Origin of the sequence: Pseudomonas sp. WC1 (assembly GCF_050586565.1) — a bacterium.
Taxonomy (GTDB): Bacteria; Pseudomonadota; Gammaproteobacteria; order Pseudomonadales; family Pseudomonadaceae; genus Aquipseudomonas.
In genome coordinates this window covers 114,914-198,351 of sequence record NZ_JBOBDQ010000001.1, presented here as the reverse complement: position 1 = coordinate 198,351, position 83,438 = coordinate 114,914, and the positions used below count along the sequence as shown (strand labels likewise).

Below are 83,438 nucleotides of genomic sequence, written 5' to 3'. Positions count from 1 at the left end.
GGCGAGAGCGGATCAGTCGACGATCGCCGCCCGCCCCACGCCCCGCGGGTCGCTGGCCGCCTCCACAGTCCCGCCAGCCTTGTCCCAATAAAGCACCTGCTGATTGCCGTACTGACGCCCGACATCCTTCAACCGATACCCGCGCCCTTCAAGCTCGGCCTTCTGCCGCGCACTGAACGTGCCCGGCTCATGTTCCACCACATCCGGCAGGTACTGATGGTGATAGCGCGGTGTCGCCGGCCACTCGGCCACCGGCCGGCCCTCCAGGAACCCCAGCACCGACAGCAGCACCATGCTGGGTATGCGGCTGCCGCCCGGAGTGCCAAAGGTGGCGAACTGGCTGGGGCTTTCGATGAAGGTCGGGCTCATGCTCGACAGGGGACGCTTGCCCGCCGCCACCGCATTGGCCTGGCTGCCGGCCAGGCCATAGCTGTTGCTGCCGCCAGGGTCGGCGGCGAAATCGTCCATCTCGTTGTTCAGCACCACACCAGTCCCAGGCACGCTGAACGCCGCGCCAAATGGCAGGTTGACCGACAGCGTGGCGGACACGGCGTTGCCGTTACCATCGATCACCGCGAAATGAGTGGTGTGGTCGCCTTCTCGCCAGGCCGGTGAGGGCGGCAGCGCGGTGCTGGGGGTGGCCTGGTGCACATCGATACTGTCGGCCAGCCCAGTCAGGTACTGGCGCGCCAGTAGCCGGTTGATCGGGTTGCTCACATAGTCCGGGTCGCCGAGCAGGCCGCGGTCGCGGTAGGCGCGGCGCAGCACTTCGATCACATAGTGGCTGCGTTGCACGGGCTCGGCGCTCTGCCAGGGCAGGCGCTGGAGCATGGCCAGGCTTTGTGCCAAGGCCACGCCGCCGGCCGAAGGCGGCGGGCTGCTGATCAGTTCACGCTGGTCGGCCAGTGGATAACGCAGCGGTTCACGCCACGCCGTACGGTAGCCGGCGAGGTCGTCGAGGGTCCAGATACCGCCGCCCTGGCGCACGCCTTCGACCAGGCGGCGGGCCATCGGGCCACGGTAGAAACCGTCGCGGCCCTGCTCGGCCATGGCTTGCAGGGTGGCGGCCAGTTCGGGTTGGCGGATCAGCGTGCCCAGGGCTGGCACGTCGTGGTCACTGAGGAACAGCCGTGCGCTTTCGGCATCGTCGCGCAGGGCGCTCAGGCGCATGGTGGCGCGATCGCGATAGATACGGTCGACGGCGAAGCCCTGGTTGGCCAGGCGGATGGCCGGGGCCAAGCTGTCCTTGAGCGGTAGCTTGCCATGGGTGCTGGCGAGGTCGGCCAGGGCCTGGGGCAGGCCGGGGATCGCGGCGGCCAGCGGCCCGTTGATCGACAGGCCGGGCTGCACCTTGCCGTCCTTGAGGTACATGTCCGCCCTGGCCGCGGCCGGGGCGCGTTCGCGCGCATCGAGGAAGGTATACCGGGGCGTGACGCCGCTCTCGCGCAGGAGGAAGAAACCACCGCCACCCAGGCCCGAGCCATAGGGCTCGACCACGGCCAGCGTGGCGCTGATGGCCACGGCGGCGTCGAAGGCGTTGCCGCCTTGTTGCAGGATCTGTCGCGCCGCCGAGGTCGCCTCGCTGTGCGGGCTGGCGATGGCTGAACGCCCGGGGCCTTGCGCCTGGGCGGCGCAGGCCAGCAGGGCCAGGCAGGCGCCGAGGGCTGCGCGCTGTAACGCCGCGACGAACGGCATCAGGCCTTGCCGGTGATCCGGCGGTACTTGGCCATCAGCTCGTCTTCGGTTTCCGGGTGGGCTTCATCCAGGGGGATGCAGTCTACCGGGCAAACCTGCTGGCACTGTGGCTCGTCGTAGTGGCCCACGCACTGGGTGCACAGGTTCGGGTCGATCACGTAGATCTCTTCGCCTTGCGAGATGGCGGCGTTCGGGCACTCGGGTTCGCAGACGTCGCAGTTGATGCAATCGTCGGTGATGATCAGGGACATGGGGACTCCGGCCTGGGCATCGGGCCCGGGCATGTTTCAAAGCGATGGGCGCAATTGTGCCGGATTCGCGCCCGCAGTGCACGCGGGCGCGACGTCGTGACCGCGAGGGTTACTTGCGGAAGCGCTCGGTCAGCGCGTCGGCCACGGCCGGGTGCACAAATTTGCTGATATCACCGCCCAACGCGGCGATTTCCCGAACCAACGTCGAGGAAATGAACGAATAGCGCTCCGACGGCGTGAGGAACAGGCTCTCGACGTCCGGCGCGAGCTGGCGGTTCATGTTGGCCAACTGGAACTCGTATTCGAAGTCGGACACGGCACGCAGGCCGCGCAGGAATACGTTGGCGCCTTTTTCCTTGGCGAAATGCGCCAGCAGGGAGGAGAAGCCGATGACTTCGACATTGGGCAGGTGCTTGGTGACCTCGCGGGCCAGTTCGACCCGCTGTTCCAGGGGGAACAGCGGGTTTTTCTTCGGGCTGGCCGCCACGGCGATGATCACATGGTCGAACAGGCGCGAGGCGCGCTCGACCAGGTCTCCATGGCCTTTGGTAATGGGGTCGAAAGTACCCGGGTACAACACTCGGTTCATCGCGTCATCCTGGCTGGAGTGCGTTGGGGAGTCGGATGGTAGCGCAGCGATTGCGCCCGGCCAAGTCGTGAGGCCGGCTGATGGCACTATAGACAGCGTGGCTATTGGCTGTCATGCGCCACGTGCCAGGCGGCCGATCAGCGCATCGCTGAGCAGGGCCGTCAGGGCGTACACCGACAGCTGCGGGTTGGCGCCAATGCTGGTGGGGAACAGCGAACCGTCGTGGATCGACAGGTTTTCCAGCTGGTGATGCCGGCCCAGGCTGTCGCACACGGCCTGGCGCGGATCCTCCCCCAGGGCGCAGCCGCCCATGACGTGGGCGCTGCCCAGGCGCATGCGCAGCAGTTCCAGGGGCAGGCCGTCGATCAGCGCCTGGGCTTGTGCCGGGTCGCTGACATAGCGAGCATCGCCATGCACCGGCATCACATGGCGGGCACCAGCGGCGAACTGGATCTGCGCCATGCTGTGCCAGGCCCGGCGCAGGCCGTCGCGCAGATAGTCGCTGACGGGGTAGTCCAGCACAGGCGAGCCATCGCCGCGCAGCTCTACCTGGCCGCCGGGGCTGTCGGGGTGGAAGCCGTCGCGCAACAGCGCCAGCATCACATGGGTGTGGGGCAGTTCGGCCATGCGCTGGGCATTGTCCTGGCCATGGCCGCCGAGCAGGGTGCTGGCCAGGGCCGGGTGCAACGGTGGTACTTCGAGTTTGTAGCCCACCGGGCCGGTGACACCGTCCTGCCACTGGAACTGGTCGCTGTAGATCGATTGCGGCGCCCCGTAGTAAGGGTCGATCTTCGCTTCGAACTGTGCTGCGCTGAAGTTGACCAGGTGCAGGAAGGTGCGCTTGCCCAGCCGCTGGTGCGGGTCAGGCGCGTCTGAGCGCAGCAGCAGTGCCGGGCTGTTGATACCGCCGCCGGCAAGTACATAGTGGCGGGCGCGTACGCGAACCTGGCGGCCTGTGGGCTGGATACCCCGGGCGTCCAGGGCCTGGCATTGCAAGTGGTCGATGCGCTGGCCGTCATGATTGAACCGCTCGGCACGGGCCAGGTAGAGCAGCTCGCCGCCGTGCTCCAGGGTAGCCGGGATGCTGGTGACCAGCATCGACTGCTTGGCGTTGACCGGACAGCCCATGCCGCAGTAACCCAGGTTCCAGCAGCCGCGCACGTTGCGCGGAATCACCGCCCAGCGGTGACCAAGCGCCTCGCAGCCGCGACGCAACACGTCGTTGTTGGCATTGGGCGGCATCGCCCAGGGGCTGATGCCCAGATGCTGCTCCATGCGCTCGAACCACGGCTTCAGGGTGTCGTTGTCCAGGCCCTTGACCCCATGCTCGCGAGCCCAGTGTTCCAGGGTCTGTGGCGGTGTGCGAAAGCTCGATGTCCAATTGACCAGGGTAGTGCCGCCCACCGCCCGGCCCTGCAGAATGGTAATGGCGCCGTCTTTGCTCAGACGGCCCAGGCCCTCCTGGTAGAGGTCGGCGTAGGCTTCGTGCTCGAGCAGGTGGAAGTCGCTGCTGGTCTTCAGCGGCCCTTCCTCGATCAGCAGCACCTTCAAGCCAGCGGCGCTGAGCCCTTCTGCGGTGGTGGCGCCGCCTGCGCCGCTGCCGATGACGGCGACGTCGGCAGTGAGGGTCAGGTCCTGTTCCAGGCGTGAGCCATCGTGGGTGATCCAGCCTCTTTCGAGGCCTAGGCGGAATGGGTCGGGGGCGCGCATTTGGCGGTGCTCTTGTCTGGTGTTCAGATCTTTGGTGGGCCGGGGTAGCCGCACGCTGCCCAGGCTTCGGGGCGTTCGTACCAGGCCATCAGCAGCAGTTGCAGCAACGAGGCGTGACCCTGGCGCAGCAGGTTCAACGAGCTGTCGCGCCAGCGTTCGAGGAAACGTTCAACCTCGGCACCGGTGGCATCGGCCCAGCCGCCCCAGACCCCGGTCAGTGGTCCGCGAGTGAGGGACAGGGTGAGCACGTCGAACAATTGCCGGGTCAGCTTGAGCATGGCGGGCGACAGCGCCGCCAGCTTGTGGTCGAGGCTTTGCAGCACAGACGCCGTGGACGCCTGGGTACCGGCCAGCACGACGGGAATCAGTGCCTGCAACAGCGGCAGGTCGTCGTCGCGCAGCGCCTGGTAACCAGCCGACGGCCTCTGCTGGCTACAGCCGATCAGGCTGGTCGCCCCCAGAAACAGGCTGGCGCCCAGGCCGAAGCGCAGCAGGTCGCGGCGCTGCATCAGCGGATGAACAGCTTGTAGACCAGCCGTTGCAAGGCCTTGCCATAGGGCGGGTAGATCACCTTGGCGGCATTGATGCGTTGCTTGGCCAACACGGCCTTGGCCTTGCTGAAGGTCAGGAAACCTTCGTGACCGTGGTAGTGGCCCATACCGGACGGGCCGATGCCGCCAAATGGCAGGTCATCCTGGGCCACATGCAGCAGGGTGTCGTTGAGGCAGACACCGCCGGAGTGGGTGTCGCGCAGTACCCGAGCCTGCTCGCCACGGTCATAGCCGAAGTAGTAGAGCGCCAGGGGGCGAGGTCGCTGGTTGATGTAGGCCAGGGCGTCGCCCAGGCGCTCGTAGGGCACCACGGGTAGCAGGGGGCCGAATATCTCGTCCTGCATCACCTGCATGCTGTCGTTTACGTCCAGCAGCAGGTGAGGGGGCAGCCGGCGACCCTGGCGCGGCTCGTCGGGATAGAGGTCGATCACCTGGGCTCCCTGCTCGCGGGCATCGTCCAGCAACCGGTTCAGGCGGCCAAGCTGGCGCTCGTTGATGATCGCGCTGTAGTCGGGGTTGCCGGTCAGGCGCGGATAGAGGCGGCGCACAGCGCGCTGGTAGGCGTCGGCGAAGGCGCCCAGGCGCTCGCGGGGCACCAGCACGTAATCGGGGGCGACGCAGGTCTGGCCGGCGTTGAGGGTCTTGCCGAAGGCGATGCGTTCGGCGGCGGTGTCCAACGGCACGTCGGCCGAGACGATAGCCGGCGACTTGCCGCCCAGCTCAAGGGTCACTGGCGTGAGGTTTTGCGCGGCGGCCAGCATCACATGGCGGCCGACGCTGGTGGCGCCGGTGAACAGCAGGTGGTCGAAGGGCAGGCGGGCAAAAGCCTGGCCGACTTCCACCTCGCCCAGCACCACGCTCACCAGATCATTGGGGAACACGCGCTCAAGCAGGTTCTTGAGGGCCTGGCCACTGGCCGGGGTCGACTCGCTGAGCTTGAGCATCACCCGGTTGCCGGCGGCCAGGGCGCCGGTCAGTGGGCCGATGGCGAGAAACAGCGGGTAGTTCCACGGCACGATGATCCCCACCACGCCCAGTGGCTGGTATTGCACCCGGGCGCTGGCGGGGTGGAAGGCCAGGCCGACCTTGCGCCGCGATGGACGCATCCAGCGGCCCAGCTGTTTCTCCGCGTCGCGCAGGCCCATGACCGACGGCATCAGTTCGGCGAGCAGGGTTTCGTCACGGCTGCGGCCACTGAAGTCGGCATCGATAGCTGTAATCAGGTGCTCCTGGTCCGCCAGCAGCGCCTCGCGCAGGCTTTTCAACCACTGCCGGCGTTGCGTGGCCGGGGGCATCGGGTTGCCGGAGAACGCCTGTCGTTGAGCGTCGAACGTCGCTTGCAGGTCGAGGTCGGATTGTACGGGGGGAAGTACGGCAGGCGAGGTCATGGCGGCTCCGGGGCTGACGAGTGAGTAGAGCATATACTCTAATTGGTACCATCGTGCACCTTTTTCACTTGATCGGCGGTGCACCCGACGGGCTGGAAGCCGTAAGATGGGCCCGATCCTTACACGCTGGAGACTGGAGCTGAGCATGGCCCCGCGCATGAAGACCCGAGAGCGCATCGTGCAGAGCAGCCTGGAGCTGTTCAACCAGCAGGGCGAGCGTTGCGTCAGCACCAACCACATTGCCGCGCACATGGAAATCTCGCCCGGCAACCTGTACTACCACTTCCCCAACAAGCAGGCGATCATCGCCGTGCTGTTCAATCAGTACGAAGCGCTGGTCGACAGCTTCCTGCGCCCGCCCCAGGGCCGCACCGCCACCGTCGAAGACAAGCGCTTCTACCTCAAGGCGCTGCTGGCGGCGATGTGGAACTACCGCTTCCTGCACCGCGACCTCGAGCACCTGCTCGACAGCGACCCGGAACTGGCGGCCCGCTATCGGCGCTTCTCGCAGCGCTGTCTGCAGCAGGGGCAGGCCATTTACCGCGGCTTTGTCGAGGCCGGCATCCTGAACATGGATGCCGCGCAGGTGGAGTCGCTGACCATCAACGCCTGGATCGTGCTGACTTCCTGGGTGCGTTTTCTCAGCACCACCCGCGAGCATTCCGCGCACCTGGGTGAAGAAGCGTTCAAGCGCGGCGTCTATCAGGTGGTGGTGCTGGAGCTGGGGTATGTCACCCCGACCGCGCGTGCCGCGGTACAGGCGCTGTGCGCTGAGTTCCATGTCCCGTTCAACCAGGCCCTGGAGCATTGATCCGGGGTTTCGAGCCATTCATCAGGAGATTGTCATGCCCCTCGCGCAATTGATCACCCCGCAACAGCTGGCCGAACGCCTGGGCGCGCCCGGCCTGGTGATCCTCGACTGCCGCTTTGCCTTGGAAGATGTCGACTACGGCCAACGCAGCTACGCCGAAGGGCATATTGCCGGGGCGCACTTCGCCGACCTCGAACGCGACCTGAGCGGGCCGGTGCTCAAGGGCAGCACAGGCCGCCACCCGCTGCCCGACCCACAGCGGCTGGTGGAGCGCCTTCGCGAGTGGGGTGTGGACAACGACAGCCAGGTGGTGCTCTACGACGACGGCCCCGGCGCCTTTGCCGCCCGTGCCTGGTGGCTGCTGGCCTGGCTGGGCAAGCGCGACGCGGTGTTCATCCTAGATGGCGGCCTGAAGGCCTGGCACGCCGCTCACCTGCCGCTGAGCCTCGACCCGCCGGTACGGCGCGAAGGCAATTTCAGCGGTGAGTCGGACATGGCGCTGCTGATCGATGCCGCCCACCTGGCCAAGCGCCTGGACGACCCCGCGATGACCTTGATCGACGCGCGCGGCCTGCCGCGCTTCCGTGGCGAGGTCGAGCCGATCGACCCGGTGGCCGGGCATATCCCTGGCGCCCGATGCGCGGCATTCACCGACAACCTTGGCGCGGACGGGCGGTTCCTGCCGGCCGCCCAGCTGAAACAGCGTTTTGCCGAAAAACTGGGCGATCGGGCGCCGGAGGACCTGGTGGCTTATTGCGGCTCTGGCGTGACGGCTTGCCACAACCTGTTTGCCCTGTCGCTGGCGGGTTATCCGCTGGGGCGGTTGTATGCCGGGTCGTGGAGTGAGTGGATCAATGATCCGAGGCGCGGCGTAGCCACTGGCGATTGAGTCCTGATGTGGGATCGGCGCACCGCCGCGCCCACAAAGCCTTCCTTCACCTGATGATCCTGGATGGGGCCTATCGCCCTTCCATCAGCCACTGCGGAATCCGCCGTTCCAGGTAGTACTCCGGATTGCGCAGGCTGCCCTCGACGAACCCCACATGCCCACCCCGGCTGTGCAGTTCGAACTGCGTCTGTGCCGCCAGCTCACCGGCATTGGGCAGACTGTGACCAAACACGAACGGATCATCGTTGGCGTGGATGATCAGCGTCGGTGTGCGGTTCTCGCCCAGGTAGTAGCGGCTGGAGGCGCGCCGGTAGTAGTCATGGGCATCGCTGAAGCCATTGAGGGGCGCGGTCACCTTGCCATCGAAGTCCCAGAACGTGCGCAGGTTGCGCAGCGAGCCCAGGCGTTCGAGGGTGGCCAGCCCTTCATGGTGGCCCTTGTCGCGGAAGTGCTGTTGCTTGTCCTGCACGTAGGCCAGCATCTGGCGCATGAAATGCGCCTGGTAGACCTTCGAGAAACCCAGGCCGATACGGTCGGCGCACTGGTCCAGGCGAAACGGCACCGACACCGCTACCGCTGCCTCCAGCTGGCTGGCCGCGCCGCTTTCACCCAGGTACTTGAGCAGCACATTGCCGCCCAGCGAATAGCCCACGGCATACAGCGGCGCCAGCGGCCGCTGCGCCCGCAGGTGACGGATGGTTTCGGCCAGGTCTTCGCTGGCCCCGGAATGGTAGCTGCGCGCCAATAGGTTGGGTTCGCCCGAGCAGCCGCGCCAGTTCACCGCGACACTGGCCCAGCTGCGTGCCTGCAGGGCCAGTTGCAGGCCTTTGACATATGGTGAATTGGACGACCCGGTCAGGCCGTGAAGTACCAGCACCAAGGGCGCATCGGCCTGGTGCGGGCCGTGCCAGTCGAGGTCGAGAAAATCGCCGTCCGCCAGCCATAGACGCTCGCGATTGCGCGGCAGGTCCGGGAGCTTGCGCCAGAGTGGCCCCCACAATGTCTGCAAGTGGGGGTTGGACAGGCCGGCGGCCGGGCGGAAGGTGGCGGTGTGGCTGGGCATGCTGGGCGGCTCGTGATGTGCCTGCCTAGAGTGCCATGAAACACCGCCCTCGCGCCTGTGCTATTGGTCGCCAGCCGCGCGCCGCCATAGGGCGTAATGCACCTGGCCGGTCTTCTTCTCGCGGTGCAGGCGCCAGTTGCCTGGCATTGGCAGCGAAGAGGGCACGGCTTCGCTTTCGGTGTAGATCCAAGCCTGCTCGCGCAGCCACTGGCCCTGCTCCAGCAGGTTGCAGGTATTGGCCAGCAAGTCCTGGTGGAACGGCGGGTCGAGGAACACCACATCGAATTGCTGCTTGGCCGGGCCTTGCAGGTAGCGCAGGGCGTCGGTCTGCAGGATCTGCCCGCGCGGGCAGCGCAACACTTCGAGGTTGTCCTTGAGGTTGGTGGTGGCCGCAGGGTTGCTGTCCAGCGCCACGGCATCCTTCGCGCCACGGGACAGCGCTTCGAGCACCAGGGCGCCGCTGCCGGTGAAGGCATCGAGCACCAGGGCGCCCTCGATGTAGGGCGCCAGCCAGTTGAACAGGGTTTCGCGCACGCGGTCTGGGGTCGGCCGCAGGCCTTCGCCTTCCGGCACGGCCAGGCGACGGCTGCGCCACTCGCCGGCGATGATGCGCAACTGGCCGGGGCCCTTGCTGGCGCCCGAGGCCGGGCGCGCGGGAGTGTTGGGTCTTGCCATTAGTGCTCCGGTACGCCGAGCGGCTGCTCGGCGGGTTTGTCAGTGGGGGCCGGCAGCGGTTGCTGCGCCACCTTCGGGCCGACGGTGACGATCACCAGCTTGTCCGCCGCGAGATGCTTGTTCATGGCGGCCTTGACCTGCTCGACGCTCAGTGCCTGGGACTGCTGCATGAAGTCCTCCAGCCAGCTCAGCGGGAGGTTGTAGAAGCCGATCGCGCCCAGCTGCCCGACAATGCTGGCGTTGCTGGCATTGGACAGCGGGAAGCTGCCGGCCAGCTCGCGCTTGGCATCGTCCAGTTCCTGCTGGGTCGGGCCGCTCTTCAGGTAGTCGGCCAGGATATCCTGGACCAGCTTGAGCGTGGCCTCGCTGAGTTCGGCGCGGGTCTGCAGGTTGATCATGAACGGGCCGCGCACCTGCATCGGGCTGAAGACCGAGTACACGCCGTATGTCAGGCCGCGTTTCTCGCGAACCTCGCTCATCAGGCGGGTGCCGAAGGCGCCACCGCCGAGGATCTGGTTGCCCAGCGACAGGGCCGGCCAGTCCGGGTCGTTGCGGTCGATGCCCAGCTCGGCCAGCATCAGGTGAGTCTGCTTGGACGGGAAGTCGATATGCGTAATCCCCGGCTTGGGCTCGACCGGTTGCTCCGGCTTGGCCAGTGCAGCGCCCTTGGGCAGGCCGGCGGAGACCTGCGCGGCGATGGCCTCGGCTTCGCCGCGGCTGAGGTCGCCGACCAGGGCGATCACCGCGTTGCCGGCGGCGTAGGCCTTGCCGTGGAAAGTGCGCAGCTGGGCCAGGGTGATGCCTGGAATGGACTCGGCGGTACCGTCGCTGGGGCTGGCATAGGGGTGCTGGCCATAGAGATTGGCGAACAGCGTCTTGCCGGCAATCTTGCCCGGGTTCTGCTTCTCGTACTCGAAGCCCGCCAGCAACTGGTTCTTGATGCGCTTGAGGGCGTCCTCGGGGAAGGTCGGCTGGCCCACCACCTCGGTGAACAGTTTCAACGCCGGCTCGCGTTTTTCCGTGGCGCTGAGGCTGCGCAGCGAGGCCACGGCCATGTCGCGGTAGGAACCGTTGCCGAAGTCGGCGCCCAGGTCTTCGAAGCCTTCGGCAATGGCGGTGACGTCCTTGCCGGCCACGCCCTCGTTGAGCATGGCGTTGGTCAGAGTGGCCAGGCCTGGGATGCCGCCGTCCTGGCTGCTGCCGGCGGCGAAGGTCACGCGCAGGTCGAACATCGGCAACTCGCGGGCCTCGACGAACAGCACCCGGGCGCCTTCGGCAGTGGTCCAGTGCTGGATGTTCAACTGGCGTCGGCTGGGGGCCTTGCCGTCCAGTTCGGCCAGCGATTGCAGGGTGTTGGCCGGGCGGGCCGCGGCGTCGGCCTGGCTTTGGCTGTCGGACTGGGCAGGGCGCGCCAGCAGCGCGGCGATGGCCACCACCAGCACGATGATCGCCAGGCCGAACAGGGTGTAACGGGGTGCGCTGCGATCACTCATGAGCGGACTCCTCGGGCAGTACATGGGCAACGCTCAGGCGTTCGCGGGTGAAATAGGTGCGGGCGGCGGCCTGGATGTCCTCCGGGGTCACGCGCTTGAGGTCGTCGAGTTCGCTGTCGATCAGCTTCCAGGACAGGCCGACCGTTTCCAGTTGCCCGATGGTGGTGGCCTGGCTGCTGATCGAGTCGCGGTCGTAGACCAGGCCGGCGATCACCTGGGCGCGTACGCGCTCGAGCTCTTCGGCGGTCGGTGGCGTGGTCTTGAGCTCGTCGAGCAACTGCCAGATGCCTTTCTCTACTTCGGCCAGGGTCTTGTGTTTCTGCACGTTGGGCGTGGCCGAGATCATGAACAGGCTGTCGCCGCGGGTGAAGGCGTTGTAGCTGGAGGAGGCACCGGCCACCAATTCCTGGCCGCGCTCCAGGCGTGCCGGCATGCGGGCGCTATAGCCGCCGTCGAGCAGGGCCGAGATCAGCCGCAGGGCGTTGACGCTGCGCGGGTCCTTGGCGGTGGCCAGGGCCGGGACATTGAAGCCGTAGATCAGGCTGGGCAATTGCGTGCGCAGGTGCAGGGTGAGCAGGCGCTGGCCCGGCTCGGCCAGTTCCAGCGGCAGTTTGCTCGGCGGCACGGCGCGTTTGGGGATGGGGCCGAAGTATTTCTGCGCCAAGGCCCTGACCTCGTCTGGCTTGACGTCGCCGACCACCACCAGGGTGGCGTTGTTCGGGGCGTACCAGGACTCGTACCAATGACGCAGCTCCTCGACCTTCATGCGCTCGAGGTCGGCCATCCAGCCGATGGTCGGCGTGTGGTAGCCGCTGGCCGGGTAGGCCATGGCGCGGAACAGCTCGAAGGCCTTGGCATTGGGCTGGTCGTCGGTGCGCAGGCGGCGCTCTTCCTTGATCACCTCGATCTCGCGGCTGAATTCGTCGGCTGGCAGGCGCAGGCTGGCCAAGCGGTCGGCTTCGAGCTCCAGGGCCACCGGCAGGCGATCGCGGGCCAGCACCTGGTAGTAAGCGGTGTAGTCGTCGCTGGTGAAGGCGTTTTCCTCGGCGCCGAGATCGCGCAGGATGCGCGAGGCCTCGCCGGGGCCGATCTTGGCGCTGCCCTTGAACATCATGTGTTCCAGGGCATGGGACAGGCCGGTCTGGCCCGGTGTCTCGTAGCTGGAACCGACCTTGTACCAGATCTGCGAAACCACCACCGGCGCCCGGTGGTCCTCGCGCACGACCACTTTCAGGCCGTTGTCGAGGATGAATTCGTGGGTGGGTTGCACATCGGCGGCGAAAGCCGCCAGCGGCAGGCACAGCGTGCCGAGCAACAGGCCAGCGGCGCGGCGGGCTAGAGCATTCATACGGTGTTCAACCTGTTCGGCGGCCCGCTTGGGTTTAGCGTCGGCGGGCCAGGAGGTGCTAGGATACTGATCCGGTTGCCTGGCGACCATGCCTGTCGCCGTTCTGGCCTGCAGGCCCTTACGACAAAACGTTGCGCATGAACCCGCTGGCTTCACAGTAGTCTGTTCTGCGTGAGTTAAGAATTCCCGATGCGCCGCTGCTGGCCCATCGCTACCCTGAGATAGCCGTCTTCCATGTTTGGTTCCAACGACGACAAAAAAGCGCCGGCCGCGGCTGGCGAGAAGAAAGGCCTGTTCAGCTGGTTCCGCAAGAAGCCGGAACAACCTGCCGCCGAACAGCCGCAAGCCCCTGCACCGCAAGCGCCCGTCGAGCAGACCGCACCGGTTGCCGAGCCGTCGCAGGCACCTGTTCCTGAACCGGTGGTTGCCACGCCGCAGCTGGAGCCCGTGCCAGAGCCGGTGGTTGTAGCGCCGCAGCCGGAGCCTGTGCCAGAGCCGGTGGTTGTAGCGCCGCAGCCGGAGCCTGTGCCAGAGCCGGTGGTTGTAGCGCCGCAGCCGGAGCCTGTGCCAGAGCCGGTGGTTGTAGCTCCGCAGTCGGAGCCCGTGCCAGAGCCGGTGGTTGTAGCGCCGCAGCCGGAGCCCGTGCCAGAGCCGGTGGTTGCTGCACCGCAGCCGGAGCTCGCTCCAGAGCCGGTGGTTGCAACGCTGCAACCGGTCGAGGCCGAAGTAACTGCGGCCCCGGTCAGCAACCTGGTCTTGCCGGTCGCTGAAGAACCGGTGGCATTGGTCGAGGACCTGGAACCCAAGGCGCCGCCCGTCATCCCTGCCCGGCCGTCCGTCGAAACGGTAGCCGCTGCCATTGTCGCTCCAGCACCGGTTGTCGAAACCGCGCCGGTCGTTGTGCCGGCTCCAGTCGACCCTGAGCCTGTCGTCGTGGCGGCCGCCGAGCCGGCCAAACCTGGTTTCTTCGCCCGCCTCAAGCAGGGCCTGTCGAAGACCAGCGCCAGCATCGGCGAAGGCATGGCCAGCCTGTTCCTCGGCAAGAAGGTCATCGACGACGACCTGCTCGATGAAATCGAGACCCGGTTGCTGACCGCCGACGTCGGCGTCGAGGCCACCTCGACCATCGTCCAGAACCTGACCCAGAAAGTTGCCCGCAAGCAGTTGGCAGACGCCGATGCGCTGTACAAGTCGCTGCAGGAAGAACTGGCCGCGCTGCTGCGCCCGGTCGAGCAGCCGCTGAAGATCGAGGCGCAGAAAAAGCCCTACGTGATCCTTGTGGTTGGCGTGAACGGGGCTGGCAAGACCACCACCATCGGCAAGCTGGCGAAGAAGCTGCAGCTTGAGGGCAAGAAAGTCATGCTCGCGGCCGGCGACACCTTCCGCGCCGCCGCGGTAGAGCAGTTGCAGGTGTGGGGCGAGCGTAACCAGATCCCGGTGATTGCCCAGCACACCGGTGCCGACTCGGCTTCGGTGATCTTCGATGCGGTGCAGGCCGCCAAGGCCCGGAACGTCGATGTGCTGATCGCCGATACCGCTGGTCGTCTGCACACCAAGGACAACCTGATGGAAGAGCTGAAGAAGGTCCGTCGGGTCATGGGCAAGCTTGATGTCGAGGCGCCGCACGAGGTGCTGCTGGTGCTCGATGCCGGAACCGGACAGAACGCTATCAGCCAGGCCAAGTATTTCAACCAGAGCGTCGAGCTGACGGGCCTGGCCCTGACCAAGCTGGATGGTACCGCCAAGGGCGGCGTGATCTTCGCCCTGGCCAAGCAGTTCAACATCCCGATCCGCTTCATCGGTGTGGGCGAGGGTATCGACGACCTGCGCACCTTCGAAGCCGAACCTTTCGTCAAGGCGCTGTTCGCCGAGCGTGAACCTTCATGATCCGATTCGAACAGGTAGCCAAGCGCTATCCCAACGGCCATGTCGGCCTGCACGAACTGAGCTTCCGGGCGCGTCGTGGCGAGTTCCTGTTCGTCACCGGTCATTCTGGCGCCGGCAAGAGCACCCTGCTGCGGCTGCTGCTGGCCATGGAACGTCCGACCAGCGGCAAGCTGCTGCTGGCCGGACAGGACCTGGGCCAGATCAGCAACGCGCAGATTCCGTTCCTGCGCCGGCAGATCGGCGTGGTGTTCCAGAACCACCAGTTGCTGTTTGACCGCACGGTGTTCAACAACATCGCCCTGCCGTTGCAGATTCTCGGGCTGTCCAAGGCCGAGATCGCCAAACGCGTCGACTCGGCGCTGGAGCGTGTGTCGCTGAGCGACAAGGGCGAACTGTTCCCGGCCGACCTGTCCACCGGCCAGCAACAGCGGGTCGGCATTGCCCGGGCCATCGTGCATCAGCCGGCCCTGCTGCTGGCGGATGAACCCACCGGTAACCTCGACCCGCGCCTGGCCGCCGAGATCATGGGCGTGTTCGAGGACATCAACCGCCTGGGCACCACGGTACTGATCGCCAGTCACGACCTGGCGCTGATCGCGCGCATGCGCCACCGCATGCTGACGCTGCAACGCGGCCGCTTGATCGGCGATGGGGAGGCCGGGCAATGAGCACCACACGTACACCAAAGGTTTCCGAGCGGGTCGCGCCGAAAGCCGCTGATCCGCAGCCATCGAAGAAAAAGCGTGGCGATCATGATGACGATGGTCCGGATTTGCGCAGCCTCCTGCACGCCTGGCTGGAAAGCCACCGTGCCAGCCTGGCCGACAGCTTGCGCCGCCTGGGCAAGCAGCCGATCGGCAGTTTCTTCACCTGCCTGGTGATGGCCGTGGCGCTGAGCATGCCCATGGGCCTGTCGTTGTTGCTCAAGAATGTCGAGAAACTCGGCGGCTCCTGGCAGCGCGCGGCGCAGATCTCGCTGTACCTCAAGCTCGATGCCAGCAGCCGCGACGGGGAGGCCCTGCGTGACGAGATCAAAGGCATGCCGGGCGTCGCCGAGGCCCAATACGTCAGCCGCGAGCAGGCCCTGGAAGAGTTCCAGCAACAGTCAGGCCTGGGCGAGGCGTTGCGTGAACTGCCGGACAACCCACTGCCCGGCGTGGTGGTGGTGACCCCGACCGAGGTCGACAAGCCGGCCCTGGAAGCCTTGCGTCAGCGCCTCTCCGAGCTGCCGCGAGTGGAAGCGGCGCAATTGGACCTGGTGTGGGTCGAGCGCCTGGCGGCGATCCTCAAGTTGGGTGACCGGTTCGTCTTCGGCCTGGCGGTGATGCTGATTTCTGCGCTGCTGTTAGTAATCGGTAACACAATTCGTCTACATATCGAAAACCGTCGGGTCGAGATCGAAGTGATCAAGCTCGTTGGTGGCACCGACAGCTACGTACGCCGGCCTTTCCTGTACATGGGCGCCCTGTATGGGCTGGGTGCGGGCGTGCTGGCCTGGGGCATCCTGGCGTTTGGCCTGAACTGGCTGAACGACGCGGTGGTCGGGCTTTCCGGCCTTTATGGCAGTGATTTCGCCCTGGGTGGCGTACCGGCCTCGGATGGCTTTTCACTCTTGATCGGGGCGGTACTGTTGGGGTATATCGGTGCATGGATCGCAGTCGCTCGTCACCTGAACGAGCTTGCACCGCGATAAATGTTTCATGGCCAGTATTGACAAATTTTTCATTCTGGAACTTGTACAACGGTTCCTTGTCTATGCTGGCAGTGCCCAAAAGGCATGAGTCTGTAAGCCGGAGGTACTTGAATGACCAATTCGTTGCAACCTGCCTATGCCCTGGTTCCCGGTGCAAACCTGGAAGCCTATGTGCACACGGTCAACAGCATCCCCTTGCTGACGCCGGAGCAGGAGCGTGAACTGGCCGAGCGTCTCTATTACGAGCAGGATCTCGAGGCCGCTCGGCAAATGGTGATGGCCCACCTGCGTTTCGTCGTACATATCGCGCGTAGCTATGCGGGCTACGGGCTGGCCCAGGCCGACCTGATCCAGGAAGGCAACGTTGGCCTGATGAAGGCGGTAAAGCGCTTCAACCCGGAAATGGGCGTGCGTCTGGTGTCCTTCGCCGTGCACTGGATCAAGGCCGAGATCCACGAGTTCATCCTGCGCAACTGGCGCATCGTCAAGGTGGCCACCACCAAGGCTCAGCGCAAGCTGTTCTTCAACCTGCGCAGCCAGAAAAAGCGCCTGGCCTGGTTGAACAATGACGAAGTGCATCGCGTGGCCGAGAGCCTGGGTGTCGAGCCGCGTGAAGTGCGCGAGATGGAAAGCCGCTTGAGCGGCCAGGACATGGCCTTCGACCCGGCGGCGGAAGCCGACGACGACAGCGCCTTCCAGTCGCCTGCGCACTACCTGGAAGACCACCGTTACAACCCGGCCGTGCAACTGGAGGACGCTGACTGGAGCGACAACTCCACCAGCAACCTGCATGAAGCGCTGCAGGGCCTGGACGATCGCAGCCGCGACATCCTCTACCAGCGTTGGCTGGCCGAAGAAAAGGCTACGCTGCATGAGCTGGCAGAGAAGTACAGTGTGTCGGCCGAGCGTATTCGTCAGCTGGAGAAGAACGCGATGAACAAAGTCAAGGCATTGATCACGATCTGATCGGCGCCCTGGCTAGCTTGAAAAGCCGCTGCTCTCGAAAGAGACAGCGGCTTTTTTGTGTTGATTGTCCCGGACCTGTTGCGGGCTTGGCAACTCAGGGCCTGAGCTGCATCAGGTAGCTCGGCCCACCCAGCTGGCTCATCTGCCGCCTGATCCATCCCGCCCGGCTTGCCACATAGGCGCTGGGCCGGCTGGCACTCCACTTGATCGGGCTTGGCAGCACCGCCGCGAGCTGTGCGGCCTGTTGTCGCGTCAGGCGGCTCGCATCCACGCCGAAGTGATAACGCGCCGCCGCCTGGGCACCGAACACGCCCTTGCCCCATTCGGCACTGTTCAGATACACCTCGAGTATCCGCTCCTTCGACCAGAACAGCTCGATCAGTGCGGTGAACCAGGCTTCCAGCCCCTTGCGCAGCCAGCTGCGGCCAGACCACAGGAACAGGTTCTTGGCCACTTGCTGGGTCAGCGTGCTGGCGCCACGCACCTTGCCGCCACGCTCGTTGTAGGCCAGCGCCGCCTGTATTGCCGGGATATCGAAGCCCCAGTGGCTGGCGAACTTCTGGTCTTCGCCGGCGATGACCGCCACCTTGAGCTCGTCGGAGATTCCCTCCCACGGCGTCCAGTCACGTTGCAGGTCGATCGGCTCGCCGCTGGCCCATGACTGCACCTTGCGCTCGACCATCAGCGCGGTGCCGGGCGGCGGCACCCAGCGCAACACCAGGACCACGGCGATGCTGCCAGCTGCGAACCAGAGCAGGGCGCGGGAAAGGCGGCGAAGAAGGGATGACAGCATGGTGATGGCTTGGCCGGACCGTTGGAACGGGCCATTATACAGGCCCCTCCCGAGGAGTCGTCCCATGCTTCGCAGCTTCCTGATGCTCGCCGCGTTCTTCGGCTTTACCGGCGTTGCCCTCGGCGCCTTCGCCGCCCATGGCCTGAAAAACCGCCTCAGCACCGACTACCTGGCGATCTTTCATACCGGTGTCACCTATCAACTGGTGCATGCCCTGGCGATCCTGGGCGTGGCGGTGCTGTCGGCGCACCTGCCCGGGCGCCTGGTCGGCTGGGCCGGTGGCTTGTTCGCCGTGGGTATCCTGCTGTTCTCCGGTAGCCTCTACGCCCTCACGCTCAGCGGCCTGGGCAAGCTCGGCATGATCACCCCGGTGGGCGGCCTGTGCTTCCTTGCTGGCTGGCTATGCCTGGGGCTGGCCGCCTGGCGGCTGGGCTGACCGGTCGGTCCACAATCGCGACTAATGGCGTGTGTCGCCCTTGGGTTGCAGGGCGGATCGGGGCTAGAATGCGGGCCCCAAAGAACAATGGTGGCCGTGCGCATGCGCATTCAATTGAACGGTGAACCTTACGAACTGCCCGCGGGCGAGAGCGTCGCGGCGCTGCTGGGCCGGCTGGAGCTGGCCGGCCGCCGGGTGGCGGTGGAACTGAACCTGGACATCGTGCCGCGTAGCCAGCATGAGAGCACGCAGCTCAAGGACGGCGACCAGGTCGAGGTGGTCCACGCCATCGGTGGCGGCTAACCGCCCCTGAAACCTCGCCAGCAAAGTCCCGCAATCTTTCCTGAGGAACAACGATGAGCAACGTTCGCAGCGACAAGCCCTTCATCCTGGCCGGGCGCACTTTCCAGTCGCGCCTGCTGGTCGGCACCGGCAAGTACCGTGACATGGAAGAAACCCGCCTGGCCACCGAGGCCTCGGGTGCCGAGATCGTCACCGTCGCCGTGCGCCGTACCAACCTGGGCCAGAACGCGGGTGAGCCGAACCTGCTCGACGTGCTGTCGCCAGACAAGTACACCATCCTGCCGAACACCGCCGGTTGCTTCGATGCGACGGAAGCGGTGCGCACCTGCCGCCTGGCCCGTGAACTGCTCGATGGCCGCAAGTCCCATGAGTCCAGGACGCTGGTGAAGCTGGAAGTGCTGGCCGACCAGAAAACCCTGTTCCCCAATGTGATCGAAACCCTCAAGGCCGCCGAAGTGCTGGTCAAGGAAGGTTTCGATGTGATGGTCTACACCAGCGATGACCCGATCATCGCCCGTCAGCTGGCCGAAGCCGGCTGTATCGCCGTCATGCCGCTGGCCGGCCTGATCGGCACCGGCCTTGGCATCTGCAACCCGTACAACCTGCAGATCATCCTGGAGGAATCCAAGGTGCCGGTGCTGGTCGATGCCGGCGTGGGTACAGCCTCCGACGCGACCATCGCCATGGAAATGGGTTGCGAAGCGGTGCTGATGAACTCGGCCATCGCCCATGCCCAGCAGCCGGTACTGATGGCCGAAGCCATGAAACACGCCATCGTTGCCGGTCGCATGGCCTATCTGGCCGGTCGCATGCCGAAAAAACTCTATGCCAGCGCCTCTTCGCCGCTGGATGGTCTGATCAAGTAAGAGCTCCTGATGACTGAATCGCAAGAAACGCCGATCTCCGAAGACGGCGAAACCCGCCCGCACCGCCGTATCAAGAGCTTCGTGATGCGCGCTGGGCGCATGACCGAAGGCCAGCAGCGCGGCCTGGACCAGGGCGGCCCGCAGTTCATCCTGCCGCTGGCCGACAGCCCGGTGGACTATGACCAGGTGTTCGGCCGTTCGGCGCCGCGCACCCTGGAGATCGGCTTCGGCATGGGCCACTCGCTGCTGGAAATGGCTGCCGCATCGCCTGAGCTGGACTTCATTGGTGTCGAAGTGCACCGCCCGGGTGTCGGCGCGCTGCTCAATGGCGTGCTGACACAGGGGCTGAAGAACCTGCGGGTGTACGATTGCGATGCCATCGAGGTGCTCAACCGCTGCGTGGCGGACAACAGCCTTGACCGTCTGATGCTGTTCTTCCCCGATCCTTGGCACAAGGCGCGTCACCACAAGCGCCGGATCGTTCAGCTGGAGTTCGCCGAGCTGGTGCGCCGCAAACTCAAGCCCAGTGGCGTGTTCCACATGGCGACCGACTGGGAGCCCTATGCCGAGTACATGCTGGAAGTGATGAGCGCAGCGCCCGGCTATCGCAACCAGGCGGCTGATGGTACCTACGTGCCACGCCCGGAAGAGCGGCCGATCACCAAGTTCGAGCGCCGTGGTGAGCGCCTTGGACATGGGGTGTGGGATCTGAAGTTCGAGAAGGTGAGCTGAGCCGGGTTCGTTCGGTGCAGCCCTTCGAACCTGCGAAATTGCAGGTACAAAAAAACCGCCTTGAGAAGGGCGGTTTTTTTATGCGGGCTTCGGGTTACGAATCCTTGGCCTGCGTGTTTCAGTTTTCACTGGAGACAGTTCACGGCTTAAATACTAGGGTTGCCTGGAGATCACGTCAATCGTGGAAATATCCAGCATTACGTGTGACTGGGCGAGTAACAGCTTCACCTTCCCAGTAAGCGTAAGATCGCGCCGCTCTCGTGTGATTTTTCCAGTGTCGGGCCGGGAACAAATTCAATCCGTTGTCTCGGCCCCTTCGACGCGGCCCACGAACCGCGCCGGTGGTGTTTTCGAAGGGTCACTCACCTGGCCACTTCACTGGAGATGGTTCACGCGATTTCCGAAGGCGTCGAAGTGCCGGTCAGACGCTGGAAGATTGGCCCAGCCAACACGGAGGCCAAGGCATATGAAGCGTTTGCTGAATACGCTGAGCCGCGTCTGGAAGCTCATTCGGATCCTGATCGTTTTCAGGACCGTCAGGGACTTCCTGCGTGATCACTTCGACGATGCCCGTTAAGAGGTTAGTCGGGTGAGAAGCCGCCCTGGCCCGCCAGGGCGGCTTTTAGCTGACGCTCACCCCCGCCGATCAGCGACCACGCCGATCAAAACCAGCACCACCAGCAGCACCGGCGCCAGCGCATAGTTGTTGAACTGACCCAGCCCCTTGACGATCCACGGCGTCGCATAGATCAGCGCGGCACCGCTGCCGATCATCACCAGCAGTGCCATGAACGGCACGCGCAGGGCGCCGGCCAGGCCGCCCAGGCGCCCTTCGACCCAGCCTTTGATATCGGTGCCGAACAGCACCAGCAGGCAGCCCACCAGGGCCAGCGAAATCTCTGAGAGGTTGCTGCGGCTCCAGCGGGAAACGGTCGAGAGCAGGTCAAGTACCAGGTCCATGGGTCATCCTTAATTCAAGAAGTACTGCAGCAGGTCGTTGAGGAACAGCTGGCCGCGTGGCGTGGCGGCCAGACGATCCGGTTCGACCCGCAAAAGGCCTTTTTGTTCGGCTTCACGGCGGGCTTCGGACAGTTGTGCAAGAGGCAGGCCGGTACGCAGGTTGAACAGCTCGGCCTCAACTCCGTCGGTGAGGCGCAGCGCGTTCATCAGGAACTCGAAGGGTAGCTCATCGGCCGGCAACAGCTTCTCGCCGGCCTTGAACGGCTTGGACGGGTTCAGGTAGTCCTTGGGCAGGCGGGTCTTCCAGGTGCGTAGGATGCGCCCGTCCGGGAACGACAGCTTGCCGTGGGCGCCGGCACCGATGCCGATGAAGTCGCCGAAGCGCCAGTAGTTCAGGTTGTGCCGCGCAGCACGACCGGCTTGGGCGTAGGCCGAGACTTCATACTGGCGGTAACCGTGGTCCGCCATCAGCGCCTGGCCGGCTTCCTGGATATCCCAGAGGATGTCGTCCTCGGGCAGCTCAGGCGGCTGGTTCCAGAACACCGTGTTGGGTTCCACCGTCAGCTGGTACCAGGACAGGTGCGTCGGCGCCAGCTCGATGGCCTGGCGCAGGTCGCCCAAGGCGTCGTCGAGCGACTGGTCTGGCAAGCCGTGCATCAGGTCCATGTTGAAGTTGTCGAAGCCCGCGGCGCGGGCCATATCGGCGGCGCGCACCGCTTCGGCGCCATTGTGGATGCGCCCGAGTCGTTCGAGCTTGGCGGGCTGGAAACTCTGCACGCCGATGGACAGCCGATTGATGCCGGTCTGGCGGTAGGCCTTGAACTTCTCCTGCTCGAAGGTACCCGGGTTGGCCTCGAGGGTGATCTCGATGTCCGGGGCGAACGGGATGCGTTGCTCGATACCGCGCAGCAGGCGCCCAAGCGCGTCGGCGCTGAACAGGCTCGGGGTGCCGCCGCCGAAGAAGATCGTGCTGATCGGACGGCCCTGCACGGCATGCATTTCCTGGTCGAGGTCGGCGAGCAGGGCGTCGATGTACTCGGCTTCCGGCAGGGTCGGGCCGGCCTGGTGCGAGTTGAAGTCGCAGTACGGGCATTTGCGCACGCACCAGGGGATATGGATATAGAGCGACAGCGGCGGGAGTTCGGGAAGGATCAGGCCCGCCGGCTGTACCAACAGCTTTTCGCTCATGCCAGGCCCAGACGCTGACGCAGCAGGGCCATGGCGCGAGCGCGGTGGCTGAGTTGGTTCTTGTCGACAGGGGCCAGGTCGGCGCTGGAGCATTTGCGTTCCGGCACCCAGAACAGCGGGTCGTAGCCGAAGCCATTTTCGCCGCTGGCTTCGAACAGGATGCTGCCGTGCCACAGGCCTTCGCAGAGGATCGGCAGCGGGTCGTCGGCGTGCCGCACCAGGGCCAGAACACAGACGAATTGAGCGCCGCGCTGGTCTTCAGGCACATCCTTGAGCGCATCGAGCAGCTTGGCGTTGTTCGCCGCGTCGCCCTTGCCGTCGGCATAGCGTGCCGAGTAGATACCCGGCGCGCCGCCGAGGAAGTCCACCGCCAGGCCCGAGTCGTCGGCCAGGGCCGGCAGGCCGGAAATGCGCGCGGCGTTGCGCGCCTTGAGGATGGCGTTCTCGACGAACGACAGGCCGGTCTCCTCCGGCTCAACCTGGCTGAATTCACCAATCGAGCGCAGGTTCACGGACTCGCCGAGCATGGCCTGCAGTTCCTTGAGTTTGCCGGCGTTATGGCTGGCCAATACGAGTTGCTGGAAATTCATCATTCGCCTGGGAACACTTCCTGGTTGAAGCTGAGTTTATTGCTGACGCCGCCGCTCTCGACGTTGAGGTCGAAGGTGACGGTCTCGGCCTGGTCGATCTTGAACTGTGCGATGTAGTACACCGCACCCTGATCGGTAATCTGTTTGAAAGACAACGGACTGCTGCGCCCGGTGAGATCTTTCACTGTGCCGCTGACTACCGCCATCGCGGGCTTGCCGGCCTTGAGCACGGCGATGTTGAGCACGCCCTGGTTCTTGCTGCGGGTCAGGCCCGTGGCGGCAGCGATGTCGGGTTGCAGCATGCTTGAGGTGAAGGCGCTGTAGTGGACCGTCACATCACCGAACACTTCCTTGCGCTCGGGCCTGGCGGCATCGGCAGCCAGTACCGGCAAGGCCAGGCACAGGCTGATCAGAAACAGTGCTAGTCGACGCATGATGCCATTCCTCCGTTGAGGGTCAGACCGCGAGCTGATGCTCCTGCAGGCCCGGGCTGCTGACCCGATAGATACCGATCTCACCTAGAAGATTAGGCCAAAGCCGGCCGCCCAACCCGTTACGGTGCAGGTGGTCGACGGCAAGGCGGTCGAGGACCTTGGCCTTGCGCTCATGGCACAGGTTCTCGAAGTCCTCGAAGGTGCAGAAGTGGATGTTCGGCGTGTTGTACCAGGTATACGGCATGAAGTCCGAGACTGGCATGCGACCCTTGGTCGCCAGGTACCAGCGGCAGCGCCAGTGACCAAAGTTGGGGAAGGTGATGATGCACTGGCGGCCCACCCGCAGCATTTCGTCGAGGATCCGGTCGGGGTACTCCACGGCCTGCAGGGCCTGGGTCATGACCACCACGTCGAAGCTGTTGCTGGCGAAGTTGCCCAGGCCCTTGTCCAGGTCCTGCTCGATGACGTTGACGCCCTTGGCCACGCAGGCGGCGATGTTGTCGGCGTCGATCTCCAGGCCGTAGCCGGTGACGTTCTTGCGTTCACGCAGCGAGGCCAGCAGTTCGCCGTTGCCGCAGCCCAGGTCGAGTACCCGGCTGCCGGCGGGGATCCAGTCTTGGATGATTTCCAGGTCGGCTCTCATGGGGTCCTCAAACGGCGATGCGGTTCATGTAGTTGGCGAAACCCTGCATGTAGCGGGGGGTCGGGATGAGGAAGGCGTCGTGGCCGTAAGGCGAGTCGATGTCCAGGTAGCAGACGTTCTTGCGCGCGGCCATCAGGGCGTCGACGATCTCCCGTGAACGGGCCGGCGAGAAGCGCCAGTCGGTGGTGAACGACATGATGCAGTAGTCCGCCGTGACGTGGGCCAGGGTTGCCGCCAGGTCACCGCCGTGGGCGGCGGCCGGGTCGTAGTAGTCCAGGGCCTTGGTCATCAACAGGTAGGTGTTGGCGTCGAAGCGGCCGGAGAATTCCTCACCCTGGTAGCGCAGGTAGCTTTCGACCTGGAATTCGACGCTGTGGAAGTCGTAGTTGAGCTTGTCGCTCTTGAGCTCTCGGCCGAACTTCTCGCCCATCGAGTCGTCGGACAGGTAGGTGATGTGGCCGACCATGCGCGCCAGCATCAGGCCGCGCTTGGGGATCACGCCCTGGTCCTGGAACGAGCCGCCGTGGAACTCGGGGTCGGTGAGGATAGCCTGGCGCGCCACTTCGTTGAAGGCGATGTTCTGCGCCGACAGCTTGGGCGCCGAGGCGATGTCCACGCAATGGCGCACCCGATCCGGGTAGGTGATGGTCCATTGCAGCGCCTGCATGCCACCCAGGCTGCCGCCGACGATGGCGGCCCAGGTATGGATCCCCAGGCGATCGGCCAGGCGCGCCTGGCTGTGCACCCAGTCTTCCACGGTCAGCACCGGGAAATCGGCACCGTAGGGCTTGCCGGTGGCCGGGTTGAGGCTGCTGGGGCCGGTGCTGCCATTGCAACCGCCGAGGTTGTTCAGGCTGACCACGAAGAAGCGGTTGGTGTCGATCGGCTTGCCGGGGCCGATGCAACTGTCCCACCAGCCCGGCTTGCGGTCGGTGGCGGCATGGTAGCCAGCGGCATGATGGTGGCCGGACAGCGCATGGCAGATCAGCACGGCATTGCTGGCGCTGCTGTTGAGGGTGCCATAGGTTTCGTAGATCAGCTCGTACGAGGCCAGGGCGCGGCCACAGGCCAGGGCCAGCGGTTCATCGAACCGGGCGATCTGCGGTGTTACCAGACCGACGGAATCTTCGGGAAGGACAGTGGACATCGACCCTGCTCACGCTTGACGGAGGCGTAAGTCTAAAGAGCGCTACCCCCAGCGGCAAGCAAAGGCTTGCCGCCGGATGCAGGCCGGGTCAGATCATCCGCCACAGCTCTTGCGGCATGCCGGCGTAGGCCGCCAGCTGGGGCATGAGGAACGACTGGATCACCTGGATGGCGATGAAGGCGAAGATCGGCGAGATGTCCATGCCGCCGAGGTTCGGCACCAGGCGGCGGAACGGCGCCAGCACCGGTTCGCTGATCTGGTAGGCCAGTTCTGCAGCCGGGTTGTGGCTGTTCGGCGCGACCCAGGAGACGATCACCATGACGATCATGGCCACCCAGAAGATTTTCAGGAACAGCGAGGTGATGCCCAGGATCGACCACATCAGCAGGTGCAGGACGTCGCCGAAGGTGCCGTAGGTGACCATCAGCACGAAGGCCATCAACAGCGCCTGGATGATGATCGACAGCAGCAGCGATGAGGTATCCAGGCCAGCGATGCTGGGGACCACGCGGCGCAGCGGCTTGAGCAATGGCTGGGTGGCGCGCACGGCGAACTGGCTCAGCGGGTTGTAGAAGTCGGCCTTGACCAGCTGCAGCACGAAACGCAGCAGGACGATCACCAGGTACAGGCTGACCAGGGTTTGCACCACGAAGATCGCGGCGCCGGACAGTGCATTCATCAAAGGCTCCTTATTTGCCCAGTTTCTCGGCCAGCTCGGCCGAGCGCTTCGCCGCGGCCTGCAGGGCCTTTTCGACGATGGCCTCGAAGCCGTTGGCCTGGAACGATTTGATCGCCGCTTCCGTGGTGCCGGCCGGCGAGGTCACGCGGCGACGCAGCTCGGCGGCGTCGACGTCGCTGGAAACCGCCATGCGGGCGGCGCCCAGGGCGGTCTGCAGGGTCAGTTGCGAGGCGGTCTCGCGCGGCAGGCCGAGTTTTTCGCCGGCAGCGGTCATGGCTTCGATCAGCAGGAAGAAATACGCCGGGCCACTACCGGAGACGGCTGTGACGGCGTCCAGTTGCTGTTCGTGCTCCAGCCACAGGGCGGTGCCCACGGCTGACAGCAGCTGTTCGGCCTGGCGGCGTTGTTCCATGGAGACTTCCCGGGTTGCGTACAAGCCGCTGACACCCTGACGCAGCAGCGCCGGGGTGTTCGGCATGCAGCGTACCAGAGGGATCGCGCCCAGCCAGGCCTGCAGGCTGGCGCAGGTGATGCCGGCGGCAATGGAAACCACCAGCTGGCCCGGTTTCAGGTTCGGCTTCAGTGTTTCGCAGACCGCTTTCATGACTTGCGGTTTGACTGCCAGGACGATCACGTCCACGCCATCGATAGCCTTGGCGTTGTCTTCAAAGGCTTCGATGCCGTGCTCGGCCGTGATGCGTGCGCGGGTTTCGGCACCTGGGTCGCTGGCGCGAATCAGTGCGGTGTCCAGGCCCTGGGCGCGCAGGCCGCCGATCAGGCTGGCGGCCATGTTGCCGGCGCCGATAAAGGCAATACGAGTCTTGCTCATGTCGGGTCCTTGTGGGGGAAGAGTGAGTTAAGCATGGAATCAGGCCTGGCCGTAGTCGCGGGCGCCGAACAAGGCGGTACCGATGCGGACCCAGGTCGCGCCTTGGGCGATGGCGGCTTCCAGGTCATGGCTCATGCCCATGGACAGGGTGTCAAGGCCGAGGCCGAGCTGGGCCTGCAGTTCACGCAGCGTGGCGAAAGCGGCCTCTTGCTCGGCGCGGTCCTCGGTAGGTTCCGGGATCGCCATCAACCCGCGCAGGCGAAGGCCGGACAGGACGTTCACGGCCTGGGCCAGGGCTGGCAGTTCGGCGGGCGAGCAACCGGACTTGCTGGCCTCGCCGCTGACATTCACCTGCAGGCAGATGTTCAGCGGTGGCAGCTCGGCGGGGCGCTGCTCCGAGAGGCGTTGGGCAATCTTCAGGCGGTCCACGGAATGTACCCAGTCGAAGTGCTCGGCGATGGCCTTGGTCTTGTTCGACTGAATGGGGCCGATGAAGTGCCAGATCAAGGGCAGGTCGGAAAGCGCCTGTTGTTTTGTCAGGGCTTCCTGAAGGTAGTTCTCACCCATGTGGCGAAGGCCAGCGGCATGAGCCTCGCGGATGGCGCTGGCGGGCTTGGTCTTGCTGACAGCCAGCAACTGGATGTCGGCCGGATCGCGTCCGGCTGCCAGGGCCGCGGTGTTGATGCGGGTGGCAATGGCGCCAATGTTGTCTGCTAGGGTGGACATGGTTCGTCGCCGACGGTTCTGGGGTCTGCGGCATTCTACCTGCTTGATCGCCGTTGGGGAGTCTCATGGATGTGACCGACCTGCTGGGCCGGGCCGTGGCCGCGGGCGCCAGCGACCTGCACCTGGCCGTGGGTGAGCCGCCGTTGCTGCGCCTGGATGGCGAGCTGCAGCGCCTGGCGGTGCCGGTGCTGACCCGCGCAGCTCTGGAGCATGGAATGGCCGGCCTGCTCGATGACCGGCAGCGGCGGCAATGGCTGAGCGGTGATGAACTGGACCTGGCGCTGAGCTTGCCCGGCGTGGGCCGCCTGCGCTTGAACCTGTTCCGCCAGCGCAATGGGCTGGGCGCAAGCGTGCGGCTGATCCCGGCGCGGGTTCCCAGCCTCGATGAACTTGATCTGAACGATGTGTATCAAGTCGTTGCGCAATGCCGGGATGGCCTGGTGCTGGTGGGCGGGCCGACGGGTAGCGGCAAGTCCAGCACCCTGGCGGCGCTGCTCGATCAGATCAATCGCGAACGCGCGTTACAGGTCATCACCCTTGAAGACCCTATCGAATTTATCCACAGCGGCCAGGCTTGCCTGGTCAACCAGCGGGAGATCGGCGTGCACAGCCGTGACTTAGCCCAAGGGCTGCGCAGTGCCCTGCGCCAGGACCCGGATGTGATCATGGTGGGTGAGTTGCGTGATCTGGAGAGTATCCGTCTGGCGTTGCGCGCGGCAGAAACCGGGCACCTGGTGCTGGCAACGGTGCACACCCGCTCGGCGGTGAGCAGCATCGACCGGCTGGTGGAGGTGTTCGCGGCCGAGGAGAAGCCGCTGGTGCGCATGATGCTGGCCGAATCACTGCGCCTGGTGGTGGCTCAGGTGCTGGTCAGGCGGGTGGGCGGCGGCAGGGTCGCGGCACGGGAGGTGCTGATAGCGACGCTGGCGGTGCGCAACCTGATTCGCGAGGGGCGCATGGCACAGCTGCAGTCGGTGATGCAGGCGGGTGCTGCGCTGGGAATGCGGACGATGGAAGGGGCGATGCAGGCGCTCAGGCAGAAAGGGCTGGTTGATTAGCACTGCTGCATGCTGGGGGGCAATCGCGGAGCAAGTCCGCGATTGAGGGTCTAGCGCTTGGCCAGGGCCAGCGTCTGCTGGTTTTTGGGCAGGACGCGCTTGGCGACCACGTAGTGCTTTTGCCAATAGGGTTTTTCCAGGCTGTCGATACTCACCCGCTTGCCAGTGCGTGGCGCGTGGATGAAGCGATCGTTGCCCAGGTAGATGGCTACGTGATTGACCCGGCGACTCTTGATGTTGAAGAAGATCAGGTCGCCCGGCTTGAGATCGCTCTTGGCCACCTTGACGCCCTGGCCCTGAGCCATCGCGTTGGAGGTGCGCGGCAGGTCGACATCGGCCACATCGTTGAACGCGTACTTGACCAGGCCGCTGCAATCGAAGCCCTTCTTCGGGCTGCTGCCACCCCAGCGATAGGGCGTACCCAGTACGTTCACGGCGCGGCTGAGCACCTCGCTGCTCTGTTTGGGTGACATGGCCACGGCCTGCATGCCCACAGCTTGTTGCTGCTTGGCGGCGTTGGCCGGGCGAGCTCGCACGGAACTGCTGCGATACTGGATCGGGGTGCGTTTCACCGTGGCATCGGCGTTGGTCGTATAGCCGGTGAATCCGCTGGGAAGTCGTTGCTCACGGTTGGTGGCGTGGGCGGCCAGGGGTAACAAAAGGCAGAGGGTCAGCCATGTCTTGATAAAAGGTGGCATAGATGAAGCTCTTATAAGTGTTGGCGCGCAACTTTATAACAGCTTTTTGATCAGATTCTGATCCGTTGGTCGCTCAAGCACGTACCATATGTCGGGTCAAAACGAAAAAGTCACATTTTTCCTTAGAAAATTTTCGGCTATCCCACGAGGGCTTCGAATGAATGGTTATCAACAGGGTGCCCCCTCGCACGACACCCATAGCAAGGTTCTCGGCTACCTGCTGTGGATCTTCGGCTTTACCGGCTCGCACCGCTTCTACTATGGCAAACCGATCACCGGAACCCTGTGGTTCTTCACCCTGGGCCTGTTGGGCATCGGCTGGCTGATCGACCTGTTCCTGATCCCTTCGATGGACCGTGAGGCCGACATGCGTTTCGAGTCGGGCGGCGTGGACTACAACCTGGCGTGGATACTCCTGACCTTCCTCGGCATCTTCGGCGTGCATCGGCTGTATCAGGGCAAGTGGATCAGCGCGCTGATCTACCTGTTCACCGGCGGGTTGTTCCTGTTGGGCGTGCTGTATGACTTCTGGACGCTCAACAGCCAGATTTCCCAGGTCAACGCCGAGCGTCGCCGGGTATGAAAAAAGGCCTTGTCGCTACGAGCGGCAAGGCCTTTTTCATTACTGACGCCGCTGTTGCAGCAGCAGGTTGCTGAAACCTGCCCCGGCCAGTTGTTTCTGCGCCACGGTCAACTGTTCGCGGTTGCTGAACGGGCCGACCATCACGCGGTACCAGGTCTCTTCCTTCACCGTGCCCGACTCAACCTTGACCGCCTGGCCAAGCAGGATGATCTGCGCACGGACCTTGTCGGCATCGGCCTGCTTGCGGAATGATCCGGCCTGCAGGAAGAACTGGGTCGTGGCCGCTGGCTTGATCACCGGTGGTGCCGGTGGCGGTGTCTGGCCCAGCAGCGCGGCCTGGGCGCGGGCGGTGTCGATCTTCGCCGCTTCCGCAGGGGTAACCGGCGTGCTTGGCACGGGCGGTTGCGCCGGCACCGGCGGGGTTTTCTCCGGCACGGCCTCGGGCGGCACGATTACTTCCGACTCCGGCAGCAGGGTGTAGAAGTCATACTTCGGCTTCACCGGTTGCTGGGGCGTCGGTGTGGTGGTCTTGCTCGCTTCGGCGACCTTCTCCTGTTTATGTTGCTCGGGCTTGGTGCGCTTGATATCAGCGCCACCGGGCTCGAGTTTCATCAAGAAGACGATGAACGCCCCCACGGTCAGGCCGACCGCCAGCCACACCCAGCCGGGGATCGGCTGCTTGGCGGGTGGCTGGTGGCGGCTGGCGCCGCGCTTGGGCGCGGGCTTTTTCTTTGCAGCCAACTTACATGCGCTCCAGGGTTTCCAGGCCAAGCAGCTCCAGGCCCTGCTTGAGGGTGCGACCGGTCAGGGCAGCCAGGCGCAGGCGGCTTTGCTGTTGTTCGGCGGTTTCGGCAGAAAGGATCGGGCAGTTCTCGTAGAAGCTGGAGAACAGGCCGGCGAGGTCGTACAGGTAGGTACACAGCACGTGAGGCGTGCCTTTTTCGGCGACGTTATTGAGGATTTCGCCGAACTGCGCCAGGCGCGCGGCCAGGTCCTGCTCGTGCGCTGCCTGCAGGACGATGCTGCCATCGACTTCGTCGAAGCCCTTGCCGAGCTTGCGGAACACGCCGGCCACGCGGGTGTAGGCGTACAGCAGGTACGGCGCGGTGTTGCCCTCGAAGTTCAACATCAGTTCGAAGTTGAAGCTGTAGTCGCTGGTGCGGTGCTTCGACAGGTCGGCGTACTTGACCGCGCCGATGCCGACCACTTCACCGATGTGGCGCAGCTCGTCCTCGGCCAGCGACGGGTTCTTCTCCTTGACCAGCGCATAGGCGCGGTCCTTGGCCTCGGTGAGCAGGTCGATCAGCTTGACGGTACCGCCATCGCGGGTCTTGAACGGGCGGCCATCGGCGCCGTTCATGGTGCCGAAGCCCATGTGTTCCATCTTCATCGGGTGGCCGACAAAACCTGCGCGGCGGGCCACTTCGAACACCTGGTTGAAGTGCAGGGCCTGGCGCTGGTCGACGAAGTACAGGGCGCGGTCGGCCTGCAGCTTGTTGCTGCGGTAGCGCACGGCGGCCAGGTCGGTGGTGGCGTACAGATAGCCGCCATCGGCCTTCTGCACGATCACCGGCAGTGGCTCGCCTTCGGCATTCTTGAACTCTTCGAGGAACACGCATTGGGCGCCTTGGTCCTCGACCAGCAGACCCTTGGCCTTGAGGTCGGCGACCACGTTGGCCAGGTCGGCGTTGTAGGCGCTCTCACCCATCACGTCGGCCATGGTCAGCTTGACGTTGAGCAATTCGTAGGTCTTCTGGCAGTGCGACAGGGAGATGTCCTTGAAGCGCGTCCACAGCGCCAGGCACTCGGGATCACCGGCCTGCAGCTTGACCACCAGCCCGCGGGCGCGGGTGGCGAACTCTTCGGACTCGTCGAAGCGTTTCTTCGCCGCGCGGTAGAAGTTCTCCAGATCCGACAGCTCGTCACTGGTGATCGGGTTTTCCTGGAGGTAGGCCATGAGCATGCCGAACTGGGTACCCCAGTCACCCACGTGGTTCTGGCGGATGACGTCGTCACCGAGGAACTCCAGTACCCGTGCAACGCTGTCGCCGATGATGGTCGAGCGCAGGTGGCCGACGTGCATCTCCTTCGCCAGGTTCGGTGCCGACATGTCGATCACCACCTTTTCCGCCGGGCCGGCCTTGCGCACGCCCAGATGGCCATCGGCCAGGGCAGCGTCGAGGCGGCCTGCCAGCGCTTCGGTGTTCTGGAAGAAGTTGAGGAAGCCGGGGCCGGCGATCTCGGCCTTGCTTATGTCGGCGCTGGCCGGCAGGGCGGCGATGATCTTCTCGGCCAGGTCGCGCGGCTTCATGCCGGCCGGCTTGGCCAGCATCATGGCGATGTTGCTGGCGAAATCGCCGTGGGTCTTGTCCCGGGCGTTTTCCACCTGGATCGCCGGCGTCAGCCCTTCAGGCAGCACACCGTCGGCGACGAGTTGGGTGAGGGCTTGCTGGATCAGCTGGCGAATGGTGTCTTTCATGGGGTTCTCTTTTCGACCGCAAGCGCGGTGGAGCGCTTCGATGCGCAGGTGGAAAAACTGGGCATTATCCGTTGCCGGGGGCGGGTTGCCAACCTTTTGGGGCGAGCCCGCTCCTACGCCAAACCTCAAACAGTCAGTAAAGGTCGACCGGATCGACGTCCAGCGACCAGCGCACTTGCCGCCCCGATGGCATCTGCTCCAACACTAGCAACCAGGCACTGATCAGTCGATGCAGGGGGGCACGGGCATTGGCTTGGAGCAATAGTTGCGCACGGAATCTGCCCGCCCGTCGCTCCATGGGGGCCGGCACAGGGCCGAGCAACTCGATGCCGTGCAGGCCCTGCTCGGCAAGTATGCGCTCGGCAGCGGCGCAGGCTTCGTCAAGGAAGCCTTCCGCCTGGCCCGGCTTGTGCGCGTCGGCGCGCAGCAGTGCCAGGTGGGCGAACGGCGGCAGTCCGGCCGCACGGCGCTCGCTCAAGGCCTGTTCGGCAAAGGCGAAGTAGCCCTGTTCGGTCAATTGCACCAGTAACGGGTGGTCTGCCAGGTGGGTCTGCACGATGACTTTGCCCGGTTCCTCGGCGCGCCCGGCCCTGCCGGCCACCTGGACGATCAGCTGGGCCATGTGTTCGCCGGCACGAAAGTCGCCGGAGAACAGCCCGCCGTCGGCATCGAGGATCGCGACCAGGGTGACGCGAGGGAAATGATGCCCCTTGGCCAGCATCTGGGTGCCGACCAGGATGCTCGGCTGACCACGCTGGATAGTGGCGAACAGGTTGTGCATGGCGTCCTTGCGCGAGGTGCTGTCGCGGTCCACACGCAGGATCGGGTAATCCGGGAACAGCACCTTCAGACGCTCCTCGGCACGCTCGGTACCGGCGCCCACGGGACGCAGGTCGACGTGGGCGCATTGCGGGCACTGCAGCGGCAGGCGCTCGTCGTAGCCGCAATGGTGGCAGCGCAGCACGGCGGAGCGCTGGTGCACGGTCATGCGCGCATCGCAACGTGGGCATTCGGAGAGCCAGCCGCAGTCGTGGCACAGCAATGTGGGGGCGAAGCCGCGGCGGTTGAGGAACACCAGCACCTGCTGGCCGGCCTCGAGTGTCTGGCGGATGGCCTGCTGCAAGGGGCCGCTGATGCCGCTGTCCAGTGGCAGGCTGCGTACGTCCAGGCGCAGGAAGCGGGGCGCCTTGGCGCCGCCGGCGCGTTGGTTCATGCGCAGCAGGCCGTAGCGGCCACTGTGGGCGTTGTGCAGGCTTTCCAGCGACGGTGTGGCCGAGCCCAGCAGGATCGGGATGTTCTCCTGGTGCGCACGCACCACGGCCAGGTCGCGGGCGTGGTAGCGCAGGCCTTCCTGCTGTTTATAGGAGCCGTCGTGCTCTTCGTCGATGATGATCAGGCCCGGGTTCTTCATCGGGGTGAACAGTGCCGAACGGGTGCCGATGATGATGTCCGCATCGCCATCACGTGCCGCCAGCCAGGCGTCCAGGCGCTCGCGATCGCCCACCGCCGAATGCAGCAGGGCGATGCGCGCGTTGAAGCGCTGCTCGAAGCGTTGCAGGGTCTGCGGGCCGAGATTGATCTCGGGAATCAGGATCAGGGCTTGCTTGCCGGCCTCGAGCGTTTCGCGGATCAGCTGCAGGTAGACCTCGGTCTTGCCGCTACCGGTGACGCCGGCCAACAGGTAGGCATGGAAGGCATCGAAGCCCGAGCGCACAGCCTCGAAAGCAGCGCGCTGTTCTTCGTTGAGCGGTAGTTCCGGTTGGGCCAGCCAGTGCTCGTGGCGCGCGGCCGGCAGGTGGCGGCGTACTTCGACTTCCACCATCTCCTTGGCCAGCAGCAGGTCGAGGCTGTCTTTGTTCAGGCCAAGCTTGCTCAACAGGCTGTGGGCCACGCCGTGGGGGTGCTGCGACAGGGTCTTGAGGGCGTCGCGCTGGCGCGGGGCACGGGCGATGCGGGGGTCTTCCAGGCGCGCACCGGGCGCGACATGCCAGAAGCGTTCCTGGCGTGCCTCGGCCGGTTCGCCCTGGCGCAGCAGCGTCGGTAGGGCCCAGTTGAGGGTGTCGCCCAGGCTGTGCTGGTAGTACTGGGCCGTCCACAGGCACAGCTTGAACAATGCCGGCGGCAGGGGTGAGACAGGGTCGAGCAGGGCGCTGGCTGGCTTGAGCTTGTCGGCAGGCACTTCGCTGTGCTCGGCGACTTCTACCAGCACCCCGATCATCTCGCGGCGGCCGAACGGCACGCGGATGCGCATGCCGGGCGTCAGTGCCTGGCGCGCCATGCTCGCGGGCGCCCGGTAGTCGAACAGGCGACGCAGGGGCGAGGGCAGGGCAAGGCGCAGAATGACGTCGGACACGCGGAAGGTCTCTGGAGGGCGTTTCACAAATCAGGCGAGCCTAGCAGACGACGGTCGGTGCAAGCGACAACTTGCGCTACGGCCGCTCTCTGGTATTATTCGCCGCCTAATTACGTGCGGTATTCAACAATAGGTGTTGGGTGGCGGCACGCAGCTCGAGGAAGTGACCATGAAAGCAGATATTCATCCGAACTACGAAGTAGTTGCAGTCACCTGCAGCTGCGGCAACAAGTTTGAAACTCGTTCGACCATGGGCAGCGTCCTGGCGATCGACGTTTGCAACCTGTGCCACCCGTTCTACACCGGTAAGCAGAAAGTCCTGGACACCGGCGGCCGCGTACAGAAGTTCGCCGATCGCTTCGGCATGTTCGGTGCCAAGAAGTAATCATGCACATGGCGAAGCCTTCGGGGTTCGCGCTGTTGCAAAAGAAGGCGCCCCTTGTGGGCGCCTTTTTTGTGGCCGCGATCTGGCATTTCCCGGCCCTGGCCTTCTGCCCGATGCCCGACAGGGTGCAAGCGGTGGCGGTACGTCACGTGGTCGATGGCGACACCTTGCGCCTGAGCGATGGGCGCAGCGTGCGGTTGATCGGTATCAACGCCCCCGAAATCGGCCGCAAGGGGCGCTCCAGCGAACCTTATGCCGAGGCTGCCAAAAAGCGCCTGCAGGCGCTGGTGAAGGCCAGCGATGGCCGTGTCGGGCTGGTTCCGGGCGTCGAACCCAAGGACAAGTACGGCCGTATCCTGGCGCATATCTATGGCCGCACTGGTAACAATCTGGAAGCACAACTGCTCAGCGAGGGCCTGGGCTACCAGGTGGGCATTGCACCCAACGTGCAGCTGTCAGGCTGCCAGCAGCAGGCCGAGCATCAGGCACGCCAGGCCAGGGCAGGGCTGTGGAGACAATCACCGGTCACGCCTGGGCGCGAGGTGCGGCAATCCGGATTCGCGGTGATCGGCGGCAGGATCAACGGGATCGAGCGTAATCGCAGCGGCATCTGGCTGGAGCTTGACGAGAACGTGGTCCTGCAGGTTCCCGCTCGTCTGCAGCGCCACTTCCCCGCCAGCTTCTTCGCTAACCTCAAGGGACGCCAGGTCGAGGCGCGTGGCTGGGTGCTGGATCGATCCCGCAAGGGCGGGCTCAAGCCTGGGCAGCGACGCTGGCTGTTGCCATTGACCGATCCGAGCATGTTGGCGCTTGTTTCTGGCTAAATAGTTGTAGACATTTTGCTATTGGATTGTACACACTGGCTCCCGTAAGCCCCGTGGGTTATAGCGTAAAGTCGTAGGCCAAAGGCCTTGACACATAGTGACCGGGCAGTCTTGTCGCCCCCCGGCTCTTTGCGTATCCTCGGCGGTCCGTCAGAACAGTAAATAGCGGAATGCCCATCATGTCAGACCTGAAAACCGCCGCTCTCGAATACCACGCTCAGCCTCGTCCGGGGAAACTGAGCGTCGAGCTCTCCAAGCCAACCGCCACCGCCCGTGACCTCGCCCTGGCCTACAGCCCGGGTGTCGCCGAGCCTGTGCGCGAGATCGGCCGTGATCCGGAGCTGGCCTACAAGTACACCGGCAAGGGCAACCTGGTTGCGGTGATCTCCGATGGCACCGCCATCCTCGGTCTGGGTGATCTCGGTCCGCTGGCCTCCAAGCCGGTCATGGAAGGCAAGGGTGTTCTGTTCAAGCGTTTCGCCGGTATCGACGTGTTCGATATCGAAGTCGAGTCGGAGAGCCCGCAAGCCTTCATCGACACCGTTCGCCGCATCTCCATCACCTTCGGCGGCATCAACCTGGAAGACATCAAGGCACCTGAGTGCTTCGAGATCGAGCGCACGCTGATCGAGCAGTGCGACATTCCGGTCTTCCACGATGACCAGCACGGCACCGCGATCGTTACCGCGGCCGGCATGATCAACGCCCTGGAAATCGCCGGCAAGAAGCTCGAAGACGCCAAGATCGTCTGCCTGGGCGCCGGTGCCGCGGCCATCTCCTGCATGAAACTGCTGGTGAGCATGGGTGCCAAGGTCGAGAACATCTTCATGATCGACCGCAGCGGCGTGATCCACGCTGGCCGCGACGACCTGAACCAGTACAAGGCCCAGTTCGCCCACGCCACCGACAAGCGCACCCTGGCTGATGCCCTGGACGGCGCAGACGTGTTCGTCGGCTTGTCCGGTCCGAACCTGCTGAGCGCCGAAGGCCTGAAGTCGATGGCCGCCAACCCGATCGTGTTCGCCTGCTCGAACCCGGACCCGGAAATCGCCCCGGAGCTGGCTCACGCTACCCGCAGCGACGTGATCATGGCCACCGGTCGTTCCGACTACCCGAACCAGGTCAACAACGTACTGGGCTTCCCGTTCATCTTCCGTGGTGCCCTGGACGTTCGCGCCAAGCGTATCAACGAAGAGATGAAGATCGCTGCCGCCATCGCCCTGAAGGACCTGGCCAAGCTGCCGGTGCCGAAGGAAGTGTGCGAAGCCTATGGCGTGCAAGCCCTGGAGTTCGGCCGTGAGTACATCATTCCGAAGCCGCTGGATGCCCGCCTGATCACCGTGGTTTCCGATGCCGTGGCCAAGGCCGCCATCGAGTCCGGTGTAGCCACCCTGCCGTATCCGAAGCACTACCCGCTCAAGAGCGTGGATGACGTGTTCAACGGCTGATCCAGTCGTAGCGTCATGAAAAAGCCCCGGCTCGCAGGAATCGGGGCTTTTTGTTGGGCCTGGGTTATTGCGGGGCAGGCCTGCTCACGCGGAGTTCAATGTCATCCCTTTCAAGGCGATCGCGTCAGGGCTTGCTGGTGCTCGCCGACAGTCTTGCAGCGCCTACCAGATCGAGCGCTGCAAGGTTTTCGGCGAGCACCTGGCGGCCCTCACCAAAAACCTTCAAAGGTTGCCCTTTAGAACAGATCCATCGGCGCTGCTTCATCTGCCGGCAGCGGGCTGCCCGGTGCTGCGCCGTTGCCCAGTTCGTCCGCCGACGGTGGCGAGTCCTCGGCCTTGAACAGTTCGAAGTAGGCGTTCGGCGTGCTCGGTGTAGCGGCGCGGCCGCTGATTGGGTCGACGCGCAGGCTGAGGATGCCTTCGGGTTCGGCAGGTGGGTGCTCGGGCATGCCCTTGAGCGCGGCGCCCATGAAGCTCATCCAGATTGGCAGGGCCACGGTGCCGCCGTATTCGCGGCGCCCCAGGGTTTCCGGCTGGTCGAAGCCGACCCACACGGTAGTGACATAGTCAGCGTTGTAGCCGGAGAACCAGGCGTCCTTGGACTCGTTGGTGGTGCCGGTCTTGCCCGCCAGGTCCGAGCGGCCAAGGGCCAGAGCTCGGCGGCCGGTACCGCGCTTGATCACGTCCTGCAGCATGGTGGTGAGAATGTACGAGGTGCGGCCATCGATGATCTGCTCGGCAACGGCGGGCGCCTGGGACACTTGGGGGGGCGGGGTGAGCTGCCCTGCGGCCGACAGCGCTTCGCCTGGCATCGGGGCGGTGCTGATGGGTGCCTCAGGTGCGGCGAGGCCGGCCTGGTCCTGGCTGCCCTGCGGTACGCGTGGCGGGTTGGCGGTGAACAGGGTTTCGCCGTTGCGGCTCTCGACACGCTCGATAAGGTACGGGCTGATCTTGTAGCCGCCGTTGGCGAAGGTGCTCCAGCCGGTGGCGATCTCCATCGGCGTGAGTGTCGCGGTGCCCAGTGCCAGCGACAGGTTGCGCGGCAGGTCCTGTTTGTTGAAGCCGAACTTGGCGATGTAGTCGATGGTGCGATCCACGCCCATCGCCTGCAACAGGCGGATCGATACGAGGTTGCGCGACTTGTACAGCGCTTCGCGCATGCGGATCGGGCCGAGGAAGGTGTTGGTGTCGTTCTTCGGGCGCCAGACCTTGTCCAGGTACTCGTCGACGAACACGATCGGAGCATCGTTGACCAGGCTGGCGGCGGTGTAGCCGTTGTCCAGGGCGGCGCTGTAGACGAATGGCTTGAAGCTCGAGCCTGGCTGGCGCTTGGCCTGCACGGCGCGGTTGTAGTTGCTCTGCTCGAAGGAGAAACCGCCGACCAAGGCGCGGATGGCACCGTTGTAAGGGTCGAGGGTGACCAGTGCGCTCTGGGCGCCGGGCACCTGGCTGAACTTGAGCTTGCCATCCTCCTGGCGTTGCAGGCGCACCAGGTCGCCGACCTGGGCCACATCGGCCGCTGATTGCGGCGAGCGCCCCTGCGAGTTGCTGTTGAGGTAAGGGCGGGCCCATTTCATGGTGTCCCAGGCGACGTTTTCCTCCAGGCCGCCACGGGTCATCACCTTCAACCCGGTCTTCTCGACCTGGGTGACGATGGCGGGCTCCAGGCCACCCAGGGTGCGTTGCTTGCTCAGCTCCTGCAGCCAGGCCGCACGCGTCTTGCCAGGGAAGCGCGCCTCGGGGCCGCGGTAGCCGTGGCGTTCGTCGTACTCGCTGAGGCCGTTAAGGACCGCGCTGTTGGCCATCTGCTGCATGTCGCTCGGCACCGTGGTGGTGACCCGGAAGCCTTCGGTATAGGCGTCGCTGCCGTAGCGACCGACCATCTCGGCCCGGGCCATCTCGGCGACGTACGGCGCATTCACTTCCGGGGTCGGTACGTGGTAGCTGGCATTCAGCGGTTCAGCCAGGGCGGCCTGGTAGCTGGCTTCATCGATCTTGCCGAGTTTGTACATGCGCCCGAGGATCCAGTCGCGGCGCTCCTTGGCGCGTACCGGGTTGGCCAGCGGGTTGAAGCGCGAGGGTGCCTTGGGCAGGCCGGCGATCATGGCCATCTGCGCCAGGCTGACGTCGCGAATCGACTTGCCGTAGTACACCTGTGCCGCGGCGTCGATGCCGTAGGCACGGTTGCCCAGGTAGATCTTGTTGACGTACAGCTCGAGAATTTCGTCCTTGGTCAATTCCCGCTCGATCTGCAGGGCCAGGAGAATCTCGTTGGTCTTGCGCGAGAAGCTGCGTTCGCTGGTGAGGAAGAAGTTCTTTGCCACCTGCATGGTGATGGTGCTGCCGCCGCTCTGGATGTGCCCGGACTTGACCAACTGCGAGGCCGCGCGCATCAGGCTGCTAGGGTCGACGCCATAGTGGTTGAGGAAATTGTCGTCCTCAGCGGACAGAAGCGCCTGGATGAACTGTGGGGGAATTTCCTGGAACTTGATCGGCGAGCGCCGCATCTCGCCGAACTCGGCGATCAGCTTGCCGTCGCTACTGTAGACCCTCAGGGGGATTTGCAACTGGACGCTTCTGAGCGCGTCGACCGAGGGCAGGTTGGGACTAAGATACAGAAACGCACCGCTCACACCGAGAACGAGCGCGCAGATGACGGCGACGAGAGACCACCAGAAGAACTTCAGCAGGCGTATCAAGGCTTTTGGGTGTCCAGGTTGAGAGTGGATTGCGCGCAGGGCCGGCGGGCAGGAAAACGCTGGCCATTATAAGCATTTTTCGCCCCGTCGGGTGACCGCCCGGGGAGAGGGACGACCGCCTGCGCCGCAAGGGGGCAGGCAGCCAATGACCAGGAAGGAACAGCCATGCTTGGACGCTTTGGCAGGGACGCCGGTTCACTGCTGGGGGTGGAAATCGCCTCCGACGCCGTACGGATGCTGCACCTGCGCCGCGAGCGTGGCGGTTGTCGGGTGATGGGTTGGGCGCAAGAGCGCCTTGGTGACGCGCCAGGCAGTTCATTGGGGCGTGACGAGGTGGAGTGCCTGGTCGCGGGACTGCGACAGGCACATGCCAGGTGTCGGACTTCGCAGTCCCGGGTCGCCCTGGCGTTGCCGGCATCGCAGGTCATCTGCAAGGTTTGCCGCCTGCCTGCAGGGTTGCCCGGCCATGGCGTCGAAGCCGCCTTGCTTGCACAGGCCGAGCAGCTGTTTCCCTTTCCTGTGGAAGACCTTGCCCTGGATTTCCAGGTGTATGGCCCATGCGCGGAGGATGCCGGGCAGGTCGAGGTGTTGGTGGTGGCCTGTAGGCAAAGTCAGCTCGACCCACTGGAGCGCGTGTTCGCGCAAGCCAGCCTGCAGTTGGTAGCTGTGGAGGTGGACAGCTTTGCGTTGCGCCGGGCATTGGTGGCCGAGGCGCAGGCAAGCGTCACGGCGCTGCTGCAGTTGGAGCGGGACGAGGTAGTCCTGCATCGTTGGCAGGGAGGCCACATACCGCATCGGCAGCGCCGTGTCGTGCCCTCTGTGGCGCGTTGGGCCGAGGCTGTCGAGGGGCTCTGGCAGTCGGGTGCCGAGGGCGCGTTGGAGCAAGTTGTGTTGTTCGGGGCCACCGCCGATGAGGTTCGGGCAGCAGAGCTGTCCGAGCGTCTGGGCGTGAAATGCCATGTCGGCCGCCCGGGGCCTCTGGCCGGCGAATTCGATGAAGCCAGCGTGCCCGCTGCCGCCATGGCCTTGGTCTGTGGCTTGGCAATGGGAGGCCTGGCATGAAAGGACGACTGAATCTGATGCCCTGGCGCGAACAGCGCCGGGCAAGCGTTGTGCGGCGATTCCAGATCACCCTGGTCGCCACGCTGGTGGTGGCGCTGTGCGGGGTCATGTTGCTCGATCGAACGGCGCGGTCGCGTCTGGCCAGACAGGCGCAGGTTGTCGCCACGCAGCAGGCGGCCGTTGAGCGGTTGGACGCTTCGCTGCGGCAGATCGACCAGTTGCGTGAAACACGGGATGCGTTGTCGGCCGAGCAAGCGGCGGTGTCTGCGCTGGACGCAGCGCGAGCGCAGTTGCCTGGGCTGTTTCTCGCATTGGAGCAGGCAATGCCCGAAGGCGCGCGCTTGACCGAGGTGGGTGTGGAGGACGGGCATCTGCGCCTTGCCGGATTGGCAGCCTCTGCTTCAGTGGTGGCCCGGCTTATGCGCGGCTTGGAGCAGGTAACGATGGTACGGGACCTGCAGCTTGTTCACTTGCGGCGTCATGGCCAGGGCGATGAATTCCTGCTGGCGGCGCGCTTGTTGGCGGGTGAGTCATGAACCGCCTGTGGGCCCAGGATTGGCAGGGCCTGGCGGCCCGGTCCCGGTTGTTCCGGTGGGTGGTGGCAGCAGGGTTGCTGTTTCTGGTGACTTTTGTGGGTTATTTCGCCCGCCTGCGTGAGCCGCTCAATAGGCATGCCGAGGCAGTCCAGAGACAGTTGCAGCTACAGGGCGTCCTGGAGGATGGGGCGGGAAAACTTGTCGAGCTGGAGCGAGCGCAGCAGGCTCTGGAACAAGCCAGGATGGGGCTGCAAGCGTTGCGATGGCGACTGGCTGCGGGCGAGGGCATGAGTGAACTGCTTGACCAGTTGGCCTTGTCGGGCCATGAGCATGGCCTGTCGTTCGAACGCATCGAGGTAAACGAAGCGCTGCAGGCAGCAGGGTACCGTCTGCAGCCTCTGGATATCAGCGTGCACGGGCGCTACCCGGCGTTGCGCTTATGGCTTGAGCAGTGGCTACAGCAGTTGCGTTTGCTGAACGTGCCCCATCTCAGGTTGGCCTTGCAGGAAGAGGGCACAGGGGTGGTTGGCGCACGGTTGCTGATACATGCCTATCACCCAGGGGAAGAGCTTCCCGTGCCGGCTGCCTTGGCGGATGAGCCTGCCCAGGCTGCTCAGTCGAAGACCACGTTCGATCCATTTCAGGCCTGGTTACCCGCCACACACGGTAAAGAGCTGCGGCATATTCCCTTGGCGCGATTGGAAATGGTCGGAAGCCTGTCCCAGTCAGGGCGCCGCCAGGCGTTGTTGCGTTCGGCGGGACACGTGTATCGGGTCGGTCAAGGCGACCGGCTCGGGTTGGATGAGGGGGTCGTGGTGGCAATCGATGCCGATCGGCTGGAGGTCCGCGAGCAGATCTACCTTGGCGGGCGTTGGCAGGCGCGTTCCAGGTATCTGGTGCTTGTAGAACGTGAGCAAGGAGAGGTCAGGGATGAGGCCGAGACGATGGTTGAGCGGCGTGGGGTTGATGTTGAGCATCCTGGCGGTGCAGGCAGCGGAGCTTCAGGGTGAGCCGATGTCGCTCAACTTCCAGGATGTCGAGCTGCGCTCGGTGCTTAAGGTCATGGCCGAGCACGCCGGCGTCAACCTGGTTGCCAGTGATTCGGTGCAGGGGCGGATAACCCTGCGCCTGGAGGACGTGCCCTGGGGGCAGGCGCTCGACCTGGTGCTGCGCAGCAAGGGGCTGGGTAGGCGCCAGGAGGGTAATGTGCTGCTGATCGCCCCCGTTGCGGAACTGGCCGGGCAGGCCCGGGGTATGGGCGAGGAGGTGTTGCTGGAGCCCTTGCGGCGTGAACTGATCCCGGTCTTTCATGCCAAGGCCGCCGAGCTGGCGGAGCTGTTGCTGGCGAGCCTGGCCGATGACGGCATTCTGACGGGGCGCGGCAGCCTCAGTGTGGATGCGCGGACCAACACGCTGGTGGTCACCCAGCCTGGCGAACGGCTTGCCGAGCTGCGCAGGCTGGTGACGCAACTGGATGTGCCGGTGCGCCAGGTCATGATCGAGGCGCGTATCGTCGAGGCCAGCGTCGATTACGAGAAGGTGCTGGGCGTGCGATGGGGTGGCCCGTTGTATGGGGGGGACAGTCGCCTGGGTAGCGACCTGTTCGTCGATCTCGGGGTCGAGCGGGCCAATGCCGGGCTCGGGGTGGGGTTGCTGCGCAGCGACATTCTGCTGGACCTGGAGCTCAGCGCCATGGAGAAGAGCGGCAATGGCGAGGTCATCTCCCAGCCCAAGGTGGTCACGGCCGACAAGGAGACTGCGCGCATACTCAAGGGCACCGAAGTGCCGTATCAGGAGACCACCCGCAGTGGCGCCACCTCGATTTCCTTTCGCGAGGCCTCCCTGTCGCTGGAGGTGACGCCGCAGATCACCCCGGATGGCAAGGTAGTGATGGATGTGCGTGTGACCAAGGACGAGCCCGACTTCATCAATGCGCTGAACGATGTGCCGCCGATCCGCAAGAATGAGGTCACGGCGAAGGTCCGGGTGGCCGATGGGCAGACCATTGTGATTGGTGGCGTGTACTCGACGTCGCAGAACAAAGTGGTCGACAAGGTGCCATTTTTCGGTGATCTGCCGTATGTTGGGCGGCTGTTTCGACGCGATGCATTACAAGAGAAAAAATCCGAGCTGCTGGTCTTCCTGACTCCGCGTATCATGAGTGACCAGGCGATTGCTGTGAGTCGTTGATTCTGTGCGAAATTTGATACTTGTAGGGCCCATGGGCGCTGGAAAAAGCACCATCGGGCGCCTGTTGGCCAAAGAGCTGCGCCTGCTGTTCAAGGATTCCGACAAGGAAATCGAGCTGCGAACCGGCGCCAACATACCGTGGATCTTCGACAAGGAAGGCGAGCCGGGCTTTCGCGACCGCGAGCAGGCGATGATCGCCGAACTCTGCGCGCTTGATGGTGTGGTTCTGGCGACCGGTGGCGGCGCAGTGATGCGCGACGCCAACCGTGCCGCGCTGCATGCCGGTGGCCGGGTGATCTACCTGCATGCCTCGGTGGAGCAGCAAGTGGGGCGCACCTCCCGTGACCGCAACCGACCGCTGTTGCGCACCGCCAACCCGGAAGCCACTTTGCGTGCCCTGCTTGAAACACGCGACCCGCTCTATCGCGAGATTGCCGACCTGGTGGTGGAAACCGACGAACGGCCACCGCGCATGGTCGTGCTCGACATTCTCGAGCGTCTGCAGAAGTTGCCGCCCCGCTGAGCGGGGTCTATCCTCGGCGACCAACGCCGAGACGGGGTTGAACGTCACCGCGTGGGGCCACAGCGCCACCGCGCCCAAGTACATTGTGGGGATACATGCAGACACTTAAGGTCGACCTGGGCGAGCGTAGCTACCCGATCTACATTGGCGAAGGCCTGCTTGACCAGCCCGAGCTGCTGGCGCCGCATATTGCCGGCCGGCAGGTCGCCATCGTCTCCAACGAGACCGTCGCACCCCTGTACCTCGAACGCCTGAGCAAGACCCTGGGTGCCTACTCGGTGCTGCCGGTGGTGTTGCCCGACGGCGAGGCCCACAAGAATTGGGAAACCCTGCAACTGATCTTCGATGCCCTGCTGACCGCGCGTCATGACCGGCGCACCACCGTGGTCGCCCTCGGTGGCGGGGTGATCGGTGACATGGCCGGCTTTGCCGCGGCCTGCTACCAGCGTGGGGTCGACTTCATCCAGGTGCCCACCACGCTGCTGTCCCAGGTGGACTCCTCGGTGGGCGGCAAGACCGGCATCAACCACCCGCTGGGCAAGAACATGGTCGGTGCCTTCTACCAGCCCAACGCAGTGCTGATCGACACTACCAGCCTGAAAACCTTGCCTGCGCGTGAGTTGTCCGCCGGTCTCGCCGAAGTCATCAAGTACGGCCTGATCTGCGACAAGCCATTCCTCGCCTGGCTCGAGGACAATATGCAGGCGCTACGCGCCCTGGACTCCGTCGCCCTGACCGAGGCCATCCGTCGCTCCTGCGCGGCCAAGGCCGCCGTGGTTGGTGCTGATGAGCGCGAATCGGGCGTGCGTGCCACGCTCAACCTTGGCCACACCTTCGGCCATGCCATCGAAACACACATGGGTTATGGCGTCTGGCTGCACGGCGAAGCCGTGGCGGCCGGCACGGTCATGGCCCTGGAAATGTCCATGCGCCTGGGCTGGATCGACCAGCCGGCGCGTGATCGCGGAATTCGCCTGCTGCAGGACGCAGGATTGCCGGTGGTGCCACCACAGGAAATGACCCCGGCGCATTTCATGGAGCACATGGCGGTCGACAAGAAAGTGCTCGACGGGCGCCTGCGCCTGGTGCTGCTGCGCCAGCTGGGCGAGGCCGTCGTCACCGACGACTATTCGACAGAGATTCTTCAGGCCACGCTGGCGGCGGATTACCGCGCGATCGTGGCCCAGCTTTGAGGTTGTGACAACGCAATGACCAGTCTGCATGCCGATGAGGCGTTTCTCGATCATTACCAGCTGAGCCACGATCCGTTCGCACCCCGGGTGCCCGGTTTCAAGTTCTTTCCCGCCCAGCGCAAGCCAGTGCTTGGCCAGCTGCACCACCTGGCGCGTTACAGCCAGTTGATGCTGGCGGTCACCGGCCCTGTGGGCAGCGGCAAGACTTTGCTGCGCCAGGCGTTGGTGGCCAGCACCAACAAGCAGTCGGTGCAAAGCGTGGTGGTATCCGCCCGTGGCGCCAGCGACGCGGCCAGCGTGCTCGGTCAGGTGGCGCAGTCGCTGGGCGTGGCGCAGCCGGAAGTGCAGGCGATCCTGTCGCAGGTGGTGCAGCTGGCGCTGACCGGCCAGGAAGTCTATCTGCTGGTGGACGATGCGGAACAACTTGACGAGTCGGCACTCCAAGCGTTGCTGGAGTTGGCGGCAGGCGTAGCTGAAGGGCGTCCGCACGTGTTCCTGTTCGGCGAGCCTTCGCTGATCGCCGGGTTGGATGAGCTCAATGCCGATGGCGAGCGCTTCCACGTCATTGAACTGGCCCCGTACAGCGAGGAAGAAACCCGCGAGTACCTGGAGCAGCGCCTGGAGGGTGCTGGCCGGGGCATCGAGGTGTTCACCGCCGAGCAGATCGTCGACATCCACGAAAACGCCGACGGCTGGCCTGGGAACATCAACCAGGTCGCCCGCGATACCTTGATCGAAGCCATGATCGCCAGCCGTACCACGGTCAAGCGACCATCCATGGGGTTCAAAATGCCTAAGAAACACGTGCTCGCGTTGTCCGCAGTGGTCGTGGTCGCCGTTGGCGCGGCGGTCCTGATGCCCAAGAAAGGCGACAAGGCCCCGGCCGACGCGCCCCCCGCTGCCCAGGCCCAACTGCCCCTGGGTCAGGGCGGCAACGGCGGCGCGCCCGCCATCGAGTTCTCCGGCTCCTCGCAGCCCATGCCGTTGCCGCTGGTCGGCCAGTCGCAGCCGGTAATGCGCGAACCGCTGGCCCAGGCCGCTGGCATGGGTGAAGGTGAAGACGGCGGGCCGGCCGACAACACTGCACTGCAGCCAGCCACGCCATCGGCTGCCGTGCCGCCGACCGTGACCACCATCGCGCCGCCGCAAGGTGCCACCGCCAGTCCTGCGCCGGCCCCGGCCCAGCCGGTGACCAGCGCTCCGGTACAGCCGGTTGCGCCTGCGACAAAACCTGTAGCAACCCAACCGGCAAAGCCGGTTGCACCTGCCAAGCCGGCCCCGGCCCCGACCCAGGTCGCGAGCGCCAAGCCTGCAGCCAAACCTGCCGAAAAACCGGCTGCTGGCGGGGCCGGCAACAGCAGCTGGTACGCTGGCCAGAAGCCCGGTAATTACGTGGTACAGATCTTCGGCACCAGCTCCGAGGCGTCGGCGCAGTCGTTCGTCAAGGCGCAGGGTGGCGACTATCGCTACTTCAGGAAAAACCTGCAGGGCAAGCCGCTGTACGTGGTGACCTACGGCAACTTCGCCAACCGCGATGCCGCCGCTGCGGCAATCAAGAACTTGCCAGCCAAGGTCCAGGCTGGTAAACCTTGGCCACGTACCGTGGGCAGCGTCCAACAAGAGCTGGCCACGGCCCGCTGATACCTTCCGGGCGGCATCACCCCGCCGCCCAGTTGCTGAGCGACTTCTAGCTTTCAACTAGCCTGCTGCGCCCAAGCGCGGCAGGCTTTTCTGTCCCAGACTGCCGGCCACAAGCCCTTTCTTGCAGTCCTGGCTGAAACGCTTCAGACTCCAGTCAAGCCGCTATCACGGCGAACGACTTAAAAACATTCAAAATTGCGACATAAATTTTCAATGGTGAGACATGAAAATTTGTGGGCGTCGCTGTCGCTGTGCAACAATGGTTTTCCATGGCCACCGCAAAAAAGCTGGCGTTTGATCGGCGTGGATGGTAAGTGGTTGTTAAAAAAGAGATTTGCCTCCGGTTGAGAGGTAAACCTGGTGAGAAAGTGTCTATGAAAACAGGTCTGTACCATCCCGAAGAATTCAAGGACAACTGTGGTTTCGGCCTGATCGCCCATATGACGGGCGAGCCGAGTCACCACCTTCTGCAAACCGCCATGCAGGCGCTGACCTGCATGACCCACCGCGGCGGCATCAACGCCGACGGCAAGACCGGCGACGGTTGCGGTCTGCTCATGCAGAAGCCCGATCAATTCCTGCGCGCCGTGGCACAGGAGCACTTCGCCGTCGAGCTGCCCAGGCAGTACGCCGTCGGCATGGTGTTCTTCAACCAGGACCCGGTCAAAGCCGAAGCCGCCCGCGCCAACATGGATCGCGAGATCGTCAACGCCGGCCTCAAGCTGGTGGGTTGGCGCAAGGTGCCGATCGATACCAGCGTCCTTGGCCGCCTGGCCCTGGAGCGCCTGCCGCAGATCGAACAGGTGTTCATCGGCGGCGAAGGCCTGAGCGATCAGGAATTCGCCATCAAGCTGTTCAGTGCCCGTCGCCGTTCGTCCGTGGCCAACGCCCACGACGCCGACCACTACATCTGCAGCTTCTCGCACAAGACCATCATCTACAAAGGCCTGATGATGCCGCGCGATCTCGCGGCGTTCTATCCGGACCTCGGTGACGAGCGCCTGCAGACCGCAATCTGCGTGTTCCACCAGCGCTTCTCCACCAACACCCTGCCGAAGTGGCCGCTGGCGCAGCCCTTCCGCTTCCTCGCCCACAACGGCGAGATCAACACCATCACCGGCAACCGCAACTGGGCCATGGCCCGTCGCACCAAGTTCGCCAACGACCTGATCCCCGACCTCGAAGAGCTCGGTCCGCTGGTCAATCGCGTCGGTTCCGACTCATCCAGCATGGACAACATGCTCGAGCTGATGGTCACTGGCGGCATCGACTTGTTCCGCGGCGTGCGCATGCTGGTACCGCCAGCCTGGCAGAACGTCGAGACCATGGACGCCGACCTGCGCGCCTTCTACGAATACAACTCCATGCACATGGAACCGTGGGATGGCCCGGCCGGTATCGTCATGACCGAAGGCCGCCACGCGGTGTGCCTGCTCGACCGCAACGGCCTGCGCCCGGCGCGTTGGGTCACCACCACCAACGGCTATATCACCATCGCGTCGGAGATCGGCGTATGGGGTTACCAGCCTGAAGATGTCGTCGCCAAGGGCCGTGTCGGCCCAGGCCAGATCCTTGCCGTCGATACCGAGACCGGCCAGATCCTCGACACCGACGCCATCGACAACCGCCTGAAGTCGCGCCATCCGTACAAGCGTTGGTTGCGCCAGCACGCCACGCGCATCCAGGCGACCCTGAGCGACGACCAGGGCGTGGCCAGCTACGACGCTGACCAGCTCAAGCAGTACATGAAGATGTTCCAGGTCACCTTCGAGGAGCGTGACCAGGTGCTGCGCCCGCTCGGCGAGCAGGGCCAGGAAGCGGTCGGCTCGATGGGTGACGACACGCCGATGGCCGTGCTGTCCCAGCGCGTGCGTTCGCCGTACGATTTCTTCCGTCAGCAGTTCGCCCAGGTGACCAACCCGCCGATCGACCCGCTGCGCGAAGCGATCGTCATGTCCCTGGAAATCTGCCTGGGCGCCGAGCGCAACATCTTCCAGGAGTCCCCCGAGCACGCTTCGCGGGTGATCCTCAGCTCGCCGGTCATCTCGCCCGCCAAGTGGCGTTCGCTGATGAACCTGGAGCGCGAAGGTTTCGACCGCCAGCTGATCGACCTCAACTATGAGCAAAGCCTCGGCCTTGAAGCGGCCATCCGCAATATCGCCGACCAGGCCGAAGAAGCGGTGCGCGGCGGCAAGACCCAGCTGGTGCTCAGCGACCGCTACATTGCCCCGGGCAAACTGCCGGTACACGCCTCGCTGGCCGTAGGCGCAGTACACCATCGCCTGACCGAACAAGGGCTGCGTTGCGACAGCAACATCCTGGTCGAGACCGCCACTGCTCGCGACCCGCACCACTTCGCCGTGCTGCTGGGCTTCGGTGCCTCGGCTGTCTATCCGTACCTGGCCTACGAAGTGCTGGCCGACCTGATCCGCACCGGCGAAGTGCTGGGCGATCTGGACGAAGTGTTCAAGTACTACCGCAAGGGCATCTCCAAGGGCCTGCTGAAGATCTTGTCGAAGATGGGCATCTCCACCATCACCTCGTACCGTGGCGCCCAGCTGTTCGAAGCCATCGGCCTGTCCGAGGAAGTGGTTGGCCTGAGCTTCAAGGGCGTGTCGAGCCGCATCAAGGGGGCGCGTTTCGAAGACCTGGAGAGCGACCAGAAGCTGCTGGCCGCCGAAGCCTGGAGCGCGCGCAAGCCGATCCAGCAAGGTGGGCTGCTCAAGTTCGTCCATGGTGGCGAATACCATGCCTACAACCCGGACGTGGTCAACACCCTACAGGCCGCCGTGCAACAGGGCGACTACGCCAAGTTCAAGGAATACACCACGTTGGTCGACCAGCGTCCGGTGTCGATGATCCGCGACCTGCTGAAAGTGAAAGTGGCCGACCAGGCCCTGCCGTTGGATGAAATCGAGCCGCTGGACGCGATCCTCAAGCGCTTCGACTCCGCCGGCATCTCGCTGGGTGCGCTGTCGCCAGAGGCGCACGAAGCCCTGGCTGAGGCGATGAACCGCCTGGGCGCGCGCTCCAACTCCGGTGAGGGCGGTGAAGACCCGGCCCGCTACGGCACCATCAAAAGCTCGAAGATCAAGCAGGTGGCCACCGGCCGCTTTGGCGTGACCCCGGAATACCTGGTCAACGCCGAAGTGCTGCAGATCAAGGTCGCCCAGGGCGCCAAACCCGGCGAGGGCGGCCAGCTGCCAGGTGGCAAGGTCAACGGCCTGATTGCCAGGCTGCGCTACGCGGTACCGGGCGTGACCCTGATCTCGCCACCGCCGCACCACGACATCTATTCGATCGAAGACTTGGCCCAGCTGATCTACGATCTCAAGCAGGTGAATCCACAGGCCCTGGTTTCGGTCAAGCTGGTCGCCGAGGCCGGCGTAGGTACCATTGCCGCCGGCGTGGCCAAGGCCTATGCCGACCTGATCACCATTTCCGGCTACGACGGCGGCACCGGCGCTTCGCCGCTGACCTCGATCAAGTACGCCGGTGCCCCGTGGGAACTGGGCCTGGCTGAAACCCACCAGACCCTGCGCGGCAACGACCTGCGCGGCAAGGTGCGGGTGCAGACCGACGGCGGCCTGAAAACCGGCCTCGACGTGATCAAGGCCGCGATCCTCGGTGCCGAGAGCTTCGGCTTCGGCACCGCGCCGATGATCGCCCTGGGCTGCAAGTACCTGCGCATCTGCCACCTGAACAACTGCGCCACCGGCGTGGCCACCCAGAACGACAAACTGCGCAAGGACCACTACATCGGCACCGTCGACATGGTGATCAACTTCTTCACCTTCGTCGCCGAAGAGACCCGCGAGTGGCTGGCCAAGCTGGGCGTGCGCAGCCTGGGCGAGCTGATCGGCCGTACCGACTTGCTCGATGTGCTGCCGGGCGACACCGAGCGCCAGGGCCACCTCGACCTGTCACCGCTGCTGGGCAGCTCGCACATCCCGGCCGACAAGCCGCAGTTCTGCCAAGTGGACAAGAACCCGCCGTTCGACCAGGGCGAACTGGCCGAGAAGATGGTCGCCATGGCCCTGCCGGCGATCCGCGACATGGCTGGTGGCGAATTCGCCATGGACATCTGCAACTGCGACCGTTCCATCGGTGCGCGCATCTCTGGCGAAATCGCCAGGCTGCACGGCAACCAGGGCATGGCCGCGGCGCCGATCACCTTCCGCTTCAAGGGCACCGCGGGCCAGAGCTTCGGCGTGTGGAACGCCGGCGGTTTGAACCTGCACCTGGAAGGCGACGCCAACGACTACGTCGGCAAGGGCATGACCGGGGGCAAGGTGACCATCGTGCCACCGGCCGGCAGCCCGTTCGAAACCCAGCACAGCGCCATCGTCGGCAACACCTGCCTGTATGGCGCCACCGGCGGCAAGCTGTTCGCCGCAGGCACCGCGGGCGAGCGCTTCGCTGTACGTAACTCCGGCGCCCACGCTGTGGTCGAGGGCACCGGCGATCACTGCTGTGAATACATGACCGGCGGCTTTGTCTGCGTCCTGGGCAAGACCGGTTACAACTTCGGTTCTGGCATGACTGGCGGCTTCGCCTATGTGCTCGACATGGACAACAGCTTCTTCGACAAACTCAACCACGAGCTGGTGGAAATCCAGCGTATCAGTGGTGAGGCGATGGAAGCCTACCGCAGCCACCTGGCGCGGGTCCTGGGCGAGTACGTGGAAGAGACCGGCAGCGAGTGGGGGCGTGAGCTCTCGGAGAACCTGGACGACTACGTGCGGCGCTTCTGGCTGGTCAAGCCGAAGGCGGCCAACCTCAAGCACCTGTTGTCCAGCACCCGTGCCAACCCGCAGTAAGAACAGCTGCAAGTGGCGAGCCCCGTGTGCGGGGTTCGTCGGGCTTACGTGATCGTCTTGCAGCTTGCAGCGTGTAGCTGGCAACTGCGGTAAAGAGGTTTTGAAAAATGGCTGAACGTCTGAGCAACGACTTCCAGTTCATCGAAGTGGGGCGCAAAGACCCCAAGAAAAAGCTGCTGCGCCAGCGCAAGAAGGAGTTCGTCGAGATCTACGAACCCTTCAAGCCGCAGCAGTCCGTGGAGCAGGCGCACCGCTGCCTGGGCTGCGGCAACCCGTATTGCGAGTGGAAATGCCCGGTGCACAACTTCATCCCCAACTGGTTGAAGCTGGTTTCCGAGGGCAACATCCTGGCGGCAGCCGAGCTGTCGCACCAGACCAACACCCTGCCGGAAGTCTGTGGCCGTGTGTGCCCGCAGGACCGCCTGTGCGAGGGTGCCTGCACCTTGAACGACGGCTTCGGCGCGGTCACCATCGGTTCGGTGGAGAAGTACATCACCGACACCGCGTTCGCCATGGGCTGGCGCCCGGACATGTCCAAGGTCAAGCCGACCGGCAAGCGTGTCGCCATCATCGGCGCCGGCCCGGCCGGCCTGGGCTGTGCCGACGTGCTGGTACGTGCCGGCGTAACCCCGGTGGTATTCGACCGCAACCCCGAGATTGGTGGCCTGCTGACTTTCGGCATCCCCGAGTTCAAGCTGGAAAAGACCGTGCTGAGCAATCGCCGCGAAGTCTTCACCGGCATGGGCATCGAGTTCCGCCTGAACACCGAGGTGGGCCGCGACATCACCATGGAGCAACTGCTCGCCGAGTACGACGCGGTGTTCATGGGCATGGGCACCTACACCTACATGAAGGGCGGCTTCCCCGGCGAGGACTTGCCGGGCGTGCACGACGCGCTGGATTTCCTGATCGCCAATGTCAACCGCAACCTCGGTTTCGAGAAGTCGCCGGAAGACTTCGTCGACATGCAGGGCAAGAAGGTCGTGGTGCTTGGCGGTGGCGACACCGCGATGGACTGCAACCGTACCTCAATCCGCCAGGGCGCCAAGTCGGTGACCTGTGCCTATCGCCGTGACGAGGCCAACATGCCGGGTTCGCGCAAAGAGGTGAAGAACGCCAAGGAAGAGGGCGTGAAGTTCCTCTACAACCGCCAGCCCATCGCCATCGTCGGCGAGGACAAGGTCGAGGGCGTGAAGGTGGTCGAGACCCGTCTCGGCGAGCCGGATGCCCGTGGTCGCCGCAGCCCCGAGCCGATCCCGGGCTCCGAGGAGATCCTGCCGGCCGACGCCGTGGTGATTGCCTTCGGCTTCCGCCCGAGCCCGGCGCCGTGGTTCGAGCAGTTCGGTATCCAGATGGACAGCCAGGGCCGCGTGGTGGCTCCGGAGAAGGGCAAGTTCAAGCACCAGACCAGCAACCCGAAAGTGTTTGCCGGTGGTGACATGGTGCGGGGTTCGGATCTGGTGGTGACGGCGATCTTCGAAGGGCGTACCGCAGCCGAAGGCATTCTGGATTACCTCGAAGTCTGATGTTGCCTGAACCGGCCTCATCGCCGGCAAGCCGGCTCCCACAAAGGCAGTGCCTTACCCTGTGGGAGCCGGCTTGCCGGCGATGAGGCCATCAGATGCAACCCCAAGACCTCGTTTTGTATACAAAAATGCTTGATCCATGGCACCTGATAGACAAAACGCATGGCCATGGCCGTGCCTTTTGCGTCCGCGTCTGAGAAAATGCCCGCACTTTTTTTCCGGATGCCGACATGACTGCCCTGAAGAACGATCGTTTCCTGCGTGCACTGCTCAAGCAACCCGTAGATGTCACCCCGGTATGGATGATGCGCCAGGCCGGCCGCTACCTCCCGGAGTATCGCGCCAGCCGCGCCAAGGCCGGTGACTTCATGAGCCTGTGCATGAACCCGCAGTTCGCCTGCGAGGTCACCCTGCAGCCGCTGGACCGCTACCCGCTGGACGCGGCGATCCTGTTCTCGGACATCCTCACCATCCCCGACGCCATGGGCCAGGGCCTGTACTTCGAGACCGGCGAAGGCCCGCGCTTCAAGAAAGTCATCAGCAGCCTGGCCGACATCGAAGCGTTGCCGATCCCCGACCCGCAGCAGGACCTGGGCTACGTGATGGACGCGGTCAGCACCATCCGCCGCGAGCTCAACGGCCGCGTCCCGCTGATCGGCTTCTCCGGCAGCCCGTGGACCCTCGCCACCTACATGGTGGAAGGTGGTTCGTCCAAGGACTTCCGCAAGATCAAGGCCATGGCCTATGACAACCCGCAGGCCCTGCACCTGCTGCTGGACAAGCTGGCGCAGTCGGTCACCAGCTACCTCAACGGGCAGATCCAGGCGGGCGCTCAGGCGGTGCAGATCTTCGATACCTGGGGTGGCAACCTGTCGGCGGCGGCCTACCAGGAATTCTCCCTGGCCTACATGCGCAAGATCGTCAGCGGCCTGATCCGCGAGCACGAAGGGCGCAAGGTGCCCGTGATCCTGTTCACCAAGAACGGCGGCCTGTGGCTGGAAAGCATCGCCGATGCAGGTGCTGACGCGCTGGGCCTGGACTGGACCTGCGAGATCGGCGATGCCCGCCGCCGCGTCGGGGACAAGGTTGCGTTGCAGGGCAACATGGACCCGACCGTGCTGTACGCCAACCCCGAGGCGATTCGCAAGGAAGTGGCGCGCATCCTGGCCAGCTACGGCAAGGGCAGCGGCCACGTGTTCAACCTGGGCCATGGCATCACCCCGGAAGTCGACCCGGAGCACGCCGGCGTATTCATCAACGCCGTGCATGAGCTTTCGGCGCAGTACCACCAGTAACCGGTGTGCAACGCAAAAAGCCCGGCCAAGTGCCGGGCTTTTTGTTGTATTAAGTTTCAATTCAGCGATCATCGGTAATCTGGGGCCATCAAAACGCAAACAGGACCCGATCATCATGAAAGCCCGTTACCTGCCCCTGATTCTCGCCCCACTGTTCAGCACCGCCGCCCTGGCCGCCGGCTACACAGGCCCCGGTGCCCAGTCCGTGACCACGGTGGCTGCCGCCAACGATGCCGCCGACGACACCCCGGTGGTACTGCAAGGCTACGTGACCAAGAAGATCAACAACGACGACAAGTACGAGTTCAAGGACAACACCGGCACCATCACCGTCGAGATCGACGACGAAGACCTGCCAGCGACGCCGTTCAACGACAAGACAAAGGTCAAGCTGACCGGCGAGGTGGAAAAGCACCTGATGAGCCGTGAGGTGGATGTGGATATCGTCGAGATCATCAACTGATCCAAGGACCTCATCGCCGGCAAGCCGGCTCCCAAAAGGTTGTGGGAGCCGGCTTGTCGTGGCGACGAACCGCGGCGATTGGGCTGCAAAGCAGCCCCACTCAGGCAGTCTTCGGCGCCAACCTGCTCAAATGCAACGCCACCAGCAACGCCACCGCCAACAGGCTGCCGATGAACAGCCCGATACCGTTCCAGCCCCACTGGTGCCAGAACACCCCGCCCGCCGTCCCGGCGACACTCGACCCCGCGTAATAGCTGAACAGGTACAGCGAAGAAGCTTGCCCCTTGGCCCTCAGCGCCCGGCGGCCGATCCAGCTGCTGGCCACCGAATGCGCGCCAAAGAAGCCGAAGGTGAACACCAGCATGCCGAGAATGATCATGGCCAGCGGGTTGGCCAATGTCATGAGCAGGCCGCCGGCCATGACCACGATACTGGCCCAGAACACCTTGCGCCGCCCGAGCTTGTCGGCCAGCGCGCCGACCTGCGCAGAGCTGTAGATCCCCGACAGGTACACCACCGACAGCAGGCCGACCAGCGCCTGGTTCATATGGTAGGGGCCGGCGAGCAAGCGATAGCCAATGTAGTTGAACAAGGTGACGAAGGCGCCCATCAGCAGGAAGGCCTCGAGGAACAGCCAGGGTAGCCCGGCATCCTTGAAGTGCATGACGAAACCGTCCAGCAGGCTGCGGGGTTTCAATGATTGAGCCCGGAAGTTGCGCGATTCGGGCAGCACCTTCCAGAACACCACGGCCGCCACAAGGGCCAGGCCGCCGATCACCAGCATCGCCGTGTGCCAGCTGACGAAGTCGATCAGTACGCCGGTGATCAGCCGCCCGCTCATGCCGCCGATGGCATTGCCGCCGATATACAGCCCCATGGCCAGGCCAATGTGCTGCGGGTGGATCTCTTCGCTCAGGTAGGTCATCGCCACCGCGGCCAGGCCGCTCAGTGCCAGGCCCACCAGCGCGCGGCTGGCCAGCACCAGCTCCCAGCTTGGCATCACCGCGCTGGCCAGGGTCGCCAAAGCCGCGCACAGCAAGGCGAAGACCATCACCGGCTTGCGGCCGATACGGTCGGAAATGGGGCCGGTGATCAGCAGGCCGATGGCGAGCATGGCGGTGGACACCGACAGCACCAGGCTGCTCTGCGCGGCGTTGATGGCGAACTCCTGCGACAGCAGCGGCATCATGGGCTGCACGCAGTACAGCAGGGCGAAGGTGGCAAAGCCGCCGCTGAACAGCGCCAGCACGGTCTTCATGAAGGCGGGTGTGCCTTTCTCGATCCAGATGTCGTTGACGACAGGGTCGGGCTCGATGGGCAGGGGGGCGACGGCGGATCTCACAGGAGCGGTACCTCGGGGCGTTGCGATGGAAAAATCATATAGCTGGCTAATGATTAGATCCAATATATTGTTCGACCTGTTTAAGACGTTTAACGACCTGTTCGGAGCCGACCATGGAGCTGCGTCACCTGCGTTATTTCATCGCTGTGGCCGAAGAGCTGCACTTCGGCCGCGCCGCCCAGCAACTGGGCATCTCGCAACCGCCGCTGAGCCAGCAGATCCAGGCCCTGGAACAGGAGCTGGGCGCACGACTGTTCGAGCGCACCAACCGTCGGGTCGAGCTCAGCGAGGCCGGGCGGTTGTTTCTCGAAGAGGCCCGGCAAGTCCTGGCCCAGGTGGAAAAGGCCGCCGACGTGGCCCGGCGTGCGCAATTGGGCGAGTTGGGCGAGATGAAGATCGGCTTCACCTCGTCGGCGCCTTTCACCTCGCGGATTCCCAAGGCTATTCACGCCTTTCGCCAGCGTTTTCCATCGGTGCATCTGAATCTGGAAGAAATGAGCAGCCGTGAAGTGGTGGAGGCGGTGTTCGACGAGTCCATCGAGGTGGGCCTGATGCGGCCGATGCCTCTGCCGGACGGGATCGTTTGTACCGAACTGTTCCGCGAACCCCTGGTGGCCGTGCTCAACGCATCGCACCCGCTGGCCAGCGGCAGCGAGCAGGGGCTGTACATGCAGGCCCTGGCCCACGAGCCCTTCGTGTTCTTTCCGCGCAGCTATGGCAGCGGCTTGCATGCCCAATTGCTGAGCCTGGCGCGCCAGGCGGGTTTCAGCCCACATTTTGCCCAGGAGGCCGGGGAGGCGATGACTATCATCGGCCTGGTCTCGGCGGGGCTGGGTGTGTCAGTGCTGCCAGCGTCGTTCCAGCGCATGCGCATCGAGGGTGTGGTGTATCGCACACTGCTCGACGAGCAGGCCATGACCGCCGTGTGGCTGGTGCGCCGCGAAGCGTCTGGCTCGGCCATGGCCAATGCCTTCGTCGCGTTGCTGGCCGGGCTTGAGCAGCCCGAAGGTGCTGGCTAAACCGCCGCGCTGGCCACATACTCGGGCATTCGTTGATACACGGAGGTCTGACATGCGGCGCGTGGTGTTCAATCAGAAAGGTGGCGTGGGCAAGTCGAGCATTGCCTGCAATCTAGCGGCGGTCAGTGCCAGTGAAGGCTACCGGACCTTGCTGATCGACCTGGATGCCCAGGCCAACTCGACCCAGTACCTCACCGGCCTGACCGGCGACGACATCCCCATGGGTATCGCCGACTTTTTCAAGCAGTCGCTGTCCAGCGGGCCGTTCGCCAAGAAGAACAAGGTCGATATCTACGAAACCCCCTTCGACAACCTCCACGTGGTGACTGCCACCCCCGAGCTGGCCGACCTGCAGCCCAAGCTCGAGGCCAAGCACAAGATCAACAAGCTGCGCAAACTGCTCGATGAGCTGGACGAGGATTACGAGCGGATCTATATCGATACCCCTCCAGCACTCAACTTTTACGCGGTTTCCGCATTGATCGCGGCAGATCGCGTGCTGATCCCCTTCGACTGCGACAGCTTCTCGCGCCAGGCCCTGTATGGCCTGCTGGCCGAGATCGATGAGCTCAAGGAAGACCACAACGACGACCTGATGGTCGAGGGTATCGTGGTCAACCAATTCCAGTCCCGCGCCAGCCTGCCCCAGCAGATGCTCGACGAACTGCTGGCCGAGGGCCTGCCGGTGCTACCGGTTTACCTCGGCAGTTCGGTGAAGATGCGTGAGTCGCACCACGCCAGCCTGCCGCTGATCCACCTGGAGCCACGGCACAAGCTGACCCAGCAGTTCGTCGAGCTGCATGATCTGCTGGAGCGTAGCGCCTAGATACCTTGGCTGCGCAGCCACTCCAGCAATGACTGGAGTGGAAACGCGCCGGCCTGGCGGGTCACTTCGCGGCCGTTCCTGAACAGGATCAGGCTGGGGATCGAGCGGATACCCAACTGGCCAGCCAGGTTGCGGTTTGCCTCGCTGTCGAGCTTGGCCAGGCGGCAGCGGCCCGACAGCTGGCGCGCGGCTTGTTCGAAGGTCGGGGCGAAGCTCTTGCACGGGCCGCACCAGTCGGCCCAGACATCCAGCAGCAGCGGCAGGTCGCCTTTGATCTGGGCGGCGTAGTTGCCTTCGGTCAGCTCGAACGAGGTGCTCAGCAGCACGTTCTGTTTGCAGCGGCCGCATTTCGGGGTGTCGCCCAGGCGCTCGGCGGGGATGCGGTTGAGGCCGTTGCAGTGGGGGCAGGGGATTACCAGCGGATTGGACATTGGGGTCTCCAGTCGAAAGATGCGTCGGCGAACCGCAGCTTCCACAGGGTTGGCGCGCTCATTGTGGGAGCCGGCTTGCCGGCGATTGAGGGGGAAGCCGTCGCAGAGTTTCACGCGCAGCAATGGAAATCAGGATGAACAGCTGATCTCCAGGTGCTTGCCCCACTCTGGCGGCCGCTCGGCATACGCTTGCATCCCGGGCTGTTCCTCGAACGGTTTGCTCAGCACCTGATGCAGCCGACGCACTTCACTGTAGTCAGCGGCCTCTGCCGCTTCGATAGCCTTCTGCGCCAGATAATTGCGCAGTATGTACAGCGGGTTGACCGCATGCATCCGCTCACGGCGACCTTCGGCATTACCCGGCTCACGCTCGCAGCGTGCCAGGTAGTCCGCACCCCAGGCATCGAAACCGGCCAGGTCGACGAAATCGTCGCGCACCATTTGCAGGGCCTCGGCCACCGGTTGCTCGCCCAGGCGGCGGAAGAACAGCGTGTAGTCCACACCGCCGCTCTGCATGCGTTGCAGCAGGCGTTCGACCAGGGCCATGTCGTCGTCCTCGGCGGTGGTCAGGCCCAGGCGGCGGCGCATCAGGTCCAGATAGTGGGCCTGGTACAGCGGCAGGAACAGCGCCAGCGTCTGCTTCAGCGGCTCGACCTCGATCACTGTGGTCAGGGCCTGGGCCAGGGCGCTGAGGTTCCAATGGGCGATTGGCACTTGGTTGGCGTAGCTGTAGCGGCCGCGGTCGTCGGAGTGGTTGCAGATGAAGTTGGCGTCGAAGTCGTCGAGGAAGGCGTAGGGGCCGAAGTCGAAGGTGATGCCGAGGATCGACATGTTGTCGGTGTTCATCACCCCGTGACAGAAGCCGTAGGCCTGCCAGCGAGCGATCAGCTCGGCATTGCGCTCGACAATGGTGCGGAACATGGCCAGGTAGGGCTGCTCGGCGCTGCGGCATTCGGGATAGTGCTGCTCCAGCACATGGTCGATGAGCACACGCTGCTGCTCGGGCTGTTTCGTGTAGTAGAAATACTCGAAATGGCCGAAGCGCACATGGCTCTGTGCCAGGCGCAGCAGCATCGCGGCGCTTTCGCGGGTTTCCCGCCACACTGCGGTGCTCGAGCCGATCACGCACAGCGCCCGGCTGCTGGGGATGCCCAGGGCGCTCAGGGCTTCGGAGGCGAGGAACTCGCGAATGGACGAGCGCAGTACGGCACGGCCATCACCCATGCGTGAGTAGGGCGTCTGGCCGGCGCCCTTGAGGTGCAGGTCCCAGTGTTCGCCGGCCTCGTTGAGGATCTCGCCCAGCAGCAGGCCACGGCCATCCCCCAGGCGCGGGTTGTAGGAGCCGAACTGGTGGCCGGAATAGACCATCGCGCGCGGGTCTGCTTCTTCCCAGAGCTTGTGGCCGCTGAACAGCTCGGCGAACACCGGCAGTTCGGCCTGGGCGGGGTCTAGGTCGAGCAGGGCCATCGCCGATTTGCTGGCAACGACAAGGCGTGGGTCGGCGATCGGGTCGGGCAGGACCTGGGTGGAGAAGGCATCGCCGAGTTGGGCGAAGCGGTTGTCGAAGGTGAGTTGGTCGAGGGACTTCACGGGGGCCTGCTCCTGAATTCGGTGCCATTGGGGCCGCTGTGCGGCCCTTTCGCCGGCGAGCCGGCTCCCACAGGGCAAGGCATGCCATCTTGTGGGAGCCGGCTTGCCGGCGATCGAGGGCAAAGCCCTCGCCTGCATTCTGGAGGGCATGCCTGTCGCAGTCCACTCAGCTCGGCGGCGTGCTGTCTGGTTTGCTGTCCATCGGGATCAACTGCTGCTTGCCGTTCTTCGCGTCCATGAGGAACACCTCCACCTGGCGCACCGAGATCTTGATGTTGTGCGCCTTGAACTCACGGTTGATATAGCGGTTGAGCTCGTCCAGCGTCGGGTTGCGGTCGCCGAGGTCGCGCACGTGCATGCGCAGCTCGTGGTCCAGCGAGCTTTCGCCGAAGTTGAGGAAGTACACCAGCGGCTCCGGGTCCTTGAGCACCCGCGGGTTCTCGTGGGCGCCCTTGAGCAGCAGGTCGCGCACCAAGTCCAGGTCCGAGCCGTAGTCGATGCCCAGCTTCAGCGTCACCCGGGTGACGGTGTCGGTCAGCGACCAGTTGATCAGCTGGCCGGTGATGAAGGTCTTGTTGGGGACGATGATGTCCTTGCGGTCGAAGTCGGTAATGGTGGTGGCGCGGATGCGGATCTTGCTCACCGTGCCGGACAGGTTGCCGATGGTGATGGTGTCACCGATGCGCACCGGGCGTTCGAACAGGATCATGATGCCGGAGATGAAGTTGGCGAAGATCTCCTGCATGCCGAAACCCAGGCCCAGCGACAACGCCGCCACCAGCCACTGCAGCTTGTCCCAGCTGACCCCGAGGGTGGCCAGGGTGCTGACGATACCTACCCCGGCGATTACATAGGACAACAGCGTGGTAATAGCGTATGCGCTGCCCTGGGCCAGGTTCAGTCGTGACAGCACCAGCACTTCGAGCAGGCCTGGCAGGTTGCTGGCCAGGGCCACGGCGATACCGGCGATGACCATGGCGCCGAGCAGGTCGCCGAGGCTGATCGGTACCATGCTGGCAGCTGCGCCGGTGCCGCTGCTGTACTCGTACAGGGTGATGTTGTTGAGGTAGGCGAACACGGTGATCAGGTCCGCCCAGACCCAGTACAACCCGCCGATGAAACCGCCCAGCAGGGCCAGGCGAATCAGGCGCAGCGACTGCTGGTTGACCTGCTCGATGTCCAGGGTCGGCTCCTCGACCACCACCTCGCCATCCAGCCCTTCCTTGGCGGCCTGGCGTTTGCTCAGGGCGCGCTGGTAGGCCAGGCGCCGCGCCGCCACCGACAGGCCACGCACGAACGCGGCCTCGATCACCAGCCAGAACAGCAGCAGGTAGAGCGTGTAGATCAGCCGGTCGGTGAGCTTGAGGGCGGTGTAGTAGTAGCCGAAGCACACCGCCACGAACAGGGCGATGGGCAGGGCGGTGAAGGCCACCCCGACCGCTTTGCGGAACAGCGAGGTGTTCTGGTGCGCGGGGCTGCTCAGCAGCAGTCGGCTGAGCAGCCAGGCCATCAGCGCATAGCAAGTCAGCACCACGCCGATGCCCAGCACGTCGTCGGCCAATGCCGAGGGCTGGTGTTCGGCCACCGCCACCACGCCCACCAGTGCCAGTACCACGGTACCGAGGCGACGTACCCAACCCCGCAGGAACTCGACCTGGGGCTTGTGCCAGCGGAAGTGAATTTCGGCGACGCCGCCCGGGGCAAGGATGCGGTAGGCGGTGTAGAACACCAGCCAGGCCTGGGCGATCTGCCACAACGCGGCGCCAAGGTTGGCGTTCTGTCCGCGGGCATCAAGCTGCAGGGCGTAGCTACCGAGAGTAAGCGCCAGGGCCACCGGCAGTGCCAGCAGGATGTTGATCAGGATCGCCTGGGGCGTGTGCCACTGGCTGTCACGCTTGAAGTGGCCGATGTCCTGGTGGACCTTGCCCAGGCGCCGGTACAGGGCCTTGCGCCGCCACAGCAGGGCGCCGATCACCAGGATCAGCGGCAGGAACAGCAGTGGCTGCTGCACCAGGCCGTCGCCCAGCTCCTTGATACCCGCGCCCCAGGGCAGGCTGGCCACCTGGTAGGCCAGGCCCTCGGGCACTTGGCGCAGCCACTGCCAGTCCAGCGGTTTGTTGCTGGGGATCCAGAACATCTGCTCTTCCAGCGTAGTGCGCAGGTTCTGGGCAGTGCTCAGCAGTTGTTTCTGGTTCAGTTGCAGGGTGATGCATTCGTTGAGCAGCGCCGACAGCTCGCGGTTCAACCGCTCGAGCAGGTCGCCCCGGGTGATCGCCACTTCCAGCAGGGCCTTGCGCAGCTGCGGGGTGACGTCTTCCTCGGGCTGGCTGGCCAGCAGCTTGTCCACGTAAGCGGACGGGCTGCTCATCTGTTCGCGTTCCTGGTTGATCTCGAACTGGTACAGGCGGATATCGGCGATCTGGTCGGCCAGGTTGCGGTCGAGCTTCAGGTGCGGCAAGGCCTGCTTCTGCTTGTACAGGATCTTCGACAGCAGCAAGCTGCCCTTGAGTACGTTGATCTGCTCGTCGAGGGCCTGGTCGGCCTGGGTGAGGCTGTCGAGCTGCTGCTTGGTGCGCAGGTTCTGCTGGGTCACCTCGTTGAGGCGGTCGGTGCTGCGCAGCAGGTAATCGGACAACTGCAGGTTGGCGGTGCTCTCGGTGGCCAGCAGGTTGCTGCCGCCGGCCTTCTGCGCCTCGATCGACTGGCGGGTGACGGCCTGTTGCGACTGCGCCAGGCGCTTTTCGTTGATCAACGTCTGCAGGTCCTGAATTTCCTGTTCCAGCCTTGTGGCGCGTTCGATCAGCAGGTCATGGCGGGCGTTGCCCAGGTCCTGCAGCACGCTGTTGCCGGCCAGTTCCTGGCGGCGCAGCAGGGTCAGGGCGTTGAGCGAGGCCAGCTCGGCGTTGAGCTGGTTGCGCTGGTCGGCATTGATCGACTTGCCGTTGTCCTTGCCGCTCTTGAGGCTGTTGTTGATCTGCTGGGCACGCATCTGGTTGCCGCTGATCTCGGCCTGGGCGCGCTCGGGGCGGGTCTGGGAGTTGATGATCAGGCTGTTGGCTTCGGACAGCGCCTTCTGCAGGTCGCCCTGCTGAGTGCTGCGCTCGCTGAGCATCTGTTCGAGCTGCGGCACCGTCAGGCTGGCGTAGCGCTGCGCCACCGGCACGACGCTGGAGGCCTTGAGCTTGATCAGTTCGCGCTGGCTGTCGCGGATCTCCTGGGGGGCATTGGCCAACTGCTGCTTGAGGGCTTCGAGCTTCTTTTCGCTGTCGTCGCGGGCGTTGAGCAGCGCCAGTGTCTGCTCCAGCACCTGCTGCACGGCTTTCTGCTCGGTTTCCGGCAGTTTGCGCTCGGCGATCTTGCTCAGGCTGCTCTGGATGCCCGGAGTGGTCGGGATTTCCACCGCGCCGGCGGCGAACGAGAGGGTCAGGCACAGCCCCAGCAGGGCTGCGCGGCAATGGTCACGCAGGGACATAGGCAGAGTTCTTGTGATACGCGGCAAATCGGAGTTTAGAGGAACAGCCCGGGGCCGGGGCGGGTACCTTCGGGGAATCTGACGCCCACTTTCTGGATCTTGTTCCCGTCCATGACCGCGACGGTCCAGATCGTGCCGTGCCATTCGATCTGGTCGCCTACTACTGGAGCGCCTCCGACCTTCTGTCGGATGAACTGCGCCAGCGGCATCTTCGCGTCCAGGCCATCGAGTTTCAGGCCGTAAAGCGCCGCCACCGCACCCAGCTCGGCATCGCCTTCGAGCACGAAATCGCCGAAGAAGCGCAGGTCGAGGCCGCGTTGCGGCGCCTGGCTGAACAGCTTGCCCAGCGCCGGCAGGTTATGTTCGTGGCCGATCACGCAGAGCATGTCGCCGACCTCCAGCACGGTGCTGCCCGACGGGTGCAGCAGCTGTTCGCCACGGAACAAGGCGGCGATCCGCGTGCCTTCGGGCATCTTCAGCTCGCGCAGGGCGGCGCCGATGCACCATTTTTCGGCGCCCAGGCGGTAGACGAACAGCTCCCATTCGCTGGTGACGTGCACCTCCAGCGCGGAGCGCGAAATCGGCGCCGGGTCCGGCGGTACCGTGACCTTCAGCAGCTTGGCCATCCACGGCAGGCTGGTGCCTTGCACCAGCAGCGACACCAGCACGATGAAAAACGCCAGGTTGAAGAACAGCTGGGCCTGGGGCAGGCCGGCCATCAACGGGAACACCGCCAGAATGATCGGCACCGCGCCGCGCAGGCCGACCCAGCTGATGAAGCCTTTCTCGCGGCCATGGAAAGCCTTGAACGGTAGCAGTGCGGCGACCACCGACAGTGGCCGGGCGACCAGGATCATCCACAATGCCAGGCCCAGGGCGGGCAGGGCGATGGGCAGCAGGTCGTGGGGCGTGACCAGCAGGCCCAGTACCAGGAACATGCCGATCTGGGCCAGCCAGGCCATGCCGTCGAGCATGTGCAGGATGCCGTGGCGACTGCGGATCGGCTTGTTGCCCAGCACCAGCCCGCACAGGTAAACCGCGAGGAAACCGCTGCCGTGCAGGGCGTTGGTCAGGGAGAACACCACCAGGCCGCCGGCCACTACCAGGATCGGGTACAGGCCGCTGGCCAGGTTGATGCGGTTGACCAATTGCAGCATCAGCCAGCCGCCGCCCAGGCCTATCAGACCGCCGATGCCGAACTCGCGCAGCAGGTGGGTGAGCAGGCTCCAGTGCAGGCTGGTCTGGCCGCTGGCGATCATGTCGATCAGGGTCACGGTGAGGAACACCGCCATCGGGTCGTTGCTGCCCGACTCGATCTCCAGGGTGGCGGTGACTCGTTCGTTGAGGCCCTTGCCGCCGAGCAGCGAGAACACCGCCGCCGCGTCCGTGGAGCCGACGATGGCGCCAATCAGCAGGCCCTGGATGAGGCTCAGGTCGAACAGCCAGGCGGCGACCATGCCGGTCAGTCCAGTGGTGATCAACACGCCCACCGTGGCCAGCGACAGCGCCGGCCACAGCGCCACGCGGAAGCTCGCCACCCGGGTGCGCAGGCCGCCGTCGAGCAGGATGACCGCGAGCGCCAGGTTGCCCACCAGGTAGGCGGTCGGGTAGTTGTTGAAAATGATGCCGCCACCGTCTACGCCAGCGACCATGCCGACCGCGAGGATGATGACCAGGATGGGGATGCCCAGGCGCGATGACAGCGAGCTGACCAGGATACTTGCACCCACCAGCAATGCGCCGATCAGGAACAGGCTGTTGATGGTGCTTGCATCCAAAGGCAGGTACTCCGGGACAGCGGGGGAAAAGGGACGTGCAACTATGAACTAGCAGGTCGCGTGCCAATCGATTCTAACCTGATGAATTGGCAGCCTGTAAAGCGTTTCTGCAGATGTAGAAAAGGCACCTCGAAAGGTGCCTTTTCTTGTGTTGCCTGTTACGGCCTCATCGCTGGCAAGCCAGCTCCCACAGGGTCGTCACAGCCCTTGAGTACGGGGTGCTAGCTGTGGGAGCCGGCTTGCCGGCGATGAAGCCAAGCAGGTCAGGCCTGCTTCACTTCACGCATCGGTTTGCCCTTCACCGGTGCATCGCCCGCCACGTAGTACTTGGCGGTGCTGCGCGGCAGCGGCTTGCGGCCACGGATCTTGTCCGAGATCTTCTCGGCGATCATGATCGTGGTGGCGTTGAGGTTGCCGGTGATGATCAGCGGCATGATCGACGCATCGACGACGCGCAGGCCCTGCATGCCGTGCACGCGACCCTCGCCATCGACTACGGCCATGTCGTCGGTGCCCATCTTGCACGAGCAGGACGGGTGGAAGGCGGTTTCGGCGTGCTCGCGGATGAATTTGTCCAGCTCTTCATCGGTCTGCACGTGGGCGCCCGGGCTGATCTCGCGGCCGCGGTACGGGTCCAGCGCCGGCTGGGCCATGATTTCGCGGGTCAGGCGGATGCCGTCGCGGAATTCCTGCCAGTCCTGCTCGGTGGACATGTAGTTGAACAGGATGCTCGGGTGCTGGCGCGGGTCTTTCGACTTGGCCTGGATGCGACCACGGGCTGGCGAGCGCATGGAGCCCATGTGTGCCTGGAAGCCGTGCTCTTTCACACCGTTCGAGCCGTTGTAGTTAATCGCTACCGGCAGGAAGTGGTACTGGATGTTCGGCCACTTGAATTCAGGGCGGGTGCGGATGAAACCACCGGCCTCGAACTGGTTGCTGGCGCCGATGCCGGTGCCGTTGAACAGCCACTCGGCACCGATGGCCGGCTGGTTCCACCACAGCAGCGACGGGTACAGCGACACCGGCTGGGTGCAGGCGTACTGCAGGTACAGCTCGAGGTGGTCCTGCAGGTTCTCGCCGACGCCCGGCAGGTCGTGGACCACTGGAATGTCGAGGCTTTCCAGCAGGGCGCGCGGGCCGACGCCGGAGCGCTGCAGCAGTTGCGGCGAGGCGATGGCGCCGGAGGAAACGATGACTTCCTTGCGGGCGCGCGCTTCGACGCGCTCTTCGCTGTCACCGACCAGGTAAGTCACGCCAACAGCGCGCTTGTTGTCGAACAGCACGCGGTCGCTCAGGGCGTGGGTGACGATGGTCAGGTTCGGGCGCTTCTTGGCCTGGTCCAGGTAGCCACGGGCGGTGCTGGAACGACGACCATTCTTGGTGACCGAACGGTCCATCGGGCCGAAGCCTTCCTGCTGGTAGCCGTTGAGGTCTTCGGTGCGCGGGTAGCCGGCTTGCACGCCGGCCTCGACCATGGCGTGGAACAGCGGGTTGTTGCCGGCTTTCGGCGTGGCCACGCTGACCGGGCCTTCGCCGCCGTGGTAGTCGTTCGGGCCGATGTCGCGGGTTTCGGCCTTACGGAAGTACGGCAGGCAGTCCAGGTAGGTCCAGTCCTCGAGGCCTGGCAGTTCAGCCCAGCCGTCGAAGTCCATGGCGTTGCCGCGGATGTAGCACATGCCGTTGATCAGCGACGAACCGCCCAGCCCCTTGCCGCGGCCACATTCCATGCGGCGACCGTCCATGTGCGGCTCCGGGTCGGTCTCGTAGGCCCAGTTGTAGCGGCGACCTTGCAGCGGGAAGGCCAGGGCGGCCGGCATCTGGGTGCGGAAGTCGAAGCGGTAGTCCGGGCCACCGGCTTCCAGCAGCAGCACGGTGACGCTGGCGTCTTCGGTCAGGCGGGTGGCCAGGGTGTTACCGGCGGAGCCGGCACCGACGATGATGTAATCGAATTCTTGGGACATTGAAGTACCCTCGTTGGCAGTTGTCAGGGAGCGGAAACGCCCGCGCTCAAGGGCGCGGGCGTGGCGGGACCAGGTTTAGAAAACCGAGTTGTAGCCGCCCAGCTCGACCTGAACCGACTTGATGCGAGTGTATTGAGCCAGCGAGCTGACACCGTTTTCACGGCCGACGCCCGACTGCTTGTAACCGCCAACCGGCATTTCGGCCGGCGACTCGCCCCAGGCGTTGATCCAGCAGATACCGGCTTCGAGCTTGTGGATGATGCGGTGGGCGCGGCTGATGTCGTTGGTGCAGACACCTGCGGCAAGGCCGTATTCGGTGTCGTTGGCGCGACGGATGACTTCTTCCTCGGTCTCGTAGCTGAGGATGCTCATCACCGGGCCGAAGATCTCTTCCTTGACGATGGTCATGTCGTCGGTGCAGTCGGTGAACACGGTCGGGGCGACGAACGCGCCCTTGGCGAAGTCGCCGTCCAGCAGACGCTCACCGCCGCACAGGACGCGGGCGCCTTCTTCTTTACCCTTGGCGATGTAGGACAGCACGCTTTCCATGTGCTGGAAGCTGACCAGCGGGCCGAAGTTGGTGTTCTCGTCTTCCGGGTTGCCGGCACGGATGCGGGCGACGCGCTCGGCGATCTTGGCTTCGAAGGCGGCCTTCATCGAGGCAGGCACGAACACGCGGGTGCCGTTGGTGCAGACCTGACCGGAGCTGTAGAAGTTGGCCATCATGGCGATGTCGGCGGCCTTGTCCAGGTCGGCGTCGTCGCAGATGATCAGCGGCGACTTGCCGCCCAGTTCCATGGTGACTTCCTTGAGCGACGAGCTCGAGGCGCTGGCCATGACCTTCTTGCCGGTGGTGGTGCCGCCGGTGAAGGAGACCTTCTCGATGCGTGGGTGCTCGGTCAGCCAGGTGCCGACTTCGCGGCCGCTGCCGGTCAGCACGTTGAACACGCCGTTCGGCAGGCCGGCTTCGGTGAAGATCTCGGCCAGTTTCAGGGTGGTCAGCGAGGTGACTTCCGACGGCTTGAAGATCATCGCGTTGCCGGCGGCCAGGGCCGGGGCGGATTTCCACAGGGCGATCTGGATCGGGTAGTTCCAGGCGCCGATACCAACGGTCACGCCCAGCGGCTCGCGGCGGGTGTAGACGAAGGACGATTCGCGCAGCGGAATCTGCTCGCCTTCGATGGCCGGCACCAGGCCTGCGTAGTATTCCAGCACGTCGGCGCCGGTGACGATGTCGACGTAGCGAGTCTCGGAGTACGACTTGCCGGTGTCCAGGGTTTCCAGCATGGCCAGCTCGTCGTTGCGCTCGCGCAGGATGTCGACGGCGCGGCGCAGGATGCGCGAACGCTGCATGGCGGTCATGGCGGCCCAGACTTTCTGGCCACGCTCGGCGCTTTCGACGGCCTTCTCGACGTCAGCTTGAGTTGCGCGCTGCACGTGGGCGAGGACTTCGCCGGTAGCCGGGTTGATGGCTTCGAAGGTGGCATCGCTGCCAGCGTCTACGTAAGCGCCATCGATGTAGAGTTTTTGCGTTCCGAAACGGGCCATAGTGTCCTCGCAAGTGCAGTGTGTGGTTGGCTGCCGCGTCACGCTCCTGCCGGTTGGCTGGTCGCTGCGCGCGGCTGTTCAGAGGCCTGGTTGTTTGTATCCAGGGACTGCTGTTTAGCCAGTTGTAGATCCATGTATTCGTAAGCGATGCGTATTGCCTGCTCGGTGTCGAATGCGTCACCCGAGAGAGCGCCACGCAACCACAGGCCGTCGATCAGGGCCGCCAGCCCGCGGGCGGCCTTGCGCGCATGGTAGAGCGGCAGGACACGGCGGAACTGGCAGCACAGGTTGGAGTACAGGCGGTGGTCGTTGATCCGCTGCAACCTGTGCAAAGACGGCTGGTGCATGCTGGAAGCCCAGAAGGCCAGCCAGGTTTTCATTGCCGGGCCATTCACCTGGCTCGCATCGAAGTTGCCTTCGATGATCACCTTCAGGTGGGCACGCGGGCTGTCGTCCGTGAGGGCCTGACGACGCGCGATCACACCCTCGTTGAGCATGTTCATGATGTAGCGCATCGTCGCTGCGATCAGGCCGTTCTTGTCCTGAAAGTAGTGACTGATGATGCCGTTCGACACGCCGGCCAAACGGGCAATCAGCGCAATGCTGGCATCTCCCAGTCCGACCTGATCGACCGCCTGCAAGGTGGCTTCGATCAACTGCTGGCGGCGGATGGGTTGCATACCGACCTTGGGCATCTTGCTATCTCCTCAGGCCTGCGGGCAGACGACAAGCGGCTACCTCGGCGAAGGCCAGTCTATTTTGTTTTGATTGAACGTTCAATCAATAAAGAATAAGCTCTGCGACAATTTGTGCCATTGACAGTTTTTGGGACGGTCACAGGGGCACGAATCGACACCCCAGGAAATCGCGTAACCCCCGGAATACAAGGCGTTGACGGGCATGAGCGATGCGAAAGACAGATTCTGCCGAGTGGCCACAGGCCGCGCGGCCGGCCCTTTGGAGCGGGCCAGGTGTCTGTGGCTAATGCGCGCACCCAGCGATGGCGTGCGCAAGAAGCGACAGGCGACCGGTCTGGTTTTTTGCAACGTTTCGATTCGGGATCACGGTTTCCAGGGTGCCTTTTATAACACCTTGCGCAGTAGGGCTATTGCACCAATTGCGTGGGACATAACTGTTTAGCCTCCACTGCCGCACTGCCCGGAGCATTCGTGCAATGAGTTCTGCTTCCCTGACAAAGCCCCCCGCCGAGCGGGTACGGGTCAACCACGTGGTGTTTTTCACCTCGGCGCTGATGATCCTTGTTCTGACTGCCTTGCTGATCGCTGTACCCGATATCGCCGGCCAGGTGCTTGGCGTCGCCCAGAAGTGGCTGACGCGCACCTTTGGCTGGTACTACATGCTGGTGATCTGCGGTTACCTGCTGTTCGTCGTCTACCTGGCATTTTCCGACTTCGGCAAGCTCAAGCTGGGCGGCAAGGACGACACCCCGGACTTCAGCTACGGCGCCTGGGCCGGCATGCTGTTCTCCTCCGGTATCGGTATCTCGCTGCTGTACTTCGGCGCTTCCGAGCCGCTGGACCACTACTTCAACCCACCGGAAGGTACGCCTGCCAGCCTCGAGGCCGCGCGCCAGGGCCTGCAACTGACCTTCCTGCACTGGGGCCTGCACGGCTGGGCGATCTACGCCCTGGTCGGCCTGGCCGTGGGTTACTTCGCCTACCGTCACAACCAGCCGCTGGCACTGCGCTCGGCGCTCTACCCGCTGGTCGGTGAGCGTTGGGTCAAGGGTGGCGCGGGCCATGCCGTGGACATCTTCGGCATGTTCGTCACCTTGCTGGGCCTGGTGACCAATCTGGGCATCGGCTCGATGCAGGTGGCCTCGGGCCTGGAATACCTGTTTGGCATGGACCACAGCAAGACCAACCTGCTGGTGGTGATCCTGGTCATGGCCGGCGTGGCCACCGTGGCCGCGGTGTCGGGCGTGGAGAACGGCATCCGCCGCCTGTCCAACCTGAACATCCTGCTGTTCAGCGGCCTGTTGATCTTCGTGCTGCTGGCCGGCAATACCCTGCACCTGCTAAACGGCTTCGTGCAGAACGTCGGCGACTACCTCAACGGTGTCGTGCTGAAGACCTTCGACCTCTATGTCTATGAAGGCGACAACGACAAGTCCGAGCGCTGGCTGGGCCTGTGGACCGTGTTCTACTGGGCCTGGTGGATCTCCTGGGGCCCGTTCGTCGGCATGTTCATCGCCCGTATCTCCAAGGGCCGGACCGTGCGCCAGCTGGTCAGCGGCGTGCTGCTGATCCCGTTGGGCTTCACCCTGGCGTGGCTGTCGATCTTCGGCAACACTGCGCTGGACCTGGTGATCAACCAGGGCGCCGTGGAGCTGGGCAAGACCGCGCTGGAGCAGCCGTCGATGTCGATCTACCAGCTGCTCGAGTACTTCCCGGCGGCGAAGATCGTCATCGGTGTGGCGGTGTTCGTCGGCTTCGTGCTGTTCCTCACTCCGGCCGACTCCGGCGCGGTGATGATGGCCAACCTGTCGTGCAAAGGCGGCAAGGTCGACGAAGACGCCCCGCACTGGATGGTGGTGTTCTGGTCGGTGGTGATCACCCTGGTGACCATCGGCCTGCTGTTCGCCGGCAACTTCGAAGCCATGCAGACCATGGTGGTGCTGGCCGGCCTGCCGTTCTCGGTGGTCCTGGTGCTGTTCATGTTCGGCCTGATGAAGGCCATGAAGCAGGACGTCGCGGTCGAGAGCGAGCGCGCCGAACTGGCCGCCCGTGGCCGTCGCGGTTTCAGCGAGCGCCTCAGTCAGCTGGACCTGCAGCCGACTCAGGCCGTGGTGCAGCGGTTCATGGACAAGCAGGTCAGTCCAGCGCTGAAAGAGGCCGCCGAGCAGCTGCGTACCCTGGGCTTCGAGGTCGAGACCCGGGTAGGTCAGTCGCGCAACATGATGGGCCTGCGAGTGATGATGGAAGAGGGTAATCCCTTCGTCTACGAAGCTAGCCTGGATGGCTACCTGGCCGCGCCGAGCGAGGCGCCGGTCGAAGGGGAGCCGGAAGTGCAGCAGCGCTTCTACCGCGCCGAGGTCTACCTGCACGACGGCAGCCAGGAGTACGACCTGATGGGCTTCACCCGTGAGCAGATCGTGCGTGACGTGCTGGATCAGTTCGAAAGCCACCGCCAGCTGTTGGGGCGTGTGTACAGCTAGTCCGGACCGCGCATGAACGAGGGCCCCGATCGAAAGACCGGGGCCCTCGTCGTTTCAGTCGTCGAGTGCGTTCAGGATGTCGCTGCGTGGTGTCGATTTCTTGCCGTCCACATCAACGGCAATGCCGCACAACTTGAGGGGCAGTTGTGATTTCAGAATGATGTGGCTGTCAAACATCAGTGGTCGATAACGCATTGGCAGATTGCAGTCCAATTTCTCGATCGGGCCGAACTTGATCAGGTAGCGTTTGAGATTGGGCTGGTCGTGCTGCCATTGGATCCTGACATGCCCGTCAGTCGTGCGTTCGCTTGAGTAACTCACCTGCGACACCTGCGCTGGAAGCACTTCGATCGGCAGGCTCCAGGCGTTGTTCATCAATGCGTGTGAAGGCCTTTGCTGTTGCGACCCGACGCCAATCACGCATAGGAAGTACCTGCCTGGTGCGGTGCCGATCGGGTCATCGATCCGATTGCTTCCTGATAGGACTGCGCCACTATAATTCACAGGATCTTCACAGGCCCGCGCATCCTGCGTCGGCTTGTAGCGGTAGTAGCGAGTGTCGATGGTGAAGCCCACGCCCCATGTGGGGGAAAGCGTAGTCCCGTCATCGTTCGTCGCTAGCCTGCGCCAGCGGCTCCCGGGCTTGTCCTGCTTGAGTTCGAACCCGGGCAGCAGGTCGCAGTTTTGCTGTTCCAGATCGACCTGTCCTGCGCGAAAGCATGCCTTTACTCGCTCCACCGGCATGGCGAAATTGACGGGCCCATTACCCAGCTGATCGTCCTGATGGTCAGCGCAGGGGTTGTGCAGGCTGCACGGTAGGCTGTCTGATCTATTCTGGCGGCCACTGTTCACTACGCTGACAACCTGGCCATTGCTGCTGTCGATCACTGGGCTGCCCGAGGCACCCTCGTGCATGCCTGGGCAGTCATTGCTCCGGGCATTGCGCCATACCCAGGGATACTCGATGACAACCTCGACAGCCTGTTCCGTGCAGCTACTCAGGCGTAGCCCTTGGTCGGGACGACTGGGTTCGCCGATCACCTGCACGTGGCTGCCTGTTGCCGGGCTTGGGCCGAGACGTAGAGGCTGGATGCCCTCGGCCATGACCTGCTGCAGGCGGGCGTCGAGTTCGATCAGGGCCAGGTCGCTACCTTGCATGCTGCTCCAGACAATGCGCTTGAATGGAAAGGTCTTGCGCTTTGCGGCGGTGTCCACGAAGTAGTTGAAGCTGATCGAGCCTTCCAGTGCCTTGTCCTGGACGATAGTGCCGTTACGTTGGTCGACACAGTGTCCGCTGGTGATGACATATGCCGGACCGCTCGACGGCGTCGAAGGATCACGGCTGTCGACAAGCGTACCGATGCACTGCGTGCTATCGGGCAAGGACAGCCGCCCGATTCCGCTCCAGCGCGCATTCTCGCCTTGGGCGTTATTGAGCGTCTCGGGTGTGGACGATGGGATAACGGGCTGGCTGGCGAGCGCCTGGAGGGAAAGACCGGCCATGAGCACGGCAGGCCAATGGAGGGGGAGTATGGGCATTGAATTCTCCTTGTCGAATTGCCGGCTCTAATTTGGCCGGTCGCGAACAGGAGAAAGCGGTACTTAAGTTAGCCTGGCTCGAACTGCCTTTCGCTCCAGTTACCCAGGAAGTTGAGCGCATGCTTGCCAGCACAAGCACGCCCAGGACCTGACGGTTTCAGCGATTACTGTAGCGGCCCTGCCGGCCATGGGCGGGCATGGCCTGGTTGCCACGTTCGCCGATCATCTGGTGCAAACCGATCAGCTCTATGCCCTGTCGCGTCAGCTGGGGTATTTCCCTTTGCAGTACCTCCAGGGTCTGCGGGTAGGGATGGCCGATGAGTACCGCCGAGCCCTGTCGGCGGGCCAGGGCGATACCTTGCTGCAGCTGCGTGTTGATTGCCTCGACGGTGCGCACGTCATCAAGGAACACATCCCGGGAGACATGGGCCAGGCCGGTAGCCTGCGCCTCTGCCGCCGCCACCGTCGCCGCACTGGTGCGGCTGTCGACGAAGAACAGATGGCGGCGTTGCAGCTCACCCATCAACCAGGTCATGGGCTCGCGCAGGGCGGTCATGCGGCTACCCATGTGGTTGTTGATGCCGGCGGCGTAGGGCACTTTGGCCAGGGCGGCATCCAGGCGCCGGGCCAGCTCTTCGATGGCGATGCCCGGGTGCCAGGCGTAAGGCCCGGCAGCCGGGTCCATGGGCATGTGCAGGATCACCGTGCGTCCGGCCTTGTGGGCCTGGCGGGCGAAGTCGGTGGCATGCGGGGTGTCGGGCATGATCGCCATGGTCACAGGGCCGGGCAGGGCGAGCGTGCGGCTGTCGCGCTCGCTGCTTTGGCCGAGGTCGTCGATGATGATGCTCATGTAGGCCTTGCCGGCGGGCGCCGCGTGCGCGACGACGGCCAGCAGGCAGAACAGCAGGGACAGCAGATAACGCATGGGGGGCTTCAGTCACCCTTGGTGATGTTCAGGCCTTTGAGCAGGCTGAGTGCCTGGCTGAGCTGGAAGTCGTTGTCCTGCGGGCGATCCTTGCGCTTGGCGCTGCCGGTCGGTCGGTCGGCGCCGCCGTTGCCGTTGCCCAGGTGGCCTTGCAGGTCGGCTTCCTTGAAGTTGTCGTTGTCGGCTTCGGCGGTGAGCTTGGCTGGGCGCACTTCGATGTCCGGGACGATGCCTTGGGCCTGGATCGACCGGCCATTGGGGGTGAAGTACAGCGCGGTGGTGAGTTTCAGCGCTCGGTCGTTGGCCAATGGCAGCACGGTCTGTACCGAGCCCTTGCCGAAGCTGTCGGTGCCCATCAGCACGGCACGCTTCTGGTCCTGCAGGGCGCCGGCGACGATCTCCGAGGCCGAGGCGCTGCCGCCGTTGATCAACACCACCAGTGGCACGCCTTCGCTGGCATCGGCCGGGTCGGCGGAGTAGCGCAGCTCGGAGTTGGCGATGCGGCCCTTGGTGTAGACGATCAGGCCTTTGGTGAGGAAGTGGTCGGCCACTTCCACCGCCGACTGCAGCACGCCGCCGGGGTTGTTGCGCAGATCGAGGACCACGCCGCGCAGCTTCTTGCCGTTGTCCTTGCGCAGCTTGGCCAGGGCCTTGCCCACCTCGTCGCCGGTCTTGACCTGGAACTGGGTGATGCGGATGTAGCCGTAGTCGTTCTCCAGCAGCTGGCTCTTGACGCTCTTGACCTGGATCACCGCGCGGGCCAGCGTCACGTCGAACGGCGTGCCGCCGTCGCGCACCAGTGTGAGGGTGATTTTCTCGCCAATCTTGCCGCGCATCTTGTCCACGGCCTCGGTCATGGTCTGACCGCGGGTTGGCGCGCCATTGATCTTGACGATCAGGTCACCGGCCTCGATGCCGGCGCGGGAGGCCGGAGTGTCGTCGATGGGGGAGACCACCTTGACGAAGCCGTCCTCCATGCCGACCTCTATCCCCAGGCCGCCGAACTCGCCGCTGGTGCTTTCCTGCAGCTCCTGGAAGTCTTCGGGGCCAAGGTAGGCCGAGTGCGGGTCGAGGTTGCTGAGCATGCCTTTGATGGCGTTTTCCAGCAGGGTCTTGTCGTCGACCGGTTCGACATAGGCCGCCTTGATGCGGTCCATGACCTCGGCGAAGGTGCGCAGCTCCTCCAGCGGCAGCGGCGCCTTGGCGGTCACCTCGGTGGCCGGCACCGCGGCCTGCCTTGCCACTGGCTTGGCCGGTTCGGCGGCAATGGCCAAGGGCGCGCCGATGACCAGGGCGATGGTCAGGGCCAGCTGGGTGAGGCGAGGCGAGTGCAGCATGTCGAACGAACTCCTGATCCTGTTGGTGCTCCTGCTGGGAGCATCGGCGCCGCCGTTTCGTGGGCGGCGCCGTAAAAGTAGCATTATCTAGCCTCGGCACCATTGCGCGGGGTCGGTGGGCTGGCCCTGCTGGCGAATCGCGAAGTACAGGCCGGCGCTGTCCTGGCCGCCACTGTCGCCGACAGTGGAGATGGCTTCGCCGGCCTTGACGATGTCGCCGGCGTTCTTGAGCAGGCTCTGGTTGTGGCCGTACAAGCTCAGGTAGCCATTGCCATGGTCGAGAATGACCAGAAGTCCAGCACCGCGCAACCAGTCGGCGAACACCACCCGCCCGCCGTGCACGGCGCGCACCTGGGTCCCGGCACTGGCGCTTATCATTACCCCGTCCCACTTGGCCCGCGCGTCACCGCCGCGGGTATCACCGAAGCGTGCCAGCAATCGACCGTTGACCGGCCATGGAAGTTTTCCCCGAGCAGAAGAAAATGCGCCGCCGTAGCTGGCTGTGTCGCTGGACACCACCGGGCCAAGGGTCGTCCGGGCCTTCTTCGGGATTTCCTCGGGTTCCCGGCTGCGGGCCTCGGCGGCCAAGGCCTGCGCCTTCCGGCGCTGCTCTTCTTCCTGCTTGGCCAGCAGGGCGCGTTGGCGGGCCTCCTCGGCCTCGCGCGCCTGGCGGGCGAGGGTTTCCTCGATGGTCTTGAGCACCTTGCCCAGGTCGGCCTGGTCCTGCTCGCGGCTCTGCAGTTTCTGGTCGCGCTCCTTCATGTCGCTGCTGAGCTTGGCCAGCACCTGCTGGCGCTTGTCGCGTTCGGCGACGAGGGCCTGGCGCTGAGTGTCGAGCTCGGCACGTTGTGCCAGCAACTGTTGCTGGTGGCCGGCGATGTCCTGCTCGACGTTGGCCAACTGGCGCAAGGTCTCGTTGAAGGAGCGCAACTGGTCCATGCGCGCTTTGCTGAGATAGTCGTAATAGGTGAGGGTACGGGCGAATTTCTCGGGATTCTGCTGGTTCAGCAGCAGCTTGAGGTATTCCTCGCGACCATTGTTCTGGTACGCGGAACGGGCCTGGATGGCAATCAGGCGTTGCTGTTCAACGCGGGCGCTCTGGAGTTTTTTTTTCTCGTGGTCAAGGCGCTCCAGCTCGCCCTCGGTCTTTTTTAGTTCTTGCTGCAGTGCCTCCACCTGTTTTTCGAGGTTGCCGATATCGGTCTCGGTGGCCTTGAGGTCTTTCTGCACGCCGGACTTTTCCTCCTGGAGCTTGCCCAGCATCTTTTTCAGCTCGGCGATGTCCTGGCGGGTGGCGTCCAGCTGTTGTTGGGTCTGCGCGCGCTCATCGGCAGCGAAGGCCGGGGCAAGCAGACATGACAGGGCGAGTAGGAACAGGGCGCGGAGCATGGGGTTGGGCGTACCAGGGATGGAGACTGGCCTAGTATGCCCGCGCAGGCGTGCAAAAAAAACGCCCAGCGGCGTGTGCGGCGGGGCGTTGGTCTGGAATTCATGTGTATTGGGGCTGCTGTGCAGCCCCTTTCGCCGGCAAGCCGGCTCCCACAGGAGTAAGTGCCTGACTCAAACGTGTGGGAGCTGGCTTGTCGTGGCGACGAACCGCAGCGAAAGGGCCGCAAAGCGGCCCCAGTACACCGATCAAGCGTCGATCAGGATCGAGGTACCGGTCATCTCCGCCGGTTTTTCCAGCCCCAGCAGCTCGAGCATGGTCGGCGCCACGTCCGCCAGCACGCCGCCGTTACGGACTTTCACGTGGCGCTTGCCGACGTAGATGAACGGCACCGGCTCGGTGGTGTGGGCGGTGTGCGCCTGGCCGGTGCATTCGTCTTCCATCTGCTCGACGTTGCCGTGGTCGGCGGTGATCAGGGCTTCGCCGCCGACCTTGTCCAGCGCCTCGACGATGCGGCCGACGCAGCCGTCCAGCGCCTCCACGGCCTTGACCGCGGCATCGAACACACCGGTGTGGCCGACCATGTCGCCGTTGGCGTAGTTGACCACGATCACGTCATAACGTTGCTGCTCGATGGCCTCGACGATACGGTCGGTGACCTCAGGGGCGCTCATTTCCGGCTGCAGGTCGTAGGTGGCGACCTTCGGCGACGGGATCAGGATGCGCTCTTCGCCTTCGAACGGCTCTTCGCGCCCGCCCGAGAAGAAGAACGTGACGTGGGCGTACTTCTCGGTTTCGGCGATGCGCAGCTGGGTCTTGCCATTCTTCGCCAGGTACTCGCCGAGCACGTTGTTCAGGCTGGCCGGGGCGAAAGCCGCTGGGGCCGGGATCTTCGCCGAGTACTGGGTCAGGCCGATGTAGGCCGCCAGCTTGGGCAGGCGTGCACGCGGGAATTCGTTGAAATCGGGCTCGACGAACACGCGGGACAGCTCGCGGGCGCGGTCGGCACGGAAGTTCATGAAGATCACCGCGTCGCCGTCTTCGACCTTGACCGCCTCGCCAATGCGCGTGGCCTTGACGAACTCGTCGCTCTCGTCGCGGGCATAGGCGGCTTCAAGGCCGGCCACGGCGGTCGCTGCGGTGTATTCGGCGGCGCTGTCGACGATCAGGTTGTAGGCGGCTTGTACGCGGTCCCAGCGGTTGTCGCGGTCCATCGCGTAGTAGCGGCCGATCAGGCTGGCGATGCGGCCCTTGCCGAGTTTGGCGAAGGTGGCGTCGAGCAGCTCGATGGACGACTGCGCGCTGCGCGGCGGCGTGTCGCGGCCATCGAGGAAGGCATGCAGGTAGATCTTTTCGGCACCACGCTGCGCGGCCAGTTCGGCCATGGCGATCAGGTGGTCCTGGTGGCTGTGCACGCCGCCGTCGGAGAGCAGGCCGAGGATATGCACGGCCTTGCCGGCGCTGGCGGCTTTTTCCACGGCACCGACGAGCACCGGGTTTTCGAAGAACTCGCCGTCACGGATGGCCTTGGTCACCCGGGTGAAGTCCTGGTACACCACGCGGCCGGCGCCGAGGTTCATGTGACCGACTTCCGAGTTGCCCATCTGCCCGTCGGGCAGCCCCACGTCCATGCCGGAGCCGGAGATCAGACCGTGCGGCTGGGTGGCGCGCAGGCGGTCGTAGACCGGCGTGTTGGCAGCAAAGATGGCGTTGTATTCGGGGCTTTCGCTGTGACCGAAGCCATCCAGGATGATCAGGACCAGAGGTTTAGGCGTACTCGTCATCAATCAAACTCACGGTTGTTCAAAGATGATAAAGACACGCATTTTAGGGCAAATCCGCCAGCGACGGCGAATATTCCTCCCATTGCCCGACCAGCGCGGTCAGGCATGCAACATGAAGGCGCGTTTGCCGCCAGCCCGGTGGGCTTTGGCGGTCATGGGGGGCTGTGTATACTGGCCGCCATTTTCAATCGCCTGGAACACCCCTGATGGTTGCTCACCTGATTCAATTCGCGACAGATCACTTCATCCTGGTGGCCATTTTCGTCGTCCTGCTGGTCCTGCTGCTGGTCAATGAAGTCCGCCGTGGCGGCCAGAGCCTGAGCAACGGCCAGCTGACTGCCCTGGTCAACGCCGACAAGGCCGTGGTGATCGATATCCGCACTGCCAAGGAATACTCGGCCGGGCATATCGTCGGCGCGCTGAGCATGCCGCAGGATAAAGTGGCCGGCCGCATGACCGAGCTGGAAAAACACAAAGACAAGACCCTGATCGTCGTCGACGCGATGGGCCAGCAGTCCGGTACCCTGTGCCGCGAACTGCTCAAGGCTGGTTACACCGCCGCCAAGCTCAGCGGTGGCGTTTCCAGCTGGAAAGCCGATAACCTGCCCCTGGTGAAGTGATATGAAGCCCGTCATCGTCTATTCCAGCGACTACTGCCCCTACTGCATGCGCGCCAAGTACCTGCTCGAGAGCAAGGGCGTGGCGTTCGAGGAGATCAAGGTCGACGGCAAACCCCAGGTTCGCGCCGAAATGAGCCAGAAGGCCGGCCGTACCTCGGTGCCGCAGATCTGGATCGGCAGCACGCACGTCGGTGGATGCGATGACCTCTATGCCCTGGAGCGCGCGGGCAAGCTCGACGCGCTGCTGGCGGCCTGATTCGCACTGCATTCAAGAACATTAGGAAAAGGATCTGCCATGACTGACCAACAGAACAACGGCGCTGGTGCTGAAGAAACCGCACCACAATTCTCCCTGCAGCGCATCTACGTGCGCGATCTGTCGTTCGAGGCTCCAAAAAGCCCGCAGATCTTCCGCCAGCAGTGGGAGCCGAGCGTATCGCTGGACCTGAACACCCGTCAGAAAGCCCTGGAAGGCGACTTCCACGAAGTGGTGCTGACCCTGTCGGTGACCGTCAAGAACGGTGACGAAGTGGCGTTCATCGCCGAAGTGCAACAGGCCGGCATCTTCCTGATCGCCAACCTGGACGCGTCCTCGATGAGCCACACCCTCGGCGCGTTCTGCCCGAACATCCTGTTCCCGTACGCCCGCGAGACCCTGGACAGCCTGGTGACCCGTGGCTCGTTCCCGGCGCTGATGCTGTCGCCGGTCAACTTCGACGCCCTGTACGCGCAAGAGATGCAGCGCATGCAGGAAGCCGGTGAAGTGCCGACCGTGCAGTAATTTCTGCCGGTAAAGAAAAAGGCGACCTTCGAGGTCGCCTTTTTCATGTCTCTTGCTGGGGATAGGGCCCGAGCGGCGAGCACATCAGCTTCCGGCAAACCCCTGCTGGCGCCACGCCTCGTACACCGTTACGGCCACGGTATTGGACAGGTTCAAGCTCCGGCACCCCGGCCGCATCGGCAGGCGCAGGCGTTGTTCGGCAGGCAGGCTGTCCAGCACCTCGGCCGGCAGGCCACGGCTTTCGGGGCCGAACAGGAAGGCGTCACCGGGCTGGTACTCGACCTCATGGAACGGGTGCGAGCCTTTGGTGGTGAACGCGAACAGTCGAGGCTGATTCAGGCTTTCCAGGCATTCGGCCAGGCTTTGGTGGCGCTGTAGCGTGGCATACTCGTGGTAATCCAGCCCCGCGCGGCGCAGGCGTTTGTCGTCCAGTTCGAAGCTGATGGGCTCGATCAGGTGCAGGGCGCAGCCGCTGTTGGCGCACAGGCGGATGATGTTGCCGGTATTCGGCGGAATTTCTGGTTGAAAAAGGATGACGTGAAACATGCACGGCTCCAAGCGTGAAGATGACGAGCATTCTACCCCCGAACCCGACCCGCGTTCGAAGGCCTGGCCGCGGGTGCTGCTGTCGCTGGCGATCTTCGGCATGCTCGTGGGCCTGATGATCGGCCGGCTGACGGCGCCCGAGGAGCGGGTGCTGGAGCAGGTCGAGGTGGTGCAGGGCGGGCTGGACCTGTGGTTCAACGAAGAGCCGCAACTGCATGGCGAGAATGTCGAGGGTACCGTGGCCGTGGTGTTCCAGGCCGAGGGCAAGGCCGCGCGGGGCCAGTTGATGTTGCAGGGCAAGCCGGTGGGCTGGCGTTTGCAGAAGAGCGAGGAAGGCTTGCTGTTGACGCTGGTCGCTGCGCGCCCCCTGCGCGGCGAATGGGCCGGCGCGCAGGAGGCGGGACGTTGGCGGGTGCAGGTGAGGCTGCACGAATAAAAGAGGGGATATCCCGGCCTGCCTGTACCGAGGTCCCCGAAACTGGAGGTACTGGGTACTTAGCAGGGAGCGTGCCAGGTTTTGCAGGCCCGGAAACATGCTGTTCCGGCCCTTTCCAAAGGGTCATGAGGACTAATCTGCGTTCTGCTGGTGCACATGGCACAGCAACGGTGCAGAGGGGCGCTATTCGCTAGAAGGAGAGAATGGGCGCGGGAGGCCTCTACCGGGACCTGATAATTTTGCCAGTATCGGACACCGATTAGCCTCGGTTAGCTTTCGGCTCATGATTTGATAGTCCTGCGGGAGTGACCGTTCATGAGCCTGTATTTGCCGATGCTCGATCGCCAGCGCTCACCATTCGGGGGGGGGGAACTTCTCCAGAGCATATACACCTTACGGTGCCATTACAGATGCAGGGGGGCCGGCCACCGGCTTCTGTGGACAGCTTCGCGACAGGGTGACTGGTAGCTATCCGCTGGGTAATGGCAATCGTTTTTACTCCCCGGAGATAATGCGTTTTCAGTCCCCTGATCGGTTGAGTCCGTTTGCTGCGGGCGGGATCAATGCTTATAGCTACTGTGTTGGTAACCCAGTAGACAATTGGGATCCCAGTGGGGGGACGAAGCGTTTGTTGTCGGACCCTATAGACATGATAGCCCCGGGTATTTCAACTGTGGTAGGTGCTGCTACAACTGGGATTCTGATAGCTGATACTCGGAGCAGCTTCAAGAGTAGAGCTCAGGTAGCGGAATTGAAGAAGCACTCGAATGATCCCGACGTGCTCAATATGGAGGAGGTCACCAGAACGCGACTTGTTCAGAAAGTAGTTGCAGCCACCGCTGCTGGAGGATCGACTCTAGCTAGTGCAGCAGGAGTGGTCGGTGCTCCGGTTGCCGTGCCGGTCCAGATTACTCTCGCCGGACTGAGTGCCGCTGCACTTGGGCTTGACCAGATTTCGAGCAGGCGCGAGGCTAAGCACCGTGCGGACCCGCTCAACTTCATGAAGCGCTCCGCCGGAACATATGAAAACAAGATTATTGCCGGGCAAAAGTTATTGAATCGAGAATTGCAAAAAAATGAAAAGCAATCAGCACTGAGTCCGGCCGATTACGAATCCCGATTAGAGCAGGACAAGAGAGTTGAACGTCAGTTCAATGATGCGTTTAATGGGCTATTGATTTCAATTCGGTCTTTAAGCGATTGGTAATGAGTTTTATCAGTCAAAATATTCTTGGCTTTAAAGTTAAATTTATATGAAATTTCTGTTCTGCGTCCTTTGGATGTGAGGGCTAAAGATAGCCCTCATTATTTTGCGTTGCTCAACGATCAGTGCTCTTCCCCCTCATCATCATCCCCCCCATCTACCTTCATCCCCAACTCCTTGATCTTGCGCGTCAAGGTGTTGCGCCCCCACCCCAGCAACAATGCCGCATCACGACGACGCCCGGCGGTGTGCTTGAGCGCGGTTTCGATCATGATCCGCTCGAAACTGGGCACGGCGCTGTCCAGCAGGTTGGTCTGGCCGCGGGCAAGGGCCTGGTCGGCCCACTGACGCAAGGCCTGCTCCCAGTTGGTCACCGGCGCGGCGTCCTGGGGCAGGTTGAGCAGCTCTGGCGGCAGGTCGCCGACCAGCACTTCGCGGCTGGAAGCCATCACGGTGATCCAGCGGCAGGTGTTCTCCAGCTGGCGTACGTTGCCCGGCCACGGTAGGTTGCGGATGAATTCCTCGGTCTCGGGCTTGAGCAGCTTGGGCTCCACTGCCAGCTCCTGGGCGGCGCGGCCGAGGAAGTGGCGGGCCAGCGCCGGGATGTCCTCGCGCCGGTCGGC

Annotated in this window: 74 protein-coding genes and 1 pseudogene (1 of these 75 cut by a window edge); 35 read left to right on the top strand and 40 right to left on the bottom strand. The window is 64.2% G+C overall.

Features of this window, described 5'->3' with window-relative positions:
- Positions 1-12 precede the first annotated feature (12 nt).
- From ggt to ACQ4OD_RS00855, 6 genes are all read right to left on the bottom strand, one after another.
- Positions 13-1,695, bottom strand: coding sequence for a gamma-glutamyltransferase (gene ggt / locus ACQ4OD_RS00880; protein WP_430943713.1), 1,683 nt, complete (start codon positions 1,693-1,695; stop codon positions 13-15).
- Positions 1,695-1,946, bottom strand: a complete 252-nt coding sequence (locus ACQ4OD_RS00875) for a YfhL family 4Fe-4S dicluster ferredoxin (RefSeq protein ID WP_011531711.1) — start codon at positions 1,944-1,946, stop codon at positions 1,695-1,697. Before ACQ4OD_RS00875 ends, ggt begins: the two co-directional genes overlap by 1 nt.
- Before the next feature lie 109 nt (positions 1,947-2,055).
- On the bottom strand, positions 2,056-2,535 hold the full coding sequence (gene coaD / locus ACQ4OD_RS00870; protein ID WP_023631729.1) for a pantetheine-phosphate adenylyltransferase: 480 nt from the start codon (positions 2,533-2,535) through the stop codon (positions 2,056-2,058).
- 111 nt (positions 2,536-2,646) lie between these two features.
- A complete protein-coding gene (locus ACQ4OD_RS00865; protein WP_430943712.1) occupies positions 2,647-4,245 on the bottom strand; it encodes a GMC family oxidoreductase N-terminal domain-containing protein in 1,599 nt (532 codons plus the stop codon).
- Positions 4,246-4,268: 23 nt separating this feature from the next.
- Positions 4,269-4,754, bottom strand: a complete 486-nt coding sequence (locus ACQ4OD_RS00860) for a twin-arginine translocation pathway signal protein (RefSeq protein ID WP_198754722.1) — start codon at positions 4,752-4,754, stop codon at positions 4,269-4,271.
- Positions 4,754-6,184, bottom strand: a complete 1,431-nt coding sequence (locus ACQ4OD_RS00855) for a coniferyl aldehyde dehydrogenase (RefSeq protein ID WP_139674213.1) — start codon at positions 6,182-6,184, stop codon at positions 4,754-4,756. The genes ACQ4OD_RS00860 and ACQ4OD_RS00855 overlap by 1 nt, the downstream gene beginning before the upstream one ends.
- Before the next feature lie 145 nt (positions 6,185-6,329).
- Between ACQ4OD_RS00855 and ACQ4OD_RS00850 the strand changes: the two genes are divergently transcribed.
- A complete protein-coding gene (locus ACQ4OD_RS00850) occupies positions 6,330-6,995 on the top strand; it encodes a TetR/AcrR family transcriptional regulator (RefSeq protein WP_102681794.1) in 666 nt (221 codons plus the stop codon).
- A gap of 34 nt (positions 6,996-7,029) precedes the next feature.
- On the top strand, positions 7,030-7,884 hold the full coding sequence (locus ACQ4OD_RS00845) for a sulfurtransferase (protein ID WP_430943711.1): 855 nt from the start codon (positions 7,030-7,032) through the stop codon (positions 7,882-7,884).
- Between the two features lie 70 nt (positions 7,885-7,954).
- Here the strand turns inward: ACQ4OD_RS00845 and ACQ4OD_RS00840 are convergent, their stop codons facing one another.
- Genes ACQ4OD_RS00840 through ACQ4OD_RS00825 form a run of 4 tightly spaced genes read right to left on the bottom strand, consistent with a single transcriptional unit; the run spans position 7,955 to position 12,463 of the window.
- Entirely contained in the window at positions 7,955-8,947 is a 993-nt protein-coding gene (locus tag ACQ4OD_RS00840) for a hydrolase (RefSeq protein ID WP_139674209.1), read from the bottom strand.
- A 60-nt stretch (positions 8,948-9,007) separates the two neighbouring features.
- Positions 9,008-9,622, bottom strand: coding sequence for a 16S rRNA (guanine(966)-N(2))-methyltransferase RsmD (rsmD, locus tag ACQ4OD_RS00835; protein WP_139674207.1), 615 nt, complete (start codon positions 9,620-9,622; stop codon positions 9,008-9,010).
- Complete coding sequence (locus ACQ4OD_RS00830; RefSeq protein WP_430943710.1) at positions 9,622-11,115, bottom strand: M16 family metallopeptidase; 1,494 nt, start codon at positions 11,113-11,115, stop codon at positions 9,622-9,624. Before ACQ4OD_RS00830 ends, rsmD begins: the two co-directional genes overlap by 1 nt.
- Entirely contained in the window at positions 11,108-12,463 is a 1,356-nt protein-coding gene (locus ACQ4OD_RS00825; RefSeq protein WP_102681789.1) for a M16 family metallopeptidase, read from the bottom strand. The genes ACQ4OD_RS00830 and ACQ4OD_RS00825 overlap by 8 nt, the downstream gene beginning before the upstream one ends.
- A 234-nt stretch (positions 12,464-12,697) precedes the next feature.
- Between ACQ4OD_RS00825 and ftsY the strand changes: the two genes are divergently transcribed.
- From ftsY to rpoH, 4 genes are all read left to right on the top strand, one after another.
- Positions 12,698-14,350 (top strand): signal recognition particle-docking protein FtsY, encoded by a 1,653-nt coding sequence (gene ftsY / locus ACQ4OD_RS00820; protein ID WP_430943709.1) that lies wholly within the window; start codon positions 12,698-12,700, stop codon positions 14,348-14,350.
- Positions 14,347-15,018 (top strand): cell division ATP-binding protein FtsE, encoded by a 672-nt coding sequence (gene ftsE / locus ACQ4OD_RS00815; RefSeq protein ID WP_011531723.1) that lies wholly within the window; start codon positions 14,347-14,349, stop codon positions 15,016-15,018. The genes ftsY and ftsE overlap by 4 nt, the downstream gene beginning before the upstream one ends.
- Complete coding sequence (gene ftsX / locus ACQ4OD_RS00810) at positions 15,015-16,043, top strand: permease-like cell division protein FtsX (protein WP_198754714.1); 1,029 nt, start codon at positions 15,015-15,017, stop codon at positions 16,041-16,043. Before ftsE ends, ftsX begins: the two co-directional genes overlap by 4 nt.
- 111 nt (positions 16,044-16,154) lie before the next feature.
- Complete coding sequence (rpoH, locus tag ACQ4OD_RS00805) at positions 16,155-17,009, top strand: RNA polymerase sigma factor RpoH (RefSeq protein ID WP_023630664.1); 855 nt, start codon at positions 16,155-16,157, stop codon at positions 17,007-17,009.
- A 94-nt stretch (positions 17,010-17,103) separates the two neighbouring features.
- Here the strand turns inward: rpoH and mtgA are convergent, their stop codons facing one another.
- Positions 17,104-17,802 carry a monofunctional biosynthetic peptidoglycan transglycosylase gene (gene mtgA / locus ACQ4OD_RS00800; protein ID WP_198754713.1) on the bottom strand — a complete coding sequence of 233 codons (699 nt, stop codon included), beginning with the start codon at positions 17,800-17,802 and terminating at the stop codon, positions 17,104-17,106.
- Positions 17,803-17,866: 64 nt separating this feature from the next.
- Between mtgA and ACQ4OD_RS00795 the strand changes: the two genes are divergently transcribed.
- The 4 genes from ACQ4OD_RS00795 (at position 17,867) to trmB (ending at position 20,139) form a co-directional block, all read left to right on the top strand.
- Positions 17,867-18,238 carry a DUF423 domain-containing protein gene (locus ACQ4OD_RS00795; RefSeq protein ID WP_139674194.1) on the top strand — a complete coding sequence of 124 codons (372 nt, stop codon included), beginning with the start codon at positions 17,867-17,869 and terminating at the stop codon, positions 18,236-18,238.
- A 102-nt stretch (positions 18,239-18,340) separates the two neighbouring features.
- Complete coding sequence (thiS, locus tag ACQ4OD_RS00790; protein ID WP_038707614.1) at positions 18,341-18,541, top strand: sulfur carrier protein ThiS; 201 nt, start codon at positions 18,341-18,343, stop codon at positions 18,539-18,541.
- A 53-nt stretch (positions 18,542-18,594) separates the two neighbouring features.
- Positions 18,595-19,407, top strand: coding sequence for a thiazole synthase (locus tag ACQ4OD_RS00785; RefSeq protein WP_046853827.1), 813 nt, complete (start codon positions 18,595-18,597; stop codon positions 19,405-19,407).
- A 9-nt stretch (positions 19,408-19,416) separates the two neighbouring features.
- Entirely contained in the window at positions 19,417-20,139 is a 723-nt protein-coding gene (gene trmB, locus ACQ4OD_RS00780) for a tRNA (guanosine(46)-N7)-methyltransferase TrmB (protein ID WP_102681785.1), read from the top strand.
- 633 nt (positions 20,140-20,772) lie between these two features.
- On the opposite strand, the gene ACQ4OD_RS00775 is transcribed toward trmB, so the two are convergent.
- The 9 genes from ACQ4OD_RS00775 to ACQ4OD_RS00735 form a co-directional block, all read right to left on the bottom strand.
- The gene (locus ACQ4OD_RS00775) at positions 20,773-21,099 is read right to left on the bottom strand and encodes a DUF3392 family protein (protein WP_011531731.1); all 327 of its coding nucleotides are present in this window, start codon (positions 21,097-21,099) and stop codon (positions 20,773-20,775) included.
- 9 nt (positions 21,100-21,108) lie between these two features.
- Positions 21,109-22,287, bottom strand: coding sequence for a radical SAM family heme chaperone HemW (gene hemW / locus ACQ4OD_RS00770; RefSeq protein ID WP_139674186.1), 1,179 nt, complete (start codon positions 22,285-22,287; stop codon positions 21,109-21,111).
- Complete coding sequence (gene rdgB / locus ACQ4OD_RS00765) at positions 22,284-22,880, bottom strand: RdgB/HAM1 family non-canonical purine NTP pyrophosphatase (protein WP_430943708.1); 597 nt, start codon at positions 22,878-22,880, stop codon at positions 22,284-22,286. Before rdgB ends, hemW begins: the two co-directional genes overlap by 4 nt.
- Positions 22,877-23,311: a DUF4426 domain-containing protein gene (locus ACQ4OD_RS00760; RefSeq protein ID WP_110697351.1), complete on the bottom strand. Its 435-nt coding sequence runs from the start codon at positions 23,309-23,311 to the stop codon at positions 22,877-22,879. The genes rdgB and ACQ4OD_RS00760 overlap by 4 nt, the downstream gene beginning before the upstream one ends.
- A 22-nt stretch (positions 23,312-23,333) precedes the next feature.
- Positions 23,334-23,954, bottom strand: a complete 621-nt coding sequence (gene metW, locus ACQ4OD_RS00755; RefSeq protein ID WP_110697353.1) for a methionine biosynthesis protein MetW — start codon at positions 23,952-23,954, stop codon at positions 23,334-23,336.
- A gap of 7 nt (positions 23,955-23,961) precedes the next feature.
- Positions 23,962-25,101 carry a homoserine O-succinyltransferase MetX gene (gene metX / locus ACQ4OD_RS00750; protein WP_094011022.1) on the bottom strand — a complete coding sequence of 380 codons (1,140 nt, stop codon included), beginning with the start codon at positions 25,099-25,101 and terminating at the stop codon, positions 23,962-23,964.
- Between the two features lie 88 nt (positions 25,102-25,189).
- Positions 25,190-25,780, bottom strand: a complete 591-nt coding sequence (locus tag ACQ4OD_RS00745) for a YggT family protein (RefSeq protein ID WP_023630880.1) — start codon at positions 25,778-25,780, stop codon at positions 25,190-25,192.
- A gap of 10 nt (positions 25,781-25,790) precedes the next feature.
- Positions 25,791-26,609, bottom strand: coding sequence for a pyrroline-5-carboxylate reductase (gene proC / locus ACQ4OD_RS00740; RefSeq protein ID WP_198754708.1), 819 nt, complete (start codon positions 26,607-26,609; stop codon positions 25,791-25,793).
- Between the two features lie 39 nt (positions 26,610-26,648).
- Positions 26,649-27,335 (bottom strand): YggS family pyridoxal phosphate-dependent enzyme, encoded by a 687-nt coding sequence (locus ACQ4OD_RS00735; protein ID WP_430943707.1) that lies wholly within the window; start codon positions 27,333-27,335, stop codon positions 26,649-26,651.
- Between the two features lie 65 nt (positions 27,336-27,400).
- Here ACQ4OD_RS00735 and ACQ4OD_RS00730 point away from each other — a divergent pair, with 65 nt between their 5' ends.
- Complete coding sequence (locus tag ACQ4OD_RS00730; protein ID WP_430943706.1) at positions 27,401-28,393, top strand: type IV pilus twitching motility protein PilT; 993 nt, start codon at positions 27,401-27,403, stop codon at positions 28,391-28,393.
- A 50-nt stretch (positions 28,394-28,443) separates the two neighbouring features.
- On the opposite strand, the gene ACQ4OD_RS00725 is transcribed toward ACQ4OD_RS00730, so the two are convergent.
- The gene (locus ACQ4OD_RS00725; protein WP_102681781.1) at positions 28,444-29,091 is read right to left on the bottom strand and encodes a C40 family peptidase; all 648 of its coding nucleotides are present in this window, start codon (positions 29,089-29,091) and stop codon (positions 28,444-28,446) included.
- Between the two features lie 157 nt (positions 29,092-29,248).
- Between ACQ4OD_RS00725 and ACQ4OD_RS00720 the strand changes: the two genes are divergently transcribed.
- On the top strand, positions 29,249-29,674 hold the full coding sequence (locus ACQ4OD_RS00720) for an NINE protein (RefSeq protein WP_102681780.1): 426 nt from the start codon (positions 29,249-29,251) through the stop codon (positions 29,672-29,674).
- 39 nt (positions 29,675-29,713) lie between these two features.
- Here the strand turns inward: ACQ4OD_RS00720 and ACQ4OD_RS00715 are convergent, their stop codons facing one another.
- From ACQ4OD_RS00715 to ACQ4OD_RS00705, 3 genes are all read right to left on the bottom strand, one after another.
- Positions 29,714-30,415, bottom strand: a complete 702-nt coding sequence (locus ACQ4OD_RS00715) for an SPOR domain-containing protein (protein ID WP_102681779.1) — start codon at positions 30,413-30,415, stop codon at positions 29,714-29,716.
- A 1-nt stretch (position 30,416) separates the two neighbouring features.
- Positions 30,417-32,153, bottom strand: a complete 1,737-nt coding sequence (gene argS / locus ACQ4OD_RS00710; RefSeq protein WP_139674172.1) for an arginine--tRNA ligase — start codon at positions 32,151-32,153, stop codon at positions 30,417-30,419.
- 133 nt (positions 32,154-32,286) lie between these two features.
- Positions 32,287-34,506 carry a primosomal protein N' gene (locus ACQ4OD_RS00705; protein WP_198754704.1) on the bottom strand — a complete coding sequence of 740 codons (2,220 nt, stop codon included), beginning with the start codon at positions 34,504-34,506 and terminating at the stop codon, positions 32,287-32,289.
- Positions 34,507-34,675: 169 nt separating this feature from the next.
- Between ACQ4OD_RS00705 and rpmE the strand changes: the two genes are divergently transcribed.
- The 3 genes from rpmE to ACQ4OD_RS00690 all read left to right on the top strand — a co-directional run bounded on the left by rpmE (position 34,676) and on the right by ACQ4OD_RS00690 (position 37,163).
- On the top strand, positions 34,676-34,891 hold the full coding sequence (gene rpmE, locus ACQ4OD_RS00700; protein WP_031315083.1) for a 50S ribosomal protein L31: 216 nt from the start codon (positions 34,676-34,678) through the stop codon (positions 34,889-34,891).
- A gap of 2 nt (positions 34,892-34,893) precedes the next feature.
- The gene (locus tag ACQ4OD_RS00695; protein WP_430943705.1) at positions 34,894-35,715 is read left to right on the top strand and encodes a thermonuclease family protein; all 822 of its coding nucleotides are present in this window, start codon (positions 34,894-34,896) and stop codon (positions 35,713-35,715) included.
- Positions 35,716-35,894: 179 nt separating this feature from the next.
- Positions 35,895-37,163, top strand: a complete 1,269-nt coding sequence (locus ACQ4OD_RS00690; protein WP_046853841.1) for a malic enzyme-like NAD(P)-binding protein — start codon at positions 35,895-35,897, stop codon at positions 37,161-37,163.
- Between the two features lie 236 nt (positions 37,164-37,399).
- Here ACQ4OD_RS00690 and ACQ4OD_RS00685 read toward each other — a convergent pair whose 3' ends face one another.
- On the bottom strand, positions 37,400-39,859 hold the full coding sequence (locus ACQ4OD_RS00685) for a penicillin-binding protein 1A (RefSeq protein ID WP_372241262.1): 2,460 nt from the start codon (positions 39,857-39,859) through the stop codon (positions 37,400-37,402).
- A 168-nt stretch (positions 39,860-40,027) separates the two neighbouring features.
- On the opposite strand from ACQ4OD_RS00685, the gene pilM reads away from it, so the two are divergent.
- The 11 genes from pilM to ACQ4OD_RS00630 all read left to right on the top strand — a co-directional run bounded on the left by pilM (position 40,028) and on the right by ACQ4OD_RS00630 (position 55,111).
- The gene (pilM, locus tag ACQ4OD_RS00680) at positions 40,028-40,924 is read left to right on the top strand and encodes a type IV pilus biogenesis protein PilM (RefSeq protein WP_430943704.1); all 897 of its coding nucleotides are present in this window, start codon (positions 40,028-40,030) and stop codon (positions 40,922-40,924) included.
- Positions 40,921-41,460, top strand: coding sequence for a PilN domain-containing protein (locus ACQ4OD_RS00675; RefSeq protein ID WP_198754701.1), 540 nt, complete (start codon positions 40,921-40,923; stop codon positions 41,458-41,460). The genes pilM and ACQ4OD_RS00675 overlap by 4 nt, the downstream gene beginning before the upstream one ends.
- A complete protein-coding gene (locus ACQ4OD_RS00670) occupies positions 41,457-42,470 on the top strand; it encodes a pilus assembly protein PilP (protein WP_430943703.1) in 1,014 nt (337 codons plus the stop codon). The genes ACQ4OD_RS00675 and ACQ4OD_RS00670 overlap by 4 nt, the downstream gene beginning before the upstream one ends.
- Positions 42,427-43,650 (top strand): type IV pilus secretin PilQ, encoded by a 1,224-nt coding sequence (locus ACQ4OD_RS00665; protein ID WP_102681771.1) that lies wholly within the window; start codon positions 42,427-42,429, stop codon positions 43,648-43,650. Before ACQ4OD_RS00670 ends, ACQ4OD_RS00665 begins: the two co-directional genes overlap by 44 nt.
- Before the next feature lie 4 nt (positions 43,651-43,654).
- Positions 43,655-44,173, top strand: a complete 519-nt coding sequence (aroK, locus tag ACQ4OD_RS00660) for a shikimate kinase AroK (RefSeq protein ID WP_038706967.1) — start codon at positions 43,655-43,657, stop codon at positions 44,171-44,173.
- 95 nt (positions 44,174-44,268) lie between these two features.
- The gene (gene aroB, locus ACQ4OD_RS00655; protein WP_023631794.1) at positions 44,269-45,366 is read left to right on the top strand and encodes a 3-dehydroquinate synthase; all 1,098 of its coding nucleotides are present in this window, start codon (positions 44,269-44,271) and stop codon (positions 45,364-45,366) included.
- 15 nt (positions 45,367-45,381) lie between these two features.
- Positions 45,382-47,007 (top strand): AAA family ATPase, encoded by a 1,626-nt coding sequence (locus tag ACQ4OD_RS00650; RefSeq protein ID WP_430943702.1) that lies wholly within the window; start codon positions 45,382-45,384, stop codon positions 47,005-47,007.
- 374 nt (positions 47,008-47,381) lie between these two features.
- Positions 47,382-51,827 (top strand): glutamate synthase large subunit, encoded by a 4,446-nt coding sequence (gene gltB, locus ACQ4OD_RS00645; RefSeq protein ID WP_102681769.1) that lies wholly within the window; start codon positions 47,382-47,384, stop codon positions 51,825-51,827.
- 107 nt (positions 51,828-51,934) lie between these two features.
- Positions 51,935-53,353, top strand: coding sequence for an FAD-dependent oxidoreductase (locus tag ACQ4OD_RS00640; protein ID WP_046853848.1), 1,419 nt, complete (start codon positions 51,935-51,937; stop codon positions 53,351-53,353).
- A gap of 230 nt (positions 53,354-53,583) precedes the next feature.
- Positions 53,584-54,648 (top strand): uroporphyrinogen decarboxylase, encoded by a 1,065-nt coding sequence (gene hemE / locus ACQ4OD_RS00635; protein ID WP_139674130.1) that lies wholly within the window; start codon positions 53,584-53,586, stop codon positions 54,646-54,648.
- A 115-nt stretch (positions 54,649-54,763) separates the two neighbouring features.
- Positions 54,764-55,111, top strand: coding sequence for a YgiW/YdeI family stress tolerance OB fold protein (locus ACQ4OD_RS00630; RefSeq protein WP_046853850.1), 348 nt, complete (start codon positions 54,764-54,766; stop codon positions 55,109-55,111).
- 100 nt (positions 55,112-55,211) lie between these two features.
- On the opposite strand, the gene ACQ4OD_RS00625 is transcribed toward ACQ4OD_RS00630, so the two are convergent.
- Entirely contained in the window at positions 55,212-56,453 is a 1,242-nt protein-coding gene (locus ACQ4OD_RS00625; RefSeq protein ID WP_139674125.1) for an MFS transporter, read from the bottom strand.
- A 113-nt stretch (positions 56,454-56,566) separates the two neighbouring features.
- Here ACQ4OD_RS00625 and ACQ4OD_RS00620 point away from each other — a divergent pair, with 113 nt between their 5' ends.
- Both ACQ4OD_RS00620 and ACQ4OD_RS00615 read left to right on the top strand, forming a co-directional pair.
- Positions 56,567-57,472: a LysR family transcriptional regulator gene (locus ACQ4OD_RS00620; protein WP_102681766.1), complete on the top strand. Its 906-nt coding sequence runs from the start codon at positions 56,567-56,569 to the stop codon at positions 57,470-57,472.
- 52 nt (positions 57,473-57,524) lie between these two features.
- Positions 57,525-58,298 carry a ParA family protein gene (locus ACQ4OD_RS00615; protein ID WP_094011035.1) on the top strand — a complete coding sequence of 258 codons (774 nt, stop codon included), beginning with the start codon at positions 57,525-57,527 and terminating at the stop codon, positions 58,296-58,298.
- On the opposite strand, the gene trxC is transcribed toward ACQ4OD_RS00615, so the two are convergent.
- The 7 genes from trxC to betI all read right to left on the bottom strand — a co-directional run bounded on the left by trxC (position 58,295) and on the right by betI (position 69,773).
- Entirely contained in the window at positions 58,295-58,729 is a 435-nt protein-coding gene (trxC, locus tag ACQ4OD_RS00610; RefSeq protein WP_102681765.1) for a thioredoxin TrxC, read from the bottom strand. The two genes, ACQ4OD_RS00615 and trxC, sit on opposite strands and share 4 nt — an antisense overlap.
- Positions 58,730-58,858: 129 nt before the next feature.
- The gene (gene selO / locus ACQ4OD_RS00605) at positions 58,859-60,319 is read right to left on the bottom strand and encodes a protein adenylyltransferase SelO (RefSeq protein ID WP_198754697.1); all 1,461 of its coding nucleotides are present in this window, start codon (positions 60,317-60,319) and stop codon (positions 58,859-58,861) included.
- A gap of 166 nt (positions 60,320-60,485) precedes the next feature.
- Positions 60,486-63,791 (bottom strand): mechanosensitive channel MscK, encoded by a 3,306-nt coding sequence (gene mscK / locus ACQ4OD_RS00600; RefSeq protein ID WP_139674116.1) that lies wholly within the window; start codon positions 63,789-63,791, stop codon positions 60,486-60,488.
- A 35-nt stretch (positions 63,792-63,826) separates the two neighbouring features.
- A complete protein-coding gene (locus tag ACQ4OD_RS00595; RefSeq protein ID WP_430943701.1) occupies positions 63,827-65,569 on the bottom strand; it encodes a potassium/proton antiporter in 1,743 nt (580 codons plus the stop codon).
- Positions 65,570-65,832: 263 nt separating this feature from the next.
- The gene (gene betA, locus ACQ4OD_RS00590; protein ID WP_102681761.1) at positions 65,833-67,530 is read right to left on the bottom strand and encodes a choline dehydrogenase; all 1,698 of its coding nucleotides are present in this window, start codon (positions 67,528-67,530) and stop codon (positions 65,833-65,835) included.
- A gap of 75 nt (positions 67,531-67,605) precedes the next feature.
- Positions 67,606-69,078, bottom strand: a complete 1,473-nt coding sequence (gene betB / locus ACQ4OD_RS00585; RefSeq protein ID WP_102681760.1) for a betaine-aldehyde dehydrogenase — start codon at positions 69,076-69,078, stop codon at positions 67,606-67,608.
- 38 nt (positions 69,079-69,116) lie between these two features.
- Positions 69,117-69,773: a transcriptional regulator BetI gene (gene betI / locus ACQ4OD_RS00580; protein ID WP_102681759.1), complete on the bottom strand. Its 657-nt coding sequence runs from the start codon at positions 69,771-69,773 to the stop codon at positions 69,117-69,119.
- A gap of 479 nt (positions 69,774-70,252) precedes the next feature.
- Between betI and ACQ4OD_RS00575 the strand changes: the two genes are divergently transcribed.
- The gene (locus ACQ4OD_RS00575) at positions 70,253-72,256 is read left to right on the top strand and encodes a BCCT family transporter (RefSeq protein ID WP_102681758.1); all 2,004 of its coding nucleotides are present in this window, start codon (positions 70,253-70,255) and stop codon (positions 72,254-72,256) included.
- Positions 72,257-72,310: 54 nt separating this feature from the next.
- Here the strand turns inward: ACQ4OD_RS00575 and ACQ4OD_RS00570 are convergent, their stop codons facing one another.
- From ACQ4OD_RS00570 to gpmI, 5 genes are all read right to left on the bottom strand, one after another.
- Complete coding sequence (locus ACQ4OD_RS00570; RefSeq protein WP_102681757.1) at positions 72,311-73,795, bottom strand: trypsin-like serine peptidase; 1,485 nt, start codon at positions 73,793-73,795, stop codon at positions 72,311-72,313.
- A 157-nt stretch (positions 73,796-73,952) separates the two neighbouring features.
- Positions 73,953-74,720 (bottom strand): divergent polysaccharide deacetylase family protein, encoded by a 768-nt coding sequence (locus tag ACQ4OD_RS00565; RefSeq protein ID WP_430943700.1) that lies wholly within the window; start codon positions 74,718-74,720, stop codon positions 73,953-73,955.
- A gap of 8 nt (positions 74,721-74,728) precedes the next feature.
- The gene (locus tag ACQ4OD_RS00560) at positions 74,729-76,057 is read right to left on the bottom strand and encodes a S41 family peptidase (protein ID WP_102681755.1); all 1,329 of its coding nucleotides are present in this window, start codon (positions 76,055-76,057) and stop codon (positions 74,729-74,731) included.
- Between the two features lie 87 nt (positions 76,058-76,144).
- Positions 76,145-77,446, bottom strand: coding sequence for a murein hydrolase activator EnvC family protein (locus ACQ4OD_RS00555; RefSeq protein WP_430943699.1), 1,302 nt, complete (start codon positions 77,444-77,446; stop codon positions 76,145-76,147).
- 246 nt (positions 77,447-77,692) lie between these two features.
- Positions 77,693-79,228 (bottom strand): 2,3-bisphosphoglycerate-independent phosphoglycerate mutase, encoded by a 1,536-nt coding sequence (gene gpmI / locus ACQ4OD_RS00550; protein WP_430943698.1) that lies wholly within the window; start codon positions 79,226-79,228, stop codon positions 77,693-77,695.
- A 206-nt stretch (positions 79,229-79,434) separates the two neighbouring features.
- Between gpmI and ACQ4OD_RS00545 the strand changes: the two genes are divergently transcribed.
- Genes ACQ4OD_RS00545 through secB form a run of 3 tightly spaced genes read left to right on the top strand, consistent with a single transcriptional unit; the run spans position 79,435 to position 80,629 of the window.
- Complete coding sequence (locus tag ACQ4OD_RS00545; protein ID WP_023628822.1) at positions 79,435-79,848, top strand: rhodanese-like domain-containing protein; 414 nt, start codon at positions 79,435-79,437, stop codon at positions 79,846-79,848.
- 1 nt (position 79,849) lies between these two features.
- Positions 79,850-80,104, top strand: a complete 255-nt coding sequence (gene grxC / locus ACQ4OD_RS00540; RefSeq protein WP_003249204.1) for a glutaredoxin 3 — start codon at positions 79,850-79,852, stop codon at positions 80,102-80,104.
- Between the two features lie 39 nt (positions 80,105-80,143).
- On the top strand, positions 80,144-80,629 hold the full coding sequence (gene secB / locus ACQ4OD_RS00535) for a protein-export chaperone SecB (RefSeq protein ID WP_102681752.1): 486 nt from the start codon (positions 80,144-80,146) through the stop codon (positions 80,627-80,629).
- Positions 80,630-80,713: 84 nt separating this feature from the next.
- Here secB and trmL read toward each other — a convergent pair whose 3' ends face one another.
- Positions 80,714-81,175, bottom strand: a complete 462-nt coding sequence (gene trmL, locus ACQ4OD_RS00530) for a tRNA (uridine(34)/cytosine(34)/5-carboxymethylaminomethyluridine(34)-2'-O)-methyltransferase TrmL (RefSeq protein WP_031314454.1) — start codon at positions 81,173-81,175, stop codon at positions 80,714-80,716.
- Here trmL and ACQ4OD_RS00525 point away from each other — a divergent pair.
- The 3 genes and pseudogenes from ACQ4OD_RS00525 (at position 81,174) to ACQ4OD_RS00515 (ending at position 82,818) form a co-directional block, all read left to right on the top strand.
- Positions 81,174-81,611, top strand: a complete 438-nt coding sequence (locus ACQ4OD_RS00525; protein WP_046853884.1) for a hypothetical protein — start codon at positions 81,174-81,176, stop codon at positions 81,609-81,611. The genes trmL and ACQ4OD_RS00525 overlap by 2 nt on opposite strands.
- 325 nt (positions 81,612-81,936) lie before the next feature.
- Positions 81,937-82,215, top strand: a pseudogene (locus ACQ4OD_RS00520) (RHS repeat-associated core domain-containing protein); the annotation flags it as partial.
- Between the two features lie 147 nt (positions 82,216-82,362).
- Positions 82,363-82,818 (top strand): hypothetical protein, encoded by a 456-nt coding sequence (locus ACQ4OD_RS00515; protein ID WP_430943697.1) that lies wholly within the window; start codon positions 82,363-82,365, stop codon positions 82,816-82,818.
- 119 nt (positions 82,819-82,937) lie between these two features.
- On the opposite strand, the gene ntrC is transcribed toward ACQ4OD_RS00515, so the two are convergent.
- A protein-coding gene (gene ntrC / locus ACQ4OD_RS00510; protein ID WP_430943696.1) for a nitrogen regulation protein NR(I) crosses the window boundary here: on the bottom strand, positions 82,938-83,438 show its 3' end. 936 nt of this gene lie beyond the right edge of the window; only the last 501 of its 1,437 coding nucleotides appear in the window; its start codon lies beyond the right edge, outside the window; the stop codon is at positions 82,938-82,940.

Bases quoted from the DNA above. Each gene is read 5' to 3' on its own strand.
- ggt (WP_430943713.1), bottom strand. From the start codon at position 1,695: ATGCCGTTCGTCGCGGCGTTACAGCGCGCAGCCCTCGGCGCCTGCCTG.
- ACQ4OD_RS00875 (WP_011531711.1), bottom strand. From the start codon at position 1,946: ATGTCCCTGATCATCACCGACGATTGCATCAACTGCGACGTCTGCGAA.
- coaD (WP_023631729.1), bottom strand. From the start codon at position 2,535: ATGAACCGAGTGTTGTACCCGGGTACTTTCGACCCCATTACCAAAGGC.
- ACQ4OD_RS00865 (WP_430943712.1), bottom strand. From the start codon at position 4,245: ATGCGCGCCCCCGACCCATTCCGCCTAGGCCTCGAAAGAGGCTGGATC.
- ACQ4OD_RS00860 (WP_198754722.1), bottom strand. From the start codon at position 4,754: ATGCAGCGCCGCGACCTGCTGCGCTTCGGCCTGGGCGCCAGCCTGTTT.
- ACQ4OD_RS00855 (WP_139674213.1), bottom strand. From the start codon at position 6,184: ATGACCTCGCCTGCCGTACTTCCCCCCGTACAATCCGACCTCGACCTG.
- ACQ4OD_RS00850 (WP_102681794.1), top strand. From the start codon at position 6,330: ATGGCCCCGCGCATGAAGACCCGAGAGCGCATCGTGCAGAGCAGCCTG.
- ACQ4OD_RS00845 (WP_430943711.1), top strand. From the start codon at position 7,030: ATGCCCCTCGCGCAATTGATCACCCCGCAACAGCTGGCCGAACGCCTG.
- ACQ4OD_RS00840 (WP_139674209.1), bottom strand. From the start codon at position 8,947: ATGCCCAGCCACACCGCCACCTTCCGCCCGGCCGCCGGCCTGTCCAAC.
- rsmD (WP_139674207.1), bottom strand. From the start codon at position 9,622: ATGGCAAGACCCAACACTCCCGCGCGCCCGGCCTCGGGCGCCAGCAAG.
- ACQ4OD_RS00830 (WP_430943710.1), bottom strand. From the start codon at position 11,115: ATGAGTGATCGCAGCGCACCCCGTTACACCCTGTTCGGCCTGGCGATC.
- ACQ4OD_RS00825 (WP_102681789.1), bottom strand. From the start codon at position 12,463: ATGAATGCTCTAGCCCGCCGCGCCGCTGGCCTGTTGCTCGGCACGCTG.
- ftsY (WP_430943709.1), top strand. From the start codon at position 12,698: ATGTTTGGTTCCAACGACGACAAAAAAGCGCCGGCCGCGGCTGGCGAG.
- ftsE (WP_011531723.1), top strand. From the start codon at position 14,347: ATGATCCGATTCGAACAGGTAGCCAAGCGCTATCCCAACGGCCATGTC.
- ftsX (WP_198754714.1), top strand. From the start codon at position 15,015: ATGAGCACCACACGTACACCAAAGGTTTCCGAGCGGGTCGCGCCGAAA.
- rpoH (WP_023630664.1), top strand. From the start codon at position 16,155: ATGACCAATTCGTTGCAACCTGCCTATGCCCTGGTTCCCGGTGCAAAC.
- mtgA (WP_198754713.1), bottom strand. From the start codon at position 17,802: ATGCTGTCATCCCTTCTTCGCCGCCTTTCCCGCGCCCTGCTCTGGTTC.
- ACQ4OD_RS00795 (WP_139674194.1), top strand. From the start codon at position 17,867: ATGCTTCGCAGCTTCCTGATGCTCGCCGCGTTCTTCGGCTTTACCGGC.
- thiS (WP_038707614.1), top strand. From the start codon at position 18,341: ATGCGCATTCAATTGAACGGTGAACCTTACGAACTGCCCGCGGGCGAG.
- ACQ4OD_RS00785 (WP_046853827.1), top strand. From the start codon at position 18,595: ATGAGCAACGTTCGCAGCGACAAGCCCTTCATCCTGGCCGGGCGCACT.
- trmB (WP_102681785.1), top strand. From the start codon at position 19,417: ATGACTGAATCGCAAGAAACGCCGATCTCCGAAGACGGCGAAACCCGC.
- ACQ4OD_RS00775 (WP_011531731.1), bottom strand. From the start codon at position 21,099: ATGGACCTGGTACTTGACCTGCTCTCGACCGTTTCCCGCTGGAGCCGC.
- hemW (WP_139674186.1), bottom strand. From the start codon at position 22,287: ATGAGCGAAAAGCTGTTGGTACAGCCGGCGGGCCTGATCCTTCCCGAA.
- rdgB (WP_430943708.1), bottom strand. From the start codon at position 22,880: ATGATGAATTTCCAGCAACTCGTATTGGCCAGCCATAACGCCGGCAAA.
- ACQ4OD_RS00760 (WP_110697351.1), bottom strand. From the start codon at position 23,311: ATGCGTCGACTAGCACTGTTTCTGATCAGCCTGTGCCTGGCCTTGCCG.
- metW (WP_110697353.1), bottom strand. From the start codon at position 23,954: ATGAGAGCCGACCTGGAAATCATCCAAGACTGGATCCCCGCCGGCAGC.
- metX (WP_094011022.1), bottom strand. From the start codon at position 25,101: ATGTCCACTGTCCTTCCCGAAGATTCCGTCGGTCTGGTAACACCGCAG.
- ACQ4OD_RS00745 (WP_023630880.1), bottom strand. From the start codon at position 25,780: ATGAATGCACTGTCCGGCGCCGCGATCTTCGTGGTGCAAACCCTGGTC.
- proC (WP_198754708.1), bottom strand. From the start codon at position 26,609: ATGAGCAAGACTCGTATTGCCTTTATCGGCGCCGGCAACATGGCCGCC.
- ACQ4OD_RS00735 (WP_430943707.1), bottom strand. From the start codon at position 27,335: ATGTCCACCCTAGCAGACAACATTGGCGCCATTGCCACCCGCATCAAC.
- ACQ4OD_RS00730 (WP_430943706.1), top strand. From the start codon at position 27,401: ATGGATGTGACCGACCTGCTGGGCCGGGCCGTGGCCGCGGGCGCCAGC.
- ACQ4OD_RS00725 (WP_102681781.1), bottom strand. From the start codon at position 29,091: ATGCCACCTTTTATCAAGACATGGCTGACCCTCTGCCTTTTGTTACCC.
- ACQ4OD_RS00720 (WP_102681780.1), top strand. From the start codon at position 29,249: ATGAATGGTTATCAACAGGGTGCCCCCTCGCACGACACCCATAGCAAG.
- argS (WP_139674172.1), bottom strand. From the start codon at position 32,153: ATGAAAGACACCATTCGCCAGCTGATCCAGCAAGCCCTCACCCAACTC.
- rpmE (WP_031315083.1), top strand. From the start codon at position 34,676: ATGAAAGCAGATATTCATCCGAACTACGAAGTAGTTGCAGTCACCTGC.
- ACQ4OD_RS00695 (WP_430943705.1), top strand. From the start codon at position 34,894: ATGCACATGGCGAAGCCTTCGGGGTTCGCGCTGTTGCAAAAGAAGGCG.
- ACQ4OD_RS00690 (WP_046853841.1), top strand. From the start codon at position 35,895: ATGTCAGACCTGAAAACCGCCGCTCTCGAATACCACGCTCAGCCTCGT.
- pilM (WP_430943704.1), top strand. From the start codon at position 40,028: ATGCTTGGACGCTTTGGCAGGGACGCCGGTTCACTGCTGGGGGTGGAA.
- ACQ4OD_RS00675 (WP_198754701.1), top strand. From the start codon at position 40,921: ATGAAAGGACGACTGAATCTGATGCCCTGGCGCGAACAGCGCCGGGCA.
- ACQ4OD_RS00670 (WP_430943703.1), top strand. From the start codon at position 41,457: ATGAACCGCCTGTGGGCCCAGGATTGGCAGGGCCTGGCGGCCCGGTCC.
- ACQ4OD_RS00665 (WP_102681771.1), top strand. From the start codon at position 42,427: ATGTTGAGCATCCTGGCGGTGCAGGCAGCGGAGCTTCAGGGTGAGCCG.
- aroB (WP_023631794.1), top strand. From the start codon at position 44,269: ATGCAGACACTTAAGGTCGACCTGGGCGAGCGTAGCTACCCGATCTAC.
- ACQ4OD_RS00650 (WP_430943702.1), top strand. From the start codon at position 45,382: ATGACCAGTCTGCATGCCGATGAGGCGTTTCTCGATCATTACCAGCTG.
- gltB (WP_102681769.1), top strand. From the start codon at position 47,382: ATGAAAACAGGTCTGTACCATCCCGAAGAATTCAAGGACAACTGTGGT.
- ACQ4OD_RS00640 (WP_046853848.1), top strand. From the start codon at position 51,935: ATGGCTGAACGTCTGAGCAACGACTTCCAGTTCATCGAAGTGGGGCGC.
- hemE (WP_139674130.1), top strand. From the start codon at position 53,584: ATGACTGCCCTGAAGAACGATCGTTTCCTGCGTGCACTGCTCAAGCAA.
- ACQ4OD_RS00630 (WP_046853850.1), top strand. From the start codon at position 54,764: ATGAAAGCCCGTTACCTGCCCCTGATTCTCGCCCCACTGTTCAGCACC.
- ACQ4OD_RS00620 (WP_102681766.1), top strand. From the start codon at position 56,567: ATGGAGCTGCGTCACCTGCGTTATTTCATCGCTGTGGCCGAAGAGCTG.
- ACQ4OD_RS00615 (WP_094011035.1), top strand. From the start codon at position 57,525: ATGCGGCGCGTGGTGTTCAATCAGAAAGGTGGCGTGGGCAAGTCGAGC.
- trxC (WP_102681765.1), bottom strand. From the start codon at position 58,729: ATGTCCAATCCGCTGGTAATCCCCTGCCCCCACTGCAACGGCCTCAAC.
- mscK (WP_139674116.1), bottom strand. From the start codon at position 63,791: ATGTCCCTGCGTGACCATTGCCGCGCAGCCCTGCTGGGGCTGTGCCTG.
- betA (WP_102681761.1), bottom strand. From the start codon at position 67,530: ATGTCCCAAGAATTCGATTACATCATCGTCGGTGCCGGCTCCGCCGGT.
- betB (WP_102681760.1), bottom strand. From the start codon at position 69,078: ATGGCCCGTTTCGGAACGCAAAAACTCTACATCGATGGCGCTTACGTA.
- betI (WP_102681759.1), bottom strand. From the start codon at position 69,773: ATGCCCAAGGTCGGTATGCAACCCATCCGCCGCCAGCAGTTGATCGAA.
- ACQ4OD_RS00575 (WP_102681758.1), top strand. From the start codon at position 70,253: ATGAGTTCTGCTTCCCTGACAAAGCCCCCCGCCGAGCGGGTACGGGTC.
- ACQ4OD_RS00570 (WP_102681757.1), bottom strand. From the start codon at position 73,795: ATGCCCATACTCCCCCTCCATTGGCCTGCCGTGCTCATGGCCGGTCTT.
- ACQ4OD_RS00565 (WP_430943700.1), bottom strand. From the start codon at position 74,720: ATGCGTTATCTGCTGTCCCTGCTGTTCTGCCTGCTGGCCGTCGTCGCG.
- ACQ4OD_RS00560 (WP_102681755.1), bottom strand. From the start codon at position 76,057: ATGCTGCACTCGCCTCGCCTCACCCAGCTGGCCCTGACCATCGCCCTG.
- ACQ4OD_RS00555 (WP_430943699.1), bottom strand. From the start codon at position 77,446: ATGCTCCGCGCCCTGTTCCTACTCGCCCTGTCATGTCTGCTTGCCCCG.
- gpmI (WP_430943698.1), bottom strand. From the start codon at position 79,228: ATGACGAGTACGCCTAAACCTCTGGTCCTGATCATCCTGGATGGCTTC.
- ACQ4OD_RS00545 (WP_023628822.1), top strand. From the start codon at position 79,435: ATGGTTGCTCACCTGATTCAATTCGCGACAGATCACTTCATCCTGGTG.
- grxC (WP_003249204.1), top strand. From the start codon at position 79,850: ATGAAGCCCGTCATCGTCTATTCCAGCGACTACTGCCCCTACTGCATG.
- secB (WP_102681752.1), top strand. From the start codon at position 80,144: ATGACTGACCAACAGAACAACGGCGCTGGTGCTGAAGAAACCGCACCA.
- ACQ4OD_RS00525 (WP_046853884.1), top strand. From the start codon at position 81,174: ATGCACGGCTCCAAGCGTGAAGATGACGAGCATTCTACCCCCGAACCC.
- trmL (WP_031314454.1), bottom strand. From the start codon at position 81,175: ATGTTTCACGTCATCCTTTTTCAACCAGAAATTCCGCCGAATACCGGC.